The sequence below is a fragment of the Microvirga sp. TS319 genome (assembly GCF_041276405.1).
Taxonomy (GTDB): Bacteria; Pseudomonadota; Alphaproteobacteria; order Rhizobiales; family Beijerinckiaceae; genus Microvirga.
In genome coordinates, this window is the sequence record NZ_JBGGGT010000002.1 from 2,130,876 (window position 1) to 2,245,124 (window position 114,249).

At 64.0% G+C, this 114,249-nt stretch carries 101 protein-coding genes, 2 tRNA genes and 2 pseudogenes (1 of these 105 cut by a window edge); 50 read left to right on the plus strand and 55 right to left on the minus strand.

The genetic code is table 11. The features are described from left to right. Window positions 1-2,144, plus strand: the 3' portion of a protein-coding gene (locus tag AB8841_RS19400; RefSeq protein WP_370437443.1) for an efflux RND transporter permease subunit. It extends 1,021 nt beyond the left edge of the window; only the last 2,144 of its 3,165 coding nucleotides appear in the window; its start codon lies beyond the left edge, outside the window; it ends in the stop codon at window positions 2,142-2,144. Window positions 2,145-2,292: 148 nt separating this feature from the next. Further along, a pseudogene (locus tag AB8841_RS19405) lies at window positions 2,293-2,490 on the plus strand (ubiquinone-dependent pyruvate dehydrogenase); the annotation flags it as partial. Here AB8841_RS19405 and AB8841_RS19410 read toward each other — a convergent pair. Next, window positions 2,477-2,914: a DoxX family protein gene (locus AB8841_RS19410; RefSeq protein ID WP_370437444.1), complete on the minus strand. Its 438-nt coding sequence runs from the start codon at window positions 2,912-2,914 to the stop codon at window positions 2,477-2,479. The pseudogene AB8841_RS19405 and the gene AB8841_RS19410 sit on opposite strands and share 14 nt — an antisense overlap. Window positions 2,915-3,277: 363 nt before the next feature. On the opposite strand from AB8841_RS19410, the gene AB8841_RS19415 reads away from it, so the two are divergent. Continuing rightward, on the plus strand, window positions 3,278-4,753 hold the full coding sequence (locus AB8841_RS19415) for an FAD-dependent oxidoreductase (RefSeq protein WP_370437445.1): 1,476 nt from the start codon (window positions 3,278-3,280) through the stop codon (window positions 4,751-4,753). A gap of 58 nt (window positions 4,754-4,811) precedes the next feature. Here AB8841_RS19415 and AB8841_RS19420 read toward each other — a convergent pair whose 3' ends face one another. Further along, a complete protein-coding gene (locus tag AB8841_RS19420) occupies window positions 4,812-5,753 on the minus strand; it encodes a diguanylate cyclase (RefSeq protein WP_370437446.1) in 942 nt (313 codons plus the stop codon). 363 nt (window positions 5,754-6,116) lie between these two features. Between AB8841_RS19420 and AB8841_RS19425 the strand changes: the two genes are divergently transcribed. From AB8841_RS19425 to AB8841_RS19455, 7 genes are all read left to right on the plus strand, one after another. Next, window positions 6,117-6,566, plus strand: coding sequence for a DoxX family protein (locus AB8841_RS19425; RefSeq protein WP_370437447.1), 450 nt, complete (start codon window positions 6,117-6,119; stop codon window positions 6,564-6,566). A gap of 179 nt (window positions 6,567-6,745) precedes the next feature. Next, the gene (locus AB8841_RS19430; RefSeq protein WP_370437448.1) at window positions 6,746-8,461 is read left to right on the plus strand and encodes an adenylate/guanylate cyclase domain-containing protein; all 1,716 of its coding nucleotides are present in this window, start codon (window positions 6,746-6,748) and stop codon (window positions 8,459-8,461) included. A gap of 126 nt (window positions 8,462-8,587) precedes the next feature. Further along, complete coding sequence (locus AB8841_RS19435) at window positions 8,588-9,670, plus strand: type III polyketide synthase (protein WP_370437449.1); 1,083 nt, start codon at window positions 8,588-8,590, stop codon at window positions 9,668-9,670. Window positions 9,671-9,712: 42 nt separating this feature from the next. Further along, window positions 9,713-10,426: a methyltransferase domain-containing protein gene (locus AB8841_RS19440; protein ID WP_370437450.1), complete on the plus strand. Its 714-nt coding sequence runs from the start codon at window positions 9,713-9,715 to the stop codon at window positions 10,424-10,426. Next, on the plus strand, window positions 10,423-11,580 hold the full coding sequence (locus tag AB8841_RS19445) for an NAD(P)/FAD-dependent oxidoreductase (protein WP_370437451.1): 1,158 nt from the start codon (window positions 10,423-10,425) through the stop codon (window positions 11,578-11,580). Before AB8841_RS19440 ends, AB8841_RS19445 begins: the two co-directional genes overlap by 4 nt. Next, window positions 11,577-12,446, plus strand: coding sequence for a cyclopropane-fatty-acyl-phospholipid synthase family protein (locus tag AB8841_RS19450; RefSeq protein WP_370437452.1), 870 nt, complete (start codon window positions 11,577-11,579; stop codon window positions 12,444-12,446). The genes AB8841_RS19445 and AB8841_RS19450 overlap by 4 nt, the downstream gene beginning before the upstream one ends. A gap of 50 nt (window positions 12,447-12,496) precedes the next feature. Beyond that, the gene (locus AB8841_RS19455) at window positions 12,497-14,134 is read left to right on the plus strand and encodes a DHA2 family efflux MFS transporter permease subunit (RefSeq protein ID WP_370437453.1); all 1,638 of its coding nucleotides are present in this window, start codon (window positions 12,497-12,499) and stop codon (window positions 14,132-14,134) included. 60 nt (window positions 14,135-14,194) lie between these two features. Here AB8841_RS19455 and AB8841_RS19460 read toward each other — a convergent pair whose 3' ends face one another. Next, on the minus strand, window positions 14,195-14,635 hold the full coding sequence (locus tag AB8841_RS19460) for a cytochrome c (protein WP_370437454.1): 441 nt from the start codon (window positions 14,633-14,635) through the stop codon (window positions 14,195-14,197). 199 nt (window positions 14,636-14,834) lie between these two features. Between AB8841_RS19460 and AB8841_RS19465 the strand changes: the two genes are divergently transcribed. Continuing rightward, a complete protein-coding gene (locus AB8841_RS19465; RefSeq protein ID WP_370437455.1) occupies window positions 14,835-15,362 on the plus strand; it encodes a hypothetical protein in 528 nt (175 codons plus the stop codon). A gap of 243 nt (window positions 15,363-15,605) precedes the next feature. Then, the gene (locus AB8841_RS19470; protein ID WP_370437456.1) at window positions 15,606-16,697 is read left to right on the plus strand and encodes a methyltransferase; all 1,092 of its coding nucleotides are present in this window, start codon (window positions 15,606-15,608) and stop codon (window positions 16,695-16,697) included. An 86-nt stretch (window positions 16,698-16,783) separates the two neighbouring features. On the opposite strand, the gene AB8841_RS19475 is transcribed toward AB8841_RS19470, so the two are convergent. Beyond that, window positions 16,784-17,380, minus strand: coding sequence for a hypothetical protein (locus AB8841_RS19475; protein ID WP_370437457.1), 597 nt, complete (start codon window positions 17,378-17,380; stop codon window positions 16,784-16,786). Window positions 17,381-17,703: 323 nt separating this feature from the next. On the opposite strand from AB8841_RS19475, the gene AB8841_RS19480 reads away from it, so the two are divergent. The 3 genes from AB8841_RS19480 (at window position 17,704) to AB8841_RS19490 (ending at window position 19,624) form a co-directional block, all read left to right on the plus strand. Continuing rightward, the gene (locus tag AB8841_RS19480; RefSeq protein ID WP_370437458.1) at window positions 17,704-18,369 is read left to right on the plus strand and encodes a transglutaminase-like cysteine peptidase; all 666 of its coding nucleotides are present in this window, start codon (window positions 17,704-17,706) and stop codon (window positions 18,367-18,369) included. Between the two features lie 240 nt (window positions 18,370-18,609). Continuing rightward, entirely contained in the window at window positions 18,610-18,903 is a 294-nt protein-coding gene (locus AB8841_RS19485; protein ID WP_370437459.1) for a hypothetical protein, read from the plus strand. Between the two features lie 439 nt (window positions 18,904-19,342). Further along, window positions 19,343-19,624 carry a hypothetical protein gene (locus AB8841_RS19490; RefSeq protein WP_370437460.1) on the plus strand — a complete coding sequence of 94 codons (282 nt, stop codon included), beginning with the start codon at window positions 19,343-19,345 and terminating at the stop codon, window positions 19,622-19,624. 96 nt (window positions 19,625-19,720) lie between these two features. On the opposite strand, the gene AB8841_RS19495 is transcribed toward AB8841_RS19490, so the two are convergent. The 3 genes from AB8841_RS19495 to AB8841_RS19505 all read right to left on the minus strand — a co-directional run bounded on the left by AB8841_RS19495 (window position 19,721) and on the right by AB8841_RS19505 (window position 21,956). Further along, entirely contained in the window at window positions 19,721-20,554 is an 834-nt protein-coding gene (locus AB8841_RS19495; RefSeq protein WP_370437461.1) for a universal stress protein, read from the minus strand. 78 nt (window positions 20,555-20,632) lie between these two features. Further along, window positions 20,633-21,211, minus strand: coding sequence for an Hsp20/alpha crystallin family protein (locus AB8841_RS19500; protein ID WP_370437462.1), 579 nt, complete (start codon window positions 21,209-21,211; stop codon window positions 20,633-20,635). A gap of 313 nt (window positions 21,212-21,524) precedes the next feature. Beyond that, window positions 21,525-21,956, minus strand: a complete 432-nt coding sequence (locus tag AB8841_RS19505; protein WP_370437463.1) for an OsmC family protein — start codon at window positions 21,954-21,956, stop codon at window positions 21,525-21,527. Between the two features lie 101 nt (window positions 21,957-22,057). Between AB8841_RS19505 and mazG the strand changes: the two genes are divergently transcribed. Further along, the gene (mazG, locus tag AB8841_RS19510; RefSeq protein ID WP_370437464.1) at window positions 22,058-22,891 is read left to right on the plus strand and encodes a nucleoside triphosphate pyrophosphohydrolase; all 834 of its coding nucleotides are present in this window, start codon (window positions 22,058-22,060) and stop codon (window positions 22,889-22,891) included. Between the two features lie 111 nt (window positions 22,892-23,002). On the opposite strand, the gene AB8841_RS19515 is transcribed toward mazG, so the two are convergent. Next, window positions 23,003-23,638 carry a TetR/AcrR family transcriptional regulator gene (locus AB8841_RS19515; RefSeq protein ID WP_370437465.1) on the minus strand — a complete coding sequence of 212 codons (636 nt, stop codon included), beginning with the start codon at window positions 23,636-23,638 and terminating at the stop codon, window positions 23,003-23,005. 97 nt (window positions 23,639-23,735) lie between these two features. Between AB8841_RS19515 and AB8841_RS19520 the strand changes: the two genes are divergently transcribed. After that, window positions 23,736-24,521 (plus strand): NIPSNAP family protein, encoded by a 786-nt coding sequence (locus tag AB8841_RS19520; RefSeq protein ID WP_370437466.1) that lies wholly within the window; start codon window positions 23,736-23,738, stop codon window positions 24,519-24,521. Window positions 24,522-24,696: 175 nt separating this feature from the next. On the opposite strand, the gene hflX is transcribed toward AB8841_RS19520, so the two are convergent. The 7 genes from hflX to dusB form a co-directional block, all read right to left on the minus strand. Beyond that, on the minus strand, window positions 24,697-26,094 hold the full coding sequence (hflX, locus tag AB8841_RS19525) for a GTPase HflX (RefSeq protein WP_370437467.1): 1,398 nt from the start codon (window positions 26,092-26,094) through the stop codon (window positions 24,697-24,699). Window position 26,095: 1 nt separating this feature from the next. Next, window positions 26,096-26,350: an RNA chaperone Hfq gene (gene hfq / locus AB8841_RS19530; protein WP_329785631.1), complete on the minus strand. Its 255-nt coding sequence runs from the start codon at window positions 26,348-26,350 to the stop codon at window positions 26,096-26,098. A 342-nt stretch (window positions 26,351-26,692) separates the two neighbouring features. Then, the gene (locus AB8841_RS19535) at window positions 26,693-28,063 is read right to left on the minus strand and encodes a sigma-54-dependent transcriptional regulator (RefSeq protein WP_370437468.1); all 1,371 of its coding nucleotides are present in this window, start codon (window positions 28,061-28,063) and stop codon (window positions 26,693-26,695) included. Beyond that, complete coding sequence (locus AB8841_RS19540) at window positions 28,060-30,309, minus strand: ATP-binding protein (protein ID WP_370437469.1); 2,250 nt, start codon at window positions 30,307-30,309, stop codon at window positions 28,060-28,062. Before AB8841_RS19540 ends, AB8841_RS19535 begins: the two co-directional genes overlap by 4 nt. Before the next feature lie 97 nt (window positions 30,310-30,406). Beyond that, a complete protein-coding gene (ntrC, locus tag AB8841_RS19545) occupies window positions 30,407-31,873 on the minus strand; it encodes a nitrogen regulation protein NR(I) (RefSeq protein ID WP_370437470.1) in 1,467 nt (488 codons plus the stop codon). A gap of 11 nt (window positions 31,874-31,884) precedes the next feature. Then, window positions 31,885-32,985: a nitrogen regulation protein NR(II) gene (locus AB8841_RS19550; RefSeq protein ID WP_370437471.1), complete on the minus strand. Its 1,101-nt coding sequence runs from the start codon at window positions 32,983-32,985 to the stop codon at window positions 31,885-31,887. After that, on the minus strand, window positions 32,982-33,998 hold the full coding sequence (gene dusB / locus AB8841_RS19555; protein WP_370437472.1) for a tRNA dihydrouridine synthase DusB: 1,017 nt from the start codon (window positions 33,996-33,998) through the stop codon (window positions 32,982-32,984). The genes AB8841_RS19550 and dusB overlap by 4 nt, the downstream gene beginning before the upstream one ends. A 217-nt stretch (window positions 33,999-34,215) precedes the next feature. Here dusB and AB8841_RS19560 point away from each other — a divergent pair, with 217 nt between their 5' ends. Together AB8841_RS19560 and AB8841_RS19565 are read left to right on the plus strand one after the other, a co-directional pair. Then, window positions 34,216-35,424: a bifunctional 2-C-methyl-D-erythritol 4-phosphate cytidylyltransferase/2-C-methyl-D-erythritol 2,4-cyclodiphosphate synthase gene (locus tag AB8841_RS19560; RefSeq protein WP_370439319.1), complete on the plus strand. Its 1,209-nt coding sequence runs from the start codon at window positions 34,216-34,218 to the stop codon at window positions 35,422-35,424. Further along, a complete protein-coding gene (locus AB8841_RS19565; protein ID WP_370437473.1) occupies window positions 35,421-35,942 on the plus strand; it encodes a CinA family protein in 522 nt (173 codons plus the stop codon). Before AB8841_RS19560 ends, AB8841_RS19565 begins: the two co-directional genes overlap by 4 nt. Window positions 35,943-36,239: 297 nt before the next feature. Here the strand turns inward: AB8841_RS19565 and AB8841_RS19570 are convergent, their stop codons facing one another. The 8 genes from AB8841_RS19570 to AB8841_RS19605 all read right to left on the minus strand — a co-directional run bounded on the left by AB8841_RS19570 (window position 36,240) and on the right by AB8841_RS19605 (window position 43,992). Next, window positions 36,240-36,689 carry a type II toxin-antitoxin system RatA family toxin gene (locus AB8841_RS19570; RefSeq protein WP_370437474.1) on the minus strand — a complete coding sequence of 150 codons (450 nt, stop codon included), beginning with the start codon at window positions 36,687-36,689 and terminating at the stop codon, window positions 36,240-36,242. Window positions 36,690-36,692: 3 nt separating this feature from the next. Then, complete coding sequence (locus AB8841_RS19575; RefSeq protein WP_370437475.1) at window positions 36,693-37,217, minus strand: topology modulation protein; 525 nt, start codon at window positions 37,215-37,217, stop codon at window positions 36,693-36,695. Window positions 37,218-37,289: 72 nt separating this feature from the next. Continuing rightward, window positions 37,290-38,249 (minus strand): lipoyl synthase, encoded by a 960-nt coding sequence (gene lipA, locus AB8841_RS19580; protein ID WP_370437476.1) that lies wholly within the window; start codon window positions 38,247-38,249, stop codon window positions 37,290-37,292. A 182-nt stretch (window positions 38,250-38,431) separates the two neighbouring features. Further along, window positions 38,432-39,082 carry a nicotinamidase gene (locus AB8841_RS19585; protein ID WP_370437477.1) on the minus strand — a complete coding sequence of 217 codons (651 nt, stop codon included), beginning with the start codon at window positions 39,080-39,082 and terminating at the stop codon, window positions 38,432-38,434. Between the two features lie 216 nt (window positions 39,083-39,298). Further along, on the minus strand, window positions 39,299-40,375 hold the full coding sequence (locus AB8841_RS19590; protein WP_370437478.1) for a BMP family ABC transporter substrate-binding protein: 1,077 nt from the start codon (window positions 40,373-40,375) through the stop codon (window positions 39,299-39,301). A gap of 89 nt (window positions 40,376-40,464) precedes the next feature. Beyond that, window positions 40,465-41,382, minus strand: coding sequence for an ABC transporter permease (locus tag AB8841_RS19595; RefSeq protein ID WP_370437479.1), 918 nt, complete (start codon window positions 41,380-41,382; stop codon window positions 40,465-40,467). Beyond that, window positions 41,379-42,455: an ABC transporter permease gene (locus tag AB8841_RS19600; RefSeq protein WP_370437480.1), complete on the minus strand. Its 1,077-nt coding sequence runs from the start codon at window positions 42,453-42,455 to the stop codon at window positions 41,379-41,381. Before AB8841_RS19600 ends, AB8841_RS19595 begins: the two co-directional genes overlap by 4 nt. After that, the gene (locus AB8841_RS19605; protein ID WP_370437481.1) at window positions 42,445-43,992 is read right to left on the minus strand and encodes an ABC transporter ATP-binding protein; all 1,548 of its coding nucleotides are present in this window, start codon (window positions 43,990-43,992) and stop codon (window positions 42,445-42,447) included. Before AB8841_RS19605 ends, AB8841_RS19600 begins: the two co-directional genes overlap by 11 nt. 153 nt (window positions 43,993-44,145) lie before the next feature. On the opposite strand from AB8841_RS19605, the gene AB8841_RS19610 reads away from it, so the two are divergent. Next, entirely contained in the window at window positions 44,146-45,351 is a 1,206-nt protein-coding gene (locus AB8841_RS19610; RefSeq protein WP_370437482.1) for a UbiH/UbiF family hydroxylase, read from the plus strand. 110 nt (window positions 45,352-45,461) lie between these two features. Here the strand turns inward: AB8841_RS19610 and AB8841_RS19615 are convergent, their stop codons facing one another. After that, window positions 45,462-46,433, minus strand: coding sequence for an AEC family transporter (locus AB8841_RS19615; RefSeq protein WP_370437483.1), 972 nt, complete (start codon window positions 46,431-46,433; stop codon window positions 45,462-45,464). Window positions 46,434-46,917: 484 nt separating this feature from the next. Here AB8841_RS19615 and hspQ point away from each other — a divergent pair, with 484 nt between their 5' ends. Further along, window positions 46,918-47,247 carry a heat shock protein HspQ gene (gene hspQ, locus AB8841_RS19620; protein ID WP_370439320.1) on the plus strand — a complete coding sequence of 110 codons (330 nt, stop codon included), beginning with the start codon at window positions 46,918-46,920 and terminating at the stop codon, window positions 47,245-47,247. 67 nt (window positions 47,248-47,314) lie between these two features. Here the strand turns inward: hspQ and AB8841_RS19625 are convergent, their stop codons facing one another. Further along, entirely contained in the window at window positions 47,315-48,076 is a 762-nt protein-coding gene (locus AB8841_RS19625) for an invasion associated locus B family protein (RefSeq protein ID WP_370437484.1), read from the minus strand. 216 nt (window positions 48,077-48,292) lie between these two features. On the opposite strand from AB8841_RS19625, the gene AB8841_RS19630 reads away from it, so the two are divergent. Both AB8841_RS19630 and AB8841_RS19635 read left to right on the plus strand, forming a co-directional pair. Beyond that, a complete protein-coding gene (locus AB8841_RS19630; RefSeq protein WP_370437485.1) occupies window positions 48,293-50,104 on the plus strand; it encodes an extracellular solute-binding protein in 1,812 nt (603 codons plus the stop codon). 253 nt (window positions 50,105-50,357) lie between these two features. Then, a complete protein-coding gene (locus AB8841_RS19635; RefSeq protein WP_370437486.1) occupies window positions 50,358-50,693 on the plus strand; it encodes a hypothetical protein in 336 nt (111 codons plus the stop codon). Window positions 50,694-50,696: 3 nt separating this feature from the next. On the opposite strand, the gene AB8841_RS19640 is transcribed toward AB8841_RS19635, so the two are convergent. The 3 genes from AB8841_RS19640 to AB8841_RS19650 form a co-directional block, all read right to left on the minus strand. Next, window positions 50,697-51,575 (minus strand): serine hydrolase domain-containing protein, encoded by an 879-nt coding sequence (locus tag AB8841_RS19640; RefSeq protein WP_370437487.1) that lies wholly within the window; start codon window positions 51,573-51,575, stop codon window positions 50,697-50,699. A 23-nt stretch (window positions 51,576-51,598) separates the two neighbouring features. Then, the gene (gene mfd / locus AB8841_RS19645; protein WP_370437488.1) at window positions 51,599-55,123 is read right to left on the minus strand and encodes a transcription-repair coupling factor; all 3,525 of its coding nucleotides are present in this window, start codon (window positions 55,121-55,123) and stop codon (window positions 51,599-51,601) included. A 79-nt stretch (window positions 55,124-55,202) separates the two neighbouring features. Further along, a complete protein-coding gene (locus AB8841_RS19650) occupies window positions 55,203-55,499 on the minus strand; it encodes a succinate dehydrogenase assembly factor 2 (RefSeq protein ID WP_370437489.1) in 297 nt (98 codons plus the stop codon). Window positions 55,500-55,588: 89 nt separating this feature from the next. Between AB8841_RS19650 and recG the strand changes: the two genes are divergently transcribed. Then, window positions 55,589-57,706 carry an ATP-dependent DNA helicase RecG gene (gene recG / locus AB8841_RS19655; RefSeq protein WP_370437490.1) on the plus strand — a complete coding sequence of 706 codons (2,118 nt, stop codon included), beginning with the start codon at window positions 55,589-55,591 and terminating at the stop codon, window positions 57,704-57,706. 131 nt (window positions 57,707-57,837) lie between these two features. On the opposite strand, the gene AB8841_RS19660 is transcribed toward recG, so the two are convergent. From AB8841_RS19660 to glmU, 3 genes are all read right to left on the minus strand, one after another. Next, window positions 57,838-58,473, minus strand: coding sequence for a GNAT family N-acetyltransferase (locus AB8841_RS19660; RefSeq protein ID WP_370437491.1), 636 nt, complete (start codon window positions 58,471-58,473; stop codon window positions 57,838-57,840). Next, on the minus strand, window positions 58,470-60,296 hold the full coding sequence (glmS, locus tag AB8841_RS19665) for a glutamine--fructose-6-phosphate transaminase (isomerizing) (protein ID WP_370437492.1): 1,827 nt from the start codon (window positions 60,294-60,296) through the stop codon (window positions 58,470-58,472). The genes AB8841_RS19660 and glmS overlap by 4 nt, the downstream gene beginning before the upstream one ends. 176 nt (window positions 60,297-60,472) lie before the next feature. Further along, on the minus strand, window positions 60,473-61,849 hold the full coding sequence (glmU, locus tag AB8841_RS19670) for a bifunctional UDP-N-acetylglucosamine diphosphorylase/glucosamine-1-phosphate N-acetyltransferase GlmU (RefSeq protein WP_370437493.1): 1,377 nt from the start codon (window positions 61,847-61,849) through the stop codon (window positions 60,473-60,475). Between the two features lie 234 nt (window positions 61,850-62,083). Here glmU and AB8841_RS19675 point away from each other — a divergent pair, with 234 nt between their 5' ends. Further along, complete coding sequence (locus AB8841_RS19675; RefSeq protein WP_370437494.1) at window positions 62,084-63,604, plus strand: glucan biosynthesis protein; 1,521 nt, start codon at window positions 62,084-62,086, stop codon at window positions 63,602-63,604. Next, window positions 63,580-65,772, plus strand: coding sequence for a glucans biosynthesis glucosyltransferase MdoH (gene mdoH / locus AB8841_RS19680; RefSeq protein WP_370437495.1), 2,193 nt, complete (start codon window positions 63,580-63,582; stop codon window positions 65,770-65,772). The genes AB8841_RS19675 and mdoH overlap by 25 nt, the downstream gene beginning before the upstream one ends. Before the next feature lie 65 nt (window positions 65,773-65,837). On the opposite strand, the gene gcvA is transcribed toward mdoH, so the two are convergent. Beyond that, window positions 65,838-66,773: a transcriptional regulator GcvA gene (gene gcvA, locus AB8841_RS19685; RefSeq protein ID WP_370437496.1), complete on the minus strand. Its 936-nt coding sequence runs from the start codon at window positions 66,771-66,773 to the stop codon at window positions 65,838-65,840. A 127-nt stretch (window positions 66,774-66,900) separates the two neighbouring features. On the opposite strand from gcvA, the gene AB8841_RS19690 reads away from it, so the two are divergent. After that, window positions 66,901-67,107, plus strand: a complete 207-nt coding sequence (locus AB8841_RS19690) for a hypothetical protein (RefSeq protein WP_370437497.1) — start codon at window positions 66,901-66,903, stop codon at window positions 67,105-67,107. A 265-nt stretch (window positions 67,108-67,372) separates the two neighbouring features. Here AB8841_RS19690 and AB8841_RS19695 read toward each other — a convergent pair whose 3' ends face one another. Beyond that, entirely contained in the window at window positions 67,373-69,016 is a 1,644-nt protein-coding gene (locus AB8841_RS19695) for a Na/Pi cotransporter family protein (protein WP_370437498.1), read from the minus strand. A gap of 324 nt (window positions 69,017-69,340) precedes the next feature. Between AB8841_RS19695 and AB8841_RS19700 the strand changes: the two genes are divergently transcribed. The 3 genes from AB8841_RS19700 (at window position 69,341) to AB8841_RS19710 (ending at window position 72,103) form a co-directional block, all read left to right on the plus strand. Further along, the gene (locus AB8841_RS19700) at window positions 69,341-70,834 is read left to right on the plus strand and encodes an acetyl-CoA hydrolase/transferase family protein (protein ID WP_370439321.1); all 1,494 of its coding nucleotides are present in this window, start codon (window positions 69,341-69,343) and stop codon (window positions 70,832-70,834) included. A 382-nt stretch (window positions 70,835-71,216) separates the two neighbouring features. Further along, a complete protein-coding gene (locus tag AB8841_RS19705; protein ID WP_370437499.1) occupies window positions 71,217-71,552 on the plus strand; it encodes a hypothetical protein in 336 nt (111 codons plus the stop codon). 224 nt (window positions 71,553-71,776) lie between these two features. Continuing rightward, window positions 71,777-72,103 carry a hypothetical protein gene (locus AB8841_RS19710; protein WP_370437500.1) on the plus strand — a complete coding sequence of 109 codons (327 nt, stop codon included), beginning with the start codon at window positions 71,777-71,779 and terminating at the stop codon, window positions 72,101-72,103. Between the two features lie 379 nt (window positions 72,104-72,482). Here AB8841_RS19710 and AB8841_RS19715 read toward each other — a convergent pair whose 3' ends face one another. From AB8841_RS19715 to AB8841_RS19725, 3 genes are read right to left on the minus strand one after another with little or no spacing between them, the layout of a single operon-like run. Then, a complete protein-coding gene (locus AB8841_RS19715) occupies window positions 72,483-73,523 on the minus strand; it encodes a sensor histidine kinase (RefSeq protein WP_370437501.1) in 1,041 nt (346 codons plus the stop codon). Continuing rightward, the gene (locus tag AB8841_RS19720; protein ID WP_370437502.1) at window positions 73,520-73,951 is read right to left on the minus strand and encodes a response regulator; all 432 of its coding nucleotides are present in this window, start codon (window positions 73,949-73,951) and stop codon (window positions 73,520-73,522) included. The genes AB8841_RS19715 and AB8841_RS19720 overlap by 4 nt, the downstream gene beginning before the upstream one ends. Before the next feature lies 1 nt (window position 73,952). Beyond that, window positions 73,953-76,073 (minus strand): PAS domain-containing protein, encoded by a 2,121-nt coding sequence (locus tag AB8841_RS19725; RefSeq protein ID WP_370437503.1) that lies wholly within the window; start codon window positions 76,071-76,073, stop codon window positions 73,953-73,955. Window positions 76,074-76,268: 195 nt separating this feature from the next. On the opposite strand from AB8841_RS19725, the gene AB8841_RS19730 reads away from it, so the two are divergent. After that, entirely contained in the window at window positions 76,269-77,807 is a 1,539-nt protein-coding gene (locus AB8841_RS19730; protein ID WP_370437504.1) for a peptide ligase PGM1-related protein, read from the plus strand. A 3-nt stretch (window positions 77,808-77,810) separates the two neighbouring features. Here the strand turns inward: AB8841_RS19730 and purT are convergent, their stop codons facing one another. Further along, window positions 77,811-78,983 carry a formate-dependent phosphoribosylglycinamide formyltransferase gene (gene purT, locus AB8841_RS19735; RefSeq protein ID WP_370437505.1) on the minus strand — a complete coding sequence of 391 codons (1,173 nt, stop codon included), beginning with the start codon at window positions 78,981-78,983 and terminating at the stop codon, window positions 77,811-77,813. A 197-nt stretch (window positions 78,984-79,180) separates the two neighbouring features. Here purT and AB8841_RS19740 point away from each other — a divergent pair, with 197 nt between their 5' ends. Both AB8841_RS19740 and AB8841_RS19745 read left to right on the plus strand, forming a co-directional pair. Next, window positions 79,181-79,483, plus strand: a complete 303-nt coding sequence (locus AB8841_RS19740; protein WP_370437506.1) for a hypothetical protein — start codon at window positions 79,181-79,183, stop codon at window positions 79,481-79,483. 74 nt (window positions 79,484-79,557) lie between these two features. Beyond that, entirely contained in the window at window positions 79,558-80,478 is a 921-nt protein-coding gene (locus AB8841_RS19745) for a DMT family transporter (RefSeq protein WP_370437507.1), read from the plus strand. Between the two features lie 740 nt (window positions 80,479-81,218). Here the strand turns inward: AB8841_RS19745 and AB8841_RS19750 are convergent. After that, a pseudogene (locus AB8841_RS19750) lies at window positions 81,219-81,431 on the minus strand (enoyl-CoA hydratase/isomerase family protein); the annotation flags it as partial. A 429-nt stretch (window positions 81,432-81,860) separates the two neighbouring features. Continuing rightward, window positions 81,861-82,319 carry a MarR family winged helix-turn-helix transcriptional regulator gene (locus AB8841_RS19755; RefSeq protein ID WP_370437508.1) on the minus strand — a complete coding sequence of 153 codons (459 nt, stop codon included), beginning with the start codon at window positions 82,317-82,319 and terminating at the stop codon, window positions 81,861-81,863. A gap of 66 nt (window positions 82,320-82,385) precedes the next feature. On the opposite strand from AB8841_RS19755, the gene fabF reads away from it, so the two are divergent. Further along, a complete protein-coding gene (gene fabF, locus AB8841_RS19760) occupies window positions 82,386-83,642 on the plus strand; it encodes a beta-ketoacyl-ACP synthase II (protein WP_370437509.1) in 1,257 nt (418 codons plus the stop codon). A 487-nt stretch (window positions 83,643-84,129) separates the two neighbouring features. Here the strand turns inward: fabF and AB8841_RS19765 are convergent, their stop codons facing one another. Then, a complete protein-coding gene (locus AB8841_RS19765; protein WP_370437510.1) occupies window positions 84,130-88,749 on the minus strand; it encodes an autotransporter domain-containing protein in 4,620 nt (1,539 codons plus the stop codon). A 257-nt stretch (window positions 88,750-89,006) separates the two neighbouring features. On the opposite strand from AB8841_RS19765, the gene AB8841_RS19770 reads away from it, so the two are divergent. Together AB8841_RS19770 and AB8841_RS19775 are read left to right on the plus strand one after the other, a co-directional pair. Further along, window positions 89,007-89,633, plus strand: a complete 627-nt coding sequence (locus tag AB8841_RS19770; RefSeq protein WP_370437511.1) for a GntR family transcriptional regulator — start codon at window positions 89,007-89,009, stop codon at window positions 89,631-89,633. A gap of 877 nt (window positions 89,634-90,510) precedes the next feature. After that, window positions 90,511-91,200, plus strand: a complete 690-nt coding sequence (locus tag AB8841_RS19775; protein WP_370437512.1) for an ABC-three component system protein — start codon at window positions 90,511-90,513, stop codon at window positions 91,198-91,200. A gap of 319 nt (window positions 91,201-91,519) precedes the next feature. Here the strand turns inward: AB8841_RS19775 and AB8841_RS19780 are convergent, their stop codons facing one another. The 3 genes from AB8841_RS19780 to AB8841_RS19790 form a co-directional block, all read right to left on the minus strand. Further along, window positions 91,520-92,365, minus strand: a complete 846-nt coding sequence (locus AB8841_RS19780) for an EamA family transporter (RefSeq protein WP_370437513.1) — start codon at window positions 92,363-92,365, stop codon at window positions 91,520-91,522. 128 nt (window positions 92,366-92,493) lie between these two features. Continuing rightward, complete coding sequence (locus AB8841_RS19785) at window positions 92,494-93,474, minus strand: NAD-dependent epimerase/dehydratase family protein (RefSeq protein WP_370437514.1); 981 nt, start codon at window positions 93,472-93,474, stop codon at window positions 92,494-92,496. A 218-nt stretch (window positions 93,475-93,692) separates the two neighbouring features. Continuing rightward, on the minus strand, window positions 93,693-94,271 hold the full coding sequence (locus AB8841_RS19790) for a YdcF family protein (protein WP_370437515.1): 579 nt from the start codon (window positions 94,269-94,271) through the stop codon (window positions 93,693-93,695). Between the two features lie 263 nt (window positions 94,272-94,534). Here AB8841_RS19790 and AB8841_RS19795 point away from each other — a divergent pair, with 263 nt between their 5' ends. From AB8841_RS19795 to AB8841_RS19810, 4 genes are all read left to right on the plus strand, one after another. Beyond that, entirely contained in the window at window positions 94,535-95,146 is a 612-nt protein-coding gene (locus AB8841_RS19795; RefSeq protein WP_370437516.1) for a LysE family translocator, read from the plus strand. 205 nt (window positions 95,147-95,351) lie between these two features. Continuing rightward, window positions 95,352-96,122 (plus strand): GNAT family N-acetyltransferase, encoded by a 771-nt coding sequence (locus tag AB8841_RS19800; RefSeq protein WP_370437517.1) that lies wholly within the window; start codon window positions 95,352-95,354, stop codon window positions 96,120-96,122. 68 nt (window positions 96,123-96,190) lie between these two features. Beyond that, window positions 96,191-96,940, plus strand: coding sequence for a trans-aconitate 2-methyltransferase (locus AB8841_RS19805; protein ID WP_370437518.1), 750 nt, complete (start codon window positions 96,191-96,193; stop codon window positions 96,938-96,940). A gap of 67 nt (window positions 96,941-97,007) precedes the next feature. Further along, a complete protein-coding gene (locus AB8841_RS19810) occupies window positions 97,008-97,367 on the plus strand; it encodes a hypothetical protein (protein ID WP_370437519.1) in 360 nt (119 codons plus the stop codon). Between the two features lie 22 nt (window positions 97,368-97,389). Here the strand turns inward: AB8841_RS19810 and AB8841_RS19815 are convergent, their stop codons facing one another. The 3 genes from AB8841_RS19815 to AB8841_RS19825 all read right to left on the minus strand — a co-directional run bounded on the left by AB8841_RS19815 (window position 97,390) and on the right by AB8841_RS19825 (window position 100,074). Then, on the minus strand, window positions 97,390-97,917 hold the full coding sequence (locus AB8841_RS19815; RefSeq protein ID WP_370437520.1) for a GNAT family N-acetyltransferase: 528 nt from the start codon (window positions 97,915-97,917) through the stop codon (window positions 97,390-97,392). Window positions 97,918-98,200: 283 nt separating this feature from the next. Beyond that, entirely contained in the window at window positions 98,201-99,136 is a 936-nt protein-coding gene (locus AB8841_RS19820; protein WP_370437521.1) for a ribose-phosphate pyrophosphokinase, read from the minus strand. A gap of 320 nt (window positions 99,137-99,456) precedes the next feature. After that, complete coding sequence (locus tag AB8841_RS19825; protein WP_370437522.1) at window positions 99,457-100,074, minus strand: hypothetical protein; 618 nt, start codon at window positions 100,072-100,074, stop codon at window positions 99,457-99,459. Window positions 100,075-100,310: 236 nt separating this feature from the next. Between AB8841_RS19825 and AB8841_RS19830 the strand changes: the two genes are divergently transcribed. From AB8841_RS19830 to AB8841_RS19840, 3 genes are all read left to right on the plus strand, one after another. Continuing rightward, window positions 100,311-100,904, plus strand: a complete 594-nt coding sequence (locus AB8841_RS19830) for a nucleotidyltransferase family protein (protein ID WP_370437523.1) — start codon at window positions 100,311-100,313, stop codon at window positions 100,902-100,904. 243 nt (window positions 100,905-101,147) lie between these two features. Continuing rightward, a complete protein-coding gene (pip, locus tag AB8841_RS19835) occupies window positions 101,148-102,101 on the plus strand; it encodes a prolyl aminopeptidase (protein WP_370437524.1) in 954 nt (317 codons plus the stop codon). 617 nt (window positions 102,102-102,718) lie between these two features. Then, complete coding sequence (locus AB8841_RS19840) at window positions 102,719-103,183, plus strand: hypothetical protein (RefSeq protein ID WP_370437525.1); 465 nt, start codon at window positions 102,719-102,721, stop codon at window positions 103,181-103,183. 1,323 nt (window positions 103,184-104,506) lie between these two features. Here AB8841_RS19840 and AB8841_RS19845 read toward each other — a convergent pair. The 3 genes from AB8841_RS19845 to AB8841_RS19855 all read right to left on the minus strand — a co-directional run bounded on the left by AB8841_RS19845 (window position 104,507) and on the right by AB8841_RS19855 (window position 105,026). After that, window positions 104,507-104,583, minus strand: a tRNA-Arg gene (locus AB8841_RS19845). Between the two features lie 20 nt (window positions 104,584-104,603). Next, window positions 104,604-104,909, minus strand: coding sequence for an ETC complex I subunit (locus AB8841_RS19850; protein WP_370437526.1), 306 nt, complete (start codon window positions 104,907-104,909; stop codon window positions 104,604-104,606). A 40-nt stretch (window positions 104,910-104,949) separates the two neighbouring features. After that, a tRNA-Pro gene (locus AB8841_RS19855) sits at window positions 104,950-105,026 on the minus strand. Window positions 105,027-105,660: 634 nt separating this feature from the next. On the opposite strand from AB8841_RS19855, the gene AB8841_RS19860 reads away from it, so the two are divergent. Together AB8841_RS19860 and AB8841_RS19865 are read left to right on the plus strand one after the other, a co-directional pair. Beyond that, complete coding sequence (locus AB8841_RS19860) at window positions 105,661-105,867, plus strand: hypothetical protein (protein ID WP_370437527.1); 207 nt, start codon at window positions 105,661-105,663, stop codon at window positions 105,865-105,867. 132 nt (window positions 105,868-105,999) lie between these two features. Beyond that, window positions 106,000-106,767: a calcium-binding protein gene (locus tag AB8841_RS19865; protein ID WP_370437528.1), complete on the plus strand. Its 768-nt coding sequence runs from the start codon at window positions 106,000-106,002 to the stop codon at window positions 106,765-106,767. Window positions 106,768-106,880: 113 nt separating this feature from the next. Here the strand turns inward: AB8841_RS19865 and AB8841_RS19870 are convergent, their stop codons facing one another. The 3 genes from AB8841_RS19870 to AB8841_RS19880 form a co-directional block, all read right to left on the minus strand. Then, window positions 106,881-107,294 (minus strand): DUF192 domain-containing protein, encoded by a 414-nt coding sequence (locus AB8841_RS19870; protein ID WP_370439322.1) that lies wholly within the window; start codon window positions 107,292-107,294, stop codon window positions 106,881-106,883. A gap of 54 nt (window positions 107,295-107,348) precedes the next feature. After that, complete coding sequence (locus AB8841_RS19875) at window positions 107,349-107,969, minus strand: cold-shock protein (protein ID WP_370437529.1); 621 nt, start codon at window positions 107,967-107,969, stop codon at window positions 107,349-107,351. 129 nt (window positions 107,970-108,098) lie between these two features. Continuing rightward, on the minus strand, window positions 108,099-108,812 hold the full coding sequence (locus AB8841_RS19880; protein ID WP_370437530.1) for an NAD-dependent deacetylase: 714 nt from the start codon (window positions 108,810-108,812) through the stop codon (window positions 108,099-108,101). 105 nt (window positions 108,813-108,917) lie between these two features. Here AB8841_RS19880 and AB8841_RS19885 point away from each other — a divergent pair, with 105 nt between their 5' ends. The 4 genes from AB8841_RS19885 (at window position 108,918) to AB8841_RS19900 (ending at window position 111,841) form a co-directional block, all read left to right on the plus strand. Continuing rightward, a complete protein-coding gene (locus AB8841_RS19885; protein ID WP_370437531.1) occupies window positions 108,918-109,943 on the plus strand; it encodes a heparan-alpha-glucosaminide N-acetyltransferase in 1,026 nt (341 codons plus the stop codon). A gap of 213 nt (window positions 109,944-110,156) precedes the next feature. Beyond that, window positions 110,157-110,519, plus strand: coding sequence for an acyl carrier protein (locus AB8841_RS19890; protein ID WP_370437532.1), 363 nt, complete (start codon window positions 110,157-110,159; stop codon window positions 110,517-110,519). A gap of 366 nt (window positions 110,520-110,885) precedes the next feature. Beyond that, on the plus strand, window positions 110,886-111,506 hold the full coding sequence (locus tag AB8841_RS19895) for a 2-dehydro-3-deoxy-6-phosphogalactonate aldolase (protein ID WP_370437533.1): 621 nt from the start codon (window positions 110,886-110,888) through the stop codon (window positions 111,504-111,506). An 83-nt stretch (window positions 111,507-111,589) separates the two neighbouring features. Continuing rightward, window positions 111,590-111,841, plus strand: a complete 252-nt coding sequence (locus tag AB8841_RS19900; protein ID WP_370437534.1) for a hypothetical protein — start codon at window positions 111,590-111,592, stop codon at window positions 111,839-111,841. A gap of 286 nt (window positions 111,842-112,127) precedes the next feature. Here AB8841_RS19900 and AB8841_RS19905 read toward each other — a convergent pair whose 3' ends face one another. Further along, a complete protein-coding gene (locus AB8841_RS19905; RefSeq protein ID WP_370437535.1) occupies window positions 112,128-112,361 on the minus strand; it encodes a hypothetical protein in 234 nt (77 codons plus the stop codon). Window positions 112,362-112,816: 455 nt separating this feature from the next. Between AB8841_RS19905 and AB8841_RS19910 the strand changes: the two genes are divergently transcribed. After that, the gene (locus tag AB8841_RS19910; RefSeq protein WP_370437536.1) at window positions 112,817-113,122 is read left to right on the plus strand and encodes a hypothetical protein; all 306 of its coding nucleotides are present in this window, start codon (window positions 112,817-112,819) and stop codon (window positions 113,120-113,122) included. Between the two features lie 57 nt (window positions 113,123-113,179). On the opposite strand, the gene AB8841_RS19915 is transcribed toward AB8841_RS19910, so the two are convergent. Beyond that, window positions 113,180-113,353: a hypothetical protein gene (locus AB8841_RS19915; protein WP_370437537.1), complete on the minus strand. Its 174-nt coding sequence runs from the start codon at window positions 113,351-113,353 to the stop codon at window positions 113,180-113,182. A gap of 556 nt (window positions 113,354-113,909) precedes the next feature. Further along, entirely contained in the window at window positions 113,910-114,182 is a 273-nt protein-coding gene (locus tag AB8841_RS19920) for a hypothetical protein (RefSeq protein WP_370437538.1), read from the minus strand. Between the last annotated feature and the right edge of the window lie 67 nt (window positions 114,183-114,249).

Consider the following 114,249-nt stretch of genomic DNA (forward strand, 5'->3'; position numbering starts at 1 on the left):
AGGTCATTCGCACCCTCGCCTTCGCGTTCCTGTTGGTGGCGCTCGTCGTGTTCCTGTTTCTCGGCAAGGTCCGCACGATGATAATCCCGCTGGTGGCCGTGCCGGTCTCGATCATCGGGACCTTCGCGGTCATGCTCATCATCGGCTATTCCGCCAACACGGTATCGCTCCTTGCCCTGGTGCTCGCGATCGGGATTGTCGTCGACGATGCGATCGTCGTCACCGAGAATGTCGAACGGGTGATCGAAGAGGAGCCGACCCTCTCGATTCCCGACGCCACCAAGAAGGCCATGGCGGAAATCACGGGGCCGATCATCGCCATCACTCTCGTACTCCTGTCGGTCTTCATTCCGGTGGCCTTCATCCCCGGCATCAGCGGCCAGCTCTTCCGCCAGTTCGCCGTCGCGGTCTCGACCGCGATGATCATCTCCGCGGTCAACGCCCTGACATTGAGCCCAGCCCTATGCTCGGTCCTCCTGAAGCGCGCCGGGCCACCGCGTGGACCCATGCGCTACGTGCTTGGCGCGATTGATCACGTACGCGACGGATTTGCCGCGCTGGTGCGCCGCCTCGTTCGCGTGGCGGTCGTCAGCCTGGTGGTCGTCGCCGGAGTCGCCGCGGCTTCGTACGGGCTGTTCAGGGTGACTCCCCAAGGTTTCCTGCCGTCGGAGGATCAGGGGGCGATCTTCGCCGCCCTGCGGCTGCCCGAGGGCGCCTCCACCGAGCGCACCGAGAAGCTGGTCGCTCAAGTGGAAGACATCGTCCGATCGGCCCCTGGGGTCGGGGGCGTCCTGTCGGTGGTCGGGCTGAACTTCATCGACTACGTGGCCTCGTCGAACAACGCCTTCTTCGTGATCCGCATGAAGCCCTATGAGGACCGTACCGATCCGGCCGAGAGCGTCGATGCGGTCCTCGCTCGCCTGCGGCCACAGCTCGCTGCCATCCAGGGAGCCGTCGTCTTCCCGTTCAACCTGCCGCCCATTCTGGGCCTCGGCAATACCGGCGGCTTCCAGTACGCCCTCGAGGCGTTGCAGGGCCAGAGCCCCACGGACCTCGCGGCCGTCATGCGCGGAGTTCTCGTCGCTGCCAATCAGCAACCTGAACTTGCCGGCGTCTTCAGCACCTTCGCGGCGGATACACCGCAGGTCTACCTCGACATCGATCGTGACAAGGCGCAGGTGCTCGGCATTCCCATCAGCAGCATATTCAACGCGCTGCAGGCATCTCTCGGGGGATTCTACGTCAATGATTTCAATCTTTTCGGTCGGACATGGCAGGTCAACGTCGAGTCGGAACCCGGATTCCGCAACGAGATCGATGACATTTACCGGGTCTATGTCCGCAATGCCGCGGGGATGATGGTGCCGATCCGTGCCCTGGCGCAGGCACGGCTCGTACAGGGCCCGCAGGCGATCGTGCGCTACAACGGCTTCCGGGCCACGATCATCAACGGCGCGCCCAAGCCGGGCTACAGCTCGGGCCAGGCGCTCACCGCCATGGAGCGAATCTCGGCCGCGACACTCCCGCCCGGCTACGGCTTTGAATGGACCGGAACCGCGCTGCAGGAAAAAACGGCGAGCGGCCAAGCCGGGATCGTTCTCGGCCTTGCCGTGCTGTTCGCCTATTTGTTCCTGGTCGCGCTCTACGAGAGCTGGAACATCCCGATCCCTGTCCTTCTGTCTGTCAGCGTCGGCGGGCTTGGCGCGATCGGTGCCGTGAAGCTGTCGGGCCTGGCCTTCGACGTCTACGCACAGATCGGGCTCGTGGTGCTGGTGGCGCTTGCCGCCAAAAACGGAATCCTGATCGTCGAATTCGCGCTCCAGCAGCGGCTCCAGGGGGCAGCAATCGGCGACGCAGCAATCGCTGGCGCGCGCTTGCGCTTCCGGCCCGTGATGATGACGAGCCTTGCGTTCATCTTCGGCCTCCTTCCGCTGGTGATCGCGGAAGGCGCCGGAGCGCTCAGCCGGCGTGCCGTCGGCACCCCGGTCTTCGGCGGGATGATCGCAGCTGCGTTCGGCGGCATCTTCCTGATCCCGATGCTCTATGTGGTCTTCCAGAACCTGCGGGAACTCAGCTCACGCCGCAAGGTCGGTGTCAAAAGTCCGCCTGACCCCGGCGCAAAGGGTGGCGTCGCAGCGGAATGAGAGACGGTCTGGCCTTTGCGTGTGACTTTCCGAGGTGTTCCGGTCGTGATCCTGGCGGGCGATGTGGCCCTGCGGCCAGCCCCGCCCGGAACGTCTCCCCGAGACCGGGCTTCCTCCCCCCTTCCCCATCGTGCGGTCGGGCGAGCGAGAAATCGACGCGCTCGCCTCATTGCTCAATGGAGCCCGGCGCGTGCCCCTCTTCTGCGGCCGCGGCTGTGCCGGGGCCACGCAGAGCTGATGCAGGTGGCGGAGGCTCTGAAAAGTCCCATCCTCCATGCGCTCGGCGGCAAGGAATGGCAAGGAATGGGTGGAGTTCGACAATCCCTACGATATCAGGCGGACCGGAGACGATCGTTCGCGGCAGGCGCCGCGCCGGATCTGCGTCGGGCCGTGTCGATGCTCCACGCCCCGGCTCCCACCACGGCGAAGTAGAGGAAGACAAAGCAGTAGAGAATGGCTGCATCGCCGCCATTCAGGGCCGGATAGAAGCTCTGAGGCGCGTGGACCATCCAGTAGGCCACGGCCATCTCGCCCGCGAGCACGAACGCCACTGGACGCGTGAGAAAGCCGACGAGGAGGAGCAGGCCCCCGATCATTTCGAGGATGCCGCCGAACCAGAGCAAGGAGAATATCGGCGGCATAGGACCGGTCGGCGGCGGGAAGCCGAGGATCTTTTGGGTCCCGTGCTCCAGGAAGATGAGAGCGGTGACGATCCGAAGAACCGCGAGCATGCGTGGTCCCCAAGTGGCCGCAAAGGAATCGTTGTTCATGAACAATCCTCCAAATATCGCAGGCGTGTCCCGCAAGCGGGATCCGATCGAGGCGACGACAGGACGCGCGATAGAGTGTGCACCGGCACCGTGGCCGTAGCTCGTCAGCACGTCGGCCGTTCGCCCGCAAACAGTGGACAGGACCTATTGTTCCGGCCGGATGTTGTCCCGGGGGCGAGGCCGGTCGGGCCGCGCGTCGCTCATGAGCCAGCAGGGCCCCTGCCCGTTTCCTGGGCATGGATCCGGCGGAGGACCGGGAGCGCTGCTTCCCATTTGTCAGACATGGCCAGAACCATACGGAAGCTTGGGCATTGTCTCCTGGCGGACGCTTCTCCGGCCTTCGACGCACCAGGGAGATCTGCCATGACGGAACTGTCAGGAAAGCCCGATTGCTGCTGGGTGGCGAGCGCACCTGAGACCGCTTTCCCGCAGCTTGCGGGCACCCAGGAATGCGGCGTGGTGATCGTGGGCGCCGGTATCGTCGGCCTGACGACCGCGCTATCTCTTCTGGAGGCGGGCAGGTCGGTCGTGGTGCTCGAAGCCCGTCAGGTCGGACGGCAGGTCACGGGACGCTCGTCGGCCAAGATCACGGCCCAGCACAGCCTCATCTACCGCGACTTGATCGACACGGCTGGACCGGACATCGCAAAGGCCTACGCGGACGCGAACCGGACCGGCATCGCACACATTCGGGAACGGGTCGAGACGCTTCGCATCGACTGTGATTGCGAGCCGAAATCAGCCTTTACCTACATCTGCGATCCTGGCCGCCGGGACGACATCCGGGCCGAGGCGGAGGCGGCGACGGCGCTCGGCTTCGACGTCCGCGTGCTCGACCAAGCTCCCCTGCCCTTCGCGACGGCCGGGGCGTTGGAATTCCGCGATCAGGCACAGTTCAACCCGGCCCGATACCTCGTGGGATTGGCGACGGCCGTGCAGACCCGTGGCGGACGGATCTATGAGCACAGCCCGGCCATCGATTTCGATCGCTCCGGCCGCTGGTCGATCGGGACCGCACAGGGCCAGGTCATGGCCGATCATGTCGTGGTCGCAACCAATATCACGGTGCAAAGCCCGGTGGGCTATGCGAACCGCACTCAGCCTCGCTGCCATGTGGTCATGGCCTTTCGCACCGACCGTCCGGAAGCGGTCGACGGCATGTTCATCAGCATCGACGATCCCACCCATTCCATCCGGACGGGCAGAGACGCCGACGGCCCTCTGATCCTGACCCTCGGGCCCCGCTTCAACACGGGCCAGGATGGCGATGTCGCCCGCCGGTTCCGCGAGCTTGAGGACTGGACCCGCGCCCACCTGCCTGTCGGCGAAGCCGCCTGGCGCTGGTGCAACGAGGATTACGACACCCCGGATCGCATGCCCTATGTGGGCCAGCCGGATGCCGGGGAGTCGCCTGGATTTCACGTGGCCACGGGCTTCAATGGCTGGGGGATCAGCAACGGAACCGCAGCGGGTCTGACGATTGCCCAGGAGATCGCTACGGGCTCCCGCCCCTGGGGCCGGCTCTACCAGCCGGATCGTCCGGCGCCGAAGGACTTCCATCAGAACGGCGATTCGCAATCGCTCGTCGATGACGTCGCGCAGATCGCCCCGGGCGAAGGCGGGGTCATCGTGAGGGGAGATGAAAAAATCGCGGTCTGGCGTGACGAGGGCGGCGGGCTCCATGCCGTCTCGGCAAGCTGCACGCACAAAGGCTGCACCGTGACCTGGAACAATGCCGATCGCACCTGGGATTGCCCCTGCCATGGCTCCATGTTCGAGCGGGATGGGAACGTGATCCACGGCCCCGCCCGCAAGCCGCTGCCGCCCCGGGAGATTTGACGGCGGCTCCTTGCCCTTGTCAGGGCTGCCGATCCCGTCAGGACCGAGACTCTCCGCGCTACTCCGGAATCTCGTTCTCGAAGCGGATCCTGGTGCAGTTCCGGCCGTCCGCCTTGGCGGCATAGAGGGCGCGGTCCGCCCGGTAGAGAATGGAGCTCCGGTCGTCGTGCGGAAGGGCTTCCGTCACGCCCACGCTGAAGGTGAACCGCACTCCCCGCGGGTGGCCGGGGAGGCTGTCGGAAGGAAAACCTGCCCTGACCCGATCGATGATGCCGACGGCGTCATTGAGCCTGACGCCCGGCAGCAGCAGCAGAAATTCCTCGCCTCCTATCCGGCCAAGGAGGTCCTGGTCGCGCAGCCTCTCGCGGCAACCCCGGGCGAAGTGCCAGAGCACGGCGTCACCGGCGTCGTGCCCGTAAGTGTCGTTGACGGCCTTGAAGTGATCGATGTCGATAATGGCCACGCACAGACCCGAGGCCGCCCGCTTGTGCGCCACGAGGGCTTCGTCCAGGTGTTCCAGGATATGGCGCCGGTTCGGCAGGTCGGTCAGAAGATCGGTGCGCGCAGCCACGAGGGCCGCCTCATGGGCCTGGCGCAAGGACTTCTCGTTATGCTTCAGGGTCGAAATATCGGCCCCGACCGAGAGGAGCCAGCCGTTCGGCAGGATCGTGTGCTCGATCCAGAACCACCGGCCGTTGACCAGGTCCGTCTCGAATGATTTCCGGCGCATGCTGCGACGCCGCGGCAGGGTTCGGGCGATGAAGGTCTCGACGTCGTCGTCGATCCGCACCCCGAGCCTGTTCTGACTTGCATGGCGCAGGATGTCCGTGAACGTCAGAGGGCCGTCATAGTCTCCCATGAACAGGTCCCGATACGTCTTGTTGGCGTAGCGCAGCCGATCCTCGGCATCATAGAGGGAGATGGCTTGGCCACTCTCCGTGAGCGCGTCCACCAGGCCTCGGAGGGCCTCGCTATCGGGATCTGAGGGAAACACGTTCATCGGAGCTGCGGGCGAGGACCAGGAACATCTAGCTATTGTGGATCTGGAAGCGGGTCCAGTGCTGAATTGTCCGCCCGCCTGTTTGTTCCGGGCTCTCCTCGCGTATTTGTTCCAGGTTCCCCTCGGCCGCTTGCACGTTTGCAAAGAAAGGTCTGCAGCCTTGGCCGTCGTCTCACACGATTGTGTCTCCCTCAATGCCACAGGGCCGGGATAGAGCCGTTTCCAGTGAGGTGGAATCAGCTCTTGTCTTCGGCCCGCCCGCATCTTCGACGGCGAACCGGATCCCCTTCGCCGAAAAATGCCCTTGCCGCGAAGCGCGGTGCCATACCGCCTGCCCGACGGATCATCCGTCACGGAGAATTCATGACCACCCGCACGAACGATGTGGCCCTCCTGGTCGCCCGCTTGGCCGTCGCAGCCCTTTTCCTTCCCGCCGGGATCGGCAAGCTGTTCGGCCTGTCCGGCTTGACGGCGATGCTGGCCGGCAAGGGACTGCCCTACCCCGACCTCCTCGCCATGCTCGGGGGCGTGGCCGAGATCCTCGGCCCCCTTGCGCTGATCTTAGGCGTCGCGCCACGGCTCACCGCCATTCTCCTGATCGGCTTTACCCTCGTCGCAAGCCTGATCAGCCACAGCTTCTGGACCTTCGCCGATGCGGCTCAGGCGGCGCAGCAACAGACCCATTTCTTCAAGAATCTCGCCATCGTCGGCGGTCTCCTGTTCTACTTCGTCAGCGGGGCAGGCGCATTCAGCCTTCCGAATTATCTCGGATCCCGCAAGGGTTTGCGCAAAATCATGGCGCCGGCTGAGTAGGTCGGCATGAACCGCGAAAGGGCAGAGGATCAGCAGGGTCCCTGCCCTTTTCCTCTGCCCTTTCGCTCCTCCCATGATCCATGCCACGCTGAACTGTCCTGTGCAGTCGAGGTGCATCGCCGCCCTGCTCAGGCCACAGCATTGGGCTTTGTCTTCCTTTTCCGCACGTGGCTATCCCGATGAGTACGCCCGCGACACGCCAAGGCTTCGGTCCGCCCCCTTTCGAGAGCCCCGTGCGGTTGCGTGAGGTGCGTCTGGCTTCGGGCCTGGTGCTCGGGGCCTTCCTCGTCACCCACTTCGGCAACCACGCGCTCGGGCTGGTCTCGATCGGAGCCATGGAGGAAGCTCGCGGCTGGTTCAACGTGGTGTGGCGCAACCCGGTCGGCACGGTTCTGCTCTATGGCGCGCTTCTCCTGCATTTTCTGTTGGCGCTCCAGGCGCTTTACCGCCGCCGGACGTTGCGGATGCCGGTGCGGGAGGCAGCCCAACTGACGCTCGGCCTGGTGCTGCCGTTCCTCCTTGTGGCGCACGTCGCCGGGACCCGGATAGAACTCGCGCTCACCGGACGGGAGGTCGGCTACCCTGAAGTCATTCGGAATTTATGGATCCGTGCGCCGGAAATCGGCATCCGGCAGGGCATCGCCCTCGTGATTGCCTGGCTGCATGGATGCCTGGGAGTCTATTTCTGGCTCCGTCCCAAGCCGTGGTTCTCCCGCTATGCTCTTGGCCTCTACACCGGAGCGATCATCGTTCCGCTCCTGGCCCTGCTAGGCTTCGCCGAAGCCGGCAAGGCCATCGCGGACAATCCGGACTTGCTGAACGCGCCGGAGCCGGCCTCCGCCCCCGCTATCCTGTCCGATATCCGCAACGGCCTTTATCTCGCGTTCGCAACCCTGATCGGGACAGCCCTTGCGGCGCGGGCAATCCGCGTGTCACGAAACTGGTCCCGCCGCATCCGCATCACCTATCCGGGAGGGCGGACCGTCAGCGTCCCGCGCGGCTTCAGCGTCCTCGAAGCAAGCCGCTTGGCGGGAATCCCGCACCCGTCCGTCTGTGGCGGACGGGGCCGATGCTCGACCTGCCGGGTGCGTGTCCTTGATGGACTCGAGGGCCAACCCGGTCCGACAGCTCCGGAACGGACGACCCTGACCCGGATCAAGGCCGGTCCGAATGTGCGGCTTGCCTGTCAGTTCCGGCCCGATCGCGACCTCTCCGTCGTACCGGTGCTGTCGGCGGCGCGGACCAGGCTGACCGTGCCTGCCGGAAACAGCCGGGCGGCACGCGGACAGGAGCGCGAGATTGCCGTCCTGTTCTGCGACCTGCGCGGCTTCACCAGCCTGACCGAGCGACGCCTGCCGTTCGATACGGTGTTCATCCTCAACCGCTACTTCGAGGTCGTCGGCCACGCGGTCGAGGAGACCGGCGGGTATCTCGACAAGTTCGTCGGTGATGGTGCCCTCGCCCTGTTCGGCTTGGCGACGGATCCGGAAGAGGCTTCGCGGCAGGCCGTCGGGGCGGCCCTTCGGATCAGCCAAGGCGTGGCGGACCTGAACGCAGCCTATGGCAGCGAGTTCGATCAGCCCCTCAGAATTGTCATCAGCCTTCACGTCGGGCCGGCCATCGTGGGCGAGATGGGCTATGGCAGGGCCACGAACCTGACGGCCGTCGGAGACACGCTCAACGCCGCCAGCCGTCTGGAGGCGCTCGCCAAGGAACTTGACGCCGAACTCGTGGTTTCCGACGAGCTGGCGAGGCAGGCTCAGCTCGACCTCGCCGGATGCCGACGACAGACCCTCGCCATGCGGGGACGCACGGCCCCCCTCGACGTCTGGGTCATCCCCGATGCGCGGGCCCTCGCTCCTCGCAACTCGGCCTCGGGCGGGCCGGAGCGGTAGGTGCCATCGGCTTGGGCAGTGGCCCGGACGGATCACACGGACGTGAGGGTCTTTTCTTCTACAGGCCGAATTTTTCGAGGACGACCGGTGTTCTCATTCGACCCCGGAATAGTGCTCAGGTGTGACATGACAGTGGCCTACATCAATCGGATCGGTACGGCGGTTCCCGAATACGACGTGCACGGAACCTTCATCCACTTCGCCGATCAAATTCTGCCGGACCGAAGGACCCGCCTCCTCTTCCAGAGGATGGTGCAGCGGGCGGACATCGAACATCGCTACTCGACCCTGGAGCCCAGCGACAATCCGGAAGCCGAGGTCGACCGGAAGGGTCTCTACCAGATGTGTCGGTTCGCCGGCACCGGTGCCCGCATGGCCCATTTCGAGGCTCACGCGGTGGAGCTCGCTCAGCGCGGTGTCGAATCCCTCGGCCTCAGCGAGGCCCTGTCCTCCATCACGCATCTGGTCGTCGCGTCCTGCACGGGCTTTACGGCGCCGGGGCTCGATCAGCAGCTCGTCGATCGTCTTGGGCTCAGCCCGTCCATCGAGCGGACGCTGGTCGGATTCATGGGATGCGCGGCGGCCGTCAATGCCCTGAAGGTTGCGCATCACATCGTGCGGTCCGAGCCTTCGGCGAAGGTGCTGGTGGTCAATCTCGAATTGTGCACCTTGCACCTCCAGGAAACGCCCGAACTCGAAGTGCTTCTCAGCGCGCTCCTGTTCGGAGACGGCTGTGCGGCAAGTCTCGTTACGGCCCGGCCGGAGGGAATTGCGCTCAAGGACTTTCGGGTTGTGACGATCCCGGACACGAGCGACCTGATCACGTGGAGGATCGGGGATTCGGGCTTCAAGATGAGTCTCTCCGGCGAGGTCCCTCCCCAGATCGCGCGCGCTCTGCGGCAGGAGACCATGCGCAACGACGACCAGGGCATCCTGCGCGGACACAGCAAGGAGGAGTACGATCTGTGGGCCGTCCATGCGGGGGGGCGCACGATCCTGGATGCGGTCGAGCAAGGTCTCGGCCTTGGCCCCGATGCATTGCGCTGGTCGCGAGATGTGCTCCGGGAGTTCGGCAACATGTCGTCGGCCACGCTGATGTTCGTTCTCAAGCGCATGATGCAGCACGCGCCGTCACCGTCACGGGGGCTTGCCATGGCATTCGGGCCGGGCCTCGTGGCGGAAACCTTCAGGTTCGCTCTCAACGGGTAGGGCGTCATCAACGGGTAGGACGTCATCAACGGGCGGGGTGTCATGGACATCGGGTTCGGCCGGCGCAGCGACGAGACGGAATTCATGGATACCGAGAACGTCTCGCTCGAGGACTACAGGGCGTGCCTCGAGGATCTCGCCCGCGTCAACGTTCTGACATCGACCCATCGCCCGATCCTCGCGTGGCTAGATCGCGCCACGCGCAATCTGCGTCCCACCGACAGTGTGACCGTTCTCGACGTGGGTTACGGCTATGGAGACCTCCTGCGGCGGATTCATCAATGGAGTCGCCGCAGAAAACGGAATGTGGCGCTGATCGGCGTCGATCTGAATCCGTACAGCGAGACGATCGCGCGGGCGGCAACGCCCGAGGAGGCCCGGATCGATTTCCGCGTGGGCGACGTCTTCCAGTTCACCTCCGATCGGCCCGTCGACTTCATCGTCAGTTCCCAGACCACGCATCACATGACTCACGACGAGCTCGTGCGCTTCGTCCGATGGATGGAGCGCGCGGCTGTCCGCGGCTGGTTCATCGCCGATCTGCACCGGCATGGCATTCCGTTTCATGCTTTCCGCCTTCTCTCCCGGCTCGCGGGATGGCACCGCTTCGTCCGGCATGACGGTCCGGTGTCGATCGCGCGCAGCTTCCGCCGCTCAGACTGGGAGCAGATCCTGCGTGAAGCGGGCCTCGACCTCTCGGCCGTGACGATCCGGTGGCATATGCCGTTCCGGTTGTGCGTGAGCCGGCTGAAATGACACCGGGTAAGCCCATGGAGGAGGTCGCGATTGTCGGCGGGGGCCCGGCCGGATCGTCGGCAGCCTGCCTGCTCGCCCGGGCGGGCCGTCCGGTCCTGCTGATGGAGCGGAGTGCGGAATCGCACCACAAGGTCTGCGGCGAGTTCCTCAGCGTCGAGGCGCAGGACTACCTCGCTCACCTCGGAATCGATCTCGATCGACTGGGAGCCAGCGCGATCTCATCCGTGCGGATCATCTGCAACCGGACGATCGCCGAGGCCGCCTTGCCCTTCAGGGCGCGAGGGCTCTCGCGCAAGAGCCTGGACGAAGCCCTCCTGAACGCAGCGGCATCGAGCGGGGCCCGAATCGAACGTGGTGCAACGGTCCGCAGCATCGCGCCCGATCGGGCGGGCTGGAGCGTCGACCGCTCCTCCGGCGATCAGTTGCAGGCACATGCGCTCTTCCTGGCGACAGGCAAGCACGATCTCCGCGGAGGCAAGCGTGTGACCGCCCGGACCAGGGACGACATGATCGGCTTCAAGACACACCTTGCTCTCGCCCCGGCTCAACGATCGGCTCTCGACGGGGCGGTGGAGATCGTGCTCTTCCCGGGAGGTTACGCCGGATTGCAGATCGTCGAGGGCGGCATCGCAAACCTGTGTCTTCTGGTCAGCCGGGAGTGTTTCGACGGCGTCGGCAAGCGCTGGGACAAGCTCCTCGAATTCATCTGCGATAGCAGTTCTCCCATGGCGTCCCGCCTCGATGGAGCAGCGCCCGTGACGCCTCGTCCCTTGGCGATCTTCGGCATTCCTTATGGCTTCATCCATACCCCCCTGCCCTCTGAGCCGGAGGGTCTGTTCCGGCTCGGGGATCAATTGGCCGTCACCCCGTCCTTCACCGGCGACGGCATGTCGATCGCGCTGCATAGCGGCTTCATATCAGCCTCCGCCTTCCTGCGGCACGGCCGGGAAAGCTCGATCTATCATCGTGAGATTCGCAGCCATGTGCGCGCGCAGATCCGGATCGCGTCCCTGATTCACGATGCGGGCCGCTGGCCCAGAGGACAGCAGAAACTCGTCACGATCTTTCAGACCTGGCCCGGCGTGCTGAGGTCCGTCGCGGCACTCACCCGTTTGCGCTCGGGCGCCATTCATCGGGCATTGGTCGCGCCATGATCACCCCACGAGTGCCCCAGACGGTTCAGGCGGTCGCCGATCACTATGACGAGCTCGACCCGTTTTACCGCGAGGTCTGGGGCGACCATGTCCATCATGGGCTCTGGCTCACGGGCCGGGAGAGCCCGGCCGACGCCGTCGAGGCCCTGATCGCCTGTCTGGCGCAGGAACTGGCTCTGCGACCGGGACAAAATCTTTGCGATGTCGGATGCGGTTACGGCGCCACGGCGGAGTATCTGGCGAAACGTTTCGGCGTTCATGTCACGGGCGTGACCCTCTCGGCGGAGCAGCTGAAGCAGGCTCGGCTCCGGAGCGGCGGTGCCCCCCTTCTCACCTTCCTGCGTCAGGACTGGCTGGAGAACGGCTTTGCCGGGAACGCCTTCGACTGCGTCATCGCCATCGAAAGCTCCGAGCATATGGCAGACAAGCAGGGCTTCTTCGACGAGGCGTTTCGGACGCTACGGGACGGCGGCAGGCTTGGCGTCTGCGCCTGGCTGGCGAAAACCGGGGCCACGTCGTGGGAGGAACGCCACCTGCTCGAGCCGATCTGCCGCGAAGGGCGGCTCGCCAGCATGGGGACAGAGGCCGAGTATCGCGGATGGGCCATCAAGGCAGGGTTCGAGATCGACACGTTTCATGATCTCACCGGCCGCGTGCAGCGGACATGGACCATCTGCGCCGGACGTGTCGCCAGGCTGCTTCTCACCGATCGGCGCTACCGCCGCTATCTGATGGATGCCCGTGCGAAGAACCGCGTCTTTGCCTTGAGCCTCTTACGCATCCGGGTGGCGTACGCGACGGGCTCCATGCGCTATGGCCTGCTGGTTGCGCATAAACCACGGGACGCGAGGCCACCGGTCCAATGACGATGTCCCGCCGCACGTCATCGCTTCCGGCCGCATGCGGGGCTCACCCCATGTCTCACGCCATGTCTCTCCGTCACCCGGCGGACCATGCCTCCATCGCGGCCTGGGTGGGCTTCTCGGCCATGGCCCTCGGCATGTTCATGGCGATCCTCGACGTCCAGATCGTCGCCACGTCCCTGCCGGCCATCAGCTCCGCCCTGGATATCTCCCCCGACCGGATGAGCTGGATCCAGACGGCCTACCTGATCGCGGAGGTCATCTCGATCCCGCTGACGGGCTGGCTCATCCGTGCCCTGACGTTCCGCCGGCTCTTCATGCTGGCCATCGGCGGATTCACGCTCGCCTCGGTCGGATGCGCCGCGAGTTCCGGCTTTGCGTCATTGACGGCATGGCGCATCGTGCAGGGTTTCAGCGGCGGAACGCTCATTCCGATGGTGTTTTCCGCCGTTTTCCTCCTGCTACCCCGCAGAGCCGAGGGGCTGGCGACGACCATCGCAGGTGTCCTGGCCGTCCTGGCCCCGACGCTCGGTCCCGTGGTCGGCGGGTGGACCACCGCCCGCTTTTCCTGGCACTGGCTGTTCCTGATCAATGTCGTTCCGGGATCGGTTGCGCTTCTCGTCGGTGCGATCTGCCTTCCCCGGCAGAGGTCCGAAGCATCTCTGTTTCGGGCCCTCGACTGGATCTCGGTCGGATGTGTCGCGATGACGCTGGCGGCCCTGGAGATCGGCCTGAAGGAGGCCCCGAAGCGGGGATGGACGTCTGTTTTCGTTCTTCTGGCCTTAGCCCTCTGTCTCACGCTCGGCGCCGCTTTCACGGTGCGAACGCTCCGCAGCCCGAGGCCGCTCGTCAATCTCGCGCTCTTCTCCGACGATCGGTTCACGGTCGGGTGCATCCTGAGTTTTCTGCTCGGCATCGGGCTCTACGGATCGGTCTATCTCATGCCGGTCTTCCTCGCTCTCGTCAGAGGGCACGGCCCGCTCCGGATCGGCATCGTCATGCTGGTCACCGGGAGCGCCCAGCTGGTGGCCGCGCCGCTGACGGTCTGGATCGAGCGGCGCGGGTTTGCGGCCCTTCTCGCCACCGTTGGCTTCGCGTTGTTCAGCGCCGGTCTGTGGCTGAGTGCCGACCAGACGCCGCAAACGGACTTCGCCGGCATGTTCTGGCCCCAGGTGATCCGCGGCTCGGCCATCATGCTGTGCATTCTGCCTCCGACCCGGCTGGCGCTGGGGCATCTGGGTCCTGAGCAGGTGGCAGACGCGAGCAGCCTGTTCAATCTGATGCGCAATCTTGGAGGTGCGATCGGGATCGCGCTGATCGACACGGTCATCTGGTCCCGCGTGGCAGGGCACGGACAGAATCTCATCGACCGCCTCGCGGCCGGCGACCGATCGGCTGCCGCCTTCATGGGCTTATCGCCGGATCTGCTGTCGGGTCCTCACCCTCCCCCGGACAGTCCCCTCGCGCAGGCTTTCCTGAAGCCGCTCGTGGAGAAAGCGGCGCTGACGCTCGCCATCGACGAGGCCTGGCTCCTGGCGGCGACCTTCGCGATGGCAGGAGCGCTTCTGGCCGGAGCGACGGCATTCCGGCAGCGGCGTAAAGCCAGGTCTCGCATCCCGCGTGAAAGCGTGGTCGAGACCGCCCGTCCTCGAGCATCGGACGTGCCTTCGAACTCACCTCCGATGCTGTAAGCCTGCGGTCTTCAGCATCTTTTCACGCAAAACCGGTTCCCACTTCCTGCGTTCGATGCCTCAAGTCGTCTTTCGACGATAGGTCTCGTGGCAGCCGCCACAGTTCCGGCCGATCCGCTGCAGCGCGGGTTGCAAACTGGCCTGATCCGTAATCTCCGCCTGGACCGCTCCGGCATCCTGTACGAGCTTTTCCGCCCGGGCGTCGAAATCTGCTTTTCGTTCCCAGATCACGGGAAGGGCGTCGGTCTTTCCCTGCCGCGAGTTCGGTGGGAACAAGGCGTGGATCTGCCGGGCATTCTGCTCCACCTGACGCAGGGCGGCCTGGGCGCGCGCCGCGTCGAAGGGGATCTGCCCGCGCGACATCCCGGTCAGCAATCGGACCTGCTCCTGGTTGTTCTTCATCAGGTCCTGGCGCTGTCGGATAGGATCGCCCTGCTGGGCCGATACCCCGAATCCGGCCGCGATCAGCAGGCTTGCCGCAGCAAGAACCATCTTGCGCATGATCCCCATCCCTTGTTCGCAACTCCGGTGCTCCCGTCAGCGCCAAGATTACTACGGAGGTTCGGGATCCCGGATTGACGCATAGGTGGTAGGTGCATCGGATAGCGATCCGTGGGCGCTCCCGGCGGCACGCCTTTGGTCGTATGCTGAGGACAGACACGAGCCGGGTGCTGTCTTGTCCAAGGTCCGGAAGCGAGCGGTGGTCATCGCTTGGGGTTTGCTCTCAGCTTTGGGGTTGAAAGGACTTGCTCTGGCGGATCCCTTCACCAAGGCGCCGAGCGATTACGGCACGGCCATCAACGACGTCCTGGCGAAAACCGGGTCCGAACTCCGGTTCCACTCGCAGCAATGCGGCGACACCCCTTCTGCGTGGTGCCGCTTCTCGTCCACCCACGTCGAGATTCTCGTCATAGGCCGTGATCATCGGCCATCGGACGTGCAGATCGCAAAGATCGTCCTCGCAGCGGATATCCTGAAGGGACATCCCGCCATTCAGCCTCATGTGATCGTCGCGGATGCCTTCATCGCTTTGACAGCCACGATGGTCGTCTTCGATCCCGATCTTCCGGCGGACCGGCGCAGCGCGATGGTGTCGCGGCTCGTTGCGGAGGTCCACAGGTCGGGCCATGGCGAGGACAGCGGCTGTGCCGCCGACTACGTGATCGACCTGCGCCAGGATGCGAGCACGCTGCTCGTCATGAACGTCGTCCCGAAGAGTGCTCCCTAGAGCATCGAATGCGGGAGGTGGGAACCGGTTTTGCGTGAGAAGAGGCTCGAGACCACAGGCTTTCAGCTTCGGATGCGGGTCCGATTTCACATACGATGCGCTCTTTCCAAGGAGGGAGCATCGTGTGTGAAATCCCAAAAGTGCAAATCCACTTTTCACGTCCGATGCCCTGGAATGATGCTGGACCGGCACGATATCGCCCGATGCAAGGTTCAGTCTCAGTCGCGGGAGGAATGAGGCGCGATGCGGCTCGGAGCTCATGCTGAAACCGTCATCGAGTGGCTGGCTCTCAGGCTGAATCTCGGCCCGAAGCCGCTGGCCGACACGCAGGCCGCGTTCCAGTTCGCCCGGATCATCATGGCGGCCTCCCGGGCCGGCCTGTTCGAAGCCTTGCAGGACGGCGGGCGCACGGCCCAGGAGATCGCCGCCGCGCGCGGTACGGATCCTCGCGCAACCGCCAAGGTGCTCGATGCCCTTCTGGCCCACGGCTACCTCCGGTATCGCAACGGGCTCTATGAGCTCAACCGGCTGTCCCGGAAATGGCTGCTTGCCGACAGCCCCCACACGCTGGCGCACAAGCTCGACTTCCAGGAGATCGAATGGCGCTGGACGGAAGGTTTCGACCGGTGGCTTCTGGACGGGACGGCCCGGGACATGCACGGGACCCTCAGCCCCAAGGAGTGGCACCGCTACCAGTGGGGCATGCGCGATTTCTCAACCGCGCCGGCAACCGAAGTGGCCTGGCGGTCCCGTCTGCCCAAAGGGGCCCGGGCTCTCCTCGATATCGGCGGATCCCACGGCTTCTACTCTGTTCAGATGTGCCGCCGCCATCCGGAGCTGACGGCGACGATCCTGGAGTTGCCGGAGGCTATCCCCTCCGCGGCCGAGATCCTGGCGCGGGAGGGCCTGGAACGCCGGGTAGTTCATGTGCCAGGCAATGCACTCGAGGACGATCTTGGGACCGAAATCTATGACGCGGTGCTGCTCGCGAACCTCATCCACCACTTCGATGCGGAGCAGAATCTCCGGCTGGCGCAGAAGGTCGCCCGCGCCCTCAGGCCTGGCGGGGTGTTCATGATCGTGGACGCCATTCGGATCGCATCACCGGCCGAAGCAAACCGGCCGAGCCGAAGGCTCGGAGCGGTGCTGGACGTCTACTTCGCTCTGACCAGCACGTCCGGCACATGGTCCGTCGAGGCCATTCAGGAATGGCAGCGGTCGGCGGGACTGCGCATCCTGCGGCCGATCTGGCTCAAGACGTTGCCCGGTGCTGCTCTTCTCGAGGCCATGAAGCCCGGAGCATCGAACGCAGCAGTGGGAACCGGTTTTGTGTGAGAGGACGTTCAAGACCATACAGGGCTTGGCGACCCAGCGCTGATCCCTTCGGCCGGCAAGAGGAAGACAGGGACTGCGTTCCTTAGTCACATGGGCGGCTTGACCCCATTCTTCTCCAGCGTGAGACGAGTTGCCGATACGGAGCCGTCAGGCTTGCGCTGGCCGAAGATGAAAACCGCCGCTCCGGGTTTCACAAGGCTCGTATCCCCGGGCACGAAGGCGACCACGGGCGCCTCGGGCGGAACGATGATTTCCGCCTCCTGGCCTTTGTAGGTGACGCGCAGCGCCTGCCCCTGTGGGGCAGCCGCGATCCCGGCGACCGTCGCGTTGGTCATGAGGCTGTCCGGAGCCAGATCCCAGGCGAACTGCCCCTCGCCGGCCCCTGGCGGCAGGAAATGGACCTCCAGGGCGCGCAGCTTGCCGTCGGGCCCCCGCACGGAGGTGGAGGCGATGTAGTCGCCGGTCTTGATGTCGGAGAGGCTGCGCTTCTCCACGGCCGCAATGGTCACGTTCGGCGCCAAGCCGACGGAGACGTCCTCGCCTGCCCGGGTCTTGACCACCAGCGTCTGGCCGTCGAGCTTCTCGACCGTTCCGCGGATGCGGGTGGGTGTTCCCTCGGGACCTTGGGCGAGGACCGGAAGGGTGATCATAGCGAAGAACAATCCGATCAGGGATGACCTCATGGGGACTCTCCTGGGCTGGGCCATGGTTGAACAACAGGTGCTCCAGCGCCCCACACGATCGCTCCATCGGTTTTTCCGTCAATGTCTCAAATGGTGCGGCACGCGGCCCGCACGCATTCGTGATTGATCTGACGTCGGCGAATTCACCGGGCATCGAGTCGAGCCGGCGAGGCTCCTGCGATTGGGCCTTCGCCCCGAGGTCGCGACCGCTGGAACGGAACCAGACCCATGACGTTAACCGATGTTTAACTCCTGCCTTGAATCCGCCATCTCCGCCGTGTCATGAAAATGAACAATTCCTTAACGACACGTCGGCGGGGGCAATGCGTCAACCTCTCTTCAGGCTTCTGAACGTTCGGCCTTTTTCCACGATCACCTATCGGCTTGCTGCGATCTCTCTGGTTCTGGCCGTCGCCGCTGCCGCCGCTCAGGCCCAGACCTTGGCGGCTCTGCCGAGCGCATCGCAGCCCGTTGCGAAGGTCGGCAACGCCAAGCCGATAGCCGGATGGGTCCGCTTCTGCCAGCAATGGCCACAGGAATGCGCGGTTGACCCGGCCGAGCCCGCCACCATCACCCTTACTCCGCAGGTTTGGAAAGTCCTTGTGCAGGTCAACCGGAAGGTGAATGCCGCCATCAAGCCGATGACCGATCTGGAGCATTGGGGCGTCGAGGACCGCTGGGACTTTGCCGAAGACGGCTATGGCGATTGCGAGGACTACCAACTCGTCAAGCGCCGGCAATTGGTCGAGGCCGGCTTTCCCCGCCGGGCCCTGCGGATGACCGTGGTCATCGACGAGGAAGGCGCCGGGCATGCAGTGATGATGGTGCGCACCAACCGGGGGGACTTCATCCTCGACAACAAGCGCGACGCGGTTCTCCCGTGGCACCAGACCGGCTACACCTATGTCAAGCGCGAGGGCGATACGGGCTCGACATGGGCCTCGCTTGGTGGAGCGTTTGTCTCTCCGACCGTCACCGCTGGCCGCTGACGCCTCTTGTCTGCCCTGTCGTATCGGCTCTGTTGAGACGCTCTCCGCGTTGCAGACGACCTGTCGCGCCGGAGCATCGGACCCGGGAAGTGGATTTGCTCTTTTGGGATTGAATCCGATGCTCCCTTCTTAGAGCAGCGCATCGTTCATTGCGGACCCGAAGGGCCGCGTCAGCGAATACCGGGTCCACTTTTCCGCACGATGCGCTAAATATGGAGCTTGCAGGATGAGGTATCTTCCATGCCCAGCAGCCATGATGACACGGAGCCCGGCCTGGACGATCTCGCAGCCGGAAGACGGATCAATTTCCGCGACTATCCCAGCACGGGCCTCGTCGTTCTCGCAGCCCTGGTCTCGGGTCTGGGCTGGCTCGCCTACAAATGGTCGGGAGCCAAGCGCGACGGCAGCCCTGCGGCCCCGGATGAGCCGAAGCAGGCGCAGGCCGTGACGGCAAAGCCGCCGGCCGCCGAAGCCGAAAACACCCCGGCGTCGCCAGAGAGCGAGCGCGCGTCAGTCACCGGGATTTCCGAGTAACGTCGCGCTTGGCGACTCGACAGGACGGTCGGAACGCCAGCCCGGCCACGGTGAAGGTGACCAGCAGGCGCGCGATCGCCGCCCGAAGGATTCCGAAGTTCGGCGCACCTTCGGCGACGATCCAGGCCGCTCCGAATCCGGCGGCCGCCATCAGGAGACGGGCGATTCACGACATCATGACGTTTATCCCTGAGCGGTAGGGTACCATGCGGGCACGGTACCCGTTCCCCTTCCGGACCAATCCTGGCACCCTACCCTTCGGCGGGTTTGATCGAAGTCAAGGCCCTGCCGGAGAAAAGCACCGAGGATCCGAGACCGTCCGGATCCGATGAGCGCCAAGCGCCAAGGTGCCCTACGTTGAACAAAGTATCTTGCTCTTAACGTAGGTTAACAACCCGAACGACAGCGGTTCAAGGCCGCAAAGACAACGGAGGGAGCCATGCCGATGGATATGGAGCACCTGCGTATTCAAGGATCTGCAAGGCCGGAGCGCATGTATTCGCCCGATATTCTGCCGCAGCTCCAGTCGCTCCTGGCCGATCTGGCCGACATCGATTTCACCTGCGAGAAGAACCTCGAGCGCATCCGCCGCAGCCCGACCGACGAAGACCACAAGCACAGGCTGGTCGCCGCGCTCCTAGAGCGTCATCGGGAGCAGCGTGCGCCCTATGTCGAGGAGCTCACGGCTCTGCAGGAACGGATGAGGGCAGGGTTCGAATAAGAAGCTGGAGCACCGAACCCAAACGTGGAATCCGCTTTTCACGTCCGATGCTCTCACCCCGATGCTGTAGCAGGGCCTTCCGCAGGCCTCTCGGTGTCAATGAGCCAGCAGGATCGGGCGATCCGAGGCGGTAAGCATGTCACGGGTCACGCCGCCGAATACCTGTTCCCTGAACCGGGTATGGCCGTAGCCTCCCATGACGACGAGATCGGCAGTAAGACGGCGGGCCTCCTCCAGGATGGCCGCCGCGACGGGGCGGCCCCGGCTTTCGGCCGTCGCGACCTCGGCGGTGACGCCGTGATGGGCAAGGTGCCGTTTCACCTTCGCTCCCGGAGCCTCACCCGCCGGAGGATCGGCCACCAGGACGACCGTGCGGTCCGCCCGCGCGATGAAGCTCAATCCTTCCCGGAGAGCCCGGGCCGCTTCGCGGCTTCCGTTCCAAGGCACGAGAACGGTGTTGATCGGTCCCTGCAGATGCCGGCCCGGCGGCACCAGCAGGAGTGCGCGGCCGCTGCCGAAGAGTACAGCCTCGACGAGACCGGACCAGAGGGATGCTCCGGCCTTGCCATAGGGCCGTGTCGTTACGAAGAGATCCGCGCAGCGCGCCTGGTCGACTACCTGAGCCAGCAAGCCGCCCAAGGTGTCGTCCAGGCGGCGAAACTCGCTCGGGACCTCGAGGCCGGAGAGCTTCTCCGCCAGACGCTCGGCGATGACATCCCCGTCCTGGCGGGCTCTGTCCTCGAGCTCGGAGAGAACCTGGATCGCGGCCGCGCCGCCATCCATCGGCACCATGACCGTGAGTTCCGGCAACTGGTTCGTGTAAAGACCGGTCAGATGGGCGCGCTCCGCTGCCGCGATGGCGAGAGCGTGCTCGAGCCGGATCTCGTCTTCATGACCCCCATCGAGATGCACGATGATGTCCCTAAGCATCGCTTTCGTTCTCCGCGAACCGCGGCATGACGGCCATGCTTCCCGCCTGGGCGCAACGAGGCGCCGGGGGCCGGAGCATCATCCCGACTTGGTGTCCTCCGACTGGTCCTTTGCCGCCGGACGCCCTTGTCCGGTCGCTCCGCCGCCCGTGCCCTGATCCGTCGAACCCCGCCCCTGGACCTGGATCCGGCGGGAGCGCTCCTGCCGCTCGGTCTTGGGGACCGTCACGGTGAGGACTCCGTTCTCGAAGCTCGCCTGCACCTGCTCGGGATCGACCCGGTAGGGCAACCGCACCGAGCGCTGAAACGTGCCGTAGGAGCGCTCGACGAAGTGGAAGTTCTCCTTGTCGTTCTTGCGCTCGAATTTCTTCTCGCCCCGGATGGTCAGCACGTCGTCGTCGAGGCTTACGTCGATGTCCTTTTCAGCGACGCCCGGCAGTTCCGCGGTCACGCGGATCTCCTTGTCCGTCTCCGAGACGTTCATGCTCGCATTGACGAAGCTGCCGACATCGCCCTGACCGCCGGTCGCGGCGGGAAGATTGTTTCCGCGCAGGACATCGTCGAAGAGGCGATTCATCTCGCGATGCAGGGACAGGAAGGGGTCGCCTGCGAACATTCCGCCGCCGGGGCGGTAAGGGGTCATCGAATTTCGCGCCATCGTGCGTTCCTCCATCGTCAGCCGGAGATCCGCGGGGGATGATCATCGTGCCCAACAAGGGCAATGCGTCTCGGATCGGCTGATCGCGAATCCGGCGCTTCCGCCCGAGACAGAGAGCGAAAGCGCCCGGTCTTCGGAGCAAATCATAATCCTCCGCCGACCGGCACGGAATGGAGATTAGGTCTACATGCGACGATCGCCCGCAACCCATCGGGAGGGAGCGTACGGCCCCGTACCCGATGCGTGTGGGAACTTAGCGCATAGAACCGATCCCAAAAGTCGAAGCCGCTTTTCACGTCCGATGCTCTGGAATTTACGCTTCGGCGGAGGTCTCGTCGACGACCGTCCAGTCGTGCGTGATCTTGGCGACCGCGCCGAGCATGATCGAGGCCGAGCAATACTTCTCCTTGGAGAGCTCGATGGCGCGCTCGACCTTCGCGGGGGCCAGTTTACGCCCCTTGACCCGGTACGCGATGTGGATCGCCGTGAAGACCTTGGGGTCGGTCTCGGCGCGCTCGCCGCTGATCTCGACATCGCAGTCCGTCACGTCCTCCCGCCCCTTCCGGAGAATCTGAACCACGTCGAACGCCGTGCATCCGCCCAGGCCGATCAGCAGCATCTCCATCGGCCGGATGCCGAGGTTGCGACCGCCATATTCAGGCGCCCCGTCCATCACGACCGCGTGCCCGCTGCCCGATTCCCCGACGAACATCATGCCGTCGACCAGCTTGACCCGTGCTTTCATCGTTTTCGTCTCCCAACTCGAAGGGCCTTTGATCATCTTTTGTCCTGATTCCCTATTGGAATCGGGCTATGAAGCGCCACGACAACAAGGACAGCCCTGATATGACGCCTTCTTCAGATATCGCACGGCTCCTGGAGATCATGGCAGCCCTGCGTACGCCCAAGACAGGCTGCCCCTGGGATCTGGAGCAGGATTTCGCCTCCATCGCCCCCTATACGCTCGAAGAGGCCTATGAGGTCGTGGACGCCATCGAGCGGGGAGATCTGGCCGACCTGCGGGATGAACTGGGCGATCTGCTGCTCCAGGTCGTGTTTCATGCCCGGATGGCCGAAGAGCAAGGTGCCTTCGCCTTTCCCGAAGTGGTCGAGGCCATTACCCGCAAGCTGATCCGCCGCCACCCCCATGTGTTCGGCGAGGCGAAGGATCTGACTCCGGAGAAGGTCAAGACGCTCTGGGACGAGATCAAGCGGGAGGAAAAGAGCGAGCGGCACCGCGCCCGGGAGACGATGGGCCACGCCCCGGAGCCCAACGATGCCGGGTTTCTCGGCGGCATTCCGACGGCCCTGCCCGCTCTGACCCGTGCCCAGAAGCTGACGGGGAAGGCTGCGAAAGTCGGGTTCGACTGGCCCGACGCGGCCCAGGTGATCGACAAGATTCACGAGGAGCTCGAAGAGGTTAAGGACGCCTCCTCAAGCGGCGAACGAGACCGCATCGAGGACGAGATCGGCGACCTTCTGTTCTCGGTCACGAACCTCGCCCGCCATTACGGCATCGATCCCGAAACGGCTCTGAGACGGACGAACGCCAAGTTCGAGCGCCGGTTTGGAGCGATCGAGGAGGCCCTGAAGCGGCAAGGGCGCAGGCTGGACGACGCCTCGCTCGAAGAGATGGAAAATCTTTGGGTGCAGGCGAAGCTGTCCGAGCGCGGCGTCTAGCGCCTCGGGCGGACCGGGCGGGCCGCACTCGCGCATCGTGCGAAAAGTGGTCCCGGTTTTCCGCTCGATGCGACCCACGAAGAGTGCTCGAACGAAACCGCTTCGAAGCCATCATCGACCCACCGCTGGACTATGCATGCGCATCACCCCGGCAAGCTGCTCGGCGCAGACCCTGAGCGGCTCGGCGCTCTGCTGGGCTTTCGCCATTGCCATCGATCCCGAGTAGGATGCAACGACCAGGACCGCGAAGGCTTCAGGATCGAGATCGGCCACGGCCCCGGCGCTCAAGTCGGCTTTGAGCTTGTCCGCGATCGCTTCTCGCCATCGGACAAAGACCGTATCGATCGACACACGGAAGTCGTCATCATGACGCGCGAGCTCGATCGCGAGGTTGTTCAACGGGCAACCAGAGACTGCGCCCTGATCCTCCAGTTCCGCGATGATGCTGGCGAAGACGGCCTGAATACCCTCTGCCGCAGTGGGCGCGGCCAGCACGGGCCGGATCCACGTCTCCTCAACGGCAGCGGCGACCCGATCGCGTATGACGGCAAGCCCAAGGTCTTTCTTTGTAGCGAAATGGTGCGCAAGGGCGCCACCCGTCGCTCCCGCCTCGCGCTTCAAGTCATGGACCGAGGTCGAGTGATATCCTTGTGTCGAGAAGGCTGCGTAGGCTGCATCGACGACGCGTCGTCGGACGCCTTCGGGATCATTGCTGCGTCGCTGCTTCGTGGGCGCTCGGCTCGCCATACTGCCTCCATGGGCCGGCCAGGATAGCAGGTTGACAAAACAGGACAAGCGTCCCGTAATGGAAACAGGATGAACGTCCTGTTTTTGGAGATTCTTCATGGCTGTTATGACTGATCGCGACGGAGCTGGCGGAATTCGGCGGGAGGCGAGCGACACCGGGACAGCCGTTGTCGAGCTGCGGCGCTATCGCCTTCATCCAGGGAAACGAGAGACTTTGATCGATCTGTTCGACCGTGAGTTCGTGGAGACGCAGGAAGCAGTCGGCATGCGGGTTATCGGGCAATTCCGCGACCTCGACGCTCCCAATGACTTCGTCTGGTTGCGCGGCTTCGCGGACATGCAGTCCCGTGCGGCAGCTCTGCAGACGTTCTACGCGGGGCCGGTCTGGGCGACCCACAAGGACGTTGCAAACGGCACGATGATCAACTCCGACAACGTGCTGCTCCTGCGCCCCGCGACACCCCAGACCGGATTCGCGGCTCCGACCGAGGAGCGCCCTCGGCCAGCGGGGCCTCATGGGCAACCGGGTCTGATTGTGGCAACGATCTGCTATCTCGCTCCGCGGACCGATGGGGCTTTTGCCACGTTCTTCGAGGAAACACTCCAGCCGCTTCTGCGACAGGCCTCGGCAACAGTTCTGGCCGCATTCGTCACCGAGAAAGGTCCGAACACCTTTCCGCGACTTCCTGTTCGCGAAGGCGAGACCGTCTTCGCGTGGCTCTCGAGCTTTCCCGGCCTGCCCGCTTATGAGAGCCATCTCGCCGCTCTTGCCCGGTCGGACGAGTGGGTGAGGAAGGCGCTTCCTGAGATGGATCGGCGCACCTGGAGGCCGAACGAAGTGTCGAGACTGATGCCGACAGGTCGTTCTCTCCTGCACGGCTAGAGCATCGGACGCAAAAGTGGGAACCGGTTTTGCGTGAAAAGATGCTCAAAAACAGAAACTTACAGCATCGTGCGAAAGAGCGGCCCCGGTTTTGCGCTCAAACGGTGCGGTTTTCCAAGACGGGAGCATCGGACGGAGTCCCAAAAGGGCAAATCCGCTTCCCGCGTCCGATCCTCTAGATCACGCGGGCATTGGGGAAACGGTTCAGGAACCGGGGCTCCTTGCCCTGAACCAGGCGCACATGGAGGAGGGTGTGGCCGTCCTCAAGCGTTTTCCGCTCGAGGATCTCGGTGTTCTCGTGAAGCCAGGCAAGCCCCTGCCCGTCCTCGGGAGCCACGTCGACTTCATAGGTCCGCCGACCCATGGCGAGGTGCTGTTCGATGGTCTCCAGAAGCTCGGACACGCCTTCCCCGGTGAGCGCCGAAATCAGGACCGGCCGCCGCTCGATTCCGGCGCGATGGGACGCCGCCGCGAGGCGCTCGCGATCCTGCGTCGAGAGGAGGTCGGCCTTGTTCCAGACCTCGATGATCCTGCGGGTGTCATCCGGATCGATCCCGAGCTCGCGCAGGACGACGGCCACGTCGCCCGCCTGAGCCTCCGTTTCCCCGTGGGAGACGTCGCGGACATGCAGGAGGATATCGGCCTCGACCACATCCTCCAGGGTTGCCCGAAAGGCCGCGACGAGCATGGTCGGCAGATCGGAAATGAAGCCGACCGTATCGGACAGGATCGCCTTCTCCCCGTGCGGAAGATCGATGGCGCGGGTCGTCGGATCGAGGGTGGCGAACAGCATGTTCTCGGCCAGAACCTCGGCCCGGGTCATGCGGTTGAAGAGGGTCGACTTGCCCGCATTGGTATAGCCCACGAGAGCCACGATGGGATAAGGCACCCTCCTCCGGCTCGTCCGGTGCAGGGAGCGTGTCTTGACCACGCTTTCGAGGTCGCGCTCGATCCGGTTCATCCGCTCCTGAATGAGCCGGCGGTCCGCTTCGATCTGCGTTTCGCCGGGGCCTCCGAGAAAGCCGAATCCGCCACGCTGCCGCTCCAGGTGGGTCCACGAGCGGACGAGCCGCCCCTTCTGGTAGGACAGATGCGCCAGCTCGACCTGAAGGGTGCCCTCTTTCGTACGGGCGCGCCGACCGAAGATCTCCAGGATCAGGCCGGTCCTGTCGATGACCTTCGCGCCCCAGGCCTTTTCCAGATTTCGCTGCTGCACGGGGCTGAGCGCGCAATCCATGACCACGAGGCCGACATCCTCGGCCCGGATCAGGGCCGCCAGTTCGTCCACCTTGCCGCTTCCGATATAGGTCGCAGGCCGGGGAGAGGCGAGCGGCGCGATCAGAGACCGAACGACGGAAAGGTCGATGGCAAGCGCCAGGCCTGACGCCTCGTCGAGGCGGGCCTCGGGCGGGCGAGGGTTCGTCTCCTCGCTCTCCCCATCGGAGGAAAGCGAGCGACGCTTTCGGGTCAGATACGGCCCGACGACAAGCGTTCGGGTGCCGACCGCAACCTCTTTTTCAGGTTCGGCCAGCTCTGCGAGACGGTGTTCCCCCGGAGTGCGCGGTTCAGTCACCTCAAGCCTTTTCGCCAGCCTCGTCGACCTGGTCGAACAATTGGACGGGCTGTCCGGGCATGATGGTGGATATAGCGTGCTTGTAAACCAGTTGGGAGTGACCGTCTCTGCGCAGAAGAACGCAGAAATTGTCGAACCATGTGACGACCCCTTGAAGCTTCACGCCGTTCACAAGGAATATCGTCAGGGGAATCTTTTGCTTCCGGACGTAGTTGAGAAACGTGTCCTGAAGATTCTGCGCGCGATCGCCCGCCATTGAAGTTGCCTCGCAAGCCCATCACCGCCGGTCTTGGCTATTGGGCCGCCTGTATATGGTTTCCGCTATCGTGCGGTCGTCGACCGGCCCGACTATTACAGGGCGAAGTTGACCGTTCGGCAAGAGGGTCTTCATTAATCTACCCCCTCCGGAGCATATTTTCCCGTGGATGAGAGTGGCGGTCGGGGACAGGCTCCCCGCGGGGCCGCTTCCGCGCCGGGCGCGTGAGGAGTTTCTCCAGCATCGGACACGGGAAGTGGATTTGCACTTTTGGGACCCATCCGATGCTTTCTCCTCGAATGAGAGCATCGTTCAGGCGGCCCGCTGGGTCCGCACGATACTCTAGCTGCCGATCCCCAGCGATTTCAACTTCCGATGAAGTGCGGAACGCTCCATCCCGATGAATTCCGCGGTGCGGGAAATGTTGCCGCTGAAGCGGGCGATCTGGGCCAGCAGATATTCCCGCTCGAAGATCTCGCGCGCATCGCGCAAGGGCAGGCTCATCAGCTTCTCGCCCCCTGCCCCGCCCGGCGTGCTCGGCACCAACGTTCCGATTTCCGAGGGCAGCATGTCCGCCGTCACCTCGGCATCCGGGTCGCCGGAGCTCAGGATCATCAAGCGTTCGACGTTGTTGCGCAGCTGACGGACATTGCCCGGCCAGTCGTGGGACTGAAGCACCGCCATGGCATCCTCGGCGATCCGGCGCCGGGGCAGGCCGGTCGTGGTGGAGATCTGATCCATGAAGAACTCGATCAGCTCCGGCACGTCCTCGCGCCTCTCGGCCAGGGACGGGACGCGAATCGGGATCACGCCGAGCCGGTGAAACAGGTCCTCGCGGAAGTTTCCGGCCGCGATCTCGGCCGGCAGGTCGCGGCTCGACGACGAGATGATGCGCACGTCCACGTGCACGCGCGTCGTGCCGCCCACGCGCTGAAAATTCTGGTCGACAAGGACCCGCAGGATCCGGTTCTGCGTTTCACGCGGCATGTCGGCGATCTCGTCGATATAGAGCGTGCCGCCGTGCGCCTCCTCGAGGGCGCCGACCCTGCGACCTCCGCCTTCCGCGCCCTCGTTGCCGAAAAGCTCGGTCTCCATGGTCTCGGGCGTGATGTTCGCCGCCGTGAGAACCACGAACGGGCCGTTGGCGCGCGTGGACATGCCGTGGACCGTCCGCGCCGTCAGCTCCTTGCCGGACCCCGGGGCGCCCGTGATCAGGATGCGGGCATTCGTGGGCGCCGCCCGCTCGACGGCCTGCCGCAACTGGTTGATCACGATGGACTTGCCCGCGATGCGGTTGGCCTGGATGGAGCGGGAGCGCAGATCCCTCACCTCGCGCTTGAGGCGGGACGCTTCGAGGGCCCGCTCGGCGACGAGCACGAGGCGGTCCGCCTTGAAGGGCTTCTCGATGAAGTCGTAGGCTCCGGCCTTGATGGCCGAGACGGCGGTTTCGATGTTGCCGTGTCCCGAGATCATCACCACGGGCAGGTCGGGGTGCTGGGCCTTGACGATGTCCAGGACCTGGAGGCCGTCCAGGCGGCTTCCCTGCAGCCAGATGTCGAGGAACACGAGATGCGGACGGCGCGCCTCGATGGCCGCAAGGGCATCGTCCGACGTTCCCGCCGTGCGTGTCCGGTGGCCCTCGTCCTCGAGAATGCCGGCCACCAATTCGCGAATGTCGATTTCGTCGTCAACGACGAGGATGTCAGCGCTCATAGACTTACTCTGCGAGTTTCGTTGCGTTCTGAGGCGGCGGGCGTCTCTTCATCGGCAACTTGCTTCGTCTTCGGGATCCACATGCGAACCTGTCCGCCCCGGCCTGCGGGATTATCGACGAGGTCCATGCCGCCCCCATGGTCTTCCAAAATCTTCGCCACGATCGGGAGGCCCAGTCCTGTGCCGCCCTCGCGGGTCGTCATATAGGGCTCGAGCAATCGCTGGCGGCCCTCGAGCGGGAAGCCCTTGCCGTTGTCGGTCACGGCCAGGATCAGGTATTCCGGATGGCTTTCATCCAACGTCACCGCGATCTGCGGCTGGGCGCGCTCCTCTTCCGGCAGGGCGGTAATCGCTTCGGTCGCATTCTTGACGATGTTCGTCACGGCCTGGGAGATCAGCCGCCGGTCGAAGGGCGCGATCACCCGCCCTTCAGGAACCTGGTCGACGAAAGTGATGTCGGGATGCGCGATGCGCATCATGAACACCACCTGGCGGATCGTCTCGGCCAGATCCTCGCGCCCGATGGTCGGTTTCGGCATGCGGGCGAAGGACGAGAACTCGTCGACCATGCGCTTGATGTCGTCGACCTGCCGCACGATCGTGTCGGTGCACTGATCGAAGACCTCCCGATCGGTGGTGATCACCTTGCCGTACTTCCGGCGGATCCGCTCGGCCGAGAGCTGAATCGGCGTCAGCGGATTCTTGATCTCGTGCGCGATGCGCCGTGCCACGTCGGCCCAGGCGGCGGTGCGCTGCGCCACGACGAGATCGGTGATGTCGTCGAGCGTGATGACGATCTCGCGCTTGTCGTTTCGGGTCTGCTCGCTCGTGACGCGCACATTGATGGTGCGCTCCTTGCCCTTGCGGGAGATCTGGATCTGGTCCTGCATCAGGCGCTGGCGTCCATGGCTCATTTCCAGGACGAGCTGGGCGACCTCCGGCAGGATGTCCGTGATCGAACGGCCGATCAGGCTCTCGCGCGGCGTCTGCAGGAGGGCTTCGGTGGAGGGGTTGACGATCGTGATCGTCCCCCGCGCGTTGATGCCGATCACGCCCGCGGAAACTCCGGCCAGAACGGCTTCCGTGAAGCGCCGCCTGCTGTCGATGAGCTCGCTCGCCGCCGTAAGCCCGTCGTGCTGGCGGCGCAGCTCCGAGGTCATCTTGTTGAAGGTCTCGCCGAGATGGCCCAGGTCGCCCTCGCTGCGCTTGACCGGAACCTGCACGTAGAAATTCCCGGTCGCCACCTGGTCGGTGGCATGAATCAGGCGGCGGATCGGCGCGACGAGGCGATTGGCGAAATTCAGCCCGAACCAGATCGCCGAGAGAAGCACGGTCAGGGCGATGAGGGTGAACATGGACGCGAAGGCGAACTGAATGCCCGCCTTCTTCTGATCGAAGGCCTCGTAATAGGCGACGCCGGCCTCGGCGATGGGCGGGAATTCGATGGCTCTCTGGTCGACCTCGCGGGCGATGTAGAGAATTCGCCCTTTATGCGCCTCGAGCTTGAGGACCGAAACGACGATATTGCCGGTGCGCGGAAAGAGGCACCATGGCTCCTGGCTGCTGGCATCCTGCAGATCCGCTTCCTTCGGCTCGGGAATGCCTTCGAGCTTCTTCGACTCGATCTTTTCCACGACGGTGCCGTCCGGCTCCAGGATCATGGCCAGCGGGAATCCGAGCGCCACGGAGCGGTAGGTCATGTATTCGCGAAAGAGCTTCCGGTCCGCGTCGTACATGACCTTCGCGCGGTTGAGATCGACCGCCAGGAGGTTGGTTTCGCGGGCGAGCATCCGGCACTGGGTTTCCCGGTATGCCCGCGCGATTTCGACCGTGTTGTACATGAGCTCCCGGATCTTGCCGGTGAACCAAGGATCGAGGCCGCGCTCCAGGGTGACGGTCGCCACGCCCGCCACGAGAATCGCCGGCAGGACGGCCACCAGGCTGAACAGGCCCACGATCCGGACGTGGAGACCGGCCGCGGCGGCCCCTGCCCGATGCTCGCGCACGAGCTTCTTGGCCTGCCAGGCGACGACGCCCAAGAGCAGCGTGATCAGCAATCCGTTGATGACGAACATGCCGACGACCACGTTGTTCGTCGGCAGGATAGGGGTCGCGCCGGACAGAACCAGGAAGGTGGTCAGGGCCGAACCGAGGGCCGCGAGCACGGCGCCGTAGCCCAGCCAGCCAAGGCTGCCCTGGGCCGGTTCCGCCACTTGGCGCGGTTCGTGAATGCTCTGCTCGATCAAGACGTGAGGCCCCGCAAATCGGGCGCCCTCAGTGGGGCACCCGTTGAAGGGTGATGCACCAACACAACACTGTGGTCAAATTATTACAACCGCCCGCTCAGGGGCGATTGCTGCGCACCACCATCAGGTCCAGATCGCGCACCTTCTTGCGCAAGGTGTTGCGGTTCACGCCCAAAAGTTCGGCCGCGCGGATCTGGTTTCCACGAGTTGCCGCAAGGGCAGCTCCAATGAGAGGCCCCTCGATTTCCCGCAGAATCCGGTGATAGAGGCCGGGTGGCGGCAAGCTGTCGCGGAAGCCAGAGAAATAATCCGCCAGATGGCGCTCGACCGCCTCCGAAAGCCCCTCCGAGCCCTGTTGGGCCTGCCCGGCGGCCTTGTTGCCGGCCGGCTGCGGCATCGGCAAGGGCTGGGAATCGAGTTCCGCGTCGATGATCGCTCCCGTGATCGTGTCCTGCGGATAGAGAGCGGCCAGACGGCGCACGAGATTTTCGAGCTCGCGGACGTTTCCGGGCCACCGGTAGCGCTTGAGGCGATCCATCGCCTCCGTGTCGAGCTGCTTGCGTGAGAGCCCCTCCTTTTCCACAAGCGCAAAGAAGTGCCGGGCCAGGTCCGGAATGTCCTCCACGCGCTCGCGCAGGGGCGGCAGGCGCAACGGGACGACGTTGAGGCGGAAATAGAGATCCTCCCTGAACAATCCCTGCTGGATGAGCACCCGCAGATCCTTGTTCGTCGCCGCCACGATGCGGACATTGGTCTTGATCGGCACGCGGCCGCCGACCGTGGTGTATTCGCCCTGCTGGAGGACGCGCAGGAGCCTCGTCTGCGCCTCCATGGGCATGTCGCCGATTTCATCCAGGAAGAGGGTTCCGCCCTCGGCCTGCTCGAAGCGCCCGGTATTGCGGGCGGTGGCTCCCGTGAAGGCGCCCTTCTCGTGGCCGAAGAGCTCGGATTCGATGAGTTCGCGCGGAATCGCCGCCATGTTCACGGCGACGAACGGCCCCTGCCGGCGCTTGCCGTAATCGTGCAGGGCCTTCGCGACGAGCTCCTTGCCGGTTCCGGACTCGCCCGTGATCATCACGGTCAGATCGGTCGGCATCAGGCGGGCCAGGGCGCGATAGATCTCCTGCATGGCGTGGGAGCGGCCGACCAGGGGGATATCCTCGTTCTCGACGGGGGTGGCGGTCGGAACGGGCGTCCGGGGCCGGGAGAGCGCGCGGCCCACCACCGCGATCAGTTCCTTGAGATCGAACGGCTTCGGCAGATACTCGTAGGCACCGCGCTCCGATGCCTTGATCGCCGTCATGAAGGTGTTCTGCGCGCTCATGACGATGATGGGAAGGTCCGGCCGCAGTTTCTTGATGCGGGGGAGCAGATCGAAGGCGTTCTCGTCCGGCATCATCACGTCCGTGATGATGATGTCGCCCTCGCCCTGGGCCACCCAGCGCCAGAGCGTCGCGGCGTTGCTGGTGGAGCGGACCTCGTATCCGGCCCTGGACAGGGCCTGGTTCAGCACGGTCCTGATCGCGGCGTCGTCGTCGGCGAGGAGAATTTGTCCGCTTGGCATGTTCTTGGGCCTCACATAGCCATATCGCTACCGGCTGTCGCGCGGTGCATGGGAAGGAGAATTCGGAAGGTCGTGCGCCTCGGTGCCGGTTCGCACTCGATGATGCCCCCATGGTCGCCGACGATCTTTGCCACGAGCGCGAGCCCGAGGCCGCTGCCCTGCACCTTGGTGGTGACGAAGGGATCGAACAGATCGCCCATCAGCTCCGGAGGAATTCCCGGGCCGTTGTCGCTGACGCTCAGCTCGATCGGCAGGCTCACGCGCTCTTGCGATCCCGGCACCTGCAGCCTGACGCCGGTCCGGAAGGCGGTCGACAGGGTGATTTCTCCGTCGCTCGCATCGATCCCGACCGCTTCCGCGGCATTCTTCACGAGGTTCAGGATGACCTGCACCAATTGATCCCGGTTTCCGAGCACCGGCGGCAGGGACGGATCATACGTCTCGACGAAGCGGATATGACGCGCGAAACCGGACGCGGCGAGGCGCTTCACATGGTCCAGGACACCATGGATGTTCACGGGCCCTCGGTCGACCGGCCGTTCCTCGCCGAAATGCTCCATGCGTTCGACGAGTTTCACGATCCTGTCCGTCTCGTCGCAGATCAGGCGCGTGAGGAGCCTGTCGTCCTCGTCGGCCGATTGTTCGAGGAGCTGCGCCGCGCCGCGAATGCCCGAGAGCGGATTCTTGATCTCGTGCGCGAGCAGCGCCCCCAGCGCCGTGATCGATCGGGCGGCTCCGCGATGGGTGAGCTGCCGGTTCATCTTGTCGGCGATCGTGCGCTCCTGGAGCATCACGACCACATGGTCGCTGTCGTCACCGAGCGGCGTCGCGAACACATCCACGATCCGTTCCGGACCGAGGCGCGGGCTGCCGATGTCGACGCGGTGCTCGCTCACGCTCGCGCCACGCTGCCGGACATCGTCCACGAGGCTCAGGACGGGTGAGCCGAAGGGGAGAAAATCCGTGAGCTTCTGCCGCTGCATCATGCGCAGGCTCACCTCGAAGAACGCTTCAGCCGCCGCATTCGCGTGGACGATGCCGTGCTCCCTCCCGACGGTCAGAACCGGCAACGGCAGCGCGTTCATGATGAGGTCGTTCATCGCCGCCGTCATGCCGCCTCCCGGTTCCGATGGGCATAGAGAGAGCCCAGCAGTGCCATGACGACGCTCGGATCGTCCGACGTGACGAGGCCGGTCCGGACATTCTGCGGGACGTTAAAACCGGACTCCACGGCCGCCTCGGCGTACGCCGCGAGATGTTTACGGGCGTGCCGGATGCCGACCTTGGCTCCGTAGAGAGATAAAAGGCCGTCGTAGTGCTCAAGGGCAAGGTCGGTCTTCTCGGCCGGGCTCGGATCAGGCAACGCCCTTCCGCGAAGCGCAGCCCCGATCTGGCCCACGATCCATGGCCGACCGACGGCCGAGCGTCCGATCATCACCGCGTGAGCCTGCGACGCGGCAAGGCATGTCCGGGCCTCGTCCAGTGAACCGATATCGCCGTTGGCGATCACGGGAATGCTCACGGATTGCGCGACGGGCGCGATCGCGGCCCAATCGGCGCGGCCCTTGTAGAATTGCTGCCGCGTCCGGCCGTGAACCGTGACGGCCCTCACGCCGAGCGCTTGTGCCCGCCGGGCAAGGTCCGCGGCGTTCAGGGCGTCATGGTCCCAGCCGAGCCGCATCTTCACCGTTACCGGCACGGACACCGCCAGCACCGTCGCCTCGATCAGGCGGCTGGCATGGTCGAGGTCGCGCATCAGGGCTGAGCCCGCATAGCCGCCGATCACGCGTTTCGCGGGGCAGCCCATGTTGATGTCGATGATCCGGGCGCCCGCCGCCTCGGCGACCCTGGCCCCCTCCGCCATCCAGCGGGGGTCGCAGCCTGCCAGCTGGACCACATGTGGCTCGATGCCGGCCCCCTCGGCCCGGAGCTGCGCCTCCTCGGATCCCCGGACGAGCTCGTCCGACGCGACCATCTCGGAGACGACAAGTCCGGCCCCGAGACGCTTCGCGATGCGCCGGAACGCCACATCCGTGACGCCCGACAGAGGTGCAAGGATCGCCGGGACTGCGACCTCGATCGGTCCCACTCGCAACCCCTCGCCTATTTTTTGATCAATTTCCATTGTGCCTATTTACTAGCCAATTCGGGGCTCGATGCAAGCCCCCGCTGGAGAGATTTGCCTTATTTCCAAGTCGCCCTTAGAGCATCCGACGCGGCAAATGGATTTGCCCTTTTAGGATTCATCCGAGGCCCACCATTTCGGTGAGCACGTCGTCCATGCGGACCCGAAGGGCCGCACGATGCGCCAGGGGAGCGCGTGAAGGGGAGAGCCCACCTTGATGCCAGTCGCCGCCCTTATCGTCGCCGCAGGACGTGGATCGAGAGCCGGCGAGGGAGTTCCGAAGCAGTATCGTCTCCTCGGCGGAAAGCCCGTCCTGACGCTGACCCTGAACGCCTTCCTGGGCCATCCGAAGATCGAGACGGCGCTCGTCGTCGTTCACCCGGACGATATTGATCTCTATCGCCAAGCCGTTGCGGCCCTTCCACCCGAGAGAACCGGCCGCCTCCTGCCGGTGGCTTATGGGGGAGAAACGCGTCAAGATTCGGTTCGAAACGGGCTCGAAGCCCTTGCGGCGGCCGCTCCCCGGCACGTGCTCATCCACGATGCGGCCCGGCCCTTTGCGACCGAGGCGCTCATCGCGCGCGCGCTGGACGCGGCGGAACGCTGGGACGCGGCCGTGCCCGGCATTTCCGTCACCGACACGATCAAGGTCATCGGGCCCCGGAACGAAGTCGTGTCGACGCCGGATCGCGCCGGGCTCAGGGCCGTGCAGACGCCACAGGCCTTCGGCTTCGCGGCGCTGCTCGCCGCGCACCGGAGGGCCGCCGAGGCGGGTATCGGAGATTTCACGGACGACGGAGCTCTGGCCGAGTGGGCAGGCCATCCCGTCCACGTGTTCGATGGGGATCCCCTCAACACCAAACTGACCCATGCTTCCGACTTTGCTGAAGCCGAGAGGCGCTTGCGAGGATTAGCGATGACCTATATGACCCGGCTCGGAACCGGTTTCGACGTTCACGCCTTCGGCGACGGCGACCATGTCTGGCTCGGCGGGATCAAGGTTCCCCACGATAGAGGCGTGATCGCTCATTCGGACGGCGACGTCGTTCTCCATGCCCTGACGGACGCCCTCCTCGGCGCCATTGCGGATGGGGATATCGGCACCCATTTCCCGCCGAGCGACCCGCAGTGGCGCGGGGCGTCGTCGGACCGGTTCCTGGCCCATGCGGCGGCCCTGGTGAGAGGGCGCGGGGGGCTGATCGACCACCTGGACGCGACGCTTCTGTGCGAAAAGCCTCGCCTCGGTCCCCATCGCGAGGCGATGCGTCAGCGGATCGCCGAGATCGTGGGACTGCGGCTCGATCAGGTGTCGCTGAAAGCCACCACGACGGAGAAGCTCGGCTTCACGGGCCGGAGCGAAGGCATCGCCGCCCAGGCCGCCGCAACGATCCGGCTCCCGGAGGTTTCGCCGGAGGTTTCACCATGACGATCGTTCCCGTGACGCCGGTTCTCATGACACCCGAGCTGAAGCAGCGCGCGGCGGCCCTGCTCAAGGCCTATGAGGGAAAGGGCCTGAAGATCGCGACCGCCGAATCCTGTACGGGCGGCCTCGTGGCGGCTCTGCTGACGGAGATCGCCGGCTCCTCGGCGGTCGTGGAGCGCGGCTTCGTGACCTATTCGAACGAGGCGAAGACCGAACTCATCGGCGTTCCGGCCGAGCTCATCGCGGCCCATGGCGCGGTGAGCGAACCGGTGGCGCGGGCCATGGCCGAGGGCGCGCTCGCCCATTCCCGCGCCGACATCGCCGTCGGCGTCACCGGAATCGCCGGACCGGGTGGCGGAACGGCTACGAAGCCCGTGGGCCTCGTGCATTTCGGCCTTGCCGGAAAGTCCTTCGCGACGATCCACCTGGAGCGCAGCTACGGCGATCTCGGCCGGGAAGCGGTGCGCCGGAGCGCGGTCGAGGATGCCATGTCTCTCTTCGAGCGGGTCCTCGCGATCTAGAGCCTTTTCCATGAACTTCGGTTCACGGAAAAGGCATTTGTTGTTTGAGAAAGACGCCTTTTCTTCGCAAAACCGGCATCCACTTTTGCGGAAAAGGCTCTAGAGCATCGTGCGAAGAAGTGGGAACCGGTTCTTCGCGAAGAACGATGCTTCGCCAAAGAGAGAGAGCAAATTGCATTCTGATCCCGTCAGAATGCAATTTGCTCTAGACCATCGGGCGTGAAAGGTGGATTTGCACTTTTGGGATCCATCCGACGGCCCCTTCTTGGAAAGAGCGCATCCTGAAGGGAGACCTTCTCAGGTCGCGAAAACCGTATCGGCCCGCTGCTCGAAGGCTTCCGTGAACTTCCGGAAAGCCTTGTCGAAGACGGTGCCCATGACGAGACCGAGTGCGAAGCTCTTGAACTCGTAATTGATGTAGAATTCCACCTCGCAGCCGCCCGGTGCGTCACGGAAGGTCCAGCGGTTCTCGAGATACTTGAACGGGCCGTCCACGTATTCGACGCCGATGCGCAGGCGCGGCTCGTCCAGGGTCACGCGGGTGGTGAAGCTCTCCTGGATCGCCTTGTAGCCCACGCTCATGGAGGCGACGAGCGTCTCGATCCCCTCCCCGCTCTGCACGCGGCGAATGATGCGCAGCTCCTCGCAGAGCGGCACGAATTCCGGATACCGCTCGACGTCCGCGACGAGCGCGAACATCTGGGCCGGCTTGTGCTTGACGGTTCGAGTCATGCGGAAGTTCGGCATGGCTCAGGCGGCCTCCTTGACGTGAGTGAGATTGGCCTCCAGGGCCGGGATATCGGAGCGCGAGCGCAGCACGAAGACCCGCTGGTCGGGCCGCAGGCGTTCGAGCATCCGGGCGGTCTTGGGGCGCATCGTCCTGGGATAGGACCAGATCCAGCGCATGAAGGACAGATCGAATTTCTCCGCGCAATCCGGGCCGAGATCGGGCCGGACGCGGCCATAGTTCTTCGCCACGCGCCACAGGACGGAGAGCGCGCAGCGCCAGCGCGGCAGATCGAGCCAGACGACGGCGGTCGCGCGGGGCACGCGGATATCGAAGGTCGAGGCGTAATTGCCGTCCATGACCCAGGCGGGCCGGGCGGCGAGCGCGCTCACCCGCTCGCGCCATTCGGGGCGCGGCGGCATCGTCCAACCGGGACCGAAATACTCCCGGTCGAGATGGATCAGCGGCAGGTCGAGCCGCTCACTGAGGCGCCGGGCCAGGGTGCTCTTGCCCGCACCCGGGCTGCCGATGACGAGAATGCGCTGCATGCCCCCACCCGAATTGATCATGAAGCGTCGGATTGGACCCCGGCGGCGGAAACCGTCTCCGGGTCCGATACTTCAGCCGAGCTTGGCGAGACGAGCCGCCTTGAGCTTGGCGAAATCCTCACCCGCGTGGTGCGACGAGCGCGTCAGCGGAGTCGAGGAGACGAGGAGGAAACCCTTCGCATAGGCAGTGGTTTCATAGGCCTTGAATTCGTCGGGCGTGACGAAGCGGATGACGGGGTGATGCTTCTTCGTCGGCTGGAGGTACTGGCCGATGGTCATGAAGTCCACATCCGCCGAGCGCAGGTCGTCCATCAGCTGCAGGACCTCGTTCCGCTCCTCCCCGAGGCCGACCATGATGCCGGACTTGGTGAAGATGGTGGGATCGAGCTCCTTCACCTGCTGGAGCAGGCGGATCGAGTGGAAATACCGCGCGCCGGGACGGACCTTCAGGTATCGGGACGGCACGGTTTCCAGGTTGTGGTTGAACACGTCGGGCTTGGCCGCGACGACCACTTCGAGCGCGCCGGGCTTGCGCAGGAAATCGGGCGTCAGGATCTCGATGGTCGTCTTGGGGCTGCGGGCCCGGATGGCATGGATGACGTCCGCGAAATGCTGCGCACCCCCGTCTGCGAGGTCGTCGCGGTCCACGGAGGTGATGACGACGTGCTCCAGGCCCAGCTTCTCGACGGCCTTGGCCACGTTGTCGGGCTCGTCCCGGTCGAGCGCCTCGGGCAGGCCGGTCTTCACATTGCAGAAGGCACAGGCGCGGGTGCAGGTGTCGCCCATGATCATGAAGGTGGCGTGCTTCTTCTCCCAGCACTCGCCGATATTGGGGCAACCCGCCTCCTCGCAGACCGTCACGAGCTTGTTCTCGCGGACGATCCGGTTGGTCTCGGCCCATTTGGGCGAGCCCGGAGCCTTCACGCGGATCCAATCGGGCTTGCGCTGCTGAACGGGCTGGTCCGGCCGGTGCGCCTTTTCCGGGTGACGGGGACGGTTGTCCTTGTTCAGAAGGTCGAGAACGACGGCCATAGGGGCTGAACCTAGCTTTGAACCTTGTGGGCGAAGGGATCTGCCCTTCGGACTAGACCATCGGACCTGAAAGTGGAATCCACTTTTCCGCACGATGCGCTAGGGCTTGATGTAAGACTTTTGACGCATCTTCGCAAATGCTCAGATTCCAGCACGGCCATGACGAGAGGGGCATACGGGGGTTAAGCCTCCCGAATCTGCCCGCTCCCGATCGTGCGGACGCCCGCGGCGTTCCAGTCGCTCCTGGCTCTCGCCAGAGACCCGGCGGCGTCGATGGCCCGCGAGGCATCCTCGATCAGGTAGCTCTCGAAGCCTGCCGCGGCGGCATCGATCGCGGTCCAGGCCACGCAGAAATCGGTCGCGAGACCGGCGCAGAAGACCCGCCTGAAGCCACGCTCCTTCAGGTAGCCATCGAGACCCGTCGAGGTTCTGCGGTCGGCTTCCTTGAAGCCCGAATAGCTGTCGATGCCCGCGTTGTAGCCTTTGCGGATGACGAGCTGCGCGTGGGGAATGTCGAGATCGCGGGAAATCTCAGCGCCCGGCGTCCCCTGAACGCAATGATCCGGCCACAGCACCTGGGGGCCATAGGCGAGCTCGGTCGCCTCGAAAGGCTTCCTGCCGGGATGGCTCGACGCGAAGGAGGCGTGCCCCTTCGGGTGCCAATCCTGCGTCAGGACCACGTGCCGGAACGCCTTCGCCAGCCGGTTGATCGGCGCGACGACCGCGCCGCCGTCCGGGACCGCCAGGGCTCCGCCGGGGAGAAAGTCGTACTGGATATCGACGACCACCAGCACGTCGGCATCGCCTGGCTGGATTTCCCGTTGTTCGGTCATTGGCATTCTCCTGGCGCATCGTGCGAAAAAGTGGCTCCGGTTTTTCGCTCAGACGATGCGTCTCATCTATGAAGGGAACATCGGATGCAATCCCAAAAGTGGAATCCACTTTTCACGTCCGATGCTCTCGTCGCGGATGGGCGCCATCGAGGCCCCCGATACAAAAAAGGCAGCCGAACCCTCGGCTGCCTTCGGTTCGTCGATAGGCTTCGCGGCTTATTGCGGGATCTTGTCGTCGATGCCCTTCACGTAGAAGTTCATCCCGAGGATCTGCTCGTCCGACAGCGCGCCGTTGCCCTTGCACTCGATCTCCTTGCCGTCCTGGCCGATCACCGGGCACTTGAAGGGGTTGAGCGAGCCGGACTTGATTGCGGCCTCGGTATCCTCGGCCATCTTCTTCACGTCGTCGGGCATGTTCTTGTAGGGAGCCATCTGCACCATGTTGGCGGCCAGACCGCCCCAGGTGTCCTCGGATTTCCAGGTGCCGTCGAGAACGGCCTTGGTGCGCTGGATGTAATAATCGCCCCAATGGTCGATGATCGCCGTCAGCTGAGCCTTCGGAGCGAAGCGCTCCATGTCGGAGGCCTGGCCGAAGCCGAGCTTGCCGCGCGCCTCGGCGGCCTGGAGCGGTGCCGGGCTGTCGGTGTGCTGCGTGAGCACGTCCACGCCCTGGTCGAGCAGAGCCTTGGCGGCATCGCCTTCCTTCGCCGGATCGAACCAGGAATTCACCCACACGACCTTAAGCTTCACGTTCGGGTTCACCGACTGCGCGCCGAGGAAGTACGAGTTGATGCCGGAGATCACTTCCGGAATCGGGAAGGCGCCCACATACCCGATGGTGCCCGACTTGGTCATCTTGCCGGCGATCTGGCCGGCGATGTAGCGGCCCTCGTGGAACTTGGCCGCATAGGTCGACACGTTGGGGGCGCGCTTGAAGCCGGTCGCGTGCTCGAACTTGATGTTCGGATACTTCTTGGCGACCTTCAGGGTCGGCTCCATGAAGCCGAACGAGGTCGTGAAGATCAGCTTGTGGCCGGTACGGGCCAGCTGCTCGATGGCGCGCTCGGAATCGGCTTCCGGCACGTTCTCGACATAGGTGGTCTCGACCTTGTCGCCGAGAGCCTTTTCCATCTCCTTGCGACCCTGATCGTGCTGATAGCTGTAGCCGAAATCGCCGATCGGGCCGACATAGACGAAGCCGACCTTCAGCTTCTCCTGCGCGCTCGCGGTACCGGCCGACAAGGCAAGGGCTGCCGCACCCGCCAAGGCTCCGATGATTGTCTTTGAAAGCATGCTCGCTCCCCCACGTTAAGGTTTGGTATCCCTGGCAGTTCCGAAGGTTTCTGGCAACACTTCTCGTGGCTAGAATAACACCAGTTTGATCACCGGTCAGGCACGAAAGGAACGCCCAGGGATCCCGGGGCGCCGATCGCCCGTCCGCGCCGCAGGGACAGCAGCAGCAGCGCCAGGATCGTGGCGAGATACGGCACCGCCGACAGGGCCTGGGACGGCACGCCGAACTGGGCCGCCTGGGCATGGAGCTGGAGCACGGTGGCCGTGCCGAAGATATAGGCTCCGACCAGCACCCAGGCCGGGCGCCAGGCCGCGAACACGACCAGCGCGAGGGCGATCCAGCCGCGGCCGGACGTCATGCCTGGAGCCCAGAACCGCGTGTAGACGAGGGACAGGTAGGCTCCCGCGAGACCGGCGCACGCACCCCCGAAGAGAATGGCCAGGAATCGCACGCGCAGGACCGGAAGGCCGAGCCCATGGGCCGATCCATGGTTCTCTCCGATGGACCGGAGGGTCAGGCCGGACCGCGTCCTGCCGAGATAGAGGGCGATCAGAACCGTGAGCGCGATGGATCCGTAGACGAAAAGATCCTGCTCAAAAAAGAGGCGGCCGACCACCGGCAGATCGCTGAGGACCGGGATGTCGAGGGGAGCGATGGGATCGCGGCGCGCGCCCACGAAAGGCGCCCCGATGAGTCCCGACAGGCCGATGCCGAAAATGGTGAGCGCGAGCCCCGAGCCGACTTGGTTCGCGGCAAATCCCAGCACCGCCAGCGCGAAGAGCGCGGCCATCGCGACGCCCGCCAGAATCCCGGCGAGTACGCCGACGACCGTCGAGTCGAAGGTCACGGCGGCCGCGAAGGAGCACGCCGCGCCCATGATCATCATGCCTTCGACGCCGAGATTCAGAACGCCCGCGCGCTCCGACACCAGTTCGCCGAGCGCCGCGATGAGAAGCGGCGTGGAAGCCGTCACGATGGTGAGAAGAATGGCCTCGAATGTGGTCACTTGCCCCCTCCCCGTGTCACGAAACGAATGCGGTTGCTGACCAGGGCGTCGGCCGCCAGAACGCAGAGCAGAAGCATGCCCTGGAACGCCTGGGTCAGGTCCAGCGGCAGTTTGAGAAGGATCTGGGCGCTCTCCCCGCCGATGAAGGTGAGCGCGAGAACCAGCGCCGCCACCATGATGCCGAAGGGATTGAGGCGGCCCAGGAACGCCACCGTGATGGCCGTGAAGCCGTAGCCGGGGGAGATCGAGGGCTGGAGCTGCCCGATCTGGCCGGAGACCTCGGAAATGCCCGCGAGTCCCGCGAGGCCGCCCGAAATCGCGAAGACCGCAAGCGTCGTCGCCTTGGAGCTGAAGCCCGCGAACCGGGCCGCGCGGGGCGCATCGCCCGTGAGCTTGAGGCGATAGCCGAACAGGGTCCGTCCGAGCACCACGGCGGTCACCAGGACCGCGACGAGGGCGAAGACCGTCCCGTAATTCACGCGGCTCGCCTCCATCACCGGAGGCAGCGTCGCCGACGGGTCGAAGGTGACCGATTGCGGGAAATTGAAGCCCTTCGGGTCGCGCCATGGCCCGCGCACGAGATAGTCGAGCGTGAGCTGCGCCACATAGACGAGCATGAGGCTCGTCAGGATCTCGTTGACGCCGAAGCGGGTCTTCAGGACGGCCGGGATGAGGCCGTAGAGCGCGCCGCCGATCATGCCGAGGATCAGCATGAGCGGCAGCACCCAGAATCCGGCATCCGTTCCGTGGGTCTTCAGCGCGAGCCAGCTCCCCAGGACCGCGCCCATGACGTACTGCCCCTCGGCGCCGATATTCCAGAGATTGGCGCGAAAGCAATAGGACAGGCCGATCGCGATCAGAGCGAGCGGCGTCGCCTTCACCAGCAGTTCCTGGAGCGACCAGGGATCGCTCAGGGGCTGAACCACATAGACGTTGAAGGCCGCGATGGGCGACCGGCCCATGAGCCAGATCACGAAGCCCGCGATGAGAAACGACACGATGAAGGCCGCGACCGGCGCGACCGCGCGCGCCACGGGAGAGACCGTCGTGCGGGGCGTCAGCTCAAACCGCATGAGCGCCCCCCGGGGTATGAGCCACGCCTAGCATTTCAAGGCCGACCGCCTCCTTGGTCCATGCGCCGATGGGTTTGACCGGGCTCAATTGTCCCTGGTGGATCACGGCCATCTGATCGGCCACTTCGAACAGCTCGTCCAGGTCCTGGCTCACCACCACGACGGCGCTGCCCTCGCGGGCGAGATCGACGAGCGCCTGGCGGATCAGGCGCGCCGCGCCCGCGTCAACACCCCAGGTCGGCTGATCGACGATCAGCAGCTTCGGCTTGCGGATGATCTCGCGCCCGATCACGAATTTCTGCAGGTTGCCGCCGGAGAGCTTGCGCGCCTGGGGATCGCCCTCCGGCGTTCTCACGTCGAAGCTCTTGATGATCGTGCGGGCGAGCCGCTTGGCGGCGTTCAGCAGGATGAAGCCGGACCGGCTCACCTCGGTCGCCGCATGCGAGATCAGGGTGTTCTCGCTCAGCCGGTGTGTCGGAGCCGCCGCATGGCCCAGGCGCTCCTCCGGAACGAAGGCGGCGGCCAGACGGCGGCGGGCGTCGATGCCCAGGGTGCCGCTGGGCCTGCCCGCGATGACGATCGCGCCGGCCCGGTCCGCCAGCCTTTCCCCGGACAGCGCCGCGAACAGCTCGCTCTGCCCGTTTCCGGCGACGCCCGCGATGCCTACCACCTCGCCGGCGCGCGCCACGAGATTGATGTCCCTCAGGGCCTGTCCGTGAAGCCCCGCGGGCGGCATGTCGAGGTGATCGACGCGCAGGATCTCGCCCTGCGGCACATGCGGCGCATCGGTGCGGATCTCGCCGACCTCGTTGCCGACCATCAGGGCCGCGATTTCCCGCGCAGTGCTCGCCCGCGGATCGATGGTCGCCACCACGCGCCCGGACCTCAGGATGGTGGCGCGGCGGCAGAGACGGCGCACCTCCTCGAGCTTGTGCGAGATGTACAGGATCGAGCAGCCCTCCGCCGAGAGCTTGTCCAGGGTCGTGAAGAGGTGCTCGGCCTCCTGCGGGGTCAGAACGGAGGTCGGCTCGTCGAGGATCAGCAGGCGCGGGTTCTGCAGCAGGCAGCGGACGATCTCGATGCGCTGCCGCTCGCCGGCGGACAGGGTCCAGACGGCGCGGTCGGCGTCGAGCGCGAGCCCGTAGGTCCGGCTGATCTCGCCGAGCTTGCCGCGCACCGTTGCGAGGCTCCACTCGGACGAGAGGGCGACGGCGATGTTCTCGGCGACGGTCATTTCGTCGAACAGCGAGAAATGTTGAAACACCATGCCGAGGCCGAGCGCGCGCGCCTCGACCGGAGAACCGATGGTGACGGGCCGCCCTTCCCACCGGATCTCACCGGCGCTGGGCTCGATGACGCCATAGAGGATCTTGACCAGGGTCGACTTGCCCGCGCCGTTCTCGCCGAGCAGGGCATGGATCTCCCCGGGCTCGATCGACAGGTCGATGCCGTCGTTGGCGAGCAGGTCGCCGTAACGCTTGCTGATCCCTTTTAGCTCGACAAGGGGCGGCCCAGATGATGATACGTCTGCCTTCACGCAAGCGACTCTGAACTGAAGATGTGGAAGCCGGTTCGACAAGAACCATGAATAACGATCATAGGGATGCGCCGCCTCGGTCGGCAATGGCGAATCCATGGATTATTGTGAGTCGGCAAGCCGTCCGGCGACAGATGACGGGGAAAGTTCTTGATGATGAAAAGCTATAGCATTGCCATCGTCGGAGCGGGAGCGGTCGGCCTGAGCGCTGCCCTGGCCTTCGCCCGCGACGGCTTCGAGACGGTCATGATCGGCGGCCTCGATGCCCGGCGGGACGGGCGGACCGTCGCTCTCCTCAACGGTTCGGTCCGTTTTCTGCAGGCGCTCGGCGTCTGGCCCGACCTCGCCCCGGAAGCGGCGCCGCTCGAAGTGATGCGCATCATCGACGATACGGGCAGCCTGTTCCGCCCGCCGCCGGTCTCGTTCTCCTCGCGGGAAATTGATCTCGACGCCTTCGGCTGGAACATCGAGAACGCGACGCTCGTGGAGCGGCTGGCCGAAGCCGCCCGGTCCTGCGAGCACCTGACGCTCCTGCCCCAGCACGCCACCGGGTTCCGGGCCGAGGCGGATCGGGCCCTGGTCACCCTCGCAGACGGCTCCGAGATCGAGGCCAATCTCGTCGTGGCGGGCGACGGGCGCAATTCCCGGCTGCGCCAGATCGCCGGCATCGAGGCCCGGACCTGGTCCTATCCCCAGACGGCCCTGACGGCTATCCTGGCCCATGAGCGCGAGCACCGGGAGAGCTCGACCGAGTTTCATACGCGCAACGGCCCCTTCACCCTCGTTCCCCTCCCCGGCAGGCGCTCGAGCCTCGTATGGGTGATGAGCCCCAAACAGGCCGAACAGCTCGCCAAGCTCGACGACAGGGCGCTGGCCCTGGCCATCGAGCGCCAGGCCCAGTCCCTTCTCGGGGGGATGCGCATCGACGGGCCCCGCGGTGTCGTGCCGATGACCGGCCTGTCCGTCGACCGGTTCGGCGCTCCCCGTCTGGCCCTCGTGGGCGAGGCGGCCCACGTCTTCCCGCCCATCGGGGCTCAGGGCCTCAATCTCGGATTCCGCGACGTGGCCTCCTTGAGGGACGCGGTGGTGGACGCCTTCGACGACAGGCGCGAGCCCGGCTCGCCCGACACGCTGAAGCAATACCAGCGCAGCCGCGATCTCGACGTGCGCCTGCGGACGGCCGCCGTGGACGGGCTCAACAGGACCTTGCTCACCGGCTTTCTGCCGGCCGACCTCCTGAGGGGCGCCGGCCTCCTGGCGCTCAGCAGGCTCGGCCCCCTGCGCCGCGCCGTCATGCGCGAGGGCGTGCTGCCCCATATGGGAGCACCCCGCCTCATGCAGATCGTCTCGGCTCCTTAGAGCATCGAATTGATCCCAAAAGTGGAATCCGCTTTTGGGTCCGATGCTCCCGTCTTGGAAAGAGCGCATCGTTCTCGCGAAAAACCGGATCCACTTCTTCGCACGATGCGCTAAGGAAACAGGTCGTAGGGCAAGGTACCGGTGTTGGTCGTGAGATAGAGCACCGCCGTCAGCGTCACGATGGACACCAGCGTGCCGATGAGGACGCAGGCGGAGGCCCGCTCCACGCCGACATTGTACTGGGTCGAGATCACGAAGATGTTCAGGGCGGGCGGCAGGGCCGCCATGACCATGGCCGCGTAGGTCCAGGTCTGCCCGAAATCGCCGATGGCCGAGAGCACGATCCAGACCAGCAGGGGATGGAGGATCAGCTTGATGACGACAAGGGCCGGCACCTCTCCCGGGACGCGGTGCGTCGGGCGCAGGGCCACGGTCACGCCGAGCAGGAACAGGGCGCAGGGCGCGGCGGAGCCCGACAGCCAGGTCACCATCTGATTGACGGGTCCCGGGATCTCCAGATGGAGAAAGCTCACGGCGGCGCCGAGAGCCGTGGCCACGTTGAAGGGATGGGTCGCCACCCGCCAGACGATGCGGCGGATCGTGGCCGACAGGTTGAGCCGCTCGAGCCCGGCGACGGACATGAGCAGCGGGACGACCGAGAACAGGAACAGGTTGTCGAACACGAAGATGAGGACGACCGGCGCGCTCGCGGCGGGGCCGATGGCCGCCAGGATCAGGGGCGGCCCCATGTAGCCGATATTGGAATAGGAGCCGGCGACGCCCTGCATGACCGATTGCGGCAGGTCCTTCGTGTGCCGCCACCCCGCCGCGAAGGACAACAGGAAGGCGCAGGCCGTCGAGAAGGTGGTGCCCGCCACGAAGGCCCAGTTGGCGAGCTGATCCAGCGGCTTGTCGGCGATGAGCCGGAAGAACAGGCATGGCAGGGCCACGTAGATCAGAAAGAACTGCATCCACGCGAGGCCCGCCTCCGGCTGCCTGACGGTCTTGCCGCAGAAGAACCCGAGGCCGATCAGGCCGAAGAAAGGGGCGAGCAGGTTGAACAGCCCGATCAGGTCGGACATCGCAGGCTCCTGATGCGAGGCTTGGAGCATCGGATCCCGAAGTGGATTGTCACGTTCGGGATGGGATCCGATGCTCCCTTCGAGAGAGCGCATCGTGGAACGCAGCCCATCGGGCCACGCGATGCGCCAAGCGGCGAGAGATAGGAGGTCATTCTTCTGGCAAGGTTAGCCCCTCGCAGCAATCCCAACTTCGGAAGGCTGCTAGACCGAAATTGCAAGGCTTGCCGGCTTTTTCACTGACAATGCGCCGATCCGCGCTCGCCAATACTGGTAAGCTATTGACGGGGTTCTCCGAATTGTGAAGGCGGTCGATTTGGAGATTCCGGCGGGCCTGTCTATATGCAAGGCTAGAGCATCGGACCCAAAAGCGGATCTGCACTTTTGGGATCGATCCGATGCAGCCTTCTTGGAATGAGCGCATCGCTTGAGCGGAAAACCGGGTCCACTTTTCCGCACGATGCGCGAAGGAGTTAGGACCATGCCTATGAAAGCGAGTTCGGCGAAATTCGCGATCGGCCAGGTGGTCAGGCATCGCCTGTTCGATTTCCGAGGCCTCATCTTCGATGTGGACCCTGAATTCGACAACACCGAAGAATGGTGGCTGTCCATCCCCGAGGACGTCCGTCCCCGCAAGGATCAGCCGTTCTACCATCTCTTCGCCGAGAACTCGGAAACCGAGTACATCGCATACGTTTCCGAACAGAATTTGATGCCCGACCACTCGGACGAGCCTCTGCGCAACCCGATGATCGAGGAAATGTTCGTACGCCAGCCCAACGGCGGATACAGGGCCAAGCCGAGCCTCGCGCACTGATCGGCCGCCGCACCAAACGAAAACGCCGGGCCCGTAGCCCGGCGTTTCTTATTCGCGGCGATCCGGATTACGGCTTGGGAGCCGGAGTCGCGGGAGCGGCGGGCTGAGCGCCCGGGGCCGCGGCGCCGTTGCTCTGAAGCATCTTCTGGCGCATCTCTTCGCTCTTCTTCTGGAGCTCTTCCTGGAGCTTCTTCTGCTGCTCCTCGAGCACCTTCGGATCGATCGGAGGACCGTCGAAGGCCTTCCCGAAGCCGGCAGCCGGAACCGCGAAGGTGATCTCGCGGCCCACCTGGTTCTGGACGCTGACGTTCAGGTTCGCGCCCTTCTTGAGCGAGGCGATGAAGTCGTCCTTCACCTGGGCCTCGGCGAAGCAGCCGTTGGGCAGGCACATCACGTAGCGGCCGGGGGTCGCCTGACCCTGATCGACGGCGAAGCGCAGGCCGGGCTGCAGCAGCAGGCCGAGCGGCATCACGAAGCGGACGACCTTCTGGGGCTGCGGGCCCTTCACGTCGTAGACCGCGAGCGCGAGAACCGGCTGGCCCTGATCCGAGACGAAGTCGCGGGTGGTGTAGCAGATTTCGGTATTGGTGTTCTGGTCCTTGCCGCAGACCTTGGTCCATTCCGGCTGGGACGGCTCGGCCTTCACCTGCACGACCGTGGGGCCGCTGGCCTGCTGCTGGGCCTGAGCCGGCGCAGGAGCGGCGGGCTTCGCCGGCTGAGCGGCGGGCTTCGGGGCCTGAGCGGAAGCGGGCGCGCTGGCGAGAAGGGCCGCGGCGATCGCCAGGCCACAGGAACCCCCCAAGCTCGCGATGCGTGTCGCGAATGACATGTCGTTAGATCCTCTTCAGTCGAAAGGTCGGCTCTTGAATGGGCCGTTGGTATCCGGCTTTCTTAAACCTGCAATGGGACGGTGAATCTTTGCCGAATGCGGCGAAGACATGACCTGTGGGGCTCCTTTAACCTTTCATGGGCTAGGTTTCCAGTCACCCCGGTTAACTTTCTGTACAATATTGCCCCGAAATCGCCGCCGTAGAGCAGGAGACCCATGAGCCGCAGCCTCACAAGGATTCTTGGCCTGATCGCCAGCCTCTTCCTGGCGGTCCCAGGCCCCGTGGCTGCCGCCGAAGCGGACGTCCTGCGGCATGGGATCGCCATGCACGGCGATCCCGCCCTGCCGGCGGACTTTTCCCACCTGCCCTACGCGAATCCCGACGCCCCGAAGGGCGGACGAATCACTCTGGCGATCCAGGGGACCTTCGACAGCCTCAACCCCCTGATCGTTCTCGGCGTCGCACCGCCCGCCGTGCCCGACTACGTGCTCCAGAGCCTGATGATGCGCTCCCGGGACGAGCCCTTCACCGTCTACGGCCTGATCGCCCGCTCGGCGGAGATGCCGGACGACCGCAGCTCGGTGACCTTCAACCTCGACCCTCGCGCCCGCTTCTCGGACGGACATCCGCTCACCGCCGAAGACGTGCGCTTCACCTTCGAGCTCCTGCGGAAATTCGGGAAGCCCTTCCACCGCTCGAGTTTCGGCCAGGTGAGATCCGTGACGGCCGAGACGCCGCACAGGATCACGTTCGACCTGTCGGGTTCCAACGACCGGGAACTGCCGCTCATCATCGCCACGATGCCGATCTTCCCGGCCCATGCGACCGACCCGGACAGGTTCGACAGGACTACCCTCACCCCGCCCGTTGGATCGGGCCCCTACGCGATCACGGAGGTCCGCCCCGGAGAGCGGATCGTCCTGAAGCGGCGCAAGGACTTCTGGGCCGAGGATCTGCCCATCCTGCGCGGCCTCTATAACTTCGACGAGATCCGTTACGATTTCTATCGTGACGACAACACCATGTTCGAGGCTTTTCGAGCGGGCCTTTACGATTTCCGGCTCGAGGGAGATCCCGCCCGCTGGGCGACGGGATATACCTTCTCGCGTCTCCTGAGCGGCAGGACCGTTCGCGAAACCGTGCCGATCCGGCTGCCGAAGGGCATGAACGGTTTCGTCTTCAACACCCGGCGTCCGATCTTCGGCGATCCCCGGGTGCGGGAGGCCCTGGGCTACATGTTCGATTTCGACTGGCTCAACCGCAACCTGTATTACGGATTGCTCACCCGGGCGGACAGCTACTTCTCGGGGTCGGAACTCTCCTCGACGGGGCAACCGGCCGATGAGCGCGAGCGCGGCCTTCTGGCGGCCTTCCCGGGCGCGGTGCGGGACGACTTTCTGGAAGGCCGATGGAGGCCACCCTCGCCGGACGGCTCGGGCCGGGACCGGTCGATGGCCCGGCGCGCCCTGTCGCTGCTGTCGGAGGCCGGCTGGGTCATCAGGGACGACGTCCTGCGCAACGAGCGAACGGGAGAGCCCTTCACCTTCGAGATGCTGGTCAGCTCCAGCCAGCAGGAGCGCCTCGCCCTCAATTTCGCCCAATCCCTCGAAAGGATCGGGATCAGCGCGCGCGTTCGCCTCGTCGACAACGTCCAGTATTGGCGCCGCCTGTCGCAATTCGATTTCGACATGGTGCAATGGGTCTGGCCGGCGTCGGCCTCGCCCGGGAACGAGCAGCGCAACCGCTGGAGTTCGGATGCGGCCGACAGGAGCGGCTCCCTTAATTTCGCAGGCGTCGCCTCCCCGGCCGTCGACCGGATGGTCGATGCTCTTTTGGAGGCGAAGACGAGGGAGGAATTCGTCTCCTCGGTCCGGGCTCTCGACCGGGCCCTGCTCTCGGGATTCTACGTGATCCCGCTGTTTTACGTTGGCGATCAATGGGTTGCCTATGACGCCGACCTGCGAAAACCCGACAGGGCACCCCTTTTCGGACCCTCCATCGACACTTGGTGGAGGCCGTCCCGTTAAAGCATCGGGCCCAAAAGCGGATTCCACTTTCGGGATCGATTCGATGCTCCTTCTTGGAAAGAGCGCATCGTTCTGGCGAAAAACCGGGGCCACTTTTCGCACGATGCGCTAGCCCTTTGGCTGTAGGGGTTACCCTTCTTGTTGAGGTTCCGTTCAGGTCGCGGATGCAACTAACCTGCTGCTTTGTTCGTTGAGGGAAGGATCTCCTGACTCGATGAACGCGTGCTTACGCGAGGGTGTTGCAATGAACGGAATGCAGAAGGTTCTCGTCGTGGACAACGGCGAGCGCGCTCCTGACAGCGCTCTTTCGGCGGAACTCGCGGGCATGGGTTATGCCAGCGTCACGACGCCGTTCGAGGCCGCTGACGACGTTCTCGCATTGATCCCGAGCCCCGCAGCCGTCGTGCTGCAGATGCCGCGACATGCCAACTGGACCGAGCGGAAGCGGTTCCTCGAACTGGCGACGCGCCTGCGCAAGACTTTGGCCGCAAGCCATACCCCCGTGATCATCACGGGCGAGGCGAGCGGCGCGGCCACGATGCTTCAGAACGAGTTGAGCGCTCAGGTCGTGGCGGCGGCGGAGCTCTGACGCCTATTTCTCCAGAAGCCCGAAGGCCTTTTCTTCCGTCTTGGCCTGATCGTCGGTGGTCGCGAAGCTCGCGGCCACGCGAGGGACATCGCGCCTGTCGAGCGACCGGTAGACGGCGATCGTGCTGCCAGGGCCCCCGCCCGTATGGCCGGCTACCTTCAGGCCTCGCGTCGTTTCGCCCGTCATCACTCCCAGGCCGTAGCCGGGTCGTCGCCATGGGCGGCCTTCGACCGGGCCGGGAAGTTCATAGGGCTCCAGCATGGCCCGTACCAACGCGGGCGGGAGAAGCATGCCGCTCATGAGGCGATGGAGCAGCATCGCCGCGTCCGGAACGGTTCCGACCATCAGCCCATGATAGACCCAGGCCGGGTGGTAGCCCGACGCGCGTCCCATGCTCACGCCGGCAAGGTCCCCGGGCCGCGTCGCCAGTCTCGCGCCCTCGATGCCGAGCGGATGCAGGACGAGACGCTGCAGCGCCTGCCCGGCGCTTTCCCCCGTGAGCGCCTCGATGCTCTGCCGTACGAAGAGATAGCCGATATTGGAATAGTCCCAGCCCTCTCCCGGATCGTAGCGGAGCCGGTCCGCATCGGCGCGGGCGAGGAGATCCCGCACGGGCCAGGGCTCGTCGCCCCGCGCCACGGCCTCGTGATAGGCCGCAAGCCTGCCGTATTCGGCAAGCCCCGAACGGTGCTGCAGGAGGTGGCGCAGCGTATAGGGTCTGCCGGAGATCGGCGCGTCGAGGCTCGTGAGCCCGTCGCGCACGAGCACGAGAGCCGCCGCGGCGAGGATCGTCTTCGTGAAGCTCCACCAGGGGACGATCCGGTCGGCGTCCCGGCTGTCCGCCACGACGCCGTCTTCGATAACGGCCCAAGATTTAATCATGGAATCGGGCCTCGATCATGGGATCAGGCCGCCTTCTTCTCGGCGATCCGCACCAGATCGCGCAGGATGTGGGTAGACGCCTTGATACGCTCGTCCGGCGTCTCGACATCGCGCACGAACACGATCTTCATGTCCGGGCGGACCTTCGCGAAGGAGGCCTGCTCGGTCACGTAGGAGATGAGGCCCGCCGGGTTGGCGAAGGAATTATCGCGGAACGAGATGATGATGCCCTTCGGGCCGCCGTCCACCTTCTCCACGTTGGCGCGGCGGCAGAGCACCTTGATCGCCATGATCTTGAGGAGCTGGTCCACTTCGGACGGAACCGGGCCGAAGCGGTCGACGAGTTCGGCCCTGAAACCGTCGATCTCGCCATCCGTCTCGAAGGTGGAGAGCCGGCGGTAGAGCCCGAGGCGCAACTGGAGGTCGGCGATGTAGCTCTCCGGAATCATCACCGGCGCGCCGACCGCGATGGTGGGCGACCATTGATCCTCCGCGGGCTCCTCGATGCCCGCCTTCAGCTGCGCGACCGCTTCCTCCAGCATCTGCTGATAGAGCTCGTAGCCCACTTCCTTGATGTGGCCGGACTGCTCCTCGCCGAGCAGGTTGCCCGCGCCGCGGATGTCGAGATCGTGCGATGCGAGCTGGAAGCCGGCGCCCAGGGTATCGAGGGTCTGGAGCACCTTGAGACGCCGCTCGGCCTGCGTGGTCAGGGTCTTGTTGGCGGGCACCGAGAACAGGGCGTAGGCACGGGTCTTGGACCGTCCCACGCGTCCGCGAAGCTGGTAGAGCTGCGACAGGCCGAACATGTCGGCGCGATGCACGATCAGCGTGTTGGCGGTGGGAATGTCGAGGCCCGATTCCACGATGGTTGTGGAGAGTAGGATGTCGTACCGGCCCTCGTAGAAGGCCGTCATGACGTCTTCGAGCTGACCGGCCGCCATCTGGCCGTGGGCCACGGCGACCTTCGCCTCCGGGACCTCCCGGTCGAGGAACGTCTTTACCTCTCCGAGATCGTCGAGGCGCGGCACCACGTAGAAGGCCTGCCCGCCCCTGTAGCGCTCCCGCAGGAGGGCTTCGCGGATGAGAAGCGGATCGAACGGCGTGATGAAGGTGCGCACGGCCAGTCGGTCCACCGGCGGCGTGGTGATGAGCGAGAGTTCGCGCACGCCCGTCAGGGCGAGCTGCAGGGTGCGCGGGATCGGCGTCGCCGAGAGCGTCAGCACGTGGACCTCGGCCCGCAGTTCCTTCAGGCGCTCCTTGTGGGTCACGCCGAAATGTTGCTCCTCGTCGATGATGATGAGGCCGAGATCCTTGAACTTGATGGACTTGCCCAGAACCGCATGGGTGCCGACCACGATGTCGATGGAGCCGTCCGTCAGCCCTTCCTTGGTCTTCTTCAGCTCCCCTGACGGCACGAAGCGGGAGGCCTGCGCGATGTTGAGCGGCAGCCCGCGGAAACGGTCGCAGAAGGTCTTGTAGTGCTGGCGCGCCAGCAGCGTCGTAGGCACGACGACCGCCACCTGCTTGCCGCTCATGGCGGCCACGAAGGCGGCGCGAAGCGCCACTTCCGTCTTGCCGAAGCCCACGTCGCCGCAGACGAGGCGGTCCATGGGGCGGCCTGAGGCCATGTCGTCCAGCACCGCCTCGATGGCGTTGAGCTGGTCCTCGGTCTCCTCGTAGGGGAAGCGCGCGGCGAACTCGTCGTAGAGGCCTTCCGGCGGCACCATGCGCGGAGCGTCCTTCAGGATGCGGGCCGCGGCGATCTTCATGAGCGCCCCGGCCATCTCCCGGATGCGCTGCTTCATGCGGGCCTTGCGGGCCTGCCAGGCCCCGCCGCCGAGCTTGTCGAGCTGGACCTCCGTCTCCTCGGACCCGTAGCGGGTCAGAAGCTCGATGTTCTCCACCGGCAGGAACAGCCGGTCGCCGCCCGCGTAATGCAACTCCAGGCAATCGTGGGGCGCGCCCGCCGCCTCGATGGTCTTGAGCCCCTCGAAGCGGCCGATACCGTGATCCACGTGCACCACGAGGTCGCCGGGCGTGAGCGCGGCCACCTCCGTGAGGAAGTCCTGCGGACGTCGGGACTTGCGTTTCTGGCGCACGAGGCGGTCGCCCAGGATGTCCTGCTCGCTGATGACCGTGAGCTCGCCCGTCTCGAACCCGTGCTCCAGGGGCCAGATGCCGACCGGGATCTCGTTGCGCGGATAGGCCATCGCGTCCGAGAACCGGCCGATCGGCTTCGTCTGCCTCAGGTCGTGATCCTGCAGCACGTGGCACAGGCGCTCGCGGGAGCCGTCCGACCATGCGCCGAGGATGACGCGCCGTCCTTGAGCCTGCTGGTCGCGGATGTGGCGGATCACGGCCTCGAACACGTTGGCGTTCTCGTCCGCCCGCTCGGCGATGAAGTTCCGGCCCTGGCGTGCGCCGCAATCCACGACGATGCGGGGCGCTCCGGATTCCGGCATGGCGAAGGGCGTCAGGCGGGCGAGCGGGAGCGCGTTCGTGCGCTCCGACCATTCCTCGGGCCTGACATAGAGCTGGTCCGGGGGCAGCGGACGATAGGGCGCGACGCCCGGCTGGTTCTGCCCCACGGTGTCACGCCGCGCTTCGTAATAATCCTTCACCTGCGACAGGCGCTCGCCCGCGGCGTCGTCGGCCAGGGCGTCGAACACCACCGGGATGCCGGGGACGTAATCGAGCAGGGTGTCGAGATGGTCATGGAAGAGCGGGAGCCAGTGCTCAAGGCCGGGATAGCGCCGCCCCTCGCTGATCGCCTCGTAGAGCCGGTCGTCGCGGGTGGGCGCGCCGAAGGCGGCCACATAGGCTTGGCGGAAGCGCTTGATGCTCTCCGTGGTGAGCTGCACCTCGCTCATGGGCACGAGGTCGAGGGAGCGCAGGGTGCCGACGGTGCGCTGGCTTTCCGGATCGAAGGAGCGGATCGATTCCAGCGCGTCGCCGAAGAAGTCGAGCCGCACCGGATTCGGAAGGCCCGCCGGGTAGAGGTCGATGATGCCGCCGCGCACGGCGTATTCGCCCGTGTCGCGGACCGTGCCGGTGCGCATGAAGCCGTTGGTCTCGAGCCAGTTCACGAGCAGGGTCGTGTCCACCACGTTGCCGGGCGCCGCCGAGAAGGTTTCCTTCGCGATGCGGGCTCTGGGCGGGACGCGCTGCACGAGGGCGTTCACCGTGGTCGACAGGATGCGCGGCTTGTCCTCGGAGGTCTTGGAACGGGCGAGGCGCGCCAGGGTCGTCATGCGCTGGGCCGTGATCGCCGCGTTGGGCGAGACCCGGTCGTAGGGCTGGCAATCCCAGGCCGGGAAGGTGAGGATCTCGATCTCCGGCGCGATGAAGCCGAGGCTGTTGGCGAAGTTCTGCTGCCGCTGCCCGTCGCGGGCCACATGGACGAGGACGGCCGGTCCCTCCACGATCCCCGACAGGCCCCGCGCCAGATCCGCCACCGCGAGCGCGTCGAATCCGTCCGGAACGCTGGACAGGGTCAGGCCGTGGCCCTTCTTCAGGGCGTCGAGGGCGCGGGCGAGTGCAGACTTCATGATGGCGCGTATCGGGTCAATGGCAGGAGAACGCGGGCCCCAGGGCCCGATTCTTCGGCTACGGGATGGAAACGGAACGTCAGTTATGAATCGGCGAGGTATGGGTATGAAAGGCCTTCAACCGCCGGAACAGGGGCGTGTCGTAGTTCGAAGGGGTTTCGATCTCGCCCGTGATCCAGCCGAGCAGATCCCGGTCGGTCACCTCGATCAGCCGCTCGAATTCGGCCAGATCCTCCTCGGAGAGCTCGCCGATCTGGGCATCCGCGAAGCGTCCCATGATCAGGTCCATCTCGCGCATGCCCCGGTGCCAGGCCCGGAAAAGGATCTTCCTGCGGCGAACGTCGAGGTCGGCGCTGCTGCGTGTCGTCCCGCTCATGAAAATGCTCCGGTCAGAGAAAAGATAACGTCGCTTCGCGGCGGCTTGGCCGCTATATAACCATCTCCCTTCGACTTGACACCCGTTTGATGTCCTTGCGCCCGTCCATTCTCGATCCCCTGTTTGCCCCGGCGGCCTCCCTGCCCGGCGTCGGGCCGAAGATCGCCCCCCTGCTGGACCGCCTCCTCGGCGAGCCCGGCCGGCCTGCGCGGGCGGCCGACCTCCTGTTCCACGTGCCGAGCAGCGGCATCTCGCGGGAAATGAAAGGCTCCATCGCCGACGCGCCGGTCGGCGAGCCCGTCACCCTCTCGGTCACCGTGGTGACGCACCGCCCGCCCCCACCCGGACGCCGGGCCCCCTATCGGATCCTCGTGGAGGACGAGACCGGGGACGTCTCGCTCGTCTTCTTCAACGGCCAGAAGGCGCGGCTGGAAAAGCTCCTGCCGGTCGGCGAACGCCGTTACGTCTCCGGCAAGATCGAGCTATGGGACGGCCGCCGCCAGATGGTCCACCCGGACCGGATCCTCGACGACCGGGGAATCGAGAACCTGCCCGCCGTGGAGGCGGTCTACGGCCTCACGGAGGGACTTTCCTCGCGCATGGTCGGCAAGTTCATCGGGGCCGCCCTCGAGCGGGTGCCGAGCCTGCCCGAATGGCAGGATGCCGCCTGGCTCGGCCGGAACGCCCTGCCCGATTTCAGGACCGCCCTCTTCACCCTGCACAGGCCGGACAACGCGTCGCAGCTCTCCGAGGAAGCGCTCGCAAAATCGGCGCCCCGCCGCCGTCTCGCCTATGACGAGCTGCTCGCTTCCCAGCTCGCCCTCGCGCTCGTCCGCAGCCGCATGCGACGGCTGCCCGGCCGGGTGAACGCGGGCGACGGGCATCTCGTCGAGAAGCTCAAGAATGCCCTGCCCTTCGGCCTCACGGGCTCCCAGGCCCAGGCCATCGAGGATATCCGGCGCGATCTTGTCTCCGACAAGAAGATGCTCCGCCTCCTCCAGGGCGACGTGGGCTCGGGCAAGACCGTCGTCGGCCTGCTCACCATGGCGAGCGCCATCGAGGCGGGCCGGCAGGCGGCCATGATGGCCCCCACCGAAATCCTGGCCCGGCAGCATTACGAGCGCCTCGCCCCCATGGCCGAAGAGGCCGGGCTGACGATCGCCCTCCTGACCGGCCGCGAGAAGGGCGCCGCCCGCAAGGCGGTGCTCGCGGGCCTTGCTGACGGCAGCATCCAGATCGCGGTCGGCACGCATGCCCTGTTCCAGGAGGGCGTCGCCTTCCAGGATCTCGGCGTCGCCGTGGTGGACGAGCAGCACCGCTTCGGCGTCCACCAGCGCCTGGCGCTCGGCTCGAAGGGCGAGGCGGTCGACATTCTCGTCATGACCGCGACCCCGATCCCGCGCACGCTGGCGCTCACCTATTTCGGCGACATGGACGTGTCGGTCCTGAGCGAGAAGCCCGCGGGCCGCAAGCCCATCGCCACGAAGCTCATCGCCATCGACCGGCTCGACGAGATCGTCGGCGCCATCGGACGGGCCATCGCCAACGGCGATCAGGTCTACTGGGTCTGCCCCCTCGTCGGCGAATCCGAGACGATCGACCTCGCCGCCGCCGAGGAGCGCTACGAGACCTTGAGGAGCTTTTTCGGGGATGCTGTCGGCCTCGTTCACGGCAAGCTCGCCGGCAAGGACAAGGACGCCGCCATGGAGCGGTTCTCCCGCGGCGACACCAAGATCCTGGTCTCCACGACCGTCATCGAGGTCGGCGTCGACGTTCCCAACGCCACCATCATGGTGATCGAGCACGCGGAGCGCTTCGGCCTCGCCCAGCTTCATCAGCTGCGCGGCCGCATCGGGCGCGGCTCCAAATCCTCGACCTGCCTCCTGGTCTACAAGGGACCCCTCGGGCAGATCGCCCAGGCCCGCCTGGAAATGATGCGCCAGACGGAAGACGGGTTCCGCATCGCCGAGGAGGACCTGCGCCTGCGCGGCGAGGGCGAGGTGCTCGGCACCCGCCAGTCCGGCACGCCGGGTTTCAAGCTCGCCCGCCTGGAGACGGACGGCGATCTCCTCGCCGCCGCGCGGGACGATGCGCGCCTCATCGTCGACAGGGACCCGGATCTCGTGAGCGAGCGCGGCCAAGCCCTGCGGACCATGCTCTATCTGTTCGAACGGGATTCCGCGATCAAGCTGCTGCGGGCGGGCTAGAGCATCGGACGTGAAAAGTGGATTCCACTTTTGGGATTCCCTCCGATGCTCCCTTCATCGATGAGCGCATCGTCTGAGCGAACAACCGGAGCCACTTTTCGCTAGCGCGGCCCGCCGGGTCGCACGATGCGCTAATCGAGCCGCAATGCCATGACGCATCGCCGGGCGGGATCGTGGCCCGCCTCGGCCTCGGCCCGAAGCTTAGCAGCGTGCCCCGGCCAGGTTTCGCCGGGCTCGATCTCCACGAATCCGAGACTGGCGTAAAAGGGCCCGTTCCACGCAAGGTCGCGATAGGTCGTCAGCGTCACGGTCGAAAAGCCCGACCGCTTCGCATGAGCAACGGCCGCGCCGATCAGCCGCGCACCGAGGCCCCGGCGCTGATGCGACTGCGCGACGGACACCTCGGCGATGTAGAAATGCCCGTCCATCTCATGGGCCGCCAGGAAGCCGACGGGTTCGTCCCGCTGGAGCATCGGACCCAAAAGTGGAATCCACTTTTGGGATTGAATCCGATGCTCCCTTCTGAGACTAGCGCATCGTTCCAGCGGAAAACCGGATCCACTTTTCCGCACGGTGCGCTCGGCGGCGATCCACAGCGTCGCGTTCCGGCACAGGTCGGCCAGAACCGCGGGGTCCATCGTGTCGCCGTCCGCGAGCCAATCCAGCCCGGCGCTCCGGAAAACGGATGCCGCGGAGCGTTCGACGGGGCCGAGCCTCTGTAGGTCCGACGCGCGGGCCTGCCGGATCGACACGGAGGAATGGCTCACTCCACCGTCACCGATTTCGCCAGATTGCGCGGCTGGTCGACGTCTTTGCCCATGAAGACGGCCGTGTGATAGGCGAGCAGCTGGATCGGCACCGAATTCAGGATCGGAGCCACCACCGGATGCACGGAGGGCATCACGATGGTGGCCATCGTGTCGAGGCCGGTTTCCAGCGCCCCCTTCTCGTCGGTGATGAGGATGATGCGCCCGCCGCGCGCGGCCACCTCCTGCATGTTGGAGACGGTCTTCTCGAAGATATGGTCGTGCGGGGCGATGACGATCACCGGCATGGTCTCGTCGATCAGGGCGATGGGCCCGTGCTTCAGCTCGCCCGCCGCGTAGCCCTCGGCGTGGATATAGGAGATTTCCTTCAGCTTGAGCGCGCCTTCCATGGCGAGCGGATAGGACGTTCCGCGCCCGAGATAGAGCACGTCCTTCGCTTTCGAGAGCTCACGCGCCAGGATCTCGATCTCGTGCTCGCGCTTCATCGCCTCGCTCATCTTCCCTGGAAGGGCGATGAGCGCGTCCACCAGCTCCTTTTCCTCCTCGGCGCTCAGCGTGCCGCGGGCGCGTCCCGCCGCGATCGCGAGCGAGAGGAGAACGGTGAGCTGGCAGGTGAAGGCCTTGGTGGAGGCGACCCCCACTTCGACCCCGGCGAGGGTCTGCGCGACGACCGCGCTTTCGCGCGCCATGGTGGAGGTCGGCACGTTCACGACCGATAGCGTATGGAGCTTCTCGCCCGAGGCGTAGCGCAGGGACGCGAGCGTATCGGCCGTTTCGCCGGACTGGGAGACGAAGAGCGCGAGTTCGCCCGGCTCCAGGGGCGCCTCGCGATAGCGGAACTCCGACGCCACGTCGATCTCCACCGGGAGCCGCGCGAGCCGCTCGAACCAGTATTTCGAGATCAGGCCCGCGAGATAGGCCGTGCCGCAGGCCGAGATGGAGATCCGCTTGAGGCTTTTGAAGTCGAAGGGGAGCGCGACCGGGAGCGCGACCCGTCCGGCGGTGAAATTCACGTAATGGGCGAGCGTGCGGCCCACCACTTCCGGCTGCTCGTGGATTTCCTTGGCCATGAAATGGCGGTGATTGCCCTTGTCGGCCAGGAAGGAGCCCGCGGGAATCCTGTGGCGCGGACGCCGGACCATCGCCCCGGAGGCGTCCCGGATATCGGCCCCCGTCCGGCGCAGGATCGCCCAGTCGCCGTCATCGAGATAGGTGATGTCGTCAGTGAAGGGCGCGAGCGCCAGGGCATCGGAGCCGAGATACATCTCGCCGGCGCCATGGCCGATGGCGAGCGGCGCGCCGTGGCGCGCGCCGATCAGAAGCTCGTCCTCGCCGTTGAAGAGGAACGCCAGGGCGAAGGCCCCGCGCAGACGCGGCAGCGTGACGGCGACGGCCTCCACGGGCGGGCGGCCCTGGCGCATCTCGTAGGTCACCAGCTGCGCCACGACCTCGGTGTCGGTTTCGGTCTCGAAGCGCACGCCCTTGGCCTCGAGACCGGCCTTCAGCTCGCGAAAGTTCTCGATGATGCCGTTATGGACGACCGCCAGCCTGTCGGTCGCATGGGGATGGGCGTTGGTCTCGTTCGGCTTGCCGTGGGTGGCCCAGCGGGTATGGCCGATCCCGATGACCCCGGAGAGGGGCGCCTCGGAGAGCTTCGCCTCCAGGTTCCGGAGCTTGCCTTCCGCGCGGCGGCGGTCGAGACGGCCGTATTCCAGCGTCGCGATACCGGCGGAATCGTATCCGCGATACTCCAGCCGCTTCAGGGCTTCGACGATCTGCTCTGCGACCGGTGTATTGCCGATGATTCCAACGATTCCGCACATGCCCCAAGGCTTCCTATTCGCGAATTTAATCTAAGCTATGCTGCGCCTCTCCATACAGAGAATGCGAGGTATGCTGGAATCAACTTCGGTGACAGTTTATGACAGCTGGCGCACCGCGCGGGAAAGTGAATGCGGTTTTTCGTGTCGCGCGATGTCCCATAAGAGGGAGCACCGCCCTACTTACTTTTCGCCGCCTTGGCCTTCTCCCGGAACCGCGCGGCCCAGCCCTCCTTCACGACCTGACGGCCGCGCCCGAGAGCCAGCGCGTCCGCGGGCACGTCTTCGGTGATCACGGAGCCGGAGCCGATATAGGCCCCCTCGCCGATGGTGAGGGGCGCCACGAGCGACGAGTTCGAGCCGATGAAGGCGCCCTCGCCGATCTCGACGCGGGCCTTGGCGAAGCCGTCGTAATTGCAGGTGATCGCCCCCGCGCCGATATTCGCGCCGGCCCCGATGGTGGCGTCGCCGAGATAGGTCAGGTGGCTGACCTTCGCGCCCGCGCCGAGATTCGCGTTCTTCAGCTCGACGAAGTTGCCGACCTTCGCCTTCGGGCCGATGACGGCGCCCGGACGCAGCCGCGCGAAGGGGCCGATCCCGGCTCCGGACGCAACGCGGGCTCCTTCCAGATGGCTGAAGCTGTGGATGATCGCTCCCGCCTCGACGACGACATTGGGACCGAAGACCACGTGCGGCTCCACGACCACGTCCTGGCCGAACTCGGTGTCGTGGCTGAGGAAGACCGTCTCGGGTGCGACGAGAGTGACGCCGGCCGCCATGGCCCTGTCCCGAAGCCGATCCTGTATCATTCGCTCGGCGGCCGCGAGCTGCGCCCGGTCGTTGACGCCGTGCACCTCTTCTTCGGGCACGACCGCGATGGCGGCCCTGTACCCGGCCTCGCGGGCGATCTCGACGATGTCGGTCAGATAATACTCACCCTTGACGTTGCTGTTGCCGATCCGCTCCAGAAGCGTCAGCGCCACATCGCCCCGGATCGCCATCAGGCCGCCGTTGCAGAGCGTGATCGCCCTCTCCGCCTCCGAGGCGTCCTTGTGCTCCCGGATGGCGAGCAGGTCGTCTCCGGACGTGATGAGGCGCCCATAGCCGGCCGGGTTCCTGGCCTCGAAAGCCATCACCACGACGGCCGCGCCTTCCGCGAGCGGGGCGCGCAGCCGGGCGAAGGTCTCGGTCGTGACGAGGGGCGTATCGGCATAGGCGACGATGACGTCGTCCGGCTTCGCCGCGAGGGCATCCCTGGCGCTCAGAACCGCGTGGCCGGTGCCGAGCCGCTCGCGCTGCACGAAGATCCGCGCGTCCGGCAGGATCCCGCGCACCTCCTTCTCGACATCCTCGCGGTCCGGCCCGATCACCACGGCCGTCTGCGTGGCGCCGGCCTCCGCCAGGGTCGCCAGCACATGCCCGACGAGCGAGCGGTTCGCGACGTGGTGGAGAACTTTGGGCTTGGCGGATTTCATCCGGGTCCCCTCCCCGGCGGCCAGCACGACGGCCAGGCAGCTCCGGGCGGCGGATGTCATGGGGGAATGGCTCGATGTCATCAGGCTTCAATCCGGTAGGGGTCAGGGATGCAGCTAAACCAGAAGGGGTATTTCGGCAATCTTTTCATGGGGAACGGCCCCGAACGCGAACTGCCTCGTTTACTTCATACTCATGTTCGATGATAAATCATGAGTCTTCCTGATTGTCAGGCCGAAGAGCCAAATTCACGTAAGAGTATCACTGTGTCGGTTTCGCTGGGGGCATCACGCCCTTCTCATCCTCGGCGACGCGATGTGCTGGCCTATCTCAGCGCTTCAGTTGCCGCGTTCACGCTCGCGCCCGCGGTTCGGGCCCAGACTCCACAAGCGAATATCGCGACCATGATGGGAGACGGACAGCGCTTCGATCCGGCCGGCGTCACCGACATCGCCCGCCAGCTTTCGAAGAAGCCGTTCGTGCCCCCGCAGAACGATCTTCCGGATGTGTTCTCGAACCTGAACTACGAGCAGTACGTCGCCATCAAATCGCTCCAGCAGCCGATCTGGAGCTCGGAAGGCCGCGGCATCGCGCTGGAGCCTCTGCACCGGGGCTTCGTCTTCAACAACGCGGTCGATCTCTACATCGTCGAGGACGGGAACATCCGGCGGCTGTCCTATGATCCCGCCCAGTTCAACTTTAACGGGATCAACGTTCCCAACGACCTGAAGGATATCGGCTTTTCCGGTTTCCGCCTGATCGCGCAGCCGGCCGAGGGCAAGCCTTTCGACTTCGCGATCGTCCAGGGAGCGACCTTCTTCCGGGCCCTCGGTCGCGGCCAGAACTACGGCGTCATCGCCCGGGCCCTCACCCTCAAGCCCGCCGAAGCGAAGGGCGAGGAATTCCCGATCTTCAGGTCTTTCTGGATCGAGCGTCCGAGCGTGGGCAGCAACAGCATCACGATCCACGGCGTTCTGGATTCGGATTCGACGACCGGCGCGGTGCGGATGACCTTCCGGCCGGGCGATATGACGATCGTCGACGTGGAAACGACCCTCTTCCCCCGGGTGAACCTGGAGCATGTGGGCCTGGGCGGCATGGCCTCGACCTATTTCTACGGTCCGAACGACCGCCGGAACGCGGACGACATTCGCCCGTCCGTCTACGAATCGTCCGGCCTCCAGATGCTGAACGGCCAAGGCGAGTGGCTCTGGCGCCCCCTGCACAATCCGGAGACCCTCCAGATTTCGGCCTTCGTCGACAGCTCGCCGCGCGGATTCGGCCTGCTTCAGCGCGAGCGAAACTACGACTCTTTCCAGGACGACGACCAGCGGTTCGAGCGCCGGCCGAGCCTGTGGGTCGAACCCTTGAGCGATTGGGGCCAAGGCAGCGTCCAGCTCCTCGAAATCCCCACGGATGCCGAGATCAACGACAATATCCTGGCCTATTGGCGTCCGCGCGCCCCCATGGCGGCGAATACGGAGGTCCCGTTCGCCTATCGGCAATACTGGGGCTGGAACTCGCCCGAAAGGCCTCCGCTCGCGACCGTCATCGCGACCCGGTCCGGCCGGGGCAGTTCCGGACGGCGACGGCGCTTCACCGTCGACTTTTCCGGGGAGATGCTGGGTGACAATTGGCCGAAGGACATTAGATCAGTCCTCACCGTTGGTCCGGGCTCGTTCCAGAACCTCAAACTTTTGCCCTATCCGGAGCGGAAGACGATCCGCGTTGCATTCGAGCTTGACCCGGGCAACGAAAACGCGTGTGAGATGCGTCTCATCCTCGAAGCAGGCGGGAAACCGATAAGCGAGACATGGCTGTATCGTTGGACACCCTAAGTTCCGACCCGAACCAGAATATCGCTGCCCTCGGGCGGCCCGAATCCGTCATGCCCCCCGAAAAGCATCTGGACATGCCGACCCAGCATCTGAGACGCTGGTCGGCGGACCAGGAGCGCAAGCCCGTGCGGCGGAATTCGAAGCTCGGAACCTGGCTCGCGCGTCTTTTCGTGTTCGGCGGCGGCCTTCTGGTGACCGCCTACGGCACCTATGAAATGTACCAGGTGGTGTCGGTGAGCCGCACGACCGCACTCCAGTGGGTGCTGGTTGCCCTGTTCACGATCAACTTCTCTTGGATCGCGGTGGCCTTCACCAGCGCCCTCCTCGGGTTCGTCGCTCTTCTCCGGCAGCGGAGGCCCGCGGCGTTGCCGGCCTCGCTGAAGGCGCGCACCGCCATCGTCATGCCCGTCTACAACGAGCAGACGGCAAGAACCTACGCGGCCCTCGAGGCGATCTACGAATCCGTCGAGGCGACCGGCCTTGGCGATGCGTTCGATTATTTCATTCTCTCGGATACGACGAATCCGGACGCATGGGTCGCCGAGGAACGCGCCTTCCTGGCTCTCAGGGAGCGGCTCGGCCCGAAGGCGCGGTTCTATTACCGCCACCGGGCGAAGAACCATCACCGCAAGGCCGGCAACATCGCCGATTTCGTCTCCCGCTGGGGCGGCCATTACGAGCACATGCTCGTGCTGGACGCCGACAGCCTCATGATGGGCGACTGCGTCGTGCGCCTCGCGGCCGCGATGGAGGCCGATCCGGATGCGGGCATCATCCAATCGCTGCCCCTCATCATCAACCGCAACACCCTCTTCGCGCGCCTTCAGCAATATGCCGCCCGCGTCACCGGCCCGGTGATCGCCATGGGCTTGTCGGTTTGGATGGGCCGGGACGGCAATTACTGGGGCCATAACGCGATCATCCGGACGAAGGCCTTCGCGGCCCATGCCGGCCTGCCCGACCTGCGCGGCAAGCCGCCCTTCGGCGGCCACATCCTGAGCCACGACTTCGTGGAAGCGGCCCTTCTGCGCCGTGCCGGGTGGGACGTCTACATGCTGCCTGATCTCGAGGGGTCCTACGAGGAGAGCCCGCCCTCCCTCATCGATCTCTCGGCCCGCGACCGGCGCTGGTGCCAGGGCAATCTGCAGCATATGCGCGTGGTCACCGCCAAGGGCCTGAAGCTTCCGACAAGGCAGCACTTCGCTACGGGCATCATGTCCTATCTGGCGTCGCCCTTCTGGCTGTTCCAGCTGATCGTCGGTATCGCGCTCGTGCTGCAGACCACGTATATCCGGCCCGAGTATTTCTCCCGCGATTTCCGTCTCTATCCGATCTGGCCCCGGTTCGATCCCGAACGAGCCCTGGCCCTGTTCGCGCTGACGATGGGGATCTTGCTGGCCCCGAAAATCTTCGGCTTGATCCTGATGCTGATCCGGAGCAAGGATCGCCGCGCCTCGGGCGGCGGCCTCCGCCTGGTCGTCTCGTCGCTGATCGAGATCATCCTGTCGGCGCTTCTCGCGCCGATCCTGATGCTCATCCAATCTGGATCGGTATTCCAGATCCTGCTGGGCCGCGACACTGGCTGGCAGCCGCAGCGCCGCGACGACGGATCGATCCCGTTCGGGGATATCGTCCGCCGCCATCGAGCCCATACGGTGCTGGGCGCGCTCGCGGGCGTCTCGGCCTTCATGATCGCCACGTCGCTCTTTCTCTGGATGTCGCCGACCATCATCGGCCTTCTGCTGGCGATTCCCCTGTCATGGCTCAGCGGCCAGCTCGGCGCGGGGCTCGCCCTCAAGAGGCTCGGTCTCCTCCTGACTCCGGAGGAGCACCAGCCGCCCTCCATCGCGGTCCGGGCCAACGAACTGCAGGTGCGCAACGCGACCCTCGGCTTCGACGACGAGGACAGCCTCAAGGCGATCTATGCCGATGCCGCCCTGAGGGACCGGCATATCGAGATGCTGCCGCCCGCGGCGACCCGCAAGCGCGGGATCATCGAGACGGAACGCGCCCTGGCGGAGGCCAAGCTCGCCGATGCGGAGACGATCGAGGATGCCGTCAAATGGCTGCATCCCAAGGAGCGCATGGTCGTGCTGCACGATCGCGGCCTGCTCAACATGCTCGTGCGCCTGAAGGACAAGCCGACGGAGGCTCAGGCGGCCGAGTAGCCATTCTCTCGCGTCCCGGACGCAAAGGCTGCCTCGCTTTCACGTCCGATACCCTGGGCCGGGGCTCACGCCCTGGCCTTGATCCCGCGGGTGAGAAAATCCTTCTCCGCATCCCCCGCGACCTCGCTGAGGATCCAGTCCCGAAACGCTTCGATCTTGGGCGATCGCCTGCGCCCCTTCGGATAAACGACCCAGTAGCCCCGGCCGGATTCGGCCAGAAGATCGAAGGGTTGGACAAGGCGTCCCGCAGCGAGATCGTCCGGAAAGAAGAAGGGATTGATCAGGGCGAAGCCTTGGCCGGCCATTGCGGCCATGCCCTCGAATTGCTGCACGCCGAGCGAGTTGTCGGGGCGCCGGGAGAGATCCACCTCGGGCACGCCCGCCGCGGAAAACCATTCCTTCCACCATGGGTCGCTCGGCGAGATGATCGGAAACTTCAGGATATCCGTCGGCTCTGTCAGTTCGGCGTCCCGGATCAGATCGGGACTGCAGACCGGGGTGAACCGATTAGGAACCAGGAGATGGGCCTCGAGCCCGGGCCACGTGCCCTGCCCGCTGCGGATGGCGAGATCGAACTCGCTCTGACCGAGTTCTACGACCTGCTCGCTGACGGAGATCTGCACCGCGATATGCGGGAACAGATGCTGGAAGCGACCTAATCGGGGAATGAGCCAGTTGGACGCAAAGGTGCTCAGCGTCGTGACGGTAAGAACCGACTGCACCATCTCCTCGACCCCGGCGAAGGCCGCCCGGAGCGCATCGAACGCCTCCGTCACGGCCGGAGCGAGCTGCTGCCCCTTCGTCGTGAGCGTCACCTGCCGGGGCATGCGCACGAAGAGCGGCGCGCCGACACGATCCTCCAGCATCCGGATCTGATAGCTCACGGCGGCCTGGGTCATGCCGAGCTCCTCCGCCGCCCGGGTAAAGCTCTGGTGCCGGGCCGCCGCTTCGAAGACGCGGACCGCGCTCATGGGAGGAAGTCTGGAGACCGGTTTCGGCATCTGTGATCCATAAGGCTGCCTTATGCCAGCCCCTTGCGTTTCATTTTGTCAAGGCTCGCGAACAGGAGCATCGTCTTACCGGATGAACAAGGGGCGAGAGCCCCGAACAACAGCAATGGACATCGTCATGAGGTACGAAGATGCCCGCCGCTTGCGCGGCGTCGGAAGCGTTTGGCCGCGTCTGGAGATGTGGCTGCGCTCGTTTCGCCAGGTCCGCCGTAATCCGACCGCCGACCTGCGTCATTTGTCGGATCACGACAGGCGCGATATCGGCCTGTCCGAGCCCCACCGTTACATGGACTGGGCTCGCCTGAAGGACGAGACGCGCCTCTAGAACCTTTTCCATGAACTTCGGTTCACGGAAAAGGCTCTTGTTGTTTGAGAAAGACGCCTTTTCTTCGCAAAACCGGCATCCACTTTTGCGGAAAAGGCTCTAGAGCAAATTGCATTCTGACGGGATCAGAATGCTTGCTCTTTCTCTTTGGCGAAGCATCGTTTTTCGCGAAGAAGTGGACCCGGTTTTGCGTGAAACGATGCTCGAGGCGATAGACTGACCGCATCGGATGTGGGTTCGATGTCACGTCCGATGCTGGAGGGCCTCAGGACGAAAGCCGGCTCGGCTTGAGCTGGCCGCTCTGCTCCAGCAGCGAATGGCCCGTCGCCGCGATGTGAGCCTCGATGCGTTTCAGGTCGCGCACGATGTCGAGCTGAAGCGCGCTGGTATCGCCCACGGTCCGCCCGGAGCGGATCTGCTCAAGCTGCTTCTGGGTGACGGCGCGCTCCAGGTCGCGGAAACGCTCCTTCTCCGACACGAGACGGCGGGCCGATCCGATGTCCTGGAACATCAGGACGGACGCGGCGAGCTGCAGGTGCTCCAGCAGCTTGTTGTGCATGCCGGTGATGTCGTCGAGGCTGTCCTTGGGCAGGCGCAGGTGGTTCTTGATGCGCTTGGCCGCCAGTTCCATCAGGTTCTTGTCGATGATGTCGCCGATATGCTCCAGGTTGATGGCGAAGGCCAGAATGTCGGAAAGGCGCTTGGCTTCCGTCTCGCTCAAGGCCTCGTGGTTGATCGAGCTCAGATAGCGCCGGATGGCGCTGTAGAGGCGGTCCACCACATCGTCCGTGCGGCTCACCTCGGCGACCCGGCTGATATCGTCCTCGCGAAAGAGGTCCTGCGAGCTGCGCAGCATGATCTCGACCGTGTCGGCCATGCGCAGGACCTCACGGGCCGCATTCGATAGGGCGACCGAGGGCGTGTCCAGCGCGTCCTTGTCGAGGTATTGCGGCATGCCGGGATCGGAGGCGACCAGCTTCTCGGGAAACGCCCTCATGAGCAGTTTCGCGATCCACGGCAGCGGCCCGATGAAGATCACGGCGATCGCGATGTTGAACAGGGTATGGAAGTTCGCCGCCAGGCGGGCCGGATCGGGCTCCAGCATGGTCAGATAGCCCAGAGCGACATCGATCAGCGGCAGCGCCGCCACGCAACCGATCACGCGCATGGCCAGATTGCCGAAGGGCACCCGGAACTTGGCCGGGTCGCCCCCCAGCCCCTCCAGCATCGGGTTGACCGAGCTGCCGAGATTGGCGCCGAGCACCATGACCAGCGCAGCATGCGAGTCGATGACCCCGGCGCTGGCGAGCGACATGATGAACAGCATCGCGGCGACGCTGGAATGGGCCATCCAGGCGAAGAAGCCGGACAGGAAGACCAGGATCAGCGGGTCCGGTGCGATGACCGCCAGAACGTTCTTGAGCACCTCGGAGGACTCGATCGGCCGGATCGTCTCGCTCAGGAGATGAAGGGACAGCAGCATCAGGCCGAGGCCGATGGCGACCCGCCCCAGATCCTTCAACCGGCTCGACGAACCCCGCTTGTAGCCGATATAGCCGAAGAAGATCAGCATCGGGAAGATCAGGGTGATGTCGAAGGACAGAACCTGCACGATCAGGGTCGTGCCGACATTCGCGCCCAGCATGACGGCCAGGGCGGGCACCATATCGACGGCGCCCCCCGCAGTGAAGGACGCCACCATCAGCGCGGTGGCCGTGCTGCTCTGCAGGACCGTCGTCACGCCGACGCCCGCCAGGAAGGCGCGCAGGCGGGTCCTCAGGCCGATGCCGAGGATCCACCGCAGATCGCTGCCGAAGGCGCGCTGAACCCCGCTATTGACCATGTTGATGCCCCACAGCAGCAGGGCAATCTCACCGAGAAGGTGGATCAAGACGGTGGTGGCGGACATTTATTCCTCAGCGAGCGACAGACGAGCGGTAAACCTTCTGCTTAGCCCCGTTGTCCCGGAACGACAATAAGGTTGCCGGCTAATAATGACGGGTCCGGGGAGATTTCCCGGATTTTTCGCTTGAAAGCCATGAATTTATGCCTCGCCCTGCCCTTTTGAGCGGGGGTGATCGGAATCAACGCAGCCCTGCATCGAAAGGCCTATCGGCTGAGCGCCGGCGGGCCTAAGGCTTGAACCGCCGGCCCGGAGCCTTTCCCGGGTGCGCGGGAGCCCCTGGTTCGGCCGGTCCGGGCGGCGGGTTTGGATAGTGCCATGGATTCATCGATGTATCGCGATCGTATTCGCCTCAGCACGCTCTGGGGCAAGGTGATGTCGCCGGAAGAGGCGGCCCTGCTGATCAAGGACGGCATGACCATCGGGATGAGCGGATTCACGCGCGCGGGCGATGCGAAGGCCATCCCGCTCGCTCTCGCCGAACGGGCCGCCTCGGAGCCCTTGCGCATCACCCTGATGACGGGCGCCTCTCTGGGCAACGACAACGACAAGCTTCTGACCGAGGCGGGCGTCCTGGCCCGCCGCCTGCCCTTCCAGGCCGACCCGACCCTGCGTGCGGCCATCAACGACGGCCGGGTCATGTTCATCGACCAGCATCTGTCCGAGACCGTCGAGATGCTTCGCTCGCGCCAGCTCGGCCCGATCGATTACGCCATCGTCGAGGCCTCGGCGATCACGCAGGACGGAGGACTGATCCCGACGACTTCCGTCGGCAACAGCGCGACGTTCGCCATCCTGGCCGACAAGGTCATCGTGGAGATCAATCTGGCCCAGCCGCTCGCGCTGGAGGGCCTGCACGACATCTACATCCCGACCCGCCGGCCCTTCCGCGAGCCGATCCCGGTCGTGTCGCCCGAGAGCCGCGCCGGCCTGCCCTTCATTCCGATCGACCCCGGCAAGATCGCCGCCATCGTCATCACGCAGAAATCCGACAGCGCGGCCACCATCGAGGCGCCGGATTCGGAAACCGCCGCCATCGCGGGCCATCTCATCGAGTTCTTCCAGTCGGAGGTCAGGAAGGGTCGGCTCGGAACGACCCTGGGCCCGCTTCAGGCGGGGATCGGCTCGATCGCCAACGCGGTCCTCCACGGGCTCGTCGACAGCCCCTTTCACGATCTCAAGATGTACAGCGAGGTGCTGCAGGACAGCACCTTCGAACTGTTCGATTCAGGCAAGCTTGCCTTCGCGTCGGGATCGTCCATCACGCTCGGGCCGGACGCCCACGATCGCGTGATCCCGCATATCGGCCGGTACAAGAACAGGATGGTTCTGCGCCCGCAGGAGATCAGCAACCACCCGGAGGTCATCCGCCGCCTCGGCGTCATCGGCATCAACACGGCGCTCGAATGCGACATCTACGGCAACGTGAACTCGACGCACGTCAACGGCACCCACATGATGAACGGCATCGGCGGTTCCGGCGACTTCGCCCGCAACGGCTATCTCGGCATCTTCGTCACGAAATCGCTCGCCAAGAAGGGCGCGCTCTCGCGTATCGTGCCGATGGCGACGCACGTGGACCACAACGAGCACGACGTCGACGTGCTCGCGACCGAGATCGGTCTCGCCGATCTTCGCGGACTGGCGCCGCGCGAACGCGCGGAAACGATCATCCGCAACTGCATTCATCCGAGCTATCGCGAACTGGCGGCCGATTACCTGAAGCGCGCGTCGCAACGCGGGGGCCACACGCCACATGTTCTGGAAGAGGCTTTTTCGTGGCATATGCGCGCTCGAAAGACCGGAAGCATGCTGCCGTCCTAGCGCACCGTGCGGACCCAGCGGGCCGCGCTAGCGAAAAGTGGACCCGGTTTTCCGCCAGAACGATGCGCTGTTTCCAAGAAGGGAGCATCGGATCGATCCCCAAAGTGGATTCCACTTTTCACGTCCGATGCTCAAGGTGCCCGACAGGCCATCCGAGCCTGACTTATTCACATTCTTTGGGCTCTGATTCACGCTCTCGCCACAGACTCGCCACACGAGCCGATTTGGCTACTCCCCAAGCATGCCTTGTATCAACTTAAGGAACTCTGCTCTTTTCCATATGCAACAGATACGCATGTGAACCTGTAATGCCAAGTTCGGGAATGAGCCGATGCAAATAGGCAGTACGTCACCTATCGGGATCCGGGGAAGCGAGATGGGTTTGGATGATCCATTTCCTATCGAGAAGTGCTCGGGGCGAGTCCGTGGTGCAGTTCTCGCAGAATTCCAGGGCCGATGTCCCACGATCAGGGAAGTCGCCAGCATCTCGGATGCGCAATGGCTGACGGTTCCCAATATCGGCCCGACCACTCTCGAGGAGATCCGCCGCTATATCGGCGAGGCTCCGGTGGAAGAGCCCCTCTCGAACTTGCCGACCATGGAAGATGGCGAGCTGCTTTCCCGGCTGAACCGCGTTCAGCGCGAACTCAGCCTCATCGCCAGCGCCATACGGACAAAGGTCGCGGCGGCCACATACAAGAGAGAGCAGCGCAAGTAAGACCACATTCCGGAATGATAAGTTGCGTTACGTTGTGTCATGTCGAATGATATACGTAATTTAGCTTAAGCATACTGTTCTGTTGTCTACTTTCCTCGGGGAGCCATCAGTAACGCCTCAATCATCGGACGCCCGATGTCCTCCTCAAATCTTCGTACCGTCGACCTCCTCGGCATGGGGAGCCTGGGGCTCCCATCACGGTTTCAGAAACACCGGCAGGAACCTTGACCTTCGACGTGAAGGTGACGGACCTGATCGCGAGCCCCAAGGATGCTCCCGACATCGCCGACTTGCGGGGCCTTTTCTTTCACGTGTCCCATGAAGCCCTCCTGTCCGGCCTGACAGTGAAGGGCCCCGACGTGACGACCTACATCGCCAAAGCCAACAAGGTGATGCAGGTCGAAAAGGACGTCACCATGGAAGGGGAAGTCGGCAAATCCGTCGGCCCGTTCGACGTCGGCGTCGCGTTCGGCACGCCGGGCACCGACAAGCCCGTTCCGATCGATCCGGGCAGCGGCACGCCCTCCCACGGGCACTCCTTGCCGATCTGATCGAGGGCAACGACGGCAAGCGCAACGGCACCCTGACCTAGAGCATCGAACGCAAAAGCGGGAACCGGTTTTGCGTGAAAAGATGCTCAAGAACGTAGAATTGCAGCATCGCACATGGGTTCGATTTCATGTCCGATGCTGTAGAAGGGTGGCCTAGGGGTCAAGATCGGCGACAACCTCTACGGCAACGACGGCAACGACACCTTCCTTTACAAGGAGGGCGACGGCGTCGATCTGCTCTGGGATTTTCAGCCGGGTCACGACGTCCCTTCGAGTGGACCCGGTTTTTCGCAAGAACGATGCGCTGTTCTATCGTGGGAGCATCGGATCGACCCCAAAAGTGGATTCCACTTTTCACGGCCGATGCTCCAGCTACCCGTCAGATCGAGAACGACAGAATCGCCCGCGTGCCCGTGTGCTGAGGGTCGAACTCGATCGCCGTTTGCAGGTTCGAGGCCATGGCGCGCACGATCTTCGTTCCCAGGCCGCTGCCCTGGACCTGGCCCGTTCCCGTCCAGCCGATGCCGTCATCCTCAACGGACAGACTGATCCGCTCGCCGGAACTCGCCAGGATCACGCGGATGTCGCCGCTGGCTCCCTCCGGATAGGCGTATTTGAATGCATTGGTGACGAGTTCCGTCACGATCACGCCGACCGACACCGCCTTGTCGGTGGGGATCGGAATGGGCTCAGCCCGGAGCGAGATCGTATGCGCGCGGCCCGCCGTCCGCATGGCGCCCTCCAATTCCTCCACTAAACCCTCCAGGTAGGTGTCCATCTCGACGAAGCGGACATCGTCGGAGGTGTAGAGGCGCCTGTGGATCTGCGCGATGGCGGTGATGCGGCTCTGGGTCTCGGCGAGGGTATCCTGCGCGATCGTGTCGCCCGCGACCGCGCGCTGCTGCATGGCGACGAGAGAGGCCACGAGCTGCAGGCTGTTGGCCACCCGGTGGTTGACCTCGCGAATGAGCATCTCCGCCCGCTCGCGCGCCTCGCGCATCTCCCGCTCGGCGGCCTCCTTGGCCCGGCGCAGCCGCGCCGCCTCGAGGGCCTGCCCGGCCGCCGAATGGAGCAGATCGAGGAAGACGCCCCCGACGTCCTTGATGACGTAATCGGACGCACCCGCCTTGAGGGCCGCCACCGCGATGCGCCCCTCATCCGCCCCGGTCACGTAGACCACCGGCGGCGGGTCGGCGAGCGTCTGGATCTCCGCCAGGACCTGGAGGCCCTCCTTGCCGGGCATGAAATGATCGAGCGCGATCACGTCGAAGGGCTCCGCCGCGAGCCGTTCGAGGCCTTCGTCGCCGCCGAGCGCGTGAGTGACCTGAAAGCCATGCCGGGAGAGCGCGCGCTCCACCAAGCGCCCGAGACCGGGATCGTCGTCGATGTAGAGAAGGCGGATAGGCGTAGTGTCGCTCACAGCGTGTCGGGAACCTGAATAACGGACAGGAAAAGGCCAAGCTGGCGAATGGCCTGGGAGAAGGACTCGTACTCGACCGGTTTGGTGATGTACACGTTGGCGCCCAGGTCGTAGCAGCGCTGCACCTCGCGCTGATCGTCCGTCGTGGTCAGAACCACGACCGGGGCCCGCTTGAGGGTGTCGTCGCTCTTCAGCTTCGCCAGGATATCGACGCCGTTCATGTCGGGCAGGTTGAGATCCAGGAGAACGAGGAACGGGCCGGAACTGCGCACGCCGTCACTGAACAGGTGCTCGAGCGCAGCCGTTCCGTTGCCGAACGTGCGGATCTCGTTGCACACACCAGCGCGCCGGATGTTCTTCTCGATCAGACGGGCGTGGCCCTCGTCATCCTCGATCATGATGATGGTGACAGGTTGCTGCTGGGGCATGTTACGCGGCCTCCGAACTCATACTGATGTATTTGGGCAGGGTGACAGTGAAAGTTGAGCCCTCACCAAGTCGCGAACGGACCGAGATGCTCCCGCCCAGCCTTCGCACAAGGGCGCGAACATGTGCAAGGCCAATTCCCTCGCCCTGCTGATCCTGCGTTCCGGAGCGCCGGAAGAGATCGAAGATCCGCTCGAAATCTCTCTCGTCGATGCCTCGGCCGTTGTCCTCGATCTCGTACCTGACCCCCGGGCCGAGATCCTGTCCCCGCACCACGATCCGGCCGGGACGCTTCGGGTCGAGATATTTCACCGCGTTGTCGATGAGGTTCCCGAATACCTGCTCCACGGCCAGGCGGTCGCTGAAGAGATCGGGGACGGTTTCGATGACCAGCTCGGCTCCCTTGTCGTGCAGCTGATGGGCAAGACTGTGATGCTGGGCTTCGAGCAGCGTGTTCATGCTGATCTGCTCAGGCGCCAGCACCCTGCGGCCCTCACGGGACAGCTTGAGAATGGCATTGATCAGCTTGTCCATCTTGACGGTCGATGACCTGATGAACCCGATCGACTCCGCGAGATCCTCCTCGATGGCGGCTCGCGCGTCCGGAGTCACCATGTTCGGGTGACTGTCGGAGACGCTCTTGTAGAACCTCTCGATGTCCGCCCGGCAATTCTCGAGCTCGCTCGTGAAGCCCATGATGTTCACGAGCGGGGACCGCAGGTCATGGCTCACGATATAGGCGAAGCGCTGGATCTCCTCGTTCGCCGCGTCGAGTTCCCCGACCCGCTCCGCCAGCATTCCGGCCAGACGACGGGTCTCCTCCTCGGACTGGATTGCGCGCTCCCGGCTCGCACGCAGCTCCTCCTGCGCCTCCTTGAGATCATGGATGTCCGTGCAGGTGCCGTACCAGCGCGTGATCCGTCCCTCGTCGCCGTAGACGGGCTGCGCACGCCCGAGCACCCAGCGATACTGGCCCGAACGGTGCCTCAGCCGGTATTCGATGTGATAGGGCTCGCCGGTCTCGAGCGAGTGAAGCCATTTCGTCCACGCGCGCTCCCTGTCGTCGGGGTGGAACATCCCCTTCCAGGCCGCGCCGTCGGTGGTGCCGACCGGCACGCCGGTATATTCGTACCAGCGTTGATTGTAGTAATCGTGGAAGCCGTCCGGCCGCGTCGCCCAAATGAGCTGATCGATGGAATTCGCGATCGCCCGGAAGCGCTCCTCGCTCTCCCGCAGAGCGTTTTCGGCCCGCCGATGGTCCGTCACGTCATGGCCCTGTACGAAGATGCCGGAGACCTTTCCGTCGCGGCCGAAGATGGGCTGGTACACGAAATCGAGAAAATGTTCCTCGCCGGCGTCCTCGGGACCTTGGCTGAGAACGATGCGCACGCCGCGACCGACGAAGGGCTCGCCCGTGCCGTAGACCCGGTTGAGAAGGTCGAGGAAGCCCTGATCCACCACTTCCGGCAAAGCCTCGCTCACCGGCTTGCCGATCAGGTCCGCGCGACCGACCACATGGCGATAGGCCGCATTGGCCATGGTGAACACGTGATCCGGGCCGCTGAGCGCCGCGATGAAGCCGGGAGCCTGCTCGAACAGTTCCTGCAGGTGCTGGCGCTCCCGCGAAAGGGCCTGGTTGACCTCCTGCACCGCCTGGGCCCGGCGGAACATATCGGTCTCGATCAGTGCCGACGGGCCCGACAGAAACACCGACGTCTGCGCGAAGGCCCGAAGATGGTGCAGTTCCGTGACGTCGACGGTGTGCTGGAGAATGGAGACCAGCTCCCCCGCGTCGTCGAACAGGGGCGAGTGCGTGGCGCTCCAGTAGCGAACCTCGAAACCTTCGCCGTCGGGCAACGGGATAGCGTATTCGATGAGCGGCAAATGATCCGTCACCTTCTCGCGGATGACCCGCTCGAACGAAGCATTGAGCTGCCTATGGCTTTCCGAGGCCGGATCGCTGGGAAAGGCTTCGAACATGCCGCGCCCGACCAGCTCTTCCCGTTTGCGCATCGTTGCGCGCAGATACGCATCGTTCATCCCCATGATGACCAGTGAGGGATCGACCAGCACATATGGGTTCGGCGAAGCGTTGAAAAGAGCCTCGAAGTTTATGGATTTCAATGCCTTAAGCCAGACGACGCCTGGCTCCCCTACAATTTCCCGCCCTTAGGGCTCTGCTTAATGTAGGACGCGTCCCGGCCGACGCCAGATCTCTCGCGGCAAAGCCTCGCCAGGACGCAACCGATCTTCGCGAGATGCGTTCCGGTCTGAATCGCGCCGGCGACGTTCCGGCATTACGCATAACGGGAGACACGGTTGGAAACGGAATACGCGTCCGTGACGGCAATCGGCACCGCGGCGAACGCGGAAGCGGAGGATTTTCCGATGCTTCAGGCGCGGCTCGGGAGAACATTCCGCTCTCTCGCTTCGCCGGACGCGCCGCGAACCGTCCTGATCGTGCCCAGCCTGAGCATGGATGCGCAGGTCCTGGCCACCATTCCCGGCGCCCACCATTACGAGGAGCGGATGCTGTGCTATCTCATGCTGCTGCGGATGCCGCGCACCCGCGTGATCTATGTGTCCAGCTATTCGATCCCGGAATCCATCATCGACTATTATCTGCATCTGCTGCCCGGCATCCCGGCGCAGCACGCGCGCAGCCGCCTGATCCTGCTTTCGTGCCACGACGGGTCTTCGGCGGCCCTGACGGCGAAGATCCTGGACAGGCCCCGCCTGCTCGAACGCCTCCGGGCGTCGATCCCCGATCCGGACGCCGCCTACATGATCTGCTTCAACGTGACGGACCATGAACGGAACCTCGCGCTCAGGCTGAACCTGCCGATCTACGGATGCGATCCGAACCTGCTGCACTGGGGCTCGAAGAGCGGCTCGCGAAAGATCTTCCGGGAGGCCGGGATCGAGAGGCCGGAGGGTTTCGAAGATCTCCGCGGCGTCGACGAGATCGCCGACGCTCTCGTCGAGCTCAGAGCGCGCAGGCCCGGCATCCGACGGGCGGTGGTCAAGCTCGAGGAGGGTTTTTCCGGAGAGGGAAACGCTCTTTTTTCCTACCAGGATGCCCCTGAGTGCTCCAGGCTGCGGACATGGGTCGAAGACCGCCTGCCCTGGCTCGCCTTCGAGGCGAAGGACATGACCTGGGAGCTGTTCGCGCAAAAGCTCTCGGTCATGGGAGGTATCGTCGAGGAATTCATCGAAGGAGATGTGAAACGCTCGCCTTCGGTCCAGTTCCGCGTCGATCCCCTGGGCCGATTGGAAGCGGTCTCCACCCACGATCAGGTTCTCGGCGGAGAAAGCGGACAGGTCTTCCTCGGATGTCTGTTTCCCGCGGACGACGCGTACCGGCTCGGGATTCAGGAAAGCGGCATGAAGGCGGCCCGTGCGCTGGCCGCCAAGGGCGTGCTCGGACGCTTCGCGATCGACTTCCTCTCCGTGAAGGACGATGACGGATGGCGCCACTACGCGATCGAAATCAACCTGCGCCGAGGCGGCACCACCCATCCTTTCCTCATGCTGGAATACCTCACCGGGGGGCAATACGATCCCGGAACCGGGACATTTCTGACCCCGTCCGGGCAGACGCGCTGCTACTACGCCTCGGACAACGTGCAATCGGATGCCTATCGCGGGCTTCTGCCGGCCGATCTCATCGACATCGCCGCCATGAACGGCCTCCATTTCGACGGAGCGTGCCAGCAGGGCGTGATGTTTCACCTGATCGGCGCCCTCTCCGAATTCGGCAAGCTCGGCGTGCTCTGCATCGCGCGGACGCACGAGCAGGCCGAGGAATTCCATCGCCGTACGACCGAGGTGCTCGACCGGGAATGCCGCCCCGCCTGAGGCTCACTCCTCGTATTCGATCCGGATCTTGGCGGCGGCCTCGCGGGCGCGCGCCCTCGCCTCCTCGACCGTGCTCGCGGAGGCCAGTGCCACCGCCATGCGGCGATACGGCCGCGTCGTCGGCTTTCCGAAAATGCGGGCCTCGACTTCGCTCTCGTCGGAACCCAGGGCCAGCGCATCTCCCAGGCCCTCGATGGAGAAGCGCTCCGCGTCCCGATCCGCCAGGACCACGGCTGAGGCGGTGGGACCTCTCAAGCGGATGTTCGGGATCGGCAGGCCGAGGACGGCGCGGGCATGGAGATCGAACTCGGAGAGATTCTGGGACAGCAACGTCACCAATCCCGTATCGTGCGGGCGGGGCGACAATTCGGAGAAGACCACCTCGTCCCGGGTGACGAAGAACTCCACCCCGAAAACGCCGTAACCACCCAGGTTGTCGACGACCTTGCGGGCCATGTCCTGGGCTTCGGCCAGCAACCTGTCCGTCATCGGCGTCGGCTGCCAGGACTCCTGATAATCTCCGCGCTCCTGCCGATGCCCGATGGGCGCGCAATAGGACACGCCCTCCCGGGCGCGGACCGTCAGGAGAGTAATCTCATACTCGAACGCCACGAATTCCTCGACGATGACCTTCCTGCGGTCACCCCGCATGTTCGCGACGGCATAATCCCAGGCCTGTTCGAGCTGATCGGCGGACCGCACCGTGCTCTGGCCCTTGCCGGAGGACGACATGACCGGCTTGATCACGCAGGGCAGCCCGGTGTGGTCCACGGCCGCCTTCACCTCGTCCAGGCTCTCCGCATAACGATACCTGGACGTGCGCAGACCGAGTTCGGTCGCGGCAAGCTCGCGGATGCGGTCACGGTTCATGGTGAGCGATGCCGCACGGGCGGAGGGCACGACCGTAAAGCCCTTGTCCTCGAATTCCTGGAGCACCTCGGTGCGGATCGCCTCGATCTCCGGGACGATGAAGTCCGGGCTGTGCTTCTCGATGGCGCGCCTCAGGGCGTCCGCATCGAGCATCGGGAAAACCTCGGCCTCGTCGGCGACCTGCATGGCCGGAGCATGGGCATAGGAATCGCAGGCGACCACATGGCAACCGTAGCGCTTGACCGAAATCACGAACTCCTTGCCGAGCTCGCCCGATCCGAGAAGGAGAATTTTGGCTTTTCCCACTATCGTGACCTTTCCTCTGCTCCGGCACGAAACACCGGCCGTCGCACTGCGTTCTGTGGAAGCATGATTTTGCGCCTCTTTCCAGCAGGGTCGCGCCGACTTGCCACGAAGCCTGCGTCAGGCGCATCCCTGCCGTCACGCCTGCGCATTGTGCGAACGCCGGATCCATACGCTAAGGGGAGCCCAGGAGAAGCGGAATGCTTGGAACGAAGAAAACACCGAACCGCTATGGCCGGCGGGTCACTCGCATCGAACCCCCGTCCCTTGAGGAGGCGATCGCCGCCGCCCAGGGCCTGACGGACAACCTCGACTGGCAGGTCGAAATCGCCTCCCAGCTCATGGGCATGGCGGAGGACGAGGTCAGGCCCGTGGCCCAGAAGCTCGCGGCGCAGCCGCGCCAGCTGGAGCGCTCCGCCCTCGCCGACCGGATCCTGGATCGCCGCGAAGGCGCCAAGGTCATCGTGGTGGAGCGGCGGCGTCCCCGCTTGGCGGCGCGCTAAAACTCTCATACCGATCCGTCCCATGGTATCAGGGGCTGCGCGGACGCAGTCCCGTCTCTTGAAGCATTTCCGATATGGTCAAAGGCATCGTCCTTGCTTTCCTTGCCTTTGCCGTCTTCGCCTGGGGCGACGCGGTTGTGAAGGCCATCGGCCACGGCCTCGATCCGTTCGAGGTGACGTTTTTCGGCTACCTGATCCCCCTGCTGCTCTCCCCGGCCTTCATGAAACCGGGCGACAGGCTCGGCGATCTCGTGCGCTGGAAGCGGCCGTGGCTGATGGGCCTGCGGGTGTTTTTCATATCGGTGACGACGCCCCTGAGCGTGATGGCGTTCACGAGGCTTCCCTTCGCGGAAGCCTTCGCCCTTCTGTTCCTGATGCCGAGCCTCGTGACGGTCCTGTCCATCTTCATCCTGAAGGAGACGGTCAGGTGGCGGCGCGGCCTTGCGGTCTGCGCGGCGTTCATCGGCGTGCTCGTGATCGTCCGCCCCGGCTTTCGGGAAATCCTCCCCGGGCACCTGATCGCGATTGCGGCCGCGCTCTGCTCGGCGGGCGGCGTGATCATGGGGCGAATGATCGGCACGACGGAAAAGCGCTACACCCTGATCGGAAGCGTGTTTCTCGGGACTGCGGCGATCGCCGGGGTCCTGATGATCCCGGGCTTCGCATGGCCGACCTTGCCCCAATGGGTTCTGCTGCTCGCTTTCGCGGCCACGGCCTTCGTGGCTCAGGCCCTCTTCGTCGTCGCGACCACCTATGCGCCGGCGGACCGGCTCGGTGCGGCGCAGTACAGCCAGATCCTCTGGGCCCTCCTCATCGGAGCCCTCTTCTTCGATGAATGGCCCGACTCCCTGGCCCTCGTCGGCATCGCCATCGTGGTCGGCGCAGGGTTGTTCATCTTCGCGCGGGAACAGACCCTCAAGAACGCCCCTCCCGCAAAGGCAGGTTCGGAAATACCGCAGGAGCCCGCCGCAGCAACAGAACCGACGGCACGTTAGAGCATCGAGCGCAAAAGCGGGGACCGGCTTTGCGTGAAAGGATGCTCGAAAACAGAGACCTACTGCATCGGATGTGGGTTCGATTTCGTGTCCGATGCTGGATGGTCTTCGCCCGGTCGGGTGGCTTCGGTTCCCCCATCGCAGGGGCGACGCGCGTGTCTAGGCAAGGGAGACTGCCCCGGACGACCGCGTGGCCGCCCGCGTGCGAATGGCGCCCCCTGCAGGGCTCGAACCTGCGACCTACTGCTTAGAAGGGAGGCGACCTCCTGCATGTAAGGCAGTGTCTCACGGTACTTTTGCCTTTGGCTGGTAAACGTTTGGATGCTGGCTTGGGACAACCGGGTAGCGACCCGACGCGAGTCCTGAGTTTCGCGAACATGTTCTCGACCTCGTGGAGCTGGCGAAAGAGCACCCTGTCGTAAGCTATGAGGGTTTTCCGGTTCTTGGGCGGCGAAATACCGGGTGCGATGTCCCTGTCGGCAAAAGCTTCTTGGAAGAGCTTCTTGGAAGCTTCCCGGAACCAGTTTCGGTCATAGCAACGATCCGCAATCAGCGTTGAGCCAGGTGGCAGGGCATCGAGAATGTGCCGTCCGCCGCCATAGTCACTGATTTGCCCCTAGAGCATCGTGCGAAGAAGTGGGAACCGATTCTTCGCGAAAAACGATGCTTCGCCAAAGAGAAAGAGCAAGCATTCTGATCCCGTCAGAATGCTTGCTCTAGGACAGCATCAGGACGATCGGCGAGAACTCCCTGATGTCGCCGCCTGCGGAGAAGGCTCGTTCGTCGGCCCCCGTCACGATCACGGCGCCAATGTTCCCGTCGGCCTCCAAGGTATCCAGAACCGCAAGGAGAGTGTCCGCCATACCATAGTTGACCGCATTCAGCTTTTCGGGGCGGTTGAGTGTGAGGGTGGCAATTCCTTCCGAGATTTCGCAAAGAACTGGGCTCGACATGCAAGGCTCCTGTTTGAGGTTCAGAGTGCCTCCCGTGTCGAGCGCCCGTCGCGGAGTGACAAACGAATAGGTCGACGTTTCAGACGAGAGAATTTCAGTCGAGCGCCGATCCTTGTCTGGATGCCCTGCTTTCCTTACGTTTAGGATCTGCGCCGGATCGCTGCCATCGCGCTCCTCTGTAAAGAACGGGTCTTTGAGAAGCATCAGATGGCACCGCACAGACTGCACGTGAGAAATCGACGTTCCCAAAGGCCCAATCGTCTGAGAATGTCAGGATCGGGTCAACCTGAGCCCTCAAGCGAGCTCCCGTGAAGGTCGCTTCGCAGTTCCATTGCGGAAATACGGCTAAGGTCAGCCCCGCGCCATGGGCTGACCATAAGGTTCGCTATTTCGAACAATGTGCGGCCGACAAAATTGGTAAAGCGATCGTCAGTCTGCGGGTGAAGGCCGGTCAGCAGCCCTCTCCAAAGTCCTCAACGCTTCAAGAGTCTTCGCCGCGGACTCGTCCCCAAGGCTCTCTTTAAGCCGTTCGAAGGCCGTATTCCAGATTGGCAGAGCCTGGTCCAGCACTCGGTCGCCGTCCGGCGTCGTTCTGAGGCGCTTCCCGGCGCGGCCCCGCGTCGCGTCCTCATGCACCAAGCCACGGGCGCGCAGCACGGCGATGTTGCGCACTAGGGTTGAGGCATCGGTCGCCAGCAGCTCGGCGAGCGATGCGACAGATGTGCCTGGGTTCAACCGGATCGTCACCAGCAGGGAGAACTGCGTCCCCTGCAAACCGACCGCCTTGAAAGCATCGTTGAAGTAGCGGCTCAAGATACGGGCCGTCCGGAGTGCTTGGTAGCCAAGGCACTCGTTCATCGCTCGCAGCGCTAAAGTTTCAGTATCCATGGTTTGTCTTCCGCAACGAATCCTGTATATGCAGCATTAGCTGCCATCAAGATGGAATATACCGCAATGCGCATCGTCGTAACTGGAATGGGCATCGTCTCGCCCCTTGGCTGTGGAACCGAGATCGTCTGGAAGCGACTGGTTGTAGGCCAGTCAGGGATACGACGCCTTCCCGACGAGGTCGTCTCCGACGTGCCCAACAAGGTGGCCGGTATGGTGCCGTCGATCAACGAAGACCCGGAAGGTGGCTTTGATCCTGACCGTACCATCACAAGCCGCGACCAGAAGCGGATGGACCGCTTCATCCAGTTCGCCGTTACCGCGAGCGACGAGGCCCTCGCACAGGCAGGATGGAAACCCGAAACAGAAGAGCAACAGGAACGGACCGCGACTGTCATTGCCTCCGGCATCGGTGGCTTTCAAACCATCATCCATGCCGCGCGGACGACGGAGACACAAGGCGTTCGCCGCCTGTCGCCCTTTACCGTGCCCTCCTTCCTGGCCAACCTTGCCGCCGGCCAGGTCTCGATCCGGCATCACTTCAAGGGCCCGCTGGGAGCCCCCGTGACAGCCTGCGCTGCGAGCGTCCAGGCAATCGGGGATGCTGCGAGGCTGATCCGTGCCGGCGAAGCGGACGTCGTCCTGGCCGGCGGATCGGAGGCGTGCATCGATCGCGTGAGCCTGGGCAGCTTCGCAGCCGCGAGAGCTTTGTCCACCAGCTTCAACGACAATCCGACGGCCGCATCACGCCCCTTCGACAGCGACCGTGATGGCTTCGTCATGGGTGAAGGAGCCGCATCCCTGGTGCTTGAAAGCCGGGACCATGCCATGGCCCGCGGAGCCACCATCCTGGCCGAATTGGTCGGGTACGGCACGAGTTCCGATGCCCACCACATCACGGCGGCTCCGGAGGATGGGGCGGGAGCACAACGGGCGATGCGCACGGCACTCGCGCAGGCTCAACTCAGCCCCGATCAGGTGGGCCATCTCAACGCCCATGCCACATCGACGCCGGTCGGAGATGCGGGTGAACTCGCGGCCATGAAGGCGGTGTTCGGCAACGGACGCGGTCCGGCTATCACGTCCACCAAATCCGCAACGGGTCACTTGCTCGGAGCCGCAGGCGCAGTGGAAGCAGTCTTCACGATCCAGGCGCTTCGCACCGGAATGCTGCCGCCAACCCTGAACCTTTATAATCCTGATCCCGCGGCCGAAGGGCTCGATCTCGTGGCGCAGGCCAGCCGGGCGCAACGGGTGCGCTACGCCATGTCCAACGGGTTCGGATTTGGAGGAGTGAACGCCTCCGTGGTCTTCGCTGTTTAAGGGGAAGGCCCGCGCACGAGCATCGGAAAGAAGTTGTCCGTGGCATAAGCGATCCGGTTGTCGCGACCGGGAAATGCGACGTGCGCGAACTGAAGCACAATGCCACTCGCCTCGTGCCTCAAAGAGTTCGCAGGCCCCTCCGACATTGTTGCTTTGGGTCGGCTCGTTGTCCTGTCGCCAGAATTGCAGCACATTCCCTGAAAGGCGTGAACCTCCTGTCGGAGCATACTGAGCACGTCTTTCGTTCTTGCCCTCTGGAACCTTGCCCTCTGGAATGTTGCCTCAGGGTCAGGAAGCGAGGTTCCCTGCGCTTTCGGAACGTCCGGTTCGACGCGGATCGCTGCCTTCGAGCTTAGGTCTCAGGCGTGCCAGGAGCAGCTCCTCCCAATGTTGCGCGGGCGTTTCCAGCGGTCGCGTATTCGAGGGCTGTGGCTTTGCACAGCCCTCCGTGGCACCACCTGCTGCAATCAGCAGGGTCACGGAAGCCTCACCGTGTTTCGAAGCGCCAGATGAAGTTGCCCTTGAGGGCGTGCTCTTGTGCGCGTGAGCCGACCTGCCCCTGATAGGCCACACCCAGGCTCATGGCAGGCGTAGCCTGCCAGTCGAGCCCGGCTTCCGCCACGAGCGCATTCCGATCCACCGGCGTGCCCGCGACCGTAAACGGCGAGGCTCCCCCGGCAAACGCCATCAGCGCACGAGGGTTCACGTCGCCGTAGGCATGCTGCCAGCCGAGCAAACCACGGGCCACCAGCGGCACCGTTTCACTCAGGCGCGCTTCAACCCGCACGCCGAGCGTGGTGGTGGCCAGATCCTGATCCTGAGCGTACCCGGTGAGCACTGCCGCCCCGCCGTCTTCCTGAAAGCCGCCAGTATGCAACCGCATCACCGAGACACCCACGAACGGCTCCAGTTGCACGGAATCCAGATCAAAGCGGTAGCCCAGTTCCCCAAAGGCCTGCGCCGTCCAGCCATCGTACGAGGCGCTGACCTGCTCGCTGAAGCCGGGGAATTGCACCCGGCGATGGGTGTCGATATCGTGCACCGCATAGGACGTGCCCAGGCGAAGGTTGAGACCGCCCCACGAGGCCGAGCCGTAGACGGCACCGAACACCGTCTCGGTGGAGCCCGATGAGAGGCGGCCGTCCACATCGAAGGTGGTGCGGGTGAAGCCCCCGGCAATGCCGAACCGATAGCTCTGATCGAGGGCGGCTTCGCCCCCGAGGATGAAGCCGCCAGTGGAGGCGTCGAGCCCGGCCGTACCGGCTGAGCCGTCGACCTTGCCCCAGGAGCCGAAGCCCTCGCCCCACAGGGCGAAGCGGCCAGGATCGAACGCAGCGACCGGCACCTCCGTCGGCTGGGGCGCAGCACCAGGCCTGTCGGCGGCATAAGTGGCCGCGTAGGTGCCTTCAGCCAAGCGGGAGGCGGCGGGAGCGGCGCGCAGGCGGCTGGTCAAGGCGCTCTGTACCTGGCCAGCCCCCGCAAGTACCGTTATTGCGGCCGACGCATGCGCTTCGCCGGAGAGAGCGTCGAAAGCCTGCCGTGCCCCGGACACACTCTGGCCGATCACGGCGTTGAACAGGGAGTTGCGGGCGCCAAGGGCTTCGACCGCATCGGCCACCGCATACTGATTGCCGGTCACTGCCACGGAGTTGAACTTCACCGGCTGGGGAGTGGGCGTTTCCGGGGTCGGCGGCTGCGGTTCGGTTTTGCGCGTGAGCGTCAGGCTGACCTCGTTCGCGTCATAGACAAGACTTGGGGCCAGGAACGCGAAGTTGGACCTCACATCGGCGAAGGTGCCGGCAAGCCCGACATCGGCCGTGAGGATGGTGTAGGTGGTGGAGGGCCGATAGGTGCCGCTCTCTGCCAGCACCTGCACCGTGCCGCCGCTCAGAGTAGCGGTGCCGGTGGCGGCGATCCTGTTCGCCTGCCCGGCCCGATTGACCTCGGCCTGATAGACGGAACCCGCCTGGAAGACGACGTCGCCTGCCACCTTCAGCGTGCCGATCGCACGGCCCGGAGCCACCGTGCCGCCGGACCGGACCGTCAGGCCGCCGATCTCGCCGGAGCCGGCAAGTGCCGCGCCCGAAGCCACTGTCACGGCGGAGGTCAGCGAACCCTCGACGGTGAGCTGCCCCGCCTGCACGAGGGTCGGACCCGTATAAGTGTTCCGGCCGGTCAGCGTGAGGGTGCCGGGTCCTGCTTGGATGAGGCCGCCAGCGCCGCTCAGCACCGACCCGACGGCGATGCTGTGGCCGTCCGGGTTGAAGACGGCGCCGCGGTTTCCGAGGGCGATATCGCCAACCTCGAAGCCGGACAGAAAATCGGCCTGGTCGGCACTGGCTTGCAAAACACCGCCATCGAGCAGAAGGCTGGCGCGGCCTGCCCCCTTGATCATCTGGCCGGTCACCAAGGTGCCGCGGGCCCCCACGGTGCCTGTGAGCGCCAGAGTGGCGAGACCCGTGCCGCCATACGCGAGGACCGTAGTTCCCGCGGTGACCCGGCCGCCGTTCTCGACAGTGAGCAAGCCGGTCCCTCCCTTAGCGACGATCAGTTCACCGGAATTGTCCCAGGTAGAGCCGGGACCTGTCACGATGACCGTGCCGGACGAGCCGGGGTTGAGGCCGATAATGCTGTCGGGACTGCCGACCCAGCCGCTGTTCGCAACCGTGAGTGTACCCGAGCCGGATACTCCGATCCTGAGAGCGGAGGTGTTGTTCCATTCCGAGCCTGCCCCGCTGACCGTCACCGTCCCGGACGAGCCAGGCAATGTCCCGATGTAGCCCTCGGCGTCACCGACACGACCGCCTTTCGCGATGCTCAGAGCACCATTTCCGGTGCCGGAATAGCCGATATGGAGCGAGTTATTATTGTTCCATTGAGAGCCGGTTCCACGCACTGTGACCGTGCCGGACGAATTTGACCCGGAGGCGATGGAGCCACTAGCGCTGCTGACCCGGCCGCCATCCTCGATATTCAAGGTGCCGGTGCTGGCTGTACCGATGGTAAGAGAGTCGCTGTTGCTCCACATGGAGCCGGAGCCGCTGACCGTTACCCTGCCGGACGAGCCGGGCGCAAGACCAATTTGGCCGGAGGTGCTGCTGACGCTGCCGCCATTGTCGATGTGCAATGTGCCAGAGCCGAGCTGGCCAACGGAGAGACCATCACTATTGCTCCAGGTGGAGCCAGCCCCGCGGACCGTCACTGTCCCCGATGAACCCGCCAGAGTGCCGATGCGCGCACCGGGACTTCTGACGGTGCCACCCTTCTCAATGAGAAGTGTGCCAGTGCCTTCGAAGCCAATGTCGAGGGACTCGCTGCTGTCCCACGATGAGCCGGGACCGCTGACCGTCACCATGCCGGACGAGCCGGCCTCATAACCAATCGTGCTCTCCGTGCTGCTGACGGCGCCGCCGTTCGCGATGGTCAGCGTGCCGTCACCGCCGTGAGAGCCGAGTGTCACGGCCGCGGCCTTGAGAGAGCCGCCATTCTGAACGGTCACTTCGCCGGTGCCGGAATAACCGACATAGAACTCGCCGCCGATGTCCCAGACGGAGCCGGCACCATCCACCGTCGCGGTGCCGGACGCGCCGGAATAGGAGCCCAGAGTCACCTCATCGGCATTGGTAACGCGGCCCCCCTTCTCGATCGTCATCGTGCCATTGCCTTCCTCGCCGATCACGAGGATGGGAGCACTCCAGGCGGAGCCGGCGCCGCTCACCGTGACCCAACCCTCCGAACCCAAGCCTTTGCCTATGAAGGCAGCCTGGCCGCTGGTGCTCTGACCGCCGTTCTCGATGGTGAGCGTGCCCCTGCCATCAAGTCCGACGGCGACGACCATGTTGTTCCAGATGGAGTCGCGATCACGGACGGTCACCGTGCCATTCGAGCCGGCATGTTCGCCAATGGCGCCGGCAGCACTGCTGACGATACCGCCGTTCTCGATGGAGAGGATGCCCGCGCCAAAGCGACCGACGCTGATGATGGCGCTACTGTCCCATGTCGAACCGGAACCACTCACCACTGCTGTTCCGGTCGAACCGGACATGAAGCCGATCACACTCTCACCGCTGCTGACGTGGCCACCGTCTTGGACGGTCAGTGTGCCGGTACCGGAAACGCCAATGTTGAGAAGGCCCGTATTGTCCCATCTGGAACCGGAGCCGCTCACCGACACCACACCCGTGGCGTCGGATCCATAGCCGAGCCAACCTTCACCGCTGCTGACGTGACCGCCATTCTCGATCGTCAGAGTGCCGGTGCCTTCATAGCCGACATCGATCTTGCCGGAATTATCCCATGTCGAACCGGGCCCGCTGACGGTGATTGTGCCATCCACATCGGCATAGCCGATAACAGCCGAGACGCTGCTGATATGGCCACCCTCTTCAACGAGAAGCGTGCCATTACCTTTGAAACCGATCCCCAGGAAATCGGCATTGCTCCATGTGGATCCAGAGCCGCTTACCGTGACTGAGCCTGTCGAGCCAGTGTTTTGACCGACCCAGCTCTTGGTGCTGTTGACGACACCGCCATTCTGAATTGTGAGCACACCGCTGCCGGCCTCGCCGACTTGGAGGTCACTGGTGTCCCAGGTGGATCCGGCACCCGTCACAGTCACCGTACCGCTTGAGCCATTTCCAGCGCCAAGAATGCCTGCGCCGCTGCTGACCCGGCCTTCGTTGTCGATGGTGAGCATCCCGGTGCCAGCGACACCAACAGTGAGGCCGCCTGGGGTGTCCCATGTGGAGCCGGAGCCACTAACCGTGGCGGTGCCTGTCGAGCCGGCTCCGAAGCCGAGAAGTCCGGAGGTGCTGCTGACGGTGCCGCCGTTCTCGATCACGAGCCCTCCGGTGCCGAAAAGCCCAACCAACACGTCAGAGCCGATATTCCAATGCAAGGGGCGGTTACCGGGAACAGTGATGGTCTGGCCATTGTCGATGACCTCAGCAGCGCGCGGGCTGGCGGGCGCCAGCAGAGTGAGGATCGACACCGAGGCCAGAAGGGGAGCCTTATGCCGTCCTCTCAGTAACGGACAGGCTGAACCCGCATCGTTGACGTCCCGTATCCGCACTTTCTCGGCGCGTTCCTGGTTCGCTTGCTGCCTCATGGCTGTGCCCCCGTCGATGCTGAGAATGAATTTTTCGTTGGTGATGTGGCCCGCCTGAGCAGGGTCACGTTAGGTCTGCGATCCTATTCCAACATTTTTGTTAACATTGCAAGGTGGATCAAACCGCAACATTCCGGTACACACGACTCTCTCGGTTCGAGTGCAAAGTGTCCGTGCCAGTGCCCACCACGCAAGATATGCTTCAGCCAACCGCCTCCTCCCGTCTTCGGGGCTCGTCACCGGAGGTGGACCGGGTCATGGAGTACGTCCGGGCCGGCATCGCCCAGGGGCGGTTCTCCCCGGGCCAGAAACTGGTTGAGATCGACATCTGCACCGTCCTGGATCTGAAGCGCGGCCCGGTCCGCGAAGGGTTGCGCATGCTCGCTGGCCAAGGCGTGCTCGACCTGATCCCGAACCGCGGCGCTTGGGTGCGCAAGCTCGACCGGAAGGATCTCGCCGACATGGTCCAGACCCTGGCCAGCCTCAATGCCGGAGCGCTCTTCCAGGCACTACGCAAAAACGAGTCGGCACGCCTGAAGGCAGTGCTCGATCCGATCGTCGCCGAGATGCGGCTGGCGCAGGCGGCACGCTCCTATCCGGCGCTGATGCGGGAGATCGCCTGCTACCACAGGGCTGTCATCGCTCTCTCCGGCAATCGTTATCTGACGTATCTACTCGAGGCGCTGCACGTCTACCACTACCACCGCTCGATGGCTCTCGAACTGACGGTCGAGAACTGGCCGCTGTATGTCGGCACGTACGAACGCGCTCATGAGGCGGTGATCCGCAAGGACTTTGCCACAGCCGCAACCATCTTCGAAGAGCATGCTGAGCGCTTGCAAGCGGTGCTGGGCCAGGACACCACCCCGGCCATATTCCGCTGAACCGGGCTCGGTTCTCACTGGCGCAAACGTCCGGAACGGGTCAGGAATCGAGATTCCGTGCGCATTCGGAACGTCCGGTTCGACGAGGATCGCTGCCTTTGAGCTTAGGTCTCAGGCGTGCCAATAGTGGACCTTCCTGCAACTGTACCGAAGACCGTGAATGGGGCCGACACCAGTCCGTCTGCTACCGGGAAAACCCATCTGGAAAGCGGAAATGGCCATCGTGCGAAGATCCGTTGACGGCCGTTGGTGAACGACTGTCTCGCAGCCCTTCAAACTCCCAGCAACAAGGATATTGGATCGCATCAGGTAGCGAGTCCGCATCCTGGCCGGAGCAACTATGATCTGGCGCTTCCCCTAGGCGTTCGGAGGAGTAAAGCGAGGACGACTATTGTTGAGCCGTCAAGCTGCGAGGCCTCGCAAATAACTTTGGGTAGAATTAACGGTTAGTCGACAATTCAATCTTGAGGACCGAACTCACAGCTAATATACCGCTTGCCACCGATCGGAGTTCTCCACCACAAGTAATGCATACCCGAGGCGGTTATAGTCGATTTTCTTTCCGCGAAGCCGGAATTGAATACTACCAATTCTCACAGCGCCGATGCCGCAGCCTTGGGATTCCTTTATCAAGCCCACTACGCCTTGCTCCGCCTATGAAAGGATTCGAGCGACGATGCCACGGTCATCTTGAGACCTTGGACGACGTCGTCCTGGAGAGCAACGGCCAGGTTATCCTGGAACAGCTCAAGCACTCGCTGGCTGTGAAGCCGCCGGCAATCACCTTGGCAAGCTTGAACGTGTGGAGGACGCTAAAGGCCTGGATCGAGAGGCGCATCGTGTCAGACAAGAGAGGGCGGACGCCGCGTCGAAAGGCGTGACCCCTCTTCCACACGCCCCGTGCGCGACGGCGTGCGAGGCGTTCCTGGCTATCAACGACGACCTTCAACTCGACATCCTCAAGAATGCTCGCATCATGCCGGGGCAAAGCAACATCCGGCAAATCGAGGATGAGCTTGCAAAGATGCTGACGGGTGTGCGCACAAAGGATCGGGCCCATGTCGCCGCCCGGATGGTCGAGTGGTGGAACCGAGAGATCGTACACGCCCATTGCGGGAAACGGCCCAAGGCAAGTCATCGCCACGAACTGGTGGACCTTCAGATGAACATCGTCGCCGAGGTGACGACCGACGCCTTTGTCGACTGCTATGCCAGGGAGATCCCTCCTCCCGCCTATCAGTCGCATCCGATGGTGGCGAGACAGATCGAACTCGTCGGCGGCTCGGAGGCTGCGATCGACCGTTACGACGTTCGCTTGAAGGAAGAATGGTCGGACCGTCACGTTGACATGTGTGCGCAATGCAGGGGACAGCCTGATGAACACATGGCGCTCAAGGGAAAGGAACTGCTGTCTTGGAGTCATTTCAGCGCTCCAAATGAAATCGAATCCATCGCGCCAACGGTAACCGCTCCGAGCTATGTTCGAGGGTCGTTCCAAGTGCTTTCAATCGATGGGCAAGTCGGCTGGCACCCCGACTACCGCAAGCTTTTGAGTTTCGACAAATGAGCACCGCCCACGATTTATTCGCAGAAACGAATCCGGCGTTTGGGGCGTTGCCCACCTAGGCTTCTGCCGCCGTTATCTGGAGGCGGTCGGCAAGGATCCGCACGTCGCCCTCGCCGACATCGCGGTTCCCATCGCGATGTCGGACGATCTCGATAAATCCTTCACGGAGACGTCCGCGCAAACGGGACTTTTGTTCTGGCTGAATCGCTATCTAGAAAACCGCTTGGACCTGGGGGAACGACTGGAGACCAATGTCCGGCATCCCTTGGATCGTGCAGGGGGTGCCGCTTCCAAGTGCGACGCCTCCCGTGAACCGCACCTATTTGGTCATCTTCAGGATCGCCGCCCCGGTCAATGTTGCGGCGACGGAAGCCAGCCGGGCAAGGTTCAGCCGCTCGCGGAAAAACACGAGGCCGATGACGACCGCAAAGACGATACTTGTTTCTCGCAGGGCCGAGACGAGCGGCACTGGGGCGACCGTCATGGCCCAAATCACCATCCAGGAACCGATATAGCTGGCTAGACCAGCCCCCGCCCCGACCAGACGGCTCCGGCGAGCGACGGGCACCGGCTTGTGCCGCTGCATCCACTGCACGGTGGCCACGATCAGCCCTGATGCGGCAAGGGAGAGCCAGACCACATAGCCGTGAGCACTGCCGGCGGCGCGTGCCCCGTAGCCGTCCAGAAGGGTGTAGGCGGCGATGAAGCAGCCGGTTCCGAGCGCGAAACCGACCATCCGCCGGTCGCGCAGGCCATCGGCCCCGCGCGTCAGGGAGAGGCTCGTGATCCCCAGGCCGATGAGCAGGACCGCCAACTGGCTGGCCATGCCGAGACGCTCGTCCAGGAACATGATCGACACGCCGGCCACGAGGAGCGGCGCGACGCTGCGAGCCAGGGGATAGGCATGGCTGAGGTCGCCGGCCCGGTAGGCCTGGGCGAGGAACAGCATGTAGCCCACATTGACCACGGCGCTGGCCGTGATGAACGGCCATGCCTCGGCCGCCGGGATCGACACGAACGGCAGCAGGATCAGGGACAGGACCATCTGGGTGAGCGACATGGTCTTGATCACCGACAGGCGATCCCCGTCCGCCTTGACGAAGGCGTTCCAGACCGCGTGCATCATGGCGGCGAGCAGAACGATGCCGAAAACCTCGATCGCCATCGGATTGGTCCCCCCATCGGCCCCGTTGGGGCTCGTTTCCCGCGCCCGTCAATGCACCATGGCCGAACCGTTCGGCATAGTCTCAAAAAGTCGAACGTAAGGGGCTTCGTTCCTGCCGTGATAAGGCCTCAGGTCTCGGGAATGCTCGATGCGAAATCGGCCGGGATTCGCGCTCTCAACTTGCAAACGATCTGCTGCTCCGTCTCTGATATCACGGGCGGCGGAATAAGATCGCTCCGGCTCAGGCTCTTGTGGGTCTCAGCGAAGCGGATCGCGAGAGAGGCCGCAGGGCGCCAGCCCGTGCTCATCAAGCGGCCCGGATCGGCCAAGCAGGGATAGTCTCTGAACGGAAACCAGCTTCGGGCCGGAAGGCCGGATGCCGCGGAGCCTGCACGGATCTGGCGATCCGGGACACCTGCCGCCTCCGCGAGCATCGTTGCAAGCTCCGACAGGGTGAGAACCTGCGGATCGGCCACATTGAAAGCCTCAATGCCGTGTCCTGGTCCGAACGCCAGCCCTTCGACGGCCTCGGCAAGATCGTCCTCGTGGATGAACTGCGCCTGTGTGGTGCCTTCGCCCGGCAGCAGGATCGGTGTCCCGGCGCATTGTCGCGACCAGAACCATGTCTCGCGATCCAGATTGTTGCCGGGACCGAAGATGTAGGGAGGACGAACGAAGACGACGCGGTCAAAATGATCGGCGTCGGCATAGACATCCTCCGCGTGGGACTTGTCGCGGCCATAGTCTCCCCAGACCGAAGCCCCTCCGACTGGTTCGGTTTCAGACGGCGGCCGGCGGGCCTTGTTCGCGTACACGGCCGCACTCGAGATCATCACCAGACGCGGAGCGCGGCCCCTGAGCGCCTCGGCCAGGATGAGAGCTTGGTCCGGCCGATAGCAGTTGGTGTCGATGACGACCTCGAAGGCCTGATTCTTCACGGTCTCCCCGACAGCGACCGGATCATTCCGGTCCGCGATAAGCTGCCGTGTGCCGGCAATCGGCCGTGACCCACGATTGAGGACCGTAACCTGGCACCCCTGCTCCTGGAGCCGTCGCACGATGGCACGCCCGACGAACCCCGATCCCCCGATGACAAGCGCCCGCGTCATGGTTCTCCCCGTAAGCTCTTACCCGCATAGCATCGTTGGCTCGGTAGTGGCGACTCGCTGCTTCTGAACCGGCCTGGAGGGACAGTGAGACGACCCACGTGCTCGATTCTCAGCGGGACGGCGAAAAAACGGTAATCGCCCCAATTCCCGGGCCTCGACCGTTGCGCCATCGAGCCCATTCTCAGACAGCACGCGCATTAAGGGCGATCCGCCCGAAGCTACACGAGATGGCCCCGCTCGATGCCGACTTCCCGGATGTAGCCGCTCGCAAGATAGCTCGGGATCTTGCGGGTCTCCGCCATCACCCGGCGTTTCAGCTCCGGCTCATGCCACCATCTGTCCCGCGGCACACCAAAGTAGTTGATCGTGGAGCAGGTCATACGTTTGACTTCCGGCCATTGTGCTCTGACCGTCATGGCGTAACGACGCTTGGCATAGATCTTCCCGATCAGAAGAAGCTCTCGCACGGCGGAACCCATCATCTCCCGCGAGAACATGACATTCTCACCCGTATTGCGGGATCGGCACTCCGTCAGAATCACATGGGCCGGCACCCCGGCTTCGACGAGCCGCTGGGCGAGTTGGTCCGCCTCTGGCCGAGCGATGCCCTGGGTGCACCCACCCGAGATGATGAGCCTCTCAAAGTACCCTTGGTCGAACAGCCATTTCGTATGCTGCACCAGGGGCGCTTGCGCATGCCGGCTCCCGAACAGAAGAGCATGCTCGCATCGGAACAGCTCAAGCTCCGGGGCGATGTAGTCGATGATCCTTTGTCGGGTGTTGATGGCTGATTCCATGATGGTCTTTGATAAGCATGCCGAACAACTTGCTGGACTATATTGCTGTCACCCGAATTTCCAATAAGCCTGCGTGGCAACGGCGAGATTGTCCAAGAATTTGGTAACAAAGACCACTAAGCAGCAGGCGAATACCTGGAACCACTGCATTCTTACCGTCCGGGATCGTGGAAGCATTCAACGCGTCGGCGAAAGGGTGGTTAACCCTGCTTTGTCGTTGTAGCGTCCAGATCATCGATAGCCTGCCCGCCGGAAACTCTCCCATGACCATGACAGCAATGATCGCGTATGCCGCGGCTCTCCTCGTCGACGTTGCGACGCCGGGACCCGCCATGTTCGGGGTCGTCTCCACGGGTCTGGCCCGAGGATCATCCGCCGCGATCGCTGTCGGGCTCGGGATCGCCCTCGGCGACATCCTGCTGGTCAGCGTGGCTCTTCTGGGGCTGGTCGCCCTCACCGCCACGTTCGAGTGGGTGTTCGCATTCGTGAAGTATGCCGGTGCCGCCTACCTGATCTGGATCGGCATCACGATGTGGCGGTCCAAGCCAGAGCCCATGGACGGAAGGCCGACCGGTTCCCGTCGCACGTTCTGGAACATAGGGCTCGGGGCCACGATGGCGCTGGGCAATCCGATGGGGATTCTCTTTCATGCCAGCCTGATGCCGCTGTTGCTGGATCTTGGCTCGCTGACGATCCTCGACGCAGGGGTCGTTCTCGGCATCGTCTTCACGGTCAACACGATGACGATGGGGTTCTACGGCCTCCTTTCGGGGCGGGCCTCCTCCTGGTTCCGGCCGCAAGGCCGGGTGCGGTGGATGAACCGCATTGCCGGCAGCGCGATGGTCGGTGTCGGGGCCGTTATCGCGTCCCGGTGAATGTCTGAGGACAGGGGCTGTCCAGTGCCATGACATTAGACCTGTATGGGTTGCCGATGGTACCGGACTGATCACAGGACTTTTGTGACGTTTGCTACCGAATACCGGGTTGCCCACCCCTTCGACCTGACTGCCTGTGGCTTTCCCAAGACACAGGGTCCAGCGGGAGACGAGCGACCAAGTTTTACCCTCATGGAGCCCTGCATTGACCGTTGAACTCGTGAGCCTGCGGGAGCGGCCGGACCTGCTCGGCAAGGCGGATGAGCTTGTCGCCTCCCTCTGGCCGACATTCGTGCTCAAGGATCCGGTCGCCGGACGCTACTGGCCCAAGCTCTCTTCGCCCTCCTTGGCCCCCTTCCAGGCCCTCGCCGTGGAGACGGGCAGCGGCACCCAGACCGTTGTCGCCTTCGCAAACGCGGTGCCGTTCGCGTTGGATCGCGACGGCGATCCGGCGACGATGCTGCCCGACGACGGCTGGGACGGCGTGCTGCGCGACGGGGTCGAGCTGATGCTGAGAGGGGAACAGGCGAATGCCCTGTCGGCGCTGGCGATCACGGTCCATCCCGCCCAGCGCGGAAGCGGACTGGCGGAACGTCTGATCGGGGCCATGAAGCAGGCCGCGCTGACGGCCGGCCTGTCGACCCTGGTGGCGCCGATCCGGCCGACCCGCAAGGCGCTCTATCCGCTCCAGTCCTTCGACGAATATTGCGCCTGGACGAGGGCCGACGGACTGCCGTTCGACCCGTGGATCAGAACCCATTCCCGGTTGGGCGCCCGCATCGTCAAGGTCGCGCTACGCTCTATGACGGTATCGGGCACGGTGGCCTCCTGGGAGGCCTGGACGGGCCTGAGGTTCCCGGCGACGGGCTGCTACGCGGTTCCGGACGCCCTCGCCCCGGTTCGGATTGACCGCGCCGCCAACACAGGGACGTATGTCGAGCCGAACCTCTGGATGAAGCACCCGCTGTCGGGATGAAGTGCGGGTGCCCGGACAGCGTTTCATCATGTTCGTGGCCGCCGTGTCTGCAAAACGGGTGAACCTGAATGACTGACCCTAGAAAAGACCCGCTTTATCGGGATCCGGCTTTGGCCCAGTTCTACGACTTGGTGAACCGATGGTGGATCGACTTCGATTATTGCACCTCGCTCGCGGCGAATGCGGCTTCGATCCTCGATCTCGGATCCGGAACGGGCGAACTGGCTGCGGCGCTCGCCCCAAAGCGGCGGGTGACCGGGGTCGACCCGGCCGCCGCCATGCTGGAGATCGCGCGCAACCGGCCCGGAGGTGACGAGGTCACCTGGGTCCAAGCGGACGCACGTACGGTGCGATTGGGGGAACGCTTCGACCTCGTTCTCCTCACCGGGCACGTCTTCCAGGTCTTCCTGTCCCAGGAGGACCAGAAGGCCGCTCTGGACACGATTGCGGCCCATTTGAACCCGGATGGCCGCTTCATCTTCGACAGCCGCAATCCCAGACTTCGCACCTGGGAAGGTCGGGACCGCCACAACAGCCTGCATCGGCTCGAACATCCGCAACTTGGCACCATCGAGGCTTGGAACGAGCCCGTCTATGACGATGCGACCAAGATCCTGACCTATGAGAATGGCTATCGGATCCTTGCGACGGGCCAGGCCTTCTCCGCCTCGGCCCAGATCCGCTACACGCCTCAGGAGGAGCTTGCGGCGTTGCTTGAGGCATCCGGATTGGTGGTGGATACATGGCTCGGAAGCTGGGATGGGGGCCCGTACCACCCGGAGGCCAAGGAGATCATTCCAATCGGCCGGCTTGCTTGAGATCTTCGTGAGCGTTTCAATTGGGAACCAATAACCTGTACTGTGCCGCTGGGGAGGTCCGATCGACATGAAGAGCATCGTCAAGGGGCTGGTTTCCCTGAACGTTCTGGCCTTCCTCATCACGGCGGCGGTAGCCTGGTTCCTAAGCCGGAGCTCTGCCTCGGAGTTGCTCGATACGGCCAGCTATGTCGGGCTCGGAATGGGTGCCCTTGGAGCGCTCATGTTCGTAGGCTCCGGTTCAGGCATCAGCGGCTCCACGGGAATGGCCGCGAGCGCGGCGGACCAGCCAAGCCGGATCATGAATGCGCTCTGGATGGACCGGACCTCAGGCATCTCGACAGGGGCCCTTTTCGTACTGGGGAGCCTCAGTTGGATCGCCATCGCATGGCTGTTGGCGGCGATCACGGGCCATCTTGAGACTGCGTAGTTCGCAGAGTTCCCATTTGGAATCAGGCCTCGGCGTCAGTGACATAGAGATATCGCAGAACCTCCTGCCCGGTGGCGCGGCTGATCCTGGTGAACACCTCCCGCCGCTGATGAACCCTCTCGGCCACCTTCTGGGAAGGCAGGTTTTCGGGGCTGGTGATGCTCACCACCCGCGGCATCCGGAGGATGTCCAGCCCGTAGCACACACAGGCGCGAGCCGCTTCCGTCGCCAAGCCTTGGTGCCAGAACCCGCGCCACAGGTGATAGCCGACCTCCGGCTCCTGCCCGGCTGGCGTCCTCTGAAGGGTGAGCCCGCAATCGCCGATCGGATCGCCCGTATCCCTGCTGATGACAGCCCAGAGGCCGAACCCGTTCCGGGCGTAGCTGTCGAAGGCAAGCTCCTGGAACCACGCCCGGGTCTCGGGACACGACTTCGGCGCGGGATAGAACCGCATGCACTCCGGGTCGCGATAGATGCGATGGAGACCAGGGAGGTTAGTTGGGGCGATTTCCCTGATAAGGAGCCGGGGAGTGGACAGGATCTCACGCATCTCCACGCCTGCTGAGACAATGACAATCGGGGTTCGCGTTCTGCGCAAGCACTCATCTGAGATTGCTACAGATTGTTTACCGTGACCATTACAAGATGCCTGCACCGGGCGCGTTGCGTATCAGCCCGACGGAGTTCCATTGCTCCAGGCGTGGACGCTGCCTGGCTCAGGTCTACCTCCTCAGCCAGGGCTTTTCCATTACTGGCCCGGATTTCGCGGAGGGACGTTTGGAGGGACGTTTATGGAATGCGAGTGGTTGCGGCTCTAAACGCCGAATGAAGCTTCAATGCCAGGTCAGGCTCGAGACCGAGCTCTCGGTCGCCGTGCGGCCGATCGCCTCGCCCATGAGGGGGGCGATGCTGATGACCCGGATGTTGTGGGCGACCTTCACGGCTTCGGTCGGGATGATGGAATCGGTGATGACCAGTTCCTTGAGCCGGGAGCCGGCGATGCGGGACACGGCCCCGCCCGAGAGAACGCCATGGGTGATGTAGGCATAGACTTCCTTCGCGCCCTTGGCGAGAAGAGCATCGGCAGCGTTCACCAGGGTGCCGCCGGAATCGACGATGTCGTCGACCAGGATGCAGGAGCGGCCGGCCACGTCGCCGATGATGTTCATGACCTCGGACTCGCCCGGACGCTCGCGGCGCTTGTCGACGATGGCGAGGGGCGCATCGATGCGCTTGGCCAGCGCCCGGGCGCGCACCACGCCGCCCACGTCGGGCGAAACCACCATGCGGTTGCCGCCGTCGAGCCGTTCCTTGATGTCGCGGGCAAGAGTGGGGACCGCGAACAGGTTGTCGGTCGGGATGTCGAAGAAGCCCTGGATCTGACCGGCATGAAGGTCGAGGGTCAGAACGCGGTCGACACCCGCACGGGTGATCAGGTTCGCCACCAGCTTGGCCGAGATCGGCGTGCGTGATGCGGACTTCCGGTCCTGGCGGGCGTAGCCGAAATAGGGGATCACCGCCGTGATGCGGCGCGCGGAGGCGCGGCGGAGCGCATCGGTGATGATCAGCAGTTCCATCAGGTGGTCGTTCGTGGGGAACGAGGTCGACTGAATGATGAACACGTCCTCGCCGCGCACATTCTCCTGAATTTCGACGAACACTTCCATGTCGGCGAAACGCTTCACCTGGGCCTTGGCCAGCGGAACGTTGAGATAGGCGGCGATGGCCTCGGCCAGCGGACGGTTGGAATTTCCCGCAACGAGCTTCATGCAAGCAACTTTGGCTCTATGTGACCGATGGCACCCGCTACACCATGCCTTAACGCCTGCACGGCCAGGCACGAGGCTCTTAACAGCATTACGAAACCGTCACAATAGACGGAAGGTCCAAGAGGCTCACACCTGGCGAGCGAGAACGCATCATCGAGATGCATGACGAGGGCTACCAGGCTCGCGCCTTCAGCAATGCCTTTCTTGATATGGCCCGGCGCCCCCCTGAGCAGAGCGCGAAGCAGGCCGCCGAAGCAATTTTTGCGATCAGATCATTTCGTAAAAGCAGCGTTATTGAACGCTCTTTGGAGGGAAGCGTGTCAGGCCGATTTGGTCTGCTTCATGGAAGCTGCCGAGGGGAACGTCAGATAGAAGTCGCCGATGCCATCAACCCCACCTATCGCGATGTCCCTCCCGCTGTTTTTGTCCGCCAGGTAGCGCTCAGCACCGTACGTCGGGGCCCAACCTTGGCCGACAATCCGTCCTTCCATGATTTGAACGCTGCGGTTGGCTTTGAAATCGAGACCTTCTGCCTTTTGAGCGCGCTCGATGGAAATGGTTCCGTTGGCAACCGCATCCTCGAACGCCTGAGCGGAAGCCTTGTCCCAGATGGCATGATCTGTGTCTTGAGCAATTTTCTCGCGCATCCTGGAAATGACTGCTGCCCGAAACTCCTCATTGGACACAGCATGCATGCCAAACTCGTCGGATACTGCGACCATTCCTGCGGGGACGCTGCTGGTGCTCTTGGCCGAGAGATCGAACATGGCCGCGCCGATCTGACCTGCAATGTTTTTCGTGGCCGACGACAGCGGAACGATGCCGCTGGAGGCGGGAGCGGCCTTTGAGGCTAGGCTGGCCTTCGAGGAAGCAGCCTGATCAGAGGAGGCGGCCAGCAGGATCTGAAGACCTTGGGCGAGGGTGGAATTAACGTGCATGATGGCCGTCCTGGAGCGCCGGTGCCCGCATCATGCCCGGGCTCAGGCGGAAAAGAGGACGTGGCCGCATCATGCGCCACAAATAGGAATTCAGGGCTATAGTAGAGCGGCATAGTTACGACAACCTCACCATTCGTTCGAGAAGGCAACGGCTCTGAATTGCGTGACATTGCCTTTATGGAATGAGCTTAGGCTGGATAATTGCATGGCCGATTATTCGGAGGCTTCAGCGCTGTATGTCCCGGAACCAGGAACCAGAGGATATTCGACGCCTCGACCAGATCATCCGTGCCGATCCTGATCTGATGCAGCTTCTCACGGCCGCTTGTCGGCTCGAACTCCCCCATTGGCGCTTGGGTGGAGGGTGTATCTACCAGACGGTCTGGAATGCCCTGACGGGCCGACCGAGGCGGACCGGGATCAAAGATTATGATCTTGTCTACTTCGACAGCTCCGATCTGTCCTGGGAGGTCGAGGACGCGGTCATTCAGCAAGTTGCCGCTGCCCTGCCGCCGCTGCCGGGAGACGTTGAAGTCCGCAACCATGCCCGGGTGCCGCTCTGGTTCGAGGAGCGATTTGGCTTTCCGTGCCCTCCGGTCGCCCATCCCGACGATGTGTTCCGGCAATATCCTCTCAGGGTTCAGGCCCTTGGGGTTCGGCTCGGCAAGGATGGAAACCTCAGCGTCCTTTGCCCCTTTGGCCTTGAGGACCTGTTCGCCATGCGAGTTCGCCCGAACCGCGCGTTGCCGAACAGAGCCAGCTACGAGGAGAAAGCCAAACGTCTGGTCCAGACATGGCCGGAGCTCGTTGTCGAACCCTGGTCGCAGTGACAGAAGCGAGTGCGAATTTCCGAGAAGACGCTTTATGGGACCGGATGAAGGTGCATTTGACCACATTCGGAAGCATTGCGGCACTACTCTGACAGCGGTTAAGTAAAGACCTATTTATCATGGCCTCTTATCCCGCATGCGACGCCCTTGAATACTTAGGATATCTTCAGAGTTCAAAGCGATCTTCGGCCGTCTTCCCAACTCTCCGACTGGCGCGACGGCGCAGAAATGATACACAGGCCTATGGCCGGTTTCTACCCTCCCATTGAGCCCTATGATGCTGGCATGCTCGACGTCGGTGACGGGCACCACGTCTATTGGGAGACCTGCGGAAATCCCGCCGGGAAACCCGCCCTTGTCCTTCACGGCGGTCCCGGATCCGGCTGCACTGTGAATGCCCGGCGGTACTTCGATCCGGGCGCGTATCGCATTGTTCTGTTTGACCAGCGCGGAAGTGGGCGCAGCACCCCCCACGCCAGCCAGCCCGATGTTGATCTCTCTACCAACACCACATCACACCTGCTCGCGGACATCGAGCTGCTACGGCAGCATCTTGGGATCGAGCAGTGGCTGGTCCTGGGCGGGTCCTGGGGATCAACCCTGGCGCTCGCCTATGCTGGGCAGCAACCCCAACACGTAACCGAGATGGTCCTGTTCAGCATTGCCACCACCACGGCATCGGAAATCGACTGGATTACCCGAGGGGTTGGCGCCTTCTTCCCCGAGCCGTGGAGCCGCTTTCGAGGTGGCGTCCCAGAGGCAGAGCGGGACGGAAGCCTTGTCGAGGCGTACCACCGCCTTCTCGTGCACCCGGACCCTGCTGTGCATGAGAAAGCTGCACGAGATTGGTGCGATTGGGAGATGGCCATCGTTGCCGTGCATCCCACTCATAAGCCTCATCCAAGATACGAGGACCCGGCATTCCGGCTAGGGTTTGCCCGCCTCGTGACCCACTACTGGCGCCACCAGGCGTGGCTAGAGGATGGAGCTCTGTTGCTGGCGGCAAGCCGTCTGGCAGGCATCCCAGGCGTTCTGATCCACGGTCGGCTGGACATTGGCGGACCGCTCATCACCCCCTGGAAGCTCAGGCAGCAGTGGCCAGGCAGCGAGCTGATCGTCGTCAGCGAGGCAGGTCATGACGCGCGCGACCCCGGCATGACCGAGAGCATCGTTGCTGCAACTGATCGGTTTGCGTGAACTTCGCGAATTGGGCCTTACGCCGCTGTCGGCTTGAATAGGATGCCCAGGCTCGTCATTTGCGCTCAGGCCGGTTCGCCTTCGGCTGCACGATAGCACCAGCGTTGGAATGGCGATTGTCCGCCTGCTCTCCCTGTCGGATACCATCACCTTTCATCCGTCCATCAAACAGGAACGGCTGTGTTCCATGCGTGCTCGTAGCAGCCGGATCCTGCGAATGTCTGGATGGAGCATCTTGGGCGTCGGCAGTGGTCGCGGCCAGCGCCAATGCAAGTGCGATTGCCAGTCTCGAGATGATAGGCCTCTCCTCTTTCCGCACGGAATCAGCGTGACGGCATCACTTGGTTTCGGTCACCGCCGCAGAGCAACTCGGCATTCGGTAGCAAACGCCACCAGACTTCCGTGACTTGACCCGGTAATGTCCGCAGGCAGTTGATTTCCGCTTATCCACTGACGGTTGACCTTTGTGGCAGATGGCGTTCGCTCCCGCCCCTCTGCACCGCCCGTTCCCGTGCCCCCAATGTCAGTAAGTTTACCGCCGTCACGAGGCTGGCGTCCCTGTCCTCAACCCGGAGGATGAACTCGTCGATGTTCCCATCACAGACCTGATGGAAAGCATGCCAGATCTGGCTGCCGCGCATGTTCATATCGTCGAGGTCGAGGAGCGTAAGGACAGGCGAAAGGGCATGCTGGCAGACCAGGAGGAGAACTTCTGTGCTCCCTGGATTTCCTTCCGCGACGGTGGCCAAGATGTTGTCCATTGTGGCTGTTGCGGACAGCCTTGCTCGTTCCGTTTTCACACCCGCCCAAATTCCCGTGCTTTGAGGGGCAATATACGGGATTCGGAACACTCGGTCGATCCCTCGAAAGGGATCTTTATCCTAGCCGCGTTGTTAGAGGCGACCTTGAGCAAGGAGGCATGCGTCGTTGCCTTCGGCACCACCTTATCGGCTCGTTTACAAGATCAAACCTTACAAATTTTGCTCGGCACCGAAGAGGCTAAGGGCTTCCCATATCAGTTGTTTATCAAGCTACTGGTGGTCTTTGCTACCGAACGCTGGAGCAACTGGGCACCAGGATGATGGCTGTTTGATGGGGCCTGACCCTTTCGCGAAACGTGACATCATAGAATTCAGAGCCCTTTGATAGTCCGATTTAGGTCAGGAACCGGGATCCGGTACGCTGTTGGACCAGTCGCTGAGCCGGGGATTGCCGCCCTCGAGCTTCGATCCAGGACATGCCGGGACTACACCTTGCGCAGGTCTGATCCTCCTCAGCCGCTCAATCATCTCGTCAGGCACGGGAAGGAGCAATTCCTCCCGGGAGCGGTTCCGCAGCACCTGTCCAATGTGCGCGATGACGTGCCGTGGGAGGCGTGGTGTGCACTGGCTCGTCCCGCGGCTTGGCCGCTGGCTGTCACTGGCCCCCATGGCTTCTCTCCATCGCCGTGCGCCGGCGGTTGTTTCAATTGATGCAACCGAACACACGGCGCAAGGTCCGGGTTTCAGGAATGGCGTGCGGCAAATCCGGCCCTCAGGGAGGTGGATCAATCAAATTTGGACGGCCCCGTCTCAGGGGGGCAACATTGCACGCCGAAACACACCCTGAAGGGAGCACCTGAACGTGAAGTGGTCGCCATCCTAGCTTGTAAGCGCCGGCCGGGAGCTGGACGCTGCAAGTGGTGCGGCCAGCTCCCCCCTTCCCGCTTGAAAACACAATCAGCTCCACAATGTCCTCCTGGATCGGCAACGGATCCGGAAGTGCCGGACCCTTATTCAATGACCGTCCAGACCCTTACCCCGAGCCTAGCTCCGAGGTCCGGGCCCTTCGGCAAGGATTCGAGAGACTTTTCGGAGTTGTACCCGGGCACGTACTCCCGGGTGGGCCGGGTATTCCCGGGGGCAGGAATGAATAGGATCGAGTCCTTTCGCCTTCCCGAAACTGGGATCATAGCAAGGAAGCGGGCAACCACCTGTAATTGCTCTCACGCCTCGAACGTCATGAGGCGAGACAACTCAGCGGCCTCGCGATGACAGCTCAGGCGGCGCCCCCTGACAGGTAGCGTGTGACGAGAATGGGGTCTTGAATCCCACACAGGCGGCCTACTGCGTCTTCTTTTCGTCAGCCCCCGTGGGGAGCCATTTCCTAGCCCCGTACGTAGCTTGGTAGGATTCACCCGCTCCATCTGAAAGCGGCGCCGCCGCACGGGAGAGATGCGCGGACGAAGGTCCTTCATACCCGTCAAACATGACAGGTGCGCGCCGAAACGTGCCTCCCTGGATAAAACCTGGGTACTTTTGGCCCTGCGTCGCGCGGTTTAGATCCGTCTGTTCCCGCTTCTCGGGGCCATCGCAGTGCGACTGCGGCAGGACTCCCTGGCGAAGTGCTTGTCTTCCGGGCAAATTTGGCGACCCCTGCAGGGCTCGAACCTGCGACCTACTGCTTAGAAGGCAGTTGCTCTATCCAGCTGAGCTAAGGGGCCATTGGGCCATGGCCCTGACGCTAGTGAGTCCAGGGCCCGACGCGATTGAACTTGAAATTATCGGAATAGGACATCGTCCGCCGCTTGATCTCCTGAGGCTCCTCGACCCGGTAGGCGATGCCTTCGCGCTCCGCATAGGCCATGGCCTCTTCCTTGGTGTCGAACCACAGGCGGAGCTGCTGACGCATATCGCCCGAGCTGGTCCAGCCCATGAGAGGCTCGATTTCGCGGGGCTTGTCCTGCTCGAAGACGAGCAACCATTGCTTGGTCCGGGCCAGGCCGGACTGCATTGCGGATTTGGCGGGTTTGTAAATCCGGGCAGGCATTGGTTTTCGCACTCTCTCCAACGACTTAAGCCGGTGAGGATGGTCGGGGCGGCAGGATTTGAACCCGCGACCCTCTGCTCCCAAAGCAGATGCGCTACCAGACTGCGCTACACCCCGAGTCTCTCAACAGCTTGGTTTCTCTATCGATTTGAGAACCCCTAGGCAAGCCCCAAGGTTGCAGCTCCCAGAGCAATAACAGCGCAGTTAGCCATCGTGCGGACCCGGCGGGCCGCGCCAGCGAAAAGCGGACCCGGTATTGGCTGACGCGGCCCTTCGGGTCCGCTCAAACGCTACGCTGCTCCATAGAGGGAGCATCGCATTGATCCCAAAAGGGGATTCCACTCTTGGGTCCGATACTCTAGAGCCTTTTCCGCAAAAGTGGATGCCGATTATGCGAAGAAAAGGCGTCTTTCTCAAACAACAAATGCCTTTTCCGTGAACCGAAGTTCATGGAAAAGGCTCTAGCCCCATGATGCCATGAATTCCCGATGAAAAGGCCCTGAACATGCCCTGGAGACCGTCACGAAGCCACCGGTGAGCCAACGAGGTAGAGGCGCGATGCTTCGGCAGCGCAGCAGCGGACGCCCGCGCATTTCACGAATGCTGCCGTGGATACGCCTCAGGAAGTCCAGCAAAAGCTCGGCAGGAGTTCTTTAGGGTTACGGCGCTCCGAACGAGGCCCGGTTTTAACCTACTTGATGGTCGCGAGCGAAGAGCGTCGGAATAGTTTGCGCATGGATGGAGCTCCATCATGCCGCGCTATTTTTTTCATCATCTCGTTGGCAATCGATTATTCCGGGATCGGATCGGAGTCGAACTGCCGGATCCCAGACACATGCCGAATGCCGACCCGGATACGGAAGGGTGGGCAAAATGCCTCGGCAAGCGAATTCAGCCGGGTCGCATCATGGTTGTGACGGACCAGGCCGGACAGGTCGTCTTTGTGACCGCAGTCTGACTTTCCGGCAGGATTCCCTCGCCTCTTTCCCCTCCTATGCGGAATATGATCACAGCGCCTTACGACATTAAGTCAGTTGTAGGCACCCGCTCCGTCCATCTATATTTCGTGGATCAAGGGGGGAGCGACAACATGGCGACGTTTACTTGGTCGGGATCGTACGGCTTTGACCTGAGAGATCTCGATCTTTCCGGGCTTGCCGATGCCTATGACTACACGCGCACGTCCACCGTGTTCGCGGCCCGGTACGACGCCAAGGGGTCCTTCCGGGACGAGTTTCGCGGGACCGGATTCGCCTATGACCGCGACGGCGTTCCCGTCTCCGGAACCGTCAAGAGCTATGCCGCCATCGCGTCCGGTAAGAAAGTCGGCTTCATCGACGGCCTCAACATTTCCGTGAAATCGCTCGTCGCCGCCGCAATGACCTATTCCACGGCAGACGACCTCAAGATCTTCAAATCCGCTCTCGCCGGCAACGACCGGCTCACAGGCGGCGCCTCCGGAGACAAGCTGGAAGGCTTCGGCGGCAACGACATCCTTTACGGGAAGGCAGGGGCCGACAAGCTCTATGGCGGAGCCGGGGCAGACACCTTTGTCTTCAAGTCAACGGGCGACAGCACGGTCTCCGCTTCCGGGCGCGACACGATCTTCGACTTCACGCCATCTCAGAAGGACAGGATCGACCTGCACGTGATCGACGCCAACAAGAAGGCCGCCGGCGATCAGGCCTTCAGCTTCATCGGCTCTCAATCCTTCCATAAGAAGGCGGGTGAGCTGCGCTATGAGAAATATGGAACCGGGGTCCTCGTCAGCGGAGACGTGAACGGCGACGGCCAGGCCGATTTTTCCATCTATGTGAAAGGCCTTTCGACCCTTTCGAAAGCCTATTTCATTCTGTGACAGCCACAACGCTGAGGGGACCGTTTCGCGGCGCAGTGGATCTCGGCTTTCGCTGACCCGTGTTCCAGGGCGAGATCAGATGCCCCGATGTCATCCGGAGCGGGCCGTCCGCCTCACCGTCTGAAAAGCGGGTGCTCCACCTTGTCGCCCGGCTTGATGCCCAGCCGGGCCGCGGTGCCGGCATTCAGCTCCAGGACGGCCAGAACGGGCTCGCCGGAGGAAATGGTGCGGGTCGATAACGGCTCCGTATTGGCCGCGACGCGCGCGATCGTGCCGTCCTGCCGGATGAACAGCATGTCGAGGGGCAGATAGGTGTTCTGCATCCACATGGAGACCGGCTCGACCCGGCCGAAATCGAAGAGCATGCCGTGGTCGGCCGCCATGGAGCGGCGGAACATCAGCCCCTGGGCCCGGTCGGCGTCGTTACGGGCGACCTCGACCTGGAAGCCATGCTTCTGGCCTCCCTGGGTCGTGATCGACAAGGCCTCCATCGCCTGGGCATAGACCGCTCCGGCCGAGGCGATCACGAGGGCGAGGGCCGGAAGGGCCGGGCGAAACCGCTGGAACACGAACGCAACCTGTCAGTGGGAGTGCGGCAGAGCCATCTCAGCCAGGCGGACCTCGGCGGCCATGAGGCCCTTCGAACCGTCGCCGAAGCGCACAAAGACCCGCTCACCGGGCTTCAGCTCGGCGATGCCATAGCGTCGAAGCGTCTCCATGTGCACGAAGATGTCGGGCTTGCCCTCCCCCTGCGTCAGGAAGCCGAACCCGCGCAGACGGTTGAACCATTTCACCACGGCCGGCTCGAGGCCGCTCGTCGGCACCACCTGGACGTGCGTGCGCGGCAGCGGAAGCTCGGACGGATGCAGGGCCGTCGACTCATCGAGCGACAGGACCCGGAAGGCCTGAAGGCCGCGCGGGCGCTGAACGGCCTCGACCACGATCCGGGCCCCCTCGTTGGCGGCCTGATAACCGTCCCGGCGCAGGCATGTCACATGCAGCAGAACATCGGGCATGCCGTTGTCGGGGACGATGAAACCGAAGCCCTTGGCGACGTCGAACCATTTGATCCGGCCGCTCACATGAATGAGTTCGAGGGAATGCTCCTCCGCGGGGGCCTGAGCGACCTCACGGCGACCTTGATCGAAAGAGGAGCTTTCCTCTCGGAGATTGAAGGAGTTAGAGCCGAAATCGCTAGTCATGAATAAACCCGAACTCGAATCAAAAATCCCGATTCTTAAAAAGAGGATAACATCGTCCTGATTCAGGGGAAGACGGAAACGCGCCTGAAAATGCGATGATTTTTTCAGCACTCGGCGAGACCATTGAAATTACGACAGAAATACCGACAGGATGGGCCCAATTTCTGCACGGATCACCAGATCGGCCTCGTCGTCGAGCGGGGTCGGCTCCCGATTGACGATCACGAGACGGGCTCCGTTCTCCTTGGCGAAGGCCGGGAAAGCCGCGGCCGGGTAGACCACCAGGGACGATCCGACCACGAGGCAGAGATCGCAGCGCGCCATGGCCGTCCGGGCCCTGCGCATGGCTTCTTCCGGCATGGACTGCCCGAAGGAAATCGTTGCGGATTTCAGAACGCCCCCGCATTGGACGCAGGCGGGAGGGTCCCCGCTCGCCTCGAAACGGCTCCTGATCCAGTCGAGCTCGTGGCGGCGCCCGCAGGACAGGCATCTCGCAAAGGTTCCATTGCCGTGAAGCTCGATGACCTGCTCGTCCGAGAGGCCAGAGGCTTGATGAAGGCCGTCGATATTCTGTGTGATCACCGCCGGCATGCGGCCCGAGGCCACGAGCGCGGCCATGCCGAGATGCCCCTGGCTGGGCCGCGCGCCGCGATAGAGATCGTCCATGACGAATTTCCGGCGCCAGGCCTCGCGCCGCGCTTCGATACTCCGGAGAAAGAGCTCGAAGGAGATCGGCTTGTTGCTCAGCCAGGGACTGCCGGGGGACCGGAAGTCCGGAATGCCGCTCTCCGTCGAGATGCCCGCCCCGGTAAAGCCGACCACCATCCTGGCGTCGTGAATCATATCCTGCAATTCGGAGATTGACGCTGCGATGTTCCCGGTCATGTCACTGATATATGCCGCTGGGGCCCCGTGAGAAGCGCCTCCCAACAACAGGAACCTCATTCCGTGACCGACGAACTTTCCCGCGCCGGAGCCACCTGGAGGCGCGCCTCGGCCGACGCATCGGCGGGGCACCCTCCCGCAGCCACGTTCCAGCGGTGGGACGCCATCGATGTCGCCCGCGGCGTCGCGATCCTCGCCATGATCGTTTATCACTTCGGCTGGGATCTGAGCTTCCTGCAGCTCATCGAAACCAACGTTCTTCAGATTCCGGCATGGCGATGGTTCGCGCGGGGAATCGCCGGTTCCTTTCTGCTGCTCGCCGGAGTGGGACTGGCCCTCGCCCATCTGCAGGGCTTCCGTCGATCCGCCTTCCTGAGACGCCTCCTGACAGTCGGAGGCGCGGCCTTGGCCGTTACCCTCGTCACCTACTTCGTCTTTCCCGACAGCTACATCTTCTTCGGCATCCTGCATTGCATCGCGGTTTCGAGCGTGCTCGCGCTCCCCTTCCTGCGGCTGCCCCCTGCCATCACCCTACTGGTCGCCGCATTCTGCCTCGCGGCGCCCTTTCTTTTCACGAGCGCCGCTCTGGACGCGCCCTCTCTCGACTGGCTGGGCCTCGGCGCCTCGGACCCCGTGACCAACGACTACGTTCCCATCTTTCCATGGTTCGGCATGGTTCTGATCGGGGTCGCACTCGGCAAGGCGCTGGTGCCGCGCGCGGGCGCATGGCCCCTGGCGCGCTGGCGGGCGCGGGATCCGCTGTCGCGCTTCCTCGTCTTGGCCGGACGAAAGAGCCTCCCGATCTACCTTCTTCACCAGCTGGTGCTGCTCGCGCTTCTCTCCGGCATTCTGCAGGTCACCGGCCCGAACCCGAGGGCCGAAGCGCGGCCCTTCATGAATGACTGCGTGGCCTCCTGCCTGAGGGAGAATGTTCCTGCGGCCACGTGCAGTTCCGTCTGCTCCTGCACGGTCGATCGGCTGCGCCAGGACGATCTGTGGCAAAAGGCTCTGAGCGGCGCGATGACCGAGGATGAGAGAACCCGGATGTCCCGCATGGCCCAGCAATGTCTGCGGCGCGATCCCTCCTGACAGGGCTTCCCGGGACGAACCGGGTCTCACCGGGTCTTATGGCCGATACCGTGAAGGAACACCGGTGAGAGGACCGATTTCTCCGGCGGCAGCGGCATCTTGCAAATTCCCAAACGTAATTTGCACGGGTTCAACGCGGACGCTATGTTGTATTGGAGCGATACGCGATATCGTCTCTCTCCGACACTACGTAAGCCACCCCAAGGAAACGCCATGACCCACCAGTTGGAGGCGAACGTTGCGCGTGAAATTGTCGATCTCTGCAAGGTCGTCGGCGGAGGCAGCGTGACTCATGTCGACATGGACATGTCGCTGACGCACGACCTCCACTTCGATTCCGGCCAGCTCATGCAGTTCTTCTCGCGTGTCGAGCAGCTCTATGCGGGCTTGGCCCTCGACCGGTGGTTCATCGAACATTGCGCCAATGGCCAAGACACGGTTGGCGGCGTCGTGCGCTATATCGCCGATGCCCTGCCCCGCGCGGCATCCGAATTTTCCTACACGGCCCATCAGCCGCCCCGGTCCGGTCCAACCTCCACCGGCGCATGGCGCCGAGGCCCGGCCGGTCGCTCCTAGAGCATCGGACACGGGAAGAGGAATCCACTTTTGGGATCGAGCCGATGCTCCCTCCTTGGAAAGAGCGCATCGTTCCGCCGAAAAACCGGGGCCACTTTTTCGCTCTATGCGCGAGAGCATGGGATGTGAAAAGCGGGTACCGGATCTGCGTGAAAAGATGCTCGAACGCAAAAGCTTGATGCGTCGGATGTGAATTCGATATCACGTCCGATGCTCCTTCCTCCTGAGGAGCGCTCGCCTCCTGAGGAGTGCTCGCGTGCGACACTTGTGAACTTGGCAAGCGGGAGTGAAGAAGCCGCTGGAAAACTCCCGCGGCTTCGGCGTTAAGTTCCCGAGCCTACCCAATCATCTTGAAGAGGTGCTGTCGTGTTGCGGGACTATCTCGCCGATCTTCCCCTGGTGGCCATCCTGCGCGGATTGCGTCCGGATGCCGCCGAAGCTGTCGGAATGGCCTTGGTCGAAGCGGGCTTCCGCATCATCGAGGTTCCCCTGAATTCGCCCGATCCGTTCCGCAGCATCGAGATTCTGGCCAAAGCCATGCCGACCGGCGTCCTCGTCGGCGGAGGCACGGTTCTCGATCCGGAACAGGTCGACGGCATTCGCGACGTGGGCGGCAAGCTCATCGTCATGCCGCACGGGGATACCGACGTGATCCGCCGCGCCAAGGAGCACCGCATGCTCTGCACGCCCGGCGTCGCGACGCCCACGGAGGCCTTCGCGGCCCTCAAGGCGGGAGCGGATGCGATCAAGATCTTTCCCGCGGAGGGCATTCCCCCGGCGATCGTCAAGGCTTGGCGGGCCGTGCTGCCGAAGGACACGATCGTACTGCCCGTGGGCGGCATCAGGCCCGACACCATGAAATCCTATGTGGATGCGGGCGCCGACGGGTTCGGCTTGGGCTCCGCGCTCTTCACGCCCGCCATGAGCGTCGAAGACATCGCCCGCAATGCGCGCGCCTTCGCGAGCGCATGGAAAGAACTGCGCTGACGGTGAAGCTCCTCCAGCCTTCACAGGAACCGCCTTACGGACAAGGCGTTCATACGGCACGGCTTTCAATAGGAGTTTCAACCATGAGAAGACTCGCTCTCGTCCTTGCCGCGTCCGTGCTCGGCACGGTCGCCTTCGCTCAGGACACCACGACCACCATCAAGAAGGAGGAAGGACTCCTCGGCAGCAAGACCACGATCGAACAGAAGCGCGAGCCGAGCACGACGTCCTCCACGACGGTCACGACCGGCTCCGGCGTGGGCTGCACGACCGAAACGAAGCAGAAGACCAACGAGTTCGGCGACACCACGACGAAGAAGACGACCGAGTGCTGAGCGCGCACGCGGCTCTGGCGTTACAGCAAAGCCCGGCTTCGTGCCGGGCTTCCTTGTTGGAGGCCGGCTATCGCATCGTGCGGACCTCCGGGTCCGCTCGCAACGATGCGCTCATCTATGAAGGGAGCATCGGATGCAATCCCATAAATGGGAACCGTTTTGCGCAAAAGATGTTCAAGAACAGTGGCTTACTGCATCGGGCGTGCCATCGAACTCACATCCGGGGCTTCAACATCGCCTTTGAGCGTCGAGCGCTCACCGGCTCGCCCTTTTCGCGTGCATCCGATCAACGGCGCTTGCCGCCGCGTCCACCGGGAAAGAAGGGAACCGTCAGCAGGCGCCGCCCCGTCTCGTCCACGATCTCGAGTTCGATATTGCCTGCATCGCTCAGCTCGTCGCGCAGTTCCTCCACCGTGGCGAGGGCTTCGGCGCGGGCGGCATCGAAATCCGGCAGCTCGATACCCTCCTCGTCCTCGTCGACATCGTAACCGTCACGGATATTGAAGAAAAAGCGAGGCATGGCAGAACGCTCGAGAAGAGAGATGGCGAGAAAACTGGTTCGACTTCGTCAGGTTCACTCTAGACCATCGTGCGGAAAAGTGGATCCGGTTTTCGCTGACGCGGCCCTTCGGGTCCGTCCGGACGATGCTGTAGTCCAAGGAGAATGCATCGGACGGGTCCCAAAAGTGCAAGTCCACTTCCCGTGTCCGACGCTGTAGAGCATCGAACGCAAAAGTGGGAACCGGTTTTGCGGGAAAAGATGCTCAAGACCCAAGGGTGCAAGCATCGGATGCGGGTTCGATGTCACGTCCGATAGAGTAGCGGGAGGGGCCCCGCCCGGACACCGGAATCTTGGTGAGGAGGCCCTGTTATCCAGCATAACGTGAGGCTTGCGCGGCAGGGACACTTTTGGAAGGCTTGCGCGTTGAAGGACACATCAAGGGGGGCGTGCGGGAAAACCGCTAAGGATGCGTCATGATCCACCGTCCCCTCGCCGCTCTGTCCGCTCTCGGGTGTTCGCTTCTCGTCGGCCCCTCCGCCTTTGCCCAGGTCCAGGCGTCGTGCGGGCCACGAAGCGAAATCGTGAAGCTGCTTTCCGATCAATACAAGGAGAATCCTGTCGGCATCGGCCTCGCCCAGCCCGGTCAGGTGCTCGAGGTCTTCGCCTCGCAGGCGGGCACGTGGACGATGGTCATGACCATGCCGGACGGCAAGGCCTGCCTGATCGCGGCGGGCAACAACTGGGAAATGGTGACGAAGGTCAAAGGGGACCCGGCCTGACGCCGAATGCGTCGGGCGGCTCACCAGAACCAAGTTGCTTCGAAAGGATCGAGACAGTCAATTCGGTCGCTCGGGAACCTCGATGGCCTCAACGAACGGAAACTCCAGGACGATCTCCCCGACCTCATCAGTGACCTCGATATAGCTTCCAGCCCAGTTCACGGGCTGTGGAAGTTCCGAGTTCATGATGTTGCGAGCCGTCGCTTGGGTCGCCCGCCAAGCCGCGTCCATGTCCCTGAACTCTTGTCCATCGGGGTCCTGGATGACGTCTTCGCCTATATGCACATGAAAGAAATAGCGTGGCACGATGTTATGACCTCGGGCTGACAGAAGCTCCGCGCAGCACAGCGGAAAGACAGCCTCAGGCCACACGACGCGGCGCAACGAGGTTCCATTCGTCAGTGCGTTCGGCTCGCTTTCTCAAAGGACTTGCGAGCATAAGGACAAGTTCGTGCTTTGCTCAAGCCAGATGTATGGCCACCGCAACCAAAACACCCAAGGTGCTCAGACCCGCAGCCGCGCCGAATGGGATGAGAATCGCCTTCAGTTCCTCAGACATTGAGACCCGCCCGATGGAAGCGTTTAACGAAAACTTAACGCAGCACGACGGCATCCGATCCCACTGGACGAAAATTTGCGTCGCCCAAGTGATTTGCGTCGCCCAAGTGAGAGGTCCCAAACATAGCAGCGAAACCGAGTTTCGCAGGCCCCCTCCTTCGCGTGGGGCTAAGCGCTAAGAGATGAGCCTGTCCCGGGCACGAAGGCAGTTGCACAGTCGGCACCAACCCTAGGGCTTCCCGGCCTCGGCTGTCAGTTTAGGCAATTCCTTCGTCATCCACGCGACCATTTCCTCATGGGTCTTGAGGGCCTCTGGCATAGGGATGAAAGGGCCGCCCGTGTCGTAGATTGCCATGCGGTCTTTCGGCCCTGTGATGGGGTCCAGACCTCCCGTTGGCCGGGACCACACGGAATGTATCCGCTGGCTGATCCAAACACCCACGATCCAGAGGATGCCGATACAGCTAAGCGCGAGGGCCAGTAGTGCCAGTGCTATGCTCATGGTGCCCCTCCATGGAGTGCGCTTCACCAAGACGTAGGTCGCCCCAACGAGGCCAGCAAGGGAAGAC

Bases quoted from the DNA above. Each gene is read 5' to 3' on its own strand.
- AB8841_RS19410 (WP_370437444.1), bottom strand. From the start codon at position 2,914: ATGAACAACGATTCCTTTGCGGCCACTTGGGGACCACGCATGCTCGCG.
- AB8841_RS19415 (WP_370437445.1), top strand. From the start codon at position 3,278: ATGACGGAACTGTCAGGAAAGCCCGATTGCTGCTGGGTGGCGAGCGCA.
- AB8841_RS19420 (WP_370437446.1), bottom strand. From the start codon at position 5,753: ATGAACGTGTTTCCCTCAGATCCCGATAGCGAGGCCCTCCGAGGCCTG.
- AB8841_RS19425 (WP_370437447.1), top strand. From the start codon at position 6,117: ATGACCACCCGCACGAACGATGTGGCCCTCCTGGTCGCCCGCTTGGCC.
- AB8841_RS19430 (WP_370437448.1), top strand. From the start codon at position 6,746: ATGAGTACGCCCGCGACACGCCAAGGCTTCGGTCCGCCCCCTTTCGAG.
- AB8841_RS19435 (WP_370437449.1), top strand. From the start codon at position 8,588: ATGACAGTGGCCTACATCAATCGGATCGGTACGGCGGTTCCCGAATAC.
- AB8841_RS19440 (WP_370437450.1), top strand. From the start codon at position 9,713: ATGGACATCGGGTTCGGCCGGCGCAGCGACGAGACGGAATTCATGGAT.
- AB8841_RS19445 (WP_370437451.1), top strand. From the start codon at position 10,423: ATGACACCGGGTAAGCCCATGGAGGAGGTCGCGATTGTCGGCGGGGGC.
- AB8841_RS19450 (WP_370437452.1), top strand. From the start codon at position 11,577: ATGATCACCCCACGAGTGCCCCAGACGGTTCAGGCGGTCGCCGATCAC.
- AB8841_RS19455 (WP_370437453.1), top strand. From the start codon at position 12,497: ATGTCTCACGCCATGTCTCTCCGTCACCCGGCGGACCATGCCTCCATC.
- AB8841_RS19460 (WP_370437454.1), bottom strand. From the start codon at position 14,635: ATGCGCAAGATGGTTCTTGCTGCGGCAAGCCTGCTGATCGCGGCCGGA.
- AB8841_RS19470 (WP_370437456.1), top strand. From the start codon at position 15,606: ATGCGGCTCGGAGCTCATGCTGAAACCGTCATCGAGTGGCTGGCTCTC.
- AB8841_RS19475 (WP_370437457.1), bottom strand. From the start codon at position 17,380: ATGAGGTCATCCCTGATCGGATTGTTCTTCGCTATGATCACCCTTCCG.
- AB8841_RS19480 (WP_370437458.1), top strand. From the start codon at position 17,704: ATGCGTCAACCTCTCTTCAGGCTTCTGAACGTTCGGCCTTTTTCCACG.
- AB8841_RS19485 (WP_370437459.1), top strand. From the start codon at position 18,610: ATGCCCAGCAGCCATGATGACACGGAGCCCGGCCTGGACGATCTCGCA.
- AB8841_RS19490 (WP_370437460.1), top strand. From the start codon at position 19,343: ATGCCGATGGATATGGAGCACCTGCGTATTCAAGGATCTGCAAGGCCG.
- AB8841_RS19495 (WP_370437461.1), bottom strand. From the start codon at position 20,554: ATGCTTAGGGACATCATCGTGCATCTCGATGGGGGTCATGAAGACGAG.
- AB8841_RS19500 (WP_370437462.1), bottom strand. From the start codon at position 21,211: ATGGCGCGAAATTCGATGACCCCTTACCGCCCCGGCGGCGGAATGTTC.
- AB8841_RS19505 (WP_370437463.1), bottom strand. From the start codon at position 21,956: ATGAAAGCACGGGTCAAGCTGGTCGACGGCATGATGTTCGTCGGGGAA.
- mazG (WP_370437464.1), top strand. From the start codon at position 22,058: ATGACGCCTTCTTCAGATATCGCACGGCTCCTGGAGATCATGGCAGCC.
- AB8841_RS19515 (WP_370437465.1), bottom strand. From the start codon at position 23,638: ATGGCGAGCCGAGCGCCCACGAAGCAGCGACGCAGCAATGATCCCGAA.
- AB8841_RS19520 (WP_370437466.1), top strand. From the start codon at position 23,736: ATGGCTGTTATGACTGATCGCGACGGAGCTGGCGGAATTCGGCGGGAG.
- hfq (WP_329785631.1), bottom strand. From the start codon at position 26,350: ATGGCGGGCGATCGCGCGCAGAATCTTCAGGACACGTTTCTCAACTAC.
- AB8841_RS19535 (WP_370437468.1), bottom strand. From the start codon at position 28,063: ATGAGCGCTGACATCCTCGTCGTTGACGACGAAATCGACATTCGCGAA.
- ntrC (WP_370437470.1), bottom strand. From the start codon at position 31,873: ATGCCAAGCGGACAAATTCTCCTCGCCGACGACGACGCCGCGATCAGG.
- AB8841_RS19550 (WP_370437471.1), bottom strand. From the start codon at position 32,985: ATGACGGCGGCGATGAACGACCTCATCATGAACGCGCTGCCGTTGCCG.
- dusB (WP_370437472.1), bottom strand. From the start codon at position 33,998: ATGGAAATTGATCAAAAAATAGGCGAGGGGTTGCGAGTGGGACCGATC.
- AB8841_RS19560 (WP_370439319.1), top strand. From the start codon at position 34,216: ATGCCAGTCGCCGCCCTTATCGTCGCCGCAGGACGTGGATCGAGAGCC.
- AB8841_RS19565 (WP_370437473.1), top strand. From the start codon at position 35,421: ATGACGATCGTTCCCGTGACGCCGGTTCTCATGACACCCGAGCTGAAG.
- AB8841_RS19570 (WP_370437474.1), bottom strand. From the start codon at position 36,689: ATGCCGAACTTCCGCATGACTCGAACCGTCAAGCACAAGCCGGCCCAG.
- AB8841_RS19575 (WP_370437475.1), bottom strand. From the start codon at position 37,217: ATGCAGCGCATTCTCGTCATCGGCAGCCCGGGTGCGGGCAAGAGCACC.
- lipA (WP_370437476.1), bottom strand. From the start codon at position 38,249: ATGGCCGTCGTTCTCGACCTTCTGAACAAGGACAACCGTCCCCGTCAC.
- AB8841_RS19585 (WP_370437477.1), bottom strand. From the start codon at position 39,082: ATGACCGAACAACGGGAAATCCAGCCAGGCGATGCCGACGTGCTGGTG.
- AB8841_RS19590 (WP_370437478.1), bottom strand. From the start codon at position 40,375: ATGCTTTCAAAGACAATCATCGGAGCCTTGGCGGGTGCGGCAGCCCTT.
- AB8841_RS19600 (WP_370437480.1), bottom strand. From the start codon at position 42,455: ATGCGGTTTGAGCTGACGCCCCGCACGACGGTCTCTCCCGTGGCGCGC.
- AB8841_RS19610 (WP_370437482.1), top strand. From the start codon at position 44,146: ATGATGAAAAGCTATAGCATTGCCATCGTCGGAGCGGGAGCGGTCGGC.
- AB8841_RS19615 (WP_370437483.1), bottom strand. From the start codon at position 46,433: ATGTCCGACCTGATCGGGCTGTTCAACCTGCTCGCCCCTTTCTTCGGC.
- hspQ (WP_370439320.1), top strand. From the start codon at position 46,918: ATGAAAGCGAGTTCGGCGAAATTCGCGATCGGCCAGGTGGTCAGGCAT.
- AB8841_RS19625 (WP_370437484.1), bottom strand. From the start codon at position 48,076: ATGTCATTCGCGACACGCATCGCGAGCTTGGGGGGTTCCTGTGGCCTG.
- AB8841_RS19630 (WP_370437485.1), top strand. From the start codon at position 48,293: ATGAGCCGCAGCCTCACAAGGATTCTTGGCCTGATCGCCAGCCTCTTC.
- AB8841_RS19635 (WP_370437486.1), top strand. From the start codon at position 50,358: ATGCAGAAGGTTCTCGTCGTGGACAACGGCGAGCGCGCTCCTGACAGC.
- AB8841_RS19640 (WP_370437487.1), bottom strand. From the start codon at position 51,575: ATGATTAAATCTTGGGCCGTTATCGAAGACGGCGTCGTGGCGGACAGC.
- mfd (WP_370437488.1), bottom strand. From the start codon at position 55,123: ATGAAGTCTGCACTCGCCCGCGCCCTCGACGCCCTGAAGAAGGGCCAC.
- AB8841_RS19650 (WP_370437489.1), bottom strand. From the start codon at position 55,499: ATGAGCGGGACGACACGCAGCAGCGCCGACCTCGACGTTCGCCGCAGG.
- recG (WP_370437490.1), top strand. From the start codon at position 55,589: ATGTCCTTGCGCCCGTCCATTCTCGATCCCCTGTTTGCCCCGGCGGCC.
- glmS (WP_370437492.1), bottom strand. From the start codon at position 60,296: ATGTGCGGAATCGTTGGAATCATCGGCAATACACCGGTCGCAGAGCAG.
- glmU (WP_370437493.1), bottom strand. From the start codon at position 61,849: ATGACATCGAGCCATTCCCCCATGACATCCGCCGCCCGGAGCTGCCTG.
- mdoH (WP_370437495.1), top strand. From the start codon at position 63,580: ATGGCTGTATCGTTGGACACCCTAAGTTCCGACCCGAACCAGAATATC.
- gcvA (WP_370437496.1), bottom strand. From the start codon at position 66,773: ATGCCGAAACCGGTCTCCAGACTTCCTCCCATGAGCGCGGTCCGCGTC.
- AB8841_RS19690 (WP_370437497.1), top strand. From the start codon at position 66,901: ATGAGGTACGAAGATGCCCGCCGCTTGCGCGGCGTCGGAAGCGTTTGG.
- AB8841_RS19695 (WP_370437498.1), bottom strand. From the start codon at position 69,016: ATGTCCGCCACCACCGTCTTGATCCACCTTCTCGGTGAGATTGCCCTG.
- AB8841_RS19700 (WP_370439321.1), top strand. From the start codon at position 69,341: ATGTATCGCGATCGTATTCGCCTCAGCACGCTCTGGGGCAAGGTGATG.
- AB8841_RS19720 (WP_370437502.1), bottom strand. From the start codon at position 73,951: ATGCCCCAGCAGCAACCTGTCACCATCATCATGATCGAGGATGACGAG.
- AB8841_RS19740 (WP_370437506.1), top strand. From the start codon at position 79,181: ATGCTTGGAACGAAGAAAACACCGAACCGCTATGGCCGGCGGGTCACT.
- AB8841_RS19745 (WP_370437507.1), top strand. From the start codon at position 79,558: ATGGTCAAAGGCATCGTCCTTGCTTTCCTTGCCTTTGCCGTCTTCGCC.
- AB8841_RS19755 (WP_370437508.1), bottom strand. From the start codon at position 82,319: ATGGATACTGAAACTTTAGCGCTGCGAGCGATGAACGAGTGCCTTGGC.
- fabF (WP_370437509.1), top strand. From the start codon at position 82,386: ATGCGCATCGTCGTAACTGGAATGGGCATCGTCTCGCCCCTTGGCTGT.
- AB8841_RS19765 (WP_370437510.1), bottom strand. From the start codon at position 88,749: ATGAGGCAGCAAGCGAACCAGGAACGCGCCGAGAAAGTGCGGATACGG.
- AB8841_RS19770 (WP_370437511.1), top strand. From the start codon at position 89,007: ATGGAGTACGTCCGGGCCGGCATCGCCCAGGGGCGGTTCTCCCCGGGC.
- AB8841_RS19780 (WP_370437513.1), bottom strand. From the start codon at position 92,365: ATGGCGATCGAGGTTTTCGGCATCGTTCTGCTCGCCGCCATGATGCAC.
- AB8841_RS19785 (WP_370437514.1), bottom strand. From the start codon at position 93,474: ATGACGCGGGCGCTTGTCATCGGGGGATCGGGGTTCGTCGGGCGTGCC.
- AB8841_RS19790 (WP_370437515.1), bottom strand. From the start codon at position 94,271: ATGGAATCAGCCATCAACACCCGACAAAGGATCATCGACTACATCGCC.
- AB8841_RS19795 (WP_370437516.1), top strand. From the start codon at position 94,535: ATGACCATGACAGCAATGATCGCGTATGCCGCGGCTCTCCTCGTCGAC.
- AB8841_RS19805 (WP_370437518.1), top strand. From the start codon at position 96,191: ATGACTGACCCTAGAAAAGACCCGCTTTATCGGGATCCGGCTTTGGCC.
- AB8841_RS19810 (WP_370437519.1), top strand. From the start codon at position 97,008: ATGAAGAGCATCGTCAAGGGGCTGGTTTCCCTGAACGTTCTGGCCTTC.
- AB8841_RS19815 (WP_370437520.1), bottom strand. From the start codon at position 97,917: ATGCGTGAGATCCTGTCCACTCCCCGGCTCCTTATCAGGGAAATCGCC.
- AB8841_RS19820 (WP_370437521.1), bottom strand. From the start codon at position 99,136: ATGAAGCTCGTTGCGGGAAATTCCAACCGTCCGCTGGCCGAGGCCATC.
- AB8841_RS19825 (WP_370437522.1), bottom strand. From the start codon at position 100,074: ATGCACGTTAATTCCACCCTCGCCCAAGGTCTTCAGATCCTGCTGGCC.
- AB8841_RS19830 (WP_370437523.1), top strand. From the start codon at position 100,311: ATGTCCCGGAACCAGGAACCAGAGGATATTCGACGCCTCGACCAGATC.
- pip (WP_370437524.1), top strand. From the start codon at position 101,148: ATGGCCGGTTTCTACCCTCCCATTGAGCCCTATGATGCTGGCATGCTC.
- AB8841_RS19840 (WP_370437525.1), top strand. From the start codon at position 102,719: ATGCCAGATCTGGCTGCCGCGCATGTTCATATCGTCGAGGTCGAGGAG.
- AB8841_RS19850 (WP_370437526.1), bottom strand. From the start codon at position 104,909: ATGCCTGCCCGGATTTACAAACCCGCCAAATCCGCAATGCAGTCCGGC.
- AB8841_RS19860 (WP_370437527.1), top strand. From the start codon at position 105,661: ATGCCGCGCTATTTTTTTCATCATCTCGTTGGCAATCGATTATTCCGG.
- AB8841_RS19865 (WP_370437528.1), top strand. From the start codon at position 106,000: ATGGCGACGTTTACTTGGTCGGGATCGTACGGCTTTGACCTGAGAGAT.
- AB8841_RS19875 (WP_370437529.1), bottom strand. From the start codon at position 107,969: ATGACTAGCGATTTCGGCTCTAACTCCTTCAATCTCCGAGAGGAAAGC.
- AB8841_RS19880 (WP_370437530.1), bottom strand. From the start codon at position 108,812: ATGATTCACGACGCCAGGATGGTGGTCGGCTTTACCGGGGCGGGCATC.
- AB8841_RS19890 (WP_370437532.1), top strand. From the start codon at position 110,157: ATGACCCACCAGTTGGAGGCGAACGTTGCGCGTGAAATTGTCGATCTC.
- AB8841_RS19900 (WP_370437534.1), top strand. From the start codon at position 111,590: ATGAGAAGACTCGCTCTCGTCCTTGCCGCGTCCGTGCTCGGCACGGTC.
- AB8841_RS19905 (WP_370437535.1), bottom strand. From the start codon at position 112,361: ATGCCTCGCTTTTTCTTCAATATCCGTGACGGTTACGATGTCGACGAG.
- AB8841_RS19910 (WP_370437536.1), top strand. From the start codon at position 112,817: ATGATCCACCGTCCCCTCGCCGCTCTGTCCGCTCTCGGGTGTTCGCTT.
- AB8841_RS19915 (WP_370437537.1), bottom strand. From the start codon at position 113,353: ATGGACGCGGCTTGGCGGGCGACCCAAGCGACGGCTCGCAACATCATG.
- AB8841_RS19920 (WP_370437538.1), bottom strand. From the start codon at position 114,182: ATGAGCATAGCACTGGCACTACTGGCCCTCGCGCTTAGCTGTATCGGC.